Origin of the sequence: Streptomyces sp. NPDC005962 (assembly GCF_040629205.1) — a bacterium.
Classification (GTDB): Bacteria; Actinomycetota; Actinomycetes; order Streptomycetales; family Streptomycetaceae; genus Streptomyces.
In genome coordinates, this window is record NZ_JBEXVE010000026.1 from 54563 (window position 1) to 140749 (window position 86187).

The following is an 86187-nucleotide window of genomic DNA, read 5'->3' on the forward strand; positions in this document are numbered from 1 at the left end:
CGCCCGAGACCGCGCCGTCCGGGCGGTCCTCGGCCCAGGCCACGAAGCCCAGGTCGAACTCCCGCACCCGCACCTCGCGCTGCTGGTACGCGGGTACCTCGCCGTTGATCCAGAGCTCGGCGCGCTCCTGCGCCTGTGCGAAGGTCACCATCGCGCTCACCCCTCCACGGGTACGGCGTACGCGAACCCGCCGTCCACCATCAGGTTCGCCACGGTCTCCAGCTCCGGCGGATTACCGGCGAGCCGCAGCAGAAAGGCGTCGAAGTCCTCGCCGCACGGCATCATCAGCCGCTCCACCCGCTCCCGGACCGTCCAGCCGTCGCGGTCCCGCGCGTCGTCGTACGCGCAGAACCACACCGAGCCGATAGCGTCCCCCTTCACCTTCACCGCGATCACCCCGCCCTGGGCGAAGCCCACGCCCAGGTAGTCCTTGGTGAAGTGGTCGCGCAGACACTTGTTGACGTAGACGAGGTCGTTGACCGCCGCCTCGTCGCGCACCGTGAAGAACGGCTGGTCGACCAGGAGCCCCAGCTCCGGGTCGAGTGCCGCGCCCACCGGCGCGCAGCCCCCCGCCGCCTTCAGGAACGCGCGGTAGGACGCCGGCAGCCGGTAGCCGAGGTCCTCCTCCACGCCCAGCACCTGCTCCTCGGTGACCGAAAGCCCCCGCACCGGCAGCCCGAAGTGAACCGGCCGGGTGTCCTGCAGCGGACGGGTGCCCCGCTTGTCCTGGTCCACCGGGGCCGTCGCCAGCCCGCCGTGGTGCCTCAGCAGCGCCTTGACCTCGACCGGGACCAGCTCCATCCGGCGGCGGCCGGGCACGTGGTGCCAGGTCCAGCCGTGCGGAGTGGCCACCGCCGAGGCGTCGTTCCACAGCTCATGACCGGAGGCGTGCAGCGCGGCGTTCGCCGATACGAAATCGGTCAGCCGCAGCTCGTCGACCCCGAACCCCTCCGGGGGCTCGGCGATTTCGGCGGCCGCGCGGGCATACGGCGAAAAGTCCGGAAAGCCGTTCTCGTCCACCCGGACGCCGCTGGGGTGGCGGGCTGCCCGAACCGGGTCCGGGAAGTGCACGACCTGCCCGGCGTAGGCCGTGTTCGGTGGCGCGGCATGCTGCCCGAGCCGACCTGTCGTCATGGCGGTTGCCCCCTGCTGATGCTGGCGTATGGGGCACAGCCTATGCGGTGGTGCCACAAGCGGAACCGGTCGGCCACCACCCCCGCCCGTCCACCTGCGCCGACGCACCCGGACTACCGCATTTCCCGTCGCATTTGGCAGGCTGATCTTTCGCAACCGGGGGATTGCGGTGGATCGCACAGGGAGGGACCCACCACATGCACATCACGCAGAGCAACGGGGGCGGCGACGGAGCCGCCCCCGCGGCCGGCGACCCCAGGCTCAGATGGAGCAGCGTCGACCCCGACGCCGGTCCGCCCCCGCTGCAGCACCGCCGCGACACGCTCCTGCCCGCCGTGGCGGCCGCCCTCTCCGTCCGCGGCGAGACCCTCACCTGCACCGGAGGCAAGGCCGACCAGTCGCCCACCCTCCACCCCCTGGTGCAGGACTTCCTCGACGCCCTCACCAGCGGACAGCGCGAACGCTTCACCGGCCGCTGCCCCGAGGCGGTCCTGCTCTCCCGCCATCTGACCGCCGTCGAGGCGAGCCGCTCCAAACGCGCGGCCCGAAAACCCCTCACCCACGGTGAGGCCCGGCGCTCCCTGAAGCAGTCGAAGCTGACCGCTCGCCGGATTCGCGAAGCGGGCGACCCGCAGCACGGCTCCTACGCCCCGCCCTGCCTCTCCTGCACGGCGCTGCTGGCCCACTTCGGGGTACGGGTGGTGGGTGAGGAAGCGTGACCCACCCCTTCGACCGCACCGACACCACCCGCTTTCCCGTCGCCGTGGACGCCGCCCTGCGCGAGGCAGGCTGGCAGCCGGGCCGCTGGGACATGGAACGCGCCGAACACTGGGCGGACGCCCTGTCCGCCCACACCTCCCCCGCCGGGCACCGGCACACCGTCTTCCCCGCCGCCGTCGAGGCCTGGGCGGAATTCGGCGGGCTGCACATCCAGCCCCCCGGCACCGGGCGCCAGGTCGCCCCCACCCCGTTCCGCATCGACCCCCTCCACGGCCTCCACCTGGCCCGCACCCTCGGCGACTTGGGCCGCGCCCTGGAGACCGAGATCTGCCCGCTCGGTGAAGAGGCCGACGGGCAGGGGCTGCTGACCATCGACGCGGAAGGGCGGATCTACAGCCTCGACCACACCGGCGACTGGTACCTCGGCACCACGCTCGACGCCGCCCTGGCCACGCTGATCACGGGCACTCTTCCGCCGCGTCTGTCCCGCGCGTAGCCGCTCCGCCGCTTCGGGGGCCGTGATGCGCGCCGTTGGCCCTCACGCCGTCGGTCGACCGCGGCGCCGTCGTCGTGCCCCCTGCGGCAACCCGCCGTTGGCCCTCACGCCGTCTGCCGACCGCGGCGCCGTCGCGGCCGATCGCGCAGTTCCCCGCGCCCCTGTGGTGGTGACCCTGCTCCGTTGACAGCCCGACTACGCGGGCGAGGCCACGTTCGCGCGGGACGCCGCGCCCCTGCGGCAACCCACCGTTGGCCGTCACGCCGTCGGCCGACCGCCGCGCCGTCGTGGCCGATCGCGCAGTTCCTCGCGCCCCTATGGCAACCCGCCGTTGGCCGTCACGCCGTCTGCCGACCGCCGCGCCGTCGTGGCCGGTCGCGCAGTTCCTCGCGCCCCTGCGGGGCGCTAGGCCGTTCTGGCTCGGTCGGCTTCCGCCGGGTCTTCGGTTCGTGCGCGGTCGGCCTGGCGGGTGCGGTCCGGGATTACCGCCGAGACGCGGAAGCCACCGGCGTCCGTCGGGCCCGAGACGAAGCCGCCGCCCAGCGTCGACACGCGCTCCTTCATCCCCACCAGCCCGTTGCCCCCGCTCGGCAGCCCGGCGTCCGCCGCGCCCCGCTCCGACGGGCCGTTCTCCACCAGCACCGCGATCTCGGCGCCGCGGTGGGCGAGGCGGATGCGGGTGCGGGCGCCCGGGGCGTGCTTGTGCACGTTGGTCAGCGCCTCCTGCACCACCCGGTACGCGGTCTGCTCCACCCGCGCCGCGTACCGCCGCTCCTCGCCCTCCACCGACAGCTCGACGGCCATCCCGGCCGCCCGCGACTGCCCGACCAGCGCCTCCAGCTCCGCCAGCCGCGGCCCGCCCACATCGACGCCCGCCCGCACGTCCGGTCCCGTGCCCGCGGCGGCCGACGCCGTCGCCGCCTCGGCCGCCGCGGAGGCGGCGACCGCCACCGACGCCAGCGGCACCGGCTTCTCCTCAGCCGGGCCGCCGGACCGCAGGACACCCAGCATCTGCCGCAGCTCGGTCAGCGCCTGCCGCCCCATGTCGCCCACCAGCGCCGCGTTCTTCGACGCCTTCTCCGGGTCCTTGAGCGCCACCGCCTGCAGCGCCGCCGCGTGCACGACCATCAGGCTCACCCGGTGCGCCACCACGTCGTGCATCTCGCGCGCGATCCGGGTGCGCTCTTCGCCGCGCGCCCACTCGGCCCGCTCCTCGGCCCGCTCCGCGAGCAGTGACAGCTCGCGCTCCAGACCGTCCGCCCGTTCCCGCAGGCTCTCCACCAGCCGCCGCCGGGCCCGGACGTACAGCCCGAGCAGCACGGGGGGTGCGGTGACCGCCAGGGTGATCGTCAACGAGAAGAGCGCGGCCTCCCAGGCGGCCGAGCCCCAGTCGTCCTGCAGGTTGTTGTCCTGCCGGAAGCGGATCATCGTGACGAGGAAGGTCCCGGCGCCCGACATCCCGGCCAGCACCGCCGAGATCCGGCGCGGCACCTCGGACGCGGCGAGGGTGTACAGCCCGACGACGCCGAGCAGCAGACCCATCTCGGCGGGGGTGACGGCGATCGATATCAGCACCACGGCGATCGCCCAGCGCCGCCGCAGCACCAGCGTGGAGCCGACGATCAGCCCGATCACGACCCCGAGGGCGACCGGCATCCGGGCGTCGTGCGCGAACCCGACGCCCTCCACCGCGCATTCGGCCGCCGACGCGACGCCGAGCATGATGTCCAGCACCATGCCGCGCCGCCGCGACCACCACAAAGGCCCGGTGGGCGCACCGCGCGCACTCGTGTCCTCACATGCCCCCGTCGCACTCATAGCGACCAGACTAAGGCCGCACGCCAGCCCTTTTCCGGGGGACACGGCCGCACATGTCTCACTCGAACAGTCGGCATATCAACGGTTTTAACTCGAACAGTTGAATCGACCACGTTTTCGACGCCCGCATCGGCCCACGGCATGGCGCCGAGGCATATCGTCGCGTCGGAGCCCGGCGGTACGGCATAGTGGTGGGGGCCAAGTCGACAGCCCGACCGGGTGTCCGACTTGGACCTATTTGCTATCCCCTGTGGTGTAATCGGCAGCACAGTGGCTTTTGGTGCCATTAGTCCGGGTTCGAGTCCTGGCGGGGGAGCCCCCTTTCACGGGTCCTGATCCTTACGGTCGGGACCCGCGGTCGTTTCCGGGGGGAAACCTCTCGGTATCCTGCGGGTGTCCACCCCCGACCCGAAGCCGAAGGGCACACCCGTGAGCGCCAACCGCCCGGCAGCCGTCGTCGTCCTCGCAGCGGGTGAGGGCACCCGCATGAAGTCGGCGACCCCCAAGGTTCTGCACGCCCTCTGCGGCCGGTCCCTCGTCGGTCACGTCGTCGCCGCCTCCCGCGAACTCTCACCCGAGCATCTGGTGGTCGTGGTCGGCCACGCCCGGGAGCAGGTCTCCGCGCATCTGGCCGAGATCGACGCCGACGCCCGCACCGCCGTCCAGCACGAGCAGAACGGCACCGGGCACGCGGTGCGGATGGGCCTGGAGGAGCTGTCCGACAGCGGTGTGGCCCTCGACGGCACCGTGATCGTCGTCTGCGGCGACACCCCCCTGCTGACCGGCGAGACCCTGAAGCGGCTCGCCGGGACGCACTCCGCCGACGGGAACGCGGTGACGGTTCTCAGCGCCGAGGTCCCCGACGCCACCGGTTACGGCCGGATCGTGCGGAACGAGGCGTCCGGCGCCGTCACCGCCATCGTGGAGCACAAGGACGCCACCGACGCCCAGCGCGCCATCCGCGAGATCAACTCCGGCGTCTTCGCCTTCGATGCCCAGCTGCTCACCGACGCGCTCGGCAAGGTGCGCACCGACAACAGCCAGGGTGAGGAATACCTCACCGATGTGCTCGGCATCCTGCGCGAGGCCGGGCACCGGGTCGGCGCGTCCGTCGCCGCCGACCACCGCGAGATCGTCGGCATCAACAACCGGGTGCAGCTGTCCGAGGCCCGCCGGCTGCTCAACGACCGGCTGCTGGAGCAGGCCATGCTCAGCGGGGTCACCGTGATCGACCCGGCCACCACCTGGATCGATGTGACGGTCACCGTCGAGCAGGACAGCGTGGTCCACCCCGGCAGCCAGCTGCTGGGCACCACGCATCTGGCCACGGGCGCCGAGGTCGGCCCGAACTCACGGCTCACCGACACCACGGTCGGCGAGGGCGCGGTGGCGAGTTTCACCGTCGCGGAGGGCGCGGTGATCGGCGCGGGGGCGTCCGTCGGGCCGTACGCGTATCTGCGCCCGGGCACCCGGCTCGGCCCCAACGCCAAGGCCGGTACGTACGTGGAGATGAAGAACGCCGAGATCGGTGAGGGCACCAAGGTGCCGCATCTGTCCTATGTGGGCGATGCCACGATCGGCGACTTCACCAACATCGGCGCCGCCAGCGTCTTCGTGAACTACGACGGCGAGAAGAAGCACCGCTCGACCATCGGCAGCCACTGCAAGACCGGTTCGGACAACATGTTTGTGGCACCCGTCACAGTCGGGGACGGCGCTTACACCGCCGCCGGTTCGGTCATCACCAAGGATGTGCCCCCGGGATCGCTCGCCGTCGCACGCGGACAGCAGCGGAACATCGAGGGCTGGGTCGCCCGCAAGCGCCCCGGAAGCGCCGCGGCGCAGGCGGCCGAAGCCGCCGCTGCCGCGCGCCAGGAGGACGAGGGCGGGCAGTGACCTGCGAACCGGTGCGCCCAAGCGGGGGCGTACCGTAAAAGCGCGCACCAAAGTGACATCCAAGGAGACCTGACGTGACCGGGATCAAGACGACCGGCGAGAAGAAATTGATGCTCTTCTCCGGCCGCGCCCACCCCGTGCTGGCCGAGGAGGTCGCCCACGAGTTGGGCGTCAGCCTGGTCCCGACCAAGGCATTCGACTTCGCCAACGGCGAGATCTACGTCCGCTTCCAGGAGTCCGCGCGGGGCGCCGACTGCTTCCTGATCCAGAGCCACACCGCTCCGATCAACAAGTGGATCATGGAGCAGCTCATCATGCTCGATGCGCTGAAGCGGGCCTCCGCGCGCTCCATCACGGTGATCGTTCCGTTCTACGGCTACGCCCGTCAGGACAAGAAGCACCGTGGCCGGGAGCCGATTTCGGCGCGGATGATCGCCGACCTGCTCAAGACGGCGGGCGCCGACCGCATCCTCACGGTCGACCTGCACACCGACCAGATCCAGGGCTTCTTCGACGGCCCGGTGGACCACCTCTTCGCACTGCCGATCCTCGCGGACTACGTGGGCGCCAAGGTCGACCGCTCGAAGCTGACCGTCGTCTCGCCGGACGCGGGCCGGGTGCGGGTCGCCGACCGCTGGTGCGACCGGCTGGGCGCGCCGCTGGCGATCGTCCACAAGCGCCGTGACCCGGACGTGGCGAACCAGGTGACCGTCCACGAGGTCGTCGGTGACGTCCGGGGCCGGGTGTGCGTCCTGGTCGACGACATGATCGACACCGGTGGCACGATCTGCGCCGCCGCGGACGCGCTGTTCGCGAACGGCGCGGAGGACGTCATCGTGACCGCGACGCACGGCGTGCTGTCGGGTCCGGCCGCGGACCGGCTGAAGAACTCCAAGGTCAGCGAGTTCGTGTTCACCAACACCCTGCCGACGCCGGGCGAGGTCGAGCTGGACAAGGTCACCGTGCTGTCGATGGCCCCGACCGTCGCCCGCGCCGTGCAGGAAGTCTTCGAGGACGGCTCGGTGACCAGCCTGTTCGAGGAGCAGGCCTGATGGGCTTAACCGCGGGCACGCCTGCGGACCGACCCAGCTGAGGCCACCCGGGAGGGTGGCCTCAGCCATGGGGCGACCATTGGTAGACTCGTGGGGTTGCTCGGCGAGGGAGGCTGTGGTTCCCACAGCTCGTCCGTTATCGACGCGCTCTTCGTAGCAGGTCTGTCGTGGGCCGGGTGACGGCCACATGTACACGATCTACGAGGAGTGCCCCATGGCCGAGGTCAAGATTCCCGCCAAGCCCCGCACCGAGTTCGGCAAGGGCGCGGCCCGCCGCACCCGTATGGCCGAGCGCGTTCCCGGTGTCGTCTACGGCCACGGCGCCGAGCCGGTGCACGTGACGCTCCCGGCGTACGACCTGCTCATGGCGCTCAAGACGCCGAACGTCCTGCTGCGCCTGGAGATCGAGGGCGGCAAGAGCGAGCTCGTCATCCCCAAGGCCGTGCAGCGCCACCCGATCAAGATCGGCATCCTGGAGCACGTCGACCTGCTCCTGGTGAGGAAGGGCGAGAAGGTCACCGTCGAGCTGCCGATCAACGTCGAGGGCGAGCTGGCCCCGGGTGCCAACCTGCTCGAGTACGTGCTGAACACGCTGCCGGTCGAGACCGAGGCCACCCACATCCCCGAGGGTGTCACCATCTCGATCGCCGGTCTGGACGCGGGCGACACCGTCTACGCCAAGGACATCGCGCTGCCGAAGGGCACCGCCCTGGCCGTCGAGGACGACGCGCCGGTGCTGCACATCGTCACCCCGCAGGCCGAGGCTCCGGCCGAGGAGGCCGAGGGCGAGGGTGAGGGCGCCGAGGCCTGATCCGCCTCGGTTCCGCATCGCTTGGCGACCGCCGCCCCGCTGGCAGCAGCGGGGCGGCGGTTCGCGTGTGACAGCGGTCGCGTCGTGTTCGACAGCGGTCGCGGATGAGAAACCACCGCGCACAAGAGAGCCTCACTCAGGAGAACGAGACGATGAGCGAAGCGGACGCGAGCAGCCCGTGGCTCGTGGCGGGCCTGGGCAACCCCGGACCGGAGTACGCGGCCAACCGCCACAACGCCGGCTTCATGGTGGCCGAGCTGCTGGCCGGGCGGATGGGCGCGCGCTTCAAGGCGCACAAGTCCCGGGCGCAGGTGGTCGAGGGGCGGATCGGGCCGCCCGGTCCGGGCAGCCGCCGGGTGATCGTCGCCAAGCCGATGACGTTCATGAACCTGTCGGGCGGACCGACGACCGCGCTGCGCGACTTCTACAAGGTGCCGGTGGGCCATGTCATCGCGATTCACGACGAATTGGACATCGACTACGGCGCACTGAGGCTCAAACTCGGCGGCGGTGACAATGGCCACAACGGGCTGAAGTCGATCACCAAATCCGGGGGCCCGGATTACTTCCGGGTCCGTTTCGGCATCGGCCGTCCGCCGGGCCGGATGGATGTCGCGGCGTTCGTACTGAAGGACTTCTCCGCCGCTGAGCGCAGGGAGTTGGACTACTTCGTGGACCGTGCGGCCGACGCGGTCGAGACGCTCATCGTGGACGGCCTGGAGCGCGCGCAGGGCACGTACAACACCTGAACGGCTCTCGCGCGACTGTTCGGTTGGAGGTTGACCCGGGGCCCGGCGATGGCAAAGATCTACCGCCATGGCATCCACCGGCATCACCAAGCGCAGCCGTACGCGCCGGGCGGGCGAAAGCATGTACGGATTGCTGTTGCTCGCGAAGAACGTGGCGATGACACTCGTCGCCCTGCTGATCCTGGTGGCCGGGGTGTGGTCCTCCTGGAGCGACGCCAAGCCCACGATGCTGACCAAGGGGCTGGAGCGCGGCACCCTCACGGTCTCCCACTGCGACGACGACTGGTGCACCGGCCGGTTCACCCCCGGCTCCCGGGGCGGGGAGGCGCGGAAGCGCGTGCGGGTCGACGCGGCGGTCTCGGACGGGAAGGGCGAGCGGCTGCTCGTGGCCGTCAAGCCGGGCAAGGACGAGGTGGTGCGGACCGGCACGGCGGGCATCCTGCACGCCTGGGTGCCGTTCGGCGGCTCGCTGCTGCTGGCGTCGCTGGTCGTGGCGGGCGGGCTCCGGATGCGCCGTACGGCCTGGGGCCTGGGCCTCGCGGGCGCGGCGCTGCTGGGGGCGACCTTCGCCACGCTGACGTTCTGACGTCCTGACGCTCCGATGATGACGAGGCGGCGGCCCGCTCCCCGGGGGAGCGGGCCGCCGCCTCGTGCTGTCGCGGTGTTCAGCCGGTGTTGCGCAGGCCCGCCGCCACGCCGTTGACGGTGAGGAGCAGCGCCCGGGCGAGGACCGGGTCGGGCTCCTCGCCGCGCTCGCGTGCGGTGCGCTGCCGGTCGAGCAGGCTCACCTGGAGGTAGGAGATCGGGTCGAGGTAGGCGTCGCGGACGTGGAAGGTCTGCTTCAGGACCGGGTTGGAGTCGAGGAGTTCGGTCTCGCCGGTGATCCGCAGCACCTCCCGCACGGTCAGCTCGTGCTCCGCCCGGATGACGTCGAAGACGTGCTTCAGCTCGTCCGGGACCAGGGTGTCGACATAGTGCTGGGCGATCCGCAGGTCCGTCTTGGCGAGGGTCATCTCGACGTTGGACAGGAAGTTGCGGAAGAAGTGCCAGTGCTGGTGCATCTCGTCCAGCACTCCGTCGAGCCCGGCCTCGCGGGCGGCCTTGAGGCCGGAGCCGACGCCGAACCAGCCGGGGACGATCTGCCGGGACTGGGTCCAGCCGAAGACCCACGGAATGGCGCGCAGTCCGTCGAGGCCCGCGCCGGAGTCGGGGCGGCGGGACGGGCGCGAGCCGAGGTGGAGTTCGGCGAGCTGGTCGACGGGGGTGGAGGCGAAGAAGTACGCGGGCAGGTCGGGGTCGTCCACGAGGGTGCGGTAGGCGCCGTGGGCCGCGTCGGAGACCGTGTCCATCGCCGCGTCCCAGCGGGCGAGTGCCTCGTCCGACTGGCGCGGGGCGGTGTGCAGGGCCGACGCCTGGAGGGTCGCGGCGACCGTCAGCTCCAGGTTCTCGCGGGCGAGGGAGGGGACGAGGTACTTGTCGGAGATGACCTCGCCCTGCTCGGTGACCTTGATCTCGCCTTCGAGGGTGCCCCACGGCTGGGCGAGGATCGCGTCGTGGGTGGGGCCGCCGCCACGGCCGACGGTGCCGCCCCGGCCGTGGAAGAGGCGCAGCCGTACACCGTGCCGGTGGGCGACGTCGCGCAGCAGCCGCTGGGCGCGGTGGATCTCCCACTGGGAGGTGGTGATGCCGCCGAACTTCGAGGAGTCGGAGTAGCCGAGCATGACCTCCTGGACGTCGCCGCGCAGCGAGACGAGGCGCCGGTAGGAGGGGTCGGAGAGCATCTCGTCGAGAAGGTCGTCGGCGATCTTCAGCTCGTCGGTGGTCTCCAGCAGCGGCACGATGCCGATCTTGGCCCAGCCGCCGTGCAGGTCGATCAGGCCTGCCTCGCGGGCGAGGACGGCGGCGGCGAAGACGTCGTCCGAACCGGCGCACATGGAGATGATGTAGGACTCGACGATCTCGGGCCCGAAGCGCTCGAAGGACTCGCGGATGGTCTGGAAGACGCCCAGGGTCTTGGCTCCGGCGGCGTCCAGCGGCGCCGGGGAGGGCGCGAGCGGACGGCGCGAGCGCAGTTCCTTGGCGAGGAGCTTGCGCCGGTAGTCGCGGGGCATGTCCGCGTACCGCCAGGATTCCTCGCCGAGCCGGTCGAAGAGCTGGCCGAGGGCGTGGTGGTGGGCGTCGGCGTGCTCGCGTACGTCCATAGTGGCGAGCTGGAGGCCGAAGGCGGCGAGGGTGCGGATGGAGCGTTCGAGGCGGCCGTCGGCGATGAGGGCACCCCGGTGGGCACGCAGCGAGTCCTGGATGAGCTGCAGGTCCGCCAGCATCTCGGGGGTGCCGAGGTAGTCGCGGCCGGGGGTGTGCGGGGCGTCCTTGGCGAGGCGCTCGCGGGTGTTGACGAGCTTCTGCCGCATGCACGTGGCCTTGAGCCGGTAGGGCTCCTCGGCATTGAGCCGCTTGTAGCGCGGGCTGATCTCGGGCAGCAGCTCCAGGTCGCGCTGGAGGGAGGTGAGCAGCTCCTCGGAGGCGCCGGAGTTGCGGATGGAGCTGGAGAGGGCGGCCCGCAGGTCGTCGATGATCTCCAGGGCGTCGCTGATGCCGTGCTCGTGCTGGAGGATCAGCACCTCCCAGGTCACCTGGGGGGTGACGTTGGGGTTGCCGTCGCGGTCGCCGCCGATCCAGGTGCCGAAGGTGAGGGGGCGGGTGGTGGCGGGCAGCTCGATGCCGACCCGCTCCAGCTCGGCGGTGAGGTCCTCCAGGACGTCGCCGACGGCGTGGGCGTGCAGCTCGTCGAGGTAGTAGACGGCGTTGCGGGCCTCGTCGGCGGGCTCGGGGCGGACCACCCGCAGCTCGTCGGTCTGCCACAGCAGGTCGATGTTCTCGGCGAGGCGGAGGTCGGCGCGGCGGCTCTCGCCGCCGGCGGCGAGGGTGTCCAGCAGCTCGGCGATGCGGCGCAGCTTGTTCAGGACGGTGCGGCGGGCGGCCTCGGTGGGGTGGGCGGTGAAGACGGGGCGGACGCCCAGGTGCTCGACGGTCTGCCGCAGATGGCCGGGGTCGGCGTCCTTGAGCTGGTCGACGGTGCGGGCGAGGATGCCGCCCTCGGCGGCGCGCCGGGTGCTCAGCTCGCGGCTGCGGTGGACCTGCTCGGTGACGTTGGCCAGGTGGAAGTAGGTGGAGAAGGCGCGCACCAGCTTGGCGGCGGTGGGCAGGTCGGTGGTGCCGAGGAGTTCGGCGGCGGCTTCGCCGTCACTGCGGGTGAGGGCGCGGACACGCTCGACGAGGTCGAGGAGGTCGGGGCCCTCCTGTCGGACCAGGGTCTCGCCGAGGAGGTCACCCAGTCGGCGGATATCGGCACGAAGGGCGGCGTTGGTGTGGTCGGCACTGCTCACAGGTGCGGCTCCTTGCAGTGAACGGGGGTTCCTAGCGGGGGTGTGAGCCCCGCGCGGCTCGGCGCCGCAGGGCCCGCACCCGATGCTTTCGGCCATGTGCGGACCGCGCTGTCCGACGCCCCCAGGATAGGTGGCGTTCCCTCGGGGGAAACCAGAGCCCTCTTGCCCCGGTTCTCGGCCCTGCCATACTTACGTCGCCGTAGGTTACGCATCCGTAGCCCAGCCCCCGAGCCCCACGAGGGATTCCATGACTGCAAGCCCCGACGTGGCCCACGACGCGCCGAAGGCCCAGGAGACCCCGCTTCCCTCCGCCACGCTGGGCGGGGACAGCAAGCGTTCCATCGAACAGATCACCCTGCTGCTGTTCATCACCGTCCCGTTCGTCGCGCTGCTCGCGGCGATCCCTCTGGCCTGGGGCTGGGGGGTGAGTTGGCTGGATCTGGCCCTGATGGTGGCCATGTACTACATCGGCTGCCACGGCATCACGATCGGCTTCCACCGCTACTTCACCCATGGCTCGTTCAAGGCCAAGCGGCCACTGCGGATCGCGCTGGCGATCGCGGGCTCGCTGGCGGTCGAGGGGCCGCTGGTGCGCTGGGTGGCCGACCACCGCAAGCACCACAAGTTCTCCGACGCGGAGGGCGACCCGCATTCGCCGTGGCGGTACGGGGAGACCGTCCCGGCGCTGATGAAGGGGTTGTGGTGGGCACATATCGCATGGATGTTCGACGAGGAGCAGACGTCGCAGTCCAAGTACGCGCCGGATCTGATCAAGGACAGCACGGTCCGCAACATCTCCCGCCAGTTCGCGGCGTGGACGGTCGTGTCGCTGCTGCTGCCCGCCGCCATCGGCGGCCTGGTGACCTGGTCCTGGCAGGGCGCCGTGACCGCGTTCTTCTGGGGGTCGCTCGTCCGGGTGGCGCTGCTTCACCATGTGACCTGGTCGATCAACTCGATCTGCCACGCGGTGGGCAGGCGTCCGTTCAAGTCGCGTGACCGTTCGGGGAACGTGTGGTGGCTCGCGGTGCTCTCGTGCGGCGAGTCCTGGCACAACCTGCACCACGCCGATCCGACGTGCGCCCGGCACGGGGTGATGAAGGGCCAGCTGGACTCCAGCGCCCGGATCATCCGCTGGTTCGAGAAGCTGGGCTGGGCGTACGACGTCCGCTGGCCGAGCGCGGAGCGGATCGACTCCCGCCGTAAAGAGGCTCCCGCCGAAGCGGCATGATAGAGGGCGTGGAGACCGACAGTAATACCAGCGGCAGCAAGGACCGGACGGCCCGGGCCGTCCGGTCCTCCGGATCATCCGGCCCCCGGCGGCCCCGCCGGGTACGGATGACCGGCAAGGAGCGCCGGGAACAGCTGCTGGACATCGGTCGGGCGCTCTTCGCCGAACGGGGCTTCGAGGGCACCTCGGTCGAGGAGATCGCGGCGAAGGCCGGGGTGTCCAAGCCGGTGGTGTACGAGCACTTCGGCGGCAAGGAAGGGCTGTACGCGGTCGTCGTGGACCGTGAGATGCGGCGGATGCTGGACATGGTGACCACGTCGCTGACCGCGGGCCATCCACGGGAGCTGTGCGAGCAGGCCACGTTCGCCCTGCTGGACTACATCGAGGAGTACACGGACGGCTTCCGGATTCTCGTCCGTGACTCCCCCGTCGCCCAGTCGACCGGCACCTTCGCCTCACTGATCAGCGATATCGCCACCCAGGTGGAGGACATCCTGGGCCTGGAGTTCAAGGCCCGCGGCTTCGACGCCAAGCTCGCCCCGCTGTACGCCCAGGCCCTGGTGGGGATGGTCGCGCTGACCGGACAGTGGTGGCTGAACGTCCGCAAGCCGAAGAAGTCCGAGGTGGCGGCGCATCTGGTGAACCTGGCCTGGCACGGGCTGGACGGTCTGGAGCCGAAGCCGCGGCTGATAGGCCACCGCAAGGCCTAGCCGGGCTTGCGGGCCACGGCGAAGATGCGGCGGAACGGGAAGGCCGTGCCGTACGCGGCCGGCGGGTAGGCCTCGCGGAGCAGCGCGGCGTATTCGGCGAGGAAGCGCTCGCGGGCGTCCGGGTCGTCGGCGAGGGCGGTGAGGACGGGGCGCAGGGCGGTGCCCTTCGTCCAGTCGAGCACCGGGTCGTCTCCGGTGAGGACCTGGACGTACGTGGTCTCCCAGACGTCGGCGTCGCAGCCCAGCGCGGTGAGCCGGTCGAGGTAGTCGAGCGGGTCCAGCGCGGAGGCGGGGCTGCGCAGGGCGTCGGCGAGGCGGTCGCGCCAGTGCGGGGCGGCGCACAGGTCGCGCAGCAGGGTGTGGCTGGGGGCGCCGAAGTTGCCGGGGAGCTGGAACGCGAGGGTGCCGCCGGGGCGCAGCGCGGCGAGCCAGGCGGGGAAGGCGTCGGCGTGGCCGGGCATCCACTGGAGCGCGGCGTTGGAGACGATGAGGTCGTAACGCTCGTCCGGCCGCCAGCCCAGTGCGTCGGCGGTGCGGAAGTCGAGGCGGCCGCCGCCGGTGGTGGGTCCGGCGAGCGGCCGGGCCTCGGCCAGCATGTCGGCGGAGCTGTCGAGGCCGGTGATGTGGGCGTCGGGCCAGCGGTCGAAGAGCAGGACGGTGACGTTCCCGGGGCCGCAGCCGAGGTCGGCGATGCGGGGCGGGCGGCCGGGTTCCGCCGGGAGCGACGGGATCTGGGCGAGGAGATCGCGGAACGGGCGGGCGCGGTGGCCGGAGTGGCGGAGGTACTGGGCCGGGTCCCAGTGGGGTGACGTACGCATGGCGGAGTCCCTTGAGCGGGTACGGTCGGTACGGTCGACAGGAGCAGGCTTTACCGTCCTCCACAGTGTCTCTTGATGTCAAGAGACTTCATGTCGACAGACCTACTACACTGATCGTCATGGACGACGAGGTCGATCGACTGGTGGCGGCATGGCGTCGGGAACGCCCCGACCTCGACGTCGAACCGCTCGAAGTGCTCAGCCGGGTCAGCCGGCTCGCGCGCCATCTCGACCGGGCACGGCGCATCGCGTTCAGCGAGCACCAGCTGGAGTCCTGGGAGTTCGACGTGCTGACCTCGCTGCGGCGGGCCGGGACCCCCTACCAGCTCTCCCCCGGGCAGCTGTTGACCCAGACGCTGGTCACCTCGGGCACCATGACCAACCGCATCGACCGGCTGGCGAAGAAGGGCCTGGTCGAGCGGCTGCCCGACCCCAGCGACCGGCGCGGAGTGCTGGTCCGGCTCACCGCGGAGGGGCGCGACCGCGCCGACCAGGCGCTGGCCGGGCTGCTGGATCACGAGCGCGCCATCCTCGCCGAGCTGTCCCAGGCCCAGCGCGCCGAACTGGCGGCGCTGCTACGCCAGCTGACCGCCCCGTTCGACAATTTCCCCGGCTAGGTCGACCGGGCCGACGCCCGCCCGCCGGGCCAGCGCCACGGCGGCCAGCGTGGAGTGCACGCCCAGCTTGCCCAGCACGTTCTGCATATGGGTGCGGACCGTGTGCGGGGACAGGAACAGCCGCTCGGCCACCGCCTTGCGGCCGAGCCCGGCCACCATGCAGCGCAGCACTTCCCGCTCACGCGGCGTCAGCGATTCGACCAGCCGCTCGCTCTCGGTGCGGTGCTTACGGGCCGCCGTCAACTCCCGCAGTACGCCGGTGAGCAGCGCGGGCGGCAGATGCGTCTCGTCCCGCAGGACTCCCCGGATCACGGCGAGCAGCCGGACCAGCGAACAGTCCTTGGCCACCCAGCCGGACGCCCCGGCCTGCAGGGCCGCCGCGGCCCGGCGCGGATCGTCGCGCTCGGCCAGCACCACGGTGTGCACCCCCGGCTGGGCGGTGCGCACACCGCCGACCAGCGCTATGCCGTCGGGTAACCGCCCGTTGCCGCGCCCCGGCGGGCCCGATCCCAGGCCGCCGCCGTGGGCCGCCTCGGCCGGTACGGCCTGCGGTGCGTGAACCGGCTCCCCGGCCAGGGAGCCCAAGTCGGCGTCGATCAGCAGAACGTCGAAGCGGCGCCCCTCGGCCACTCCTCGCTCCAGACAGCGCAGCGCCGCCGGGCCGCTTCCGGCCGCCGCCACGTCCACGTCCTGTTCCGCCGCGAGGGCGGCGGCCAGTGACTCGGCGAAAATGCGATGATCATCGACAACCAGAACCCGAATACGTGCCACGGAACCCCCCACGTCGCCGGATACACCCGGATACCCCGAGAACCAGTACGGGTACGGCGCCCGGGAAAGGGATCGCCGCAACCGCACGGCCGCCGCCGTGCTGAGATCGCTACCCCACCCCGGGCGTCGTACCTGACTGTCTCGCCCCCTGATACACGTCGGCCCCCACCGACGCGGTACTCAGCGTAAGGCCGGGGTCCACCATCCGGAGCGGATGAGCGAAAGTGCCCGGCCTCGCCTGTTTACGGTGGTCTTTGTGTTCACTCTTGGGGAGTAAAGAGACCGATAACGGCGAAAATTGATCGCTCAACGGCTGAAGGCAGCGAGGCGGCCCGGAGCGCCCACAGGCCCTCTCCTCCGGTTACAGCCGCCGGGCGCCCGCGCTCGGGACCGCCGGGAAGATCCGCGGCGCCCGGTGTCCGGCGGCGGCGAAGGCCTCGGTGACGGCCTTGGCCACCGCATCCGCGTCCGCCACCTCGACCAGGACGATCGCCGAGCCGCCGAAGCCGCCGCCGGTCATCCGCGCGCCGAGCGCGCCCGCCGCGCATCCCGACTCGACCACGAGGTCCAGTTCGGGGCAGGAGATCTCGAAGTCGTCGCGGCACGAGGCGTGTCCGGCGGTCAGGACCGGGCCGATGGCCCGGGTGTCGTCCGCGTCCAGCCGCTCGATGACCTCCCGCACCCGCTGGTTCTCCGTCACCACATGGCGCACCCGGCGGCGCACGGTGTCGTCCACGCCGAGCGAGGCGAGATCCTTAAGGGCCGTCTCCAGGCGCTCGGCGGGCACATCGCGCAGCGCGGGCACGCCGAGCGCCCGCGCGGCCGACTCGCACGCGGCGCGCCGGTTGGCGTACGCGCCGTCGCCCAGCTCGTGCTTCACCCGGGTGTCCACGACGAGCAGCCGCAGCCCCTTGGCCGCGAGGTCGAACGGCACCTGCCGCTGGGTGAGGTCGCGGGCGTCGAGGAAGAGCGCATGGCCCTCGGTGCAGCAGGCGGAGGCCGTCTGGTCCATGATCCCGCAGGGCACGCCGACGAAGTCGTTCTCCGCGCGCTGGCACAGCTGGGCGATGTGCTGCGGGGCGAGCCCCAGCCCGTACAGATCGCTGAGCGCGGTGGCGGTCACCACCTCCAGCGCGGCGGACGAGGACAGCCCGGCGCCGGTGGGCACCGTCGACTCGTAGTGCAGGTCCGCCCCGCCGGCCGCGGCGCCGGAGAGCAGCCCCTCCTCGCGCAGCACCCACACCACGCCCGCCGGGTACGCGGCCCAGCCGCCGCGGTCGCCGCCCGCCGCGACCGGGGCCAGCTCGTCGACGCGCAGCTCGACGACCCCGCCCGGGGCGTCGCCGGAGTGGACGCGCAGCTTCCCGTCGGTGCGCGGCGAGGCGGCCGCGCGGCACGTATGCGGCAGGGCGAGCGGCATCACGAAGCCGTCGTTGTAGTCGGTGTGCTCACCGATCAGGTTGACCCTGCCCGGCGCCGCCCACACGCCCTCCGGGTCGGTCCCGTAGACCTCCCGGAACCCCGCCGATACGTCGCTCACTCGCTGTCCCCTCTCCCTTTGTTCCCATCGTCCGCGGCCGGGCGGCCGCGCACGGCGCCATTCAACCGCTCAGCCGATCAGTGCGCGCGCCGCGCGAACTCCCACGCGTCCGCGACGATGCCCTTCAGGTCGGCGCGGCTCGGCTGCCAGCCGAGGCGCTCCTTGGCGCGCTCGGCCGAGGCCACCAGCACGGCCGGGTCGCCGCCCCGGCGGCCGGCGACGACCTCGGGGATCGGGTGGCCGGTGACCTGGCGCACGGTCTCGACGACTTCGCGGACGGAGAAGCCGTTGCCGTTGCCGAGGTTGCAGATCAGGTGCTCGCCCTCGGCCGCCGCACCCAGGGCCAGCAGATGGGCGTCGGCCAGGTCGGCGACGTGGATGTAGTCGCGGACGCAGGTGCCGTCGGGGGTCGGGTAGTCGTCGCCGAAGACGGAGATCGCCTCGCGGCGGCCCTGCGCGACCTGGAGCACCAGCGGGATCAGGTGCGACTCGGGGTCGTGGCGCTCGCCGTACGCCCCGTAGGCGCCCGCGACGTTGAAGTACCGCAGGGAGACCGCGGCCAGGCCGTGCGCGGCGCACTCCCCGCTGATCATGTGGTCGACGGCAAGCTTGGTGGCGCCGTACGGGTTGGTCGGCGCGGTCGCGACGTCCTCGGTGATCGGGACCTCGTCCGGTTCGCCGTAGGTGGCGGCGGTGGAGGAGAAGACGAGGGTGCGCACCCCCGCTTCCCGCATCGCCGCGAGCAGTGCGGTGGTCCCGCCGACGTTGTTGACCCAGTACTTCTCCGGGTTGACGACGGACTCGCCGACCTGCGAGTACGCGGCGAAGTGCAGCACGCCGTCGTACGAGGCGTCGAGCCACTTGGCGGCGTCCTGGATGCGGCCCTCGATGAACTCCGCGCCCGCCGGAACGCCCTCGCGGTGCCCGGTGGACAGGTCGTCCAGGACGGTCACCCGGTGCCCGGCCTCCAGCAGATGCGCGGCGACCACGCTGCCGACATAACCGGCACCGCCTGTGACCAGGTACTTCTTCTGCTGCGCATTGCTCACTTGCTCGCTACCTCTCGCAGTCGCTCGGCCGCGGCCTCCGGCGGCACATCGTTGATGAACACATTCATGCCGGATTCGGAACCCGCGAGAAACTTCAGCTTGCCGGAAGTGCGGCGGATGGTGAAAAGCTCGAGGTGAAGTGCGAATTCCTCCCGGTCCGCACGGTTCACCGCCGCCCCCTTGCCGAACGGCGCCTGATGCCAGGCGGCGATATACGGCGTGGGCGGCTCCCCCTCCCCGAAAATCCGGTCGAAGCGCTTCAAGAGTTCCAGATAGAGCTGTGGAAACTCTGTGCGCGCGGCGTCGTCCAGCGCGGTCAGGTCCGGGACCCGGCGCTTGGGGTAGAGGTGCACCTCGTACGGCCAGTGCGCGGCGTACGGGACGAAGGCGGTCCAGTGCTCGCCGTCGAGGACGACGCGCCGCCCGTCGGAAAGTTCCTCGGCGACCACATCATCGAACAGATTCCGGCCGGTCCGCTCGCGGTGCTCGGCGAGGGAGCGGAGCATCAGCCGGGTGCGCGGGGTCGGAAAGGGATAGCCGTAGATCTGGCCGTGCGGATGGCCGAGGGTGACGCCGATCTCCCGGCCGCGGTTCTCGAAGCAGAACACCTGCTCGACGGAGGGGAGTTGGGCCAGCTCGGCGGTCCGGTCGGTCCAGGCGTCGAGCACCAGGGCGGCCTGTTCGGCGGTGAGATCGGCGAAGGAGGCGTCGTGGTCGGAGGTGAAGCAGACGACCTCGCACCGCCCCGCGTCACCGGCCAGCGAGGGGAAGCGGTTCTCGAAGACGGCGACGTCGTAGTCGGCGGCCGGGATCTCGCTGAGCCGCCCGTCGCGCGAGGGGCACAGCGGGCATTCGTCGGCCGGCGGGAGGTAGGTGCGCCCCTGGCGGTGGGAGGCGACGGCCACGTCGTCGCCGAGGAGACGGTCGTGGCGGATCTCGGAGCGGGTCGCTATGGGGTCGAGCGGCCGCTGGTCGACGGCGTCGCGCACCGCGTCATCGCGCGCGTCGTAGTAGATCAGCTCGCGTCCGTCCGCGAGCCGCGTCGCCGTCTTCTTCACGTCCGCCAGCTCCCTGTCAGCTTCACCCAACACAACTAAACATAATGAATCACAAGCCAACAGTGGCGTCAATGCACGAGGAAGGCGTCCCGATAAAGCAGGATAATTCGCATGCGCTCTCTGGCAGCGGGTCTCCGGCTCCCCACCAATGCCCTCGATTACACGATTCTGATCCTGTACTTCGCCGTCGTACTCGGCGTCGGATTCGCCGCCAGACGAAGTGTGAAGACCAGCCTGGACTTCTTTCTCTCCGGCCGGTCGCTGCCCGCGTGGGTCACCGGTCTCGCCTTCGTCGCCGCGAATCTGGGCGCCCTGGAGATCCTGGGAATGGCGGCCAACGGAGCCCAGTACGGCGTCTACACCGTGCACTGGTACTGGGTGGGCGCCATTCCGGCCATGGTCTTCCTCGGCCTGGTGATGATGCCGTTCTACTACGGCTCCAAGGTCAGATCGGTGCCCGAATTCCTGCTGCACCGCTACGGGCCGTCCTCCCATCTGCTCAGCTCGATCATCTTCTCCGTGGCGTCCGTGCTGATCGCGGGCGTCAACCTCTACGCGATGGCCATCGTCGTCGAGGCGCTGCTCGGCTGGCCGCAGTGGGTCGCCATCGTCGTCGCCGGGCTGTTCGTCCTCGCGTACATCACCCTGGGCGGGCTCTCCTCGGCGATCTACAACGAGGTGCTGCAGTTCTTCGTCATCCTCGCCGCGCTCATCCCGCTCACCATCGTCGGCCTCAAGCGCGTCGGCGGCTTCGGCGGGCTCAAGGACTCCCTGGAGGCGTCCCACGGCCCGAATTTCACCTCCGCGTGGGGCGGCACCGGCATCGGCTCGGACAATCCGCTGGGCGCCAACTGGCTGACCATCGTGCTCGGCCTCGGCTTCTGCCTGAGCTTCGGCTACTGGACGACCAACTTCGCCGAGGTGCAGCGCGCGCTGTCCGCCAAGAACCTCTCGGCCGCCCAGCGCACCCCGCTGATCGCCGCCTTCCCCAAGATGTTCATCCCGCTGATCGTGGTGGTCCCGGGGCTGATCGCCCTGGTCCTCGCGCCGGGCATCGGCTCCACGAAGAGCGGGCTGCAGTACAACGACGCGATCCCGCTGCTGATGAGCGAGCTGCTCCCCAACGGCGTGCTGGGCGTGGCGGTGACCGGGCTGCTCGCCGCCTTCATGGCGGGCATGGCGGCCAACGTCTCGTCCTTCAACACGGTCTTCACCAACGACATCTGGCGCGCGTACATCAGGAGGGGCCGCGCGGACGAGTACTACCTGCTGACGGGGCGGGTGGTGACCGCGATCGGGGTGGTGGCCGGGATGGGGACGGCGTTCATCGCGTCCTCGTTCAGCAACATCATGAACTACCTGCAGACCCTGTTCTCGTTCTTCAACGTGCCGCTGTTCTGCGTCTTCATCATCGGGATGTTCTGGCGGCGGGCCACCGCCCCGGCCGGGTTCTGGGGGCTGCTCTCCGGCACCGTCGCCGCGATGATCAATTACTTCTGGCTCTACAAGGCGGGCGTCATCTCCATCCCCAGCGACCAGGGCGCCAACTTCGTCTCCGCCATCGTGGCGTTCGTCGTCGGCGGGGTGGTGATGGTCGCGATCACACCGTTCACCCGGCCCAAGCCGGAGCGGTCGCTGGCCGGTCTGGTCTACGGAACCACCGCCCCGGGCGTGGCCGAACCCGCGGCGCCCGGCGACGAGGCCTGGTACCGCCGCCCGGCCCTGCTGGGCTGGGGCGCGATCGTCCTCGCGGCGCTGTGCTACATCCCGTTCTCCCTGTGACCCGTCCTGGTCACACGTCCTGTGACCCTCCTGCGGATAAGGAAACCGCGCCATGAGCGACGAGTACGAGTACCGGCACGAGGTCGAGGAGCTGGAGGGGAGGTCGGCGACCGCCGCCCGGCTCTTCGACGTACGGCGCATCATCGGCGGGCTGTTCGTGATCTACGGGATCATCGTCACGATCGCCGGTGTCACCGCCTCGGAGGCGGACCTGAGAAAGGCCGAGGACATCAACATCAACCTGTGGACGGGCGTGTGCATGCTCGTCCTCGGCCTGCTCTTCCTGCTCTGGATGAAGCTCAGGCCGCTGCCCGCGCCGCACCCCGCCCCCGAGCAGGGCCCCGCCCGGCCCGGGGACGACGCGTCAGAAGGGCCTTAGGGAGCGGCGCCGTGGCGCGTGGCCACCCGGTCCAGCAGACCGGTGCGCGCCGCCAGCGCCGCCGCTTCCAGCCGGGACCCCACCCCGAGCTTCATCAGCACCCGCTGCACATGGGTGCGCGCCGTGCTGGGCGCGATCCCCATGCCCGCGGCGATCAGCCGGGTGTCCTCGCCCTCCGCGACCCGCATGAGCACCTCCACCTCGCGCGGGGTCAGCATGCGCAGCAGCCGGGCCCCCTCGTCGTCCGGCTGGGCCGCGGGGTTGAGCAGCTCCGCGAACGCCCCCTGCAGCAGCTGCGGGGCCACCGCCGCCTCGCCCGCGCGCGCCTTCAGCATGGCGCGCTCGACGCCCTCGATCCGCTCGTCGTGCCGGACATAGCCGGAGGCGCCCGCGGCGAAGGCGGCGGCGATGCCGCGCGGATTCGGCACCGGCCCGAGCACCACGACCGCGACCTGTGGCCGCTCCTTCTTGATCCGCACGACCGGTTCGAACACGCCCGGATCGGCGGGTGCCGCCGTACCCAGCAGACACACCTCCGGTGCCCGGCTCACCACCAGCTCCGCCGCTCCCGCGCTCGGCGCGGCCGCGGCGAGCACCCGGTGCCCGCGCAGCTTCAACGCCGAGGCGAGGGCCTCCGCGAGCAGGCGGTGGTCATCGACCACCATGAGTCGCACGCCCATGAGTTTCCCCCCTTTGCCCCGGGAAGCTACACGCTTGTTCGACGTTGCGCGCCCCTTACCCGGAAGAAGCCCCCCGGAATGCCGAAATCCCGCCCATGTACGCCTACTTGACATCTCATTGGCGTCCGAAACAGACCGATGTGGCCTGCCCCGAGGGCGGTTCCGATCATGGAGAAAAACGGCGGCGGCCCCGCCCGTACGGTGCGTACGGGCGGGGCCGCCGAGGGCGTGCGCCGGGCGCTGTCAGCTGCCGTAGATGAGGGCCAGCGGGTCGTCCTTGTCGTACGAGCCCGAGGGCTTGTCGGCGTAGACGGTGCTCATGTACAGCCGCTGATCGGAGTAGATGATCTCCGAGTAGCTGGGGCTGAACTTCGACTCCATCTCCCCTTCGGCGCCCGGGTTCTGCAGCAGCTTCGCCTTCGCGTACGACTTGGGGTCGATGCGCCAGACGGCGCCGCCCTCGTCGTAGGTGCTCTCCTGGTAGGCGAGCACGAAGCCGTCCTTGTCGAGCCCGAGCGGGGTCATCGCGGCGCGCTTGACCCCGTCCGCCTTGCCGATGGGCTTGCCGGTGGACAGGCTGAACGCCACGATCTCGTTGGCGGTGGTGGTGCTGTCGTAGCTGTTGCGGTCCTCCGAGCCCAGGAAGAGGGCGTCGGACGACTTGCTGATGGCCAGCTGGCGGCAGCCCTCGACGCTGGTCGAGGGGCACTTGGACTGGTACTTGCCGTTCTCGGTGCTGATCTTGGCGCGCACCGTACCGGTCTTGGCGCTGTCGTCGATGGCCAGGAAGTCGGAGACCCCGGAGCCGGTCGAGTCGCCCGCGTCGAGCCCGATCACCAGCGGATCGGCGGACGCGATGTGCACGTACTCCATGCCCTGCGACACCTTGTACTCGGACTTCACCGCGCCCGTCTTCGGGTTCAGCGTCTGAATCCGGATCTGCGGGTTGTCGTAGTCGCCGCACTGGCGCACCGCGACCAGCTTGGTGTCGCCCCCGCCGTAGCCGCGGTCCTCGCAGTCACCGGTGGACTGCGGCTTCCACAGCTGCTTGCCCGACGTCGACCAGGCCGCGCCGCCGCTGGTGCCGCCCGCGGCGACCGTACCGCCGCCGAGGGTCACCTCGTCGAAGGAGACCTTCTCGTCGCCGTCGCCGACGTCCCGGTGCCAGCGCATCTTGCCGTTCTTCAGGTCCAGCAGCGCGACCTGGTTGCAGCTGGGGTACTTGTCCTCCTTGGAGGGCTTGGCCTCCTCGTAGAGGACCGCGGTCAGACCGTCCTTGTTGACGTGGTCCGAGGACCAGCAGACCGCACCGGCCAGCGGGATCGACCACTTCGCGGAGCCGCCGTCCAGCGGATAGCCGTCGATCTTGTAGACCCCGGCCTTCACGAAGGTGTCGTCAGTGGCCCACATGCCGTCGACCGTGACCTGGTCGTCGACCTTCGGCATGGGGAGCTTGTTGACCAGCCGGGCGTTGACCGTCTTCGGGGCGGGCTTGTTCTTGGTGCCGCCGGTGCTGCCGCTGGTGCTGCTCTGGGTCTGCTTGCCGTTGTCGTCGGCCTGGTTGTTCTTGTCGTCGCCGCTGGTGGCGAACCATATGCCGCCGCCGATGACCAGGGCGACCGCGACCACCGCGCTGACGATGACCACCATCCGCTGCCTGGACCGGCCGCCGCCGGGGCCGCCGCCCTGGCCCGGGCCGCCGGGGTACTGGGGCTGGGGCGGGTAGCCGTAGCCCTGCTGGCCGCCGTACTGCTGCTGCCCGTACGGTGACTGCCCGTACTGCTGCTGGCCGTACGGCTGCTGCCCGTACGGGGACGGGATGCCCGCCGCCTGGGTGGGTTCCGCGTGCACCGACTGCCCCGGGTAGCCGTAGCCGCCCGCGCCCTGCGGGGGCGTCTGCGGCGGCGGGCCGGGGGGCGGCGGAGGCACGACGGGTGGCTGATTCGGATAGCCGTAACCCGGGGGGTCCTGCGGAGCGCCGAAACCGCCCTGCGGCGGCTGGTTGGGCGGCGGAGGCGGTTGTGACATGGGTATTCCTTTGCGGGCGAGCCCATGCGCCGATTCGGCCTCCCCCGCGATCCCGGCGGCCAAACCCCGCCAGGAAGGAGCGAATCGGACATGCGACCCGCCAGTGAGCACCAGGTAAGGCGGGAGTTCTTTCTATCACCCGGTCATGACAAGCCACGGGCCGGTCACAGGCTCATGAAGCAGCTGAGACCGGCCCGTGACGCGACTGTTGCTCACGCGTCGTCGGCCAGTTCCAGCCAGCGCGTCTCCAGGTCGTCCCGCTCCCCCGTCAGCTCCCGCAGCTTGGAATCCAGCTCGGCGACCCGGGCGAAGTCCGTGGCGTCCTCGGCGATCCGGGCGTGCAGCGTGGACTCCTGCTCACTGATGCGGTCCAGCCGCCGCTCGATCTTCTGGAGTTCCTTCTTCGCGGCACGCTGCTCGGCCGCCGACCGCTGCGGCGGCTGTCCGTCGGACGGCACCTCCGCGGCCTTCTGCTTGCCGGAGCCGCCGGACGCGGCGGGGGACGGCGCCGTGGCCAGCGCCCGCTGGCGCCGCTCCAGGTACTCGTCCACCCCGCGCGGGAGCATGCGCAGCGTGGCGTCGCCCAGCAGGGCGAGCACCCGGTCCGTGGTGCGCTCCAGGAAGTACCGGTCGTGGCTGATGACCACGAGCGAGCCCGGCCAGCTGTCGAGCACGTCCTCCAGCTGGGTCAGGGTCTCGATGTCCAGGTCGTTGGTCGGCTCGTCCAGGAACAGCACATTGGGCTCGTCCATCAGCAGCCGCAGGATCTGCAGCCTGCGCCGCTCACCGCCGGACAGGTCGCCGACCGGCGTCCACTGCTTCTCCTTGGTGAAGCCGAACTTCTCGCACAGCTGGGAGGCGGTCATCTCCTTGCCCTTGCCCAGCTCGACGCGCTGCCGGATCTGCTCGACGGCCTCCAGGACGCGCAGGGTCCGTTCGAGTTCGGTGACCTCCTGCGAGAGGTAGGCGAGCTTCACGGTCTTGCCGACCGTGATCCGGCCCGCCGCGGGCTGCTCTTCGCCCTCGCTGCGCTCGGCCTCGGCCAGCGCGCGCAGCAGCGACGTCTTGCCCGCGCCGTTCACGCCGACCAGGCCGATGCGGTCGCCGGGGCCCAGCTGCCAGGTCAGATGCTTGAGCAGCATCTTCGGCCCGGCGGTGACGGTCACGTCCTCCAGCTCGAAGACGGTCTTGCCGAGGCGGGAGTTGGCGAACTTCATCAGCTCGGCGCTGTCGCGCGGCGGCGGGACGTCCTCGATCAGGGCGTTCGCCGCCTCGATGCGAAAGCGCGGCTTGCTGGTGCGGGCCGGGGCGCCGCGGCGCAGCCAGGCCAGCTCCTTGCGCATCAGGTTCTGCCGCTTGGCCTCCTCGGTGGCGGCGATGCGCTCGCGCTCGGCCCGGGCGAAGACGTAGTCGCTGTAGCCGCCCTCGTACTCGTGCACCGCGCCGCGCTGCACGTCCCACATGCGGGTGCAGACCTGGTCCAGGAACCAGCGGTCGTGGGTGACCACCACCAGCGCGGAGCGGCGGGCCCGCAGATGACGGGCGAGCCAGGAGATGCCCTCGACGTCGAGGTGGTTGGTCGGCTCGTCGAGGACGACCAGGTCCTGCTCGGCGATCAGCAGCTGGGCGAGCGCGATACGGCGCCGCTCGCCGCCGGACAGCGGACCGATGACGGTGTCCAGGCCCTGTGGGAAGGCGGGCAGGTCGAGCCCGCCGAACAGCCCGGTGAGGACGTCCCGGATCTTGGCGTTACCCGCCCACTCGTGGTCGGCGAGGTCGCCGATCACCTCGTGCCGGACGGTGGCGGCGGGGTCGAGCGAATCGTGCTGCGTCAGCACGCCGAGGCGCAGCCCCCCGTTGTGGGTGACGCGGCCGTCGTCGGCGGGCTCGAGCTTGGCGAGAATCCGGATGAGCGTGGTCTTCCCGTCCCCATTACGGCCGACGACGCCGATCCGGTCCCCCTCGTTGACCCCGAGGGACACCCCGTCCAGCAGTGCACGGGTGCCGTACACCTTGCCGACGGCTTCGACGTTGACCAAGTTGGTGACCATCACACTCCAGATACGCGGATCGACCGACGTCCCAGGGTAGTCGCGTCGGCCGACGCGTACGCCGGGCGGGCTGTCCGCCCGGCTTTTATGCCCGGCTCCTGTGCCCGGCTCTGATGTCCGGCTCTTATGACGTGATGACCGCTGCCCCGGCCGCCGGGCCGGACGCCGTCCGTACGGTGCGGCAGGTGCCGGAAGCCGCCAGCGCGGTGGCCACGGCCCGGGCGGCCTCCGCACCCTTCGCCAGGAACGCGCAGGTCGGGCCGGAGCCGGAGACCAGCGACGCGAGCGCGCCCGCGTCCGCGCCCGCGCGCAGCGTCTCGGCGAGCGCCGGGCGCAGGGACAGCGCGGCGGGCTGCAGATCGTTGGCCACGGCGGCGGCCAGCGCGGTCGGGTCCCCGGTGCGCAGCGCCGTGAGCAGCGCCTCCGACGGCTCGGGGTCGGGGATGGTCGCGACGGTAGCGCCCGCCCCGGTCTCCTCCCGGAGCCGGTCGCACTCCTGGTAGACGGCCGGGGTGGACAGCCCGCCGTCCGCGACCGCGAAGACCCAGTGGAACGTGCCGCCCGTCTCCAGCGGCGTCAGCAGCTCCCCCCGGCCCCGGCCGAGGGCCGCCCCGCCGACCAGGCTGAACGGGACGTCGCTGCCCAGGTCGGCGCAGAGCGCGAGGAGTTCGGCACGGCTCGTCTCCGTCCCCCACAGCGCGTCGCACACCAGCAGGGCCCCGGCGGCGTCCGCGCTGCCGCCCGCCATGCCGCCCGCGACGGGGATGTCCTTGGCGATGTGCAGGTGGACGTCCGGGGCGAGGCCGTGGTGTGCGGCGAGGGCGATCGCCGCGCGGGCGGCGAGGTTGCTGCGGTCGGCGGGGACCTGCGCGGCATCGGCCCCCTCGACGGTGATACGGAGGGTTTCGGCCGGGGTGGCCGTGACCTCGTCGTGGAGCCCTACGGCGAGGAAGACGTTGGCCAGGTCGTGAAAGCCGTCGGGGCGCAGGCCGCCGACCGCGAGCTGAACGTTGACCTTCGCGGGGACGCGGGCGGTCACGGAACGGGACACGGGGCTCCTCGGTGAGTTGCGGTGATCCGGCCCGCCCATTGTCCCGCCCCCACCGCCGACGCCTACGGCGGGCCAGCCGCTCGCCCCCGTGCAGGGCCTGGGGCGGAGATGCCCCAGCCCCTCCGGCGTTTGAAGAGCAGGGTCCAGGGGCGGAGATGCCCCACCCTCAGCCCCTCCGGCGTTTGAGGAGCGGGGGCCGGGGCTGAGCCCCGGTTTCGGGAAGGGGCGGGGTGGGGGCTAAGCCCGCCGCAGGCGCCCCGAGGGTCCCGGGGTGGGGTCAGGGGGTGGGGGTTTGTTCGGCGATCGCGATGAAGTCCTCCACCGTCAGGGACTCGCCGCGGGCCTGGGGGGAGATGCCTGCCGCCGTCAGGGCGGCTTCGGCGGCGGCCGCGGAGCCCGCCCAGCCGGACAGCGCGGCGCGCAGCGTCTTGCGGCGCTGGGCGAAGGCGGCGTCGACGACGGCGAAGACCTGGTCGCGGGAGGCGGTCGTCGCGAGGGGTTCGGCGCGGCGGGTCAGGGAGACGAGGCCGGAGTCGACGTTCGGGGCGGGCCAGAAGACGCTGCGGCCGATCGCGCCCGCGCGCTTGACGTGGGCGTACCAGGCGGCCTTGACCGAGGGCACACCGTAGACCTTGGAGCCGGGCGGGGCGGCCAGGCGGTCGGCGACCTCGGACTGCACCATCACCAGGGTGCGCTCGATGGTGGGGAAGCGGGCGAGCATGTGGAGCAGGACGGGGACGGCCACGTTGTACGGGAGGTTTGCGACGAGGGCGGTCGGCGCGGGCCCCGGCAGGTCGGTGAGGCGCAGCGCGTCGGCGTGGACGAGCGTGAAGCGGTCGGCGCGCCCGGGCAGCCGGGCGGCCACCGTGGCCGGGAGCGCGGCGGCCAGTACGTCGTCGATCTCGACCGCGGTGACCCGGTCGGCGGCCTCCAGCAGGGCCAGGGTCAGGGAGCCAAGACCGGGGCCGACCTCGACGACGACATCGTCGGGCCGCACCTCGGCGGTGCGCACGATCCGGCGCACCGTGTTGGCGTCGATGACGAAGTTCTGGCCGCGCTGCTTGGTGGGGCGTACGCCGAGGCGGGCCGCGAGGTCGCGGATGTCGGCGGGGCCCAGCAGGGCGTCGGTGGTGCCGGGGTCGGTGGAGCTCACCGGGGAAGTTTACGGGGCGGGGGCGGCGCCGTTCACTGGCGCAGCTTCTGGCCGCAGTGCGGCCAGGGCGCGGAGCCGCGCTGGACGTACAGCTTCTTGGCCCGGAAGGTCTGCTCGGCGGGGGGCGCCTCCTGGGGGCTGCCGTGGCCGCCGAGGGCCTGCCAGGTCTGGCGGTCGAGCTGGTAGAGCCCGCCGTAGCGGCCGGAGCTGTCGACGGCACCGGGGCGGCCGCCGGATTCGCAGTGCGCCATGGCCTGCCAGTTGAGCCGCTCGGCTCCGGCGACGGCGGTGGGCGGGGTCATGGTGCCGACCCGCACGATCCGGGCCACGGGCGCCCGGACGGTCTCGGTGCGCACCTTTCTGGGCCGCTGCCGTACGCCGTTGACGGTGCGCACCCGGTAGATGGTGCGCAGGGTGCCGGGGTGGCCCTCCCGGGCGACCAGCTGGGTGCCCTTGAAGAGGGTGGGGTCGGCCCGCTGGACGGTCGGGAAGGGGACCGGCGTCACGCGGATCTCGTGGCGGCCGGTGATGCGCATCACCTTCACCCGCTGGCCGTCGCGCGGGTAGCTGTCCCGCGGGACGGAGGTCGTGTCGTGGCCGCGCAGGGTGAGCCCGGCCGCGGTGAGCGCTTCACCGATGGTGGCGGCGTTGGTGCGGACGGGGTGGGAGCGGCCGTCGGCCATGAAGGTGACGGTGCGCTCGGTGCGGACGTGGAGGTCCAGCCCGTGCCGGGTGATGGCGGTGGAGCGGGAGGCCGACAGATAGGCGCCGTCGGCGCGTACGCCGAGCTGGCGCAGCGCGCCGTCGACGGTGTGGGCGGTGGTCCACACCCGGCGGCGTTCGCCGTCGACCGTGAGGGTGACGGGGCGGCCGTAGCGGACGGCGATCTCGTCGCCGCTGGTGAGGGACTGGCCGGGGGCGGGCGCGACGATGTCGTGCGGGCTGACCTCGACGTCCTCGTCGGCGAGGAGTCCGGCCACGTCGTCGGCGTAGGTGTGGAGGGTGCGCGCGTGGCCGTCGACGCTGAGCCGCACCGCCTTGTCCTGGGCGACGAAGGCGGAGGTGCCGCCCGCCAGGACGGCGACCACGAGCGCCTGGGGCAGCAGCCGCCGCATCGGATCGGATCGGGCCGGGGAGCGTCCGCGCCGGGCGGCTCGGCGGGCGGCGGCACGGCCGCCCGGGACGGGGTGGCTGCCCTGCGTACGGCTCACGACAACACTCCGGCAACACTCCACGGGTCCACGGGGCGGGGTGCCGCGGACTGTAGCGGAGTGTCCGGTGACTCTCCAAAGCCGATTAATTACCCTGCGTTGTCAGCGTCCTTGGGCGCCTGGAGTGCCGTCGGGCGCCGGATAGCCGAAGACGCGCGCGGTGTTGGCCGCCACGGCGGCCGCCAGGGTGTCTTCGGGGACGCCCTTGACGTCGGCCATGGCCCGCAGGGTGTGCGGAATCAGGTACGGAGCGTTAGGCCGTCCGCGGTAGGGCGCGGGGGTGAGGAACGGCGCGTCGGTCTCCACGAGGAGGAGGTCGAGGGGGGCGACGGCGAGGGCGTCCCGCAGCGGCTGGGCGTTCTTGAAGGTGACGTTTCCAGCAAAGGACATGTAGTAGCCGTGCTCCGCGCACACCTTGGCCATGGCGTCGTCACCGGAGTAGCAGTGGAAGACGACGGTGCCGGGGGCGCCCTCCTCGGCGAGCACCCGCAGGACGTCGTCGTGGGCTTCCCGGTCGTGGATGACCAGAGCCTTGCCGTGCCGCTTGGCGATCTCGATATGGCGGCGGAAGGAACGTTCCTGGGCGGCCATGCCTTCGGGTCCGGTGCGGAAGTAGTCGAGGCCGGTTTCGCCGACGCCGCGCACCTGGGGCAGAGCGGCGAGGGTGTCGATCTCGGCGAGGGCCGCGTCGAGGGCCCGGTCGCCGCCGGGTTCCCGGGCGCCCTGCCGGGACCAGCCGGCGCGGGGGGTCTGGGGGGCTTGCCCCCCGGAAGGAGGTGTGCCGAGGACGATGCGGGGCGCCTCGTTGGGGTGGAGGGCCACGGTGGCCCACACGCTCTCGTGGGCGGCGGCGGTCTCCGCCGCCCACCGGGACCCGGCGAGGTCGCACCCCACCTGGACGACGGTCGTCACGCCGACCGCGGCGGCCTTGGCGAGGGCGTCCTCGACGGTCCCCGTCTGCATGTCCAGGTGGGTGTGCGAGTCGGCGACCGGCACCCGCAGGGGGTCCGGGAGCGGGGGCGGAGCGTCCTTTTCCTTTTGCCTGCCGTTTTGTCCGCCGTTGTTCTTCCCGCTTCCGGTTCCGCCGCTGCCGCCGTGGGTCGATGTTGATTGCGCCATGAGCGTGATTCTATGAATGCCGGTGAATGTCGGGTGAATCACACCCACCGAATCGCTCCCGGCCGCTCAACTGACCCGAGCCGAGCTCATTTGCGATGGTGCGAAAAGGGGTGCAGCAGATTCGACAGGTGCCAGTGGTGTCCCCGGGGCCGCGTGGGCCCCCCGGTGTCCGCCGCGCCCTCCGGCCCCGCCTCCGGCGCCCCGCGCGGGGCGGTGCGGCGGGCGCTCTCCAGGACCGACGAGACCTGGCCCGCTCGCATGATGCGCACCAGATGCGCACCGCAGTTGACGCAGTCCGGGCTCGTCAGCGGAGACGGGACGCGCGCGCCGTCGGTGAAGTACACGACGAAGGCCCGGCCCTCGCCGTCCACGTGGTGCTCGATGTCGTAGGACCGTTCCCAGCCGTGCCCGCACTTCATGCAGGCGAAGGCGTAGGCCTCGTGGGCCACCTCACCGCCCTCCGGGCCCTCGGTGGGACGGGTTATCGGGTGAACGCCGTTCGAGGCTCCCGCTATATCGCTCATGCCAGCTCCTCTTGCCCGCAGGACAAGTCTTCCGGGATTGGTACGTCCCCTTCGCTTCTCCTACAGTGGACGCCTTTCCCGGCGGGAGCGCAGCAGGTCTTCCCTCTCTTTGGCGGAGATTTAGCTGTGCACTATCGAAACCGCCCGATCGGCAGGCCTGCCCTTTGCCTTTCAGTGGTGAGTTTTACCTCCGCGTGGCCCCCCGGAGGCCGCGTTCTTTGCCGCCACGACCGCATCGAACACCACCCTTTTGGGTACCCCGGCGGCCTGCGCGACCGCCGCGATGGCCTCCTTACGGCGCTCACCGGCCTCCTCGCGCACCGCGACCCGGCGGGCCAGCTCGTCGGGACCGGCCTCGTCGGGGCCCGGTTCGGCGGCGCCTTCGACGACGACGGTGATCTCACCCCGTACGCCCTCGGCGGCCCAGGCCGCCAGCTCCTCCAGCGGGCCGCGCCGGACCTCTTCGTAGGTCTTGGTCAACTCCCGGCACACCGCGGCCCGCCGGTCCGCGCCGAACACCTCGGCCATGGCGGCCAGGGTGTCGGCCAGCCGGTGCGGGGCCTCGAAGTAGACCAGCGTGCGGCGCTCCTCGGCGGCCTCGCGCAGCCGTCCCAGCCGCTCCCCCGCCTTGCGCGGCGGGAAGCCCTCGAAGCAGAAGCGGTCCACCGGCAGCCCGGAGAGGGCCAGCGCGGTGAGCACGGCGGACGGGCCGGGCACCGCGGTGACCGTGATGCCGTGCTCGACGGCGGCGGCGACCAGCCGGTAGCCGGGGTCGGAGACCGAGGGCATGCCCGCGTCGGTGACCAGCAGCACCCGGGCGCCGCCCGCCAGCGCCTCGACCAGCTCAGGGGTGCGCGCCGACTCGTTGCCCTCGAAGTAGGACACCACCCGGCCACCGGGCTGGACCTCCAGGGCCTGGGTGAGCCGGCGCAGCCGCCGGGTGTCCTCGGCGGCGATCACATCGGCCGCCGCCAGCTCGGCGGCCAGCCGCGGGGGCGCGTCCGCGGTGTCGCCGATGGGGGTCCCTGCGAGTACGAGCGTTCCAGTCACCGGGCCATCCTCGCAGCCCGCCGTTTCCGCCGCGTCGGCCGCCGCTTCGACGAGACACCACCTGATCCACGCCACACTCACAGACCGCTTCCCTACGATGGCCCGGTGAGCAGTGACACCGCGACCCACGCCCAGCCGGGCCGAGCAGCCGGCCAGCACCCGCCGGCCTGGCAGCGTCGGCTGCGCCGTTTCGGATACGCGGGCCAGCCCCGGCCCGGCGTACGGGAACGGCTGGTCCCGCCGTATCAGGAGCCGGGCACCCGGCTGTGGGAGACGCTCGGGGCGCCCCCCGCGATGGCGGCCAGAATCGCCCGCTGGAGCGGCTGGGGCGGGCCGCTGCTGGTCGCGCTCGTCGCCGGGCTGACCCGCTTCTGGCGCCTCGGCAGCCCGGCCAACGTCATATTCGACGAGACGTACTACGCCAAGGACGCCTGGTCGGTCTGGCAGTTCGGCTACGAGGGCACCTGGCCGAAAACCGCCAACGACAAGATCCTCGACGCGCCGCAGCACATCCCGCTGAGCGACGCCGCGTCCTATGTGGTCCATCCGCCGGTCGGCAAGTGGGTCATCGGGATCGGCGAGCAGTTCTTCGGGCTGCACGCCTTCGGCTGGCGGTTCATGGTCGCCCTGCTCGGCACCCTGTCGGTGCTGATGCTGTGCCGGATCGGGCGGCGGCTCTTCCGCTCCACGTTCCTCGGCTGCCTGGCGGGCGCGCTGATGACGGTCGACGGTCTGCACTATGTGATGAGCCGCACAGCCCTGCTCGACCTGGTGCTGATGTTCTTCGTCCTGGCCGCCTTCGGCGCCCTGCTCATCGACCGGGACAAGGCCCGGGCCCGGCTCGCGGCGGCGCTGCCGTCAGGACTTCCGTCAGGGCTTCCGGAGGGCGACGACGGCACGGCACGGCCCGACGCGGGGGTCGCCGGGAGCCTGAAGCTGGGCGCCCGGCCGTGGCGGCTCGCGGCCGGGGTGCTGCTGGGCCTGGCCGTCGGCACCAAGTGGAACGGGCTCTACGTACTGGCGGTCTTCGGCCTCATGACCGTCCTGTGGGACATCGGCGCGCGCCGCACCGCCGGCGCCGCGCGCCCCTACCGGACGGTGCTGCGCCGCGATCTGCCGTGGGCGTTCCTGTCGACGGTGCCTGTGGCGATCGTCACGTACATCGTCTCCTGGTCCGGCTGGTTCGCCGCGAGCGGCACCTTCAGCCGGGCGCGCGGCTGGCGGCACAGCGGCTACTTCCGCCACTGGGCCGAGTCGGCGAAGCCGGACGGCGGCGGCTACGGCACCGGCGGCACCTTCGACTGGCTGCTCAACCCGCTGCGCAGCCTGTGGCACTACGAGACCGAGGTCTACAAGTTCCATGTGGGCCTGGACTCTCCGCACGTCTACCAGTCCAACCCGTGGAGCTGGCTGGTCCAGTCGCGGCCGGTCTCGTACTTCTACGAGTCGCCGCGCGCCGGGCAGGAGGGCTGCCCCAAGGACGCGACCGAGAAGTGCGCGCGCGAGGTGCTGGCGCTGGGCACCCCGCTGCTGTGGTGGGCGGCCTGCTTCGCGGTGCTCTACCTGCTGTTCCGGTGGGCGCTGCGGCGCGACTGGCGGGCGGGCGCGGTGCTGGCGGGGATCGCGGCCGGGTATCTGCCGTGGTTCCTCTACCAGGAACGCACGATCTTCTCCTTCTACGCCGTCGTGTTCGTGCCGTTCCTGTGCCTGGCGGTGACGATGATGATCGGCGCCATGCTGGGTCCGCCGGGGGCCACCGAGACCCGGCGGGTGGTGGGCGCGGTCGGCGCGGGCGCCCTCGTCCTGCTCATCATCTGGAACTTCATCTACTTCTTCCCGCTGTACACGGGCCAGACGATGCCCATGGACGCCTGGCGGGCCCGCATGTGGCTGGACACCTGGATCTAGCTGCGGTTACACCTTGCGGGTGCGCTTGCCGCTCCGGTCGTCGTTGGTCGTCGTTGGTCGTTACTGGTCGACCCCGGACGGCCCACAGACGGCCCGGAGAGTGAAGCGCGCCCGCCCTGGTCACCGCTGCCGTAGCCTAGGCAAGGCTTTGGTACGCGCCAGTCAACGAAATGGGAGTGTGCTCAAGGGATGGGGCCTAAGTCCGCGCGGGCGTACAGCACGATCCGGGAATGGATCGCGTCCGGGAAGCTGTCGCCAGGCGACAAGCTTCCGTCGGAACGCACCCTCGTTGATGACCTCGAAATCGGACGCACTGCGCTGCGCGCGGTGCTTGCTCGACTCGTCACAGAGAAAGTCTTGGGAGTACGGGGACGCAGTTCCTACTTTGTGCGCTCTCACCATTCAAACGACGCGGTGAGTGTCAGCAACCCGGAAGGGCTTGAGCCCTGGCAAATCCACGGCGAACGCACCATCTATGACAACCGCTGGGTGAAACTCGATCTGTTGGACGTTGAGCCACCGGGAGTGAAACGCTTCGAACATCACGTCGTGCGACTTCAACACGTCGCGATTGCGGCAGTGCTGGATGACCAGGACCGCGTATTGATGCTCTGGCGATACCGCTTCGTACCGCAGGCATGGGGGTGGGAGCTCCCTGGCGGCATCGTGGATGCAGGGGAAGACGCCCAGCGCACGGCACTGCGGGAGGTCGAAGAAGAGACCGGATGGCGGCCGGACTCACTTGAGCACGTCGTCACCTATCAACCCATGGTTGGCATGGTGGATTCGCCGCACGAAATCTTTGTCGGGCGGGGTGCGCAACGCATCGGGGACCCTACCGACATTGAGGAAGCCGGACACGTCGAATGGGTCCCCATAGCCGATATCCCCACGCTCATGGCGCGCGGTGATCTCATGGGATCAGGCACCCTCGTCGCCCTCCTCCATATCCTCGCGACACGAGGGGATAGCGCCTCTACAGCTTCTGCGTGAGCAGTTCGATTCGACGGCGGCGCCGCACGGACCCCGTGCGGCCCGCCAACAGTCGCGCTTCACGAAGGTGCTCTTGCGCCTGGTCGAATTCCCCCCGAGCAAGGTGGGCTTGCGCCAGGTCGCACCGAACACCAGCCGAAGCCCGTACGAAAGTCGGATCTATCGCGTCGAGCCCTTGGTAGAGGCTGTCCACGGCCTCGTCGTCGCCGACGAGGGCGAGCAGGTTTCCGCGCCATCGGGCGAGATGCCCAGCGTTCAGGAAGATGCTCAACATGTCAGGGTCGCGATCTTCCGGCCCGTCAGGCAGAGCGGCTGCGGCCCTGTCGAGTGCCCGCAGGCACTCGACAGGCTGCTCTGTGTGCGCGTACACCTCTGCCTCGGCGGCATGCAGCCATGCTTTCAGTCGAGGCGACACCCGCCCCTTGGCCTCGCGCTGCGCGTTCTGCACGACGCTCACCGCGAGTTCGGGCCGCCCCGCGTCGAGCAACACGTTCGCTTGCTCCGCCATGGCGTGCACGAGGTACATCGGCTCTTCCGCCTCCTGGGCGGCCCGCTTGCCCAGCTCGTAGTGACGCCAAGCCCGTTCGACCGAACCCACGTCCAGTGCCTGCCAAGCGGCGAGCGTGGCCGCACCCGCGAGGGCCCGCGCCACTGGGCGGCGCGTTTCGGGGAGGACCGCGAATGTGAGCGCGTCTTCCAGCCTCGCAAGGTGCCCTGTCATCTGGTCGACCAGGCTCGCGGCGCCCATCTGCCGATCGAAAGTCCGCAGTAGCTCGGTCTGCTCCATGAACGACTGCATCATGTCGAGGCCGACGGTCCGCGCCGAGTCAATGCGGCTGACCAGCTCGTCATAGCCTCCCGCCGTGGGCAGCGACACGGCAGGTTCGCCCGTCCCGCGCAACTCCCCGTCAGTGACGCCGAGCAGCGCCCGGAGGATCGTGGCGTACCGAGCCGAGATGGTGCGCTTGCCGTTCTCCCACTCCGACACGTAGACGCGCAGGCTAGCCGTCGACGCCACGTCGAGCAGGTGCTGTTTCGCGTACCGCTCGATCTCGCGCACGAGTCGTTCTTGCGACCATTCGCGCCCCAATCGAGCCAGCTTCAAAGTCTGGTTCACACTCCCCGCCCTCGCCGAATCAGCTCAGTGCCTGCAACAGCAGCATGCCTCATATCGCCGCAGGTCCACAGGGGTTAACCCCGGCCTTAACAGCCCTCACGTGAATCGCTGTTGGCTACACGGATGTTGGTCCGGCCGCTTCTCTGGAGGTGCGCACAGATGGCGAGTTCCGAAGCTTCAACGCCTCAGGGCTTGCATCTGGTGCGCACCAGATGCCAATCTTCTGGTGCGCACCAGATGGAGCGCAGAGCGAGGCCCCGCAAGGGAATCCGCTCGTGTTCGACCTGCTCAACCGCGCCCGGAAGCCCTCCACCAGGGGTGAAAGGAAGCGCTCGTTCCTTAAGAACTCAACAGTGAATCGAGATGGGGTGAGAGCCCCCGTCCCCGAGGACGACCGGGTTACGTCGTCGGCGGCACGCTCCACGCACCGGCACTGGAAGAACGCCTGAGCTGTGACGAACCAGCTCGGACGCCACCCCGTGCGAGCCGCCCTGCTGGCGTCAGAGCAGCGACGATGACGCACCGGTTCTCAGGGCCCGGGCCTGGAACGCCGTTGGCAGCGGCCGCCCAGCGAAGCCCTTCTCGCTCCGTATGGAGGTTGTCGTGAACCGTCGATATACCTGGGCGCCGACCGTGCTGGACCGGCACGGCGGCAACGCCCACCGCGTCACCGCACCACCCGCCGACGGGCGGCCCCGGACCTGTCCGTGGTCGCCCGTCGGCGTTCGCTCCACTTCCGCAGCCGTTGCGCTGCGGCGGTTGCCTCCTCCGCCCGTCCGGGCCGCCATCGTGCGGTGCCGTACCGGCGGGGTCGCAGGGAGCCGGATCTACCGACTTCAACGGCGCGCGGCTCCGGTGCTGGAACACCGGAGCCGCTGTTCGGGCCGTTCACCTGTTGAGAGGACCAACGACCCATGAAGCACATCGGCGCACTTCAAGCGCTTGTTACCGCCGACCTGTCCGACCGTGAGCCGACGGCCGCCGAACTGGACGTCATCGACTTCGAGATGCCGGTCATCGCGGCCGAGGTCGAGCTGCTGGACGTGCAGATCCGGCTGCTCGACCGGCCGGTCACGGAGCTGGACGCTCGCCGTCTGCGGCGGGCGCGCCGCAAGGTGCTGGCCGCGCGGCGTGAGCTGACCAACCAGGTCTCCCCGGTGACGGGGGTGGGGGCGTGAGCGACACGTTGACGTTCGAGGCGCTGGCCGTGCCGCTGCGGGCGTTGCGTCTGCTGACGGAGGACTTCGGGCATCTGCCCGCGCCGTACGCGCAGGTGTCCCCCATCTACCCGAACCAGTTGGAGCTGTCGCTTCACGACGGCCTGAACAACTTCGAGGCCTGGCGCGAGGCACTGGGCATCACCCCGGACGCCGTGAACTACGGCGAGCAGAGCGGCGGACGCACGCGGGTCCTGAGCCTGGCCACCGACTATGCGGGCGCCGAGCTGCACCTGATCGCCTACGCCGATATCCCCGACCTGGCTCCGGCTGAACGGAGGGGCCCGTGAACGCCGTTCAGATCCGTTCAGCCGAGCGCGCTCTGTCGGTTGGCACGTGGCTGATCGTCGCCGGGGCCATGCTCTACTCGGTCCTCACCGTCACTCCGCTGGCTGCGGAGCACACCCCCGACAAGTGGGCTTGGACCGCGCCGATTCTGCCGCTGGTGGTGGACGCCGCAGTGGTGATCGTGGTCCGCCTGGACGCGGTGCTAGCCCGGTTGGGCGGGCATGGCGGCCGGTGGCCGGTCGTGCTGCGGTGGATGACCGGCTGCATGACCCTCGCGTTGAACGTCGCGGACTCCGCGCTGCAAAAGGACCTGGTCGGGGTGGCCGTGCACTCGGTCGCGCCGCTGCTGCTCATCGTCACGGCGGAAACCGGGCTGGCCTACCGGCGCGCCATCACCGCCGCCGTGACCGCGCTGGAAGCGGAGCAGCGCGCCGAGCGGGAAGCCCGCGAGAAGGCAGCGGCCGAACGCCGCGAGGCGGCCGAGCGCAGGGCTCGGGAGGAGCGCGAGCACGCCGCCATGCTGGCGCGTGAACAGCGTGAACACGAAGCCAGTCTCGCCCGTGAGCAGACCGAGCGGGAGGAGCGGGCCCGCCGTGAGGAACGGGAGCGGGCCGAAGCCCGCGAACGCGCCGAGCGCGAGGACCGTGAGCGCCGTGAGCACGAGCGTGAACAGCGTGAGCGGGACCGTGGACGCCTTGAACGCGAGGCTGCCCAGCGCCGCGAGGACGAGCGCCGCGAGCGGGAAGCCGCCGCGCTTCGTGAACAGCGTGAGCGCGAGGAGCGGGCCGAGCGTGAACGCGCCGCACTGCTGTCCGCCGGGCCCGCGACGGAGAAGTTCCCCGAGGACCGGGCCCGCGATGTCGTTCAGGCCGCGTTCGCGGCGGGGCTTGCGGTGCGGGCTGCTGCCGAGCTGTGCGGCTGGTCGGTCGGCTGGGTCTCCACCCGCTACCAGGAGCTGCGGGACGCCGGGCACCCAAGCGCCCCTGCTGCGGGTCGGGTTCTGGAAGGAGCCCGCGCGTGAAGCTCTCCCCGCACACCGCACCGCCTGCGCCTTTCCCGAGGGACAGCGCGCCGCCTGACCACTCCACCTGTTGAGGGAGATTCGCTGTGTCCAGCCGTTCCCGTGCCCGCGCCGCGAAGGCGGCGGCGGGTGTCACGACCGTCCGTATACCGAGCCAGCGTGGGCGCCGCTCGCATGACCCGTTCGTGGTCGTGGTGCCCGAACGCCCGACCCTGACCCGCATGGCTCTCGACGCCTCGGTGCTGTGGCTGTGGGACCACCGCCGTGCGCTGGTCCCGCTCGTCCTCGGGCTGCTGGCCTTCCCCGCCACTGCGCTCCTGCATGTGATGGCCCCGTGGTCCGCCCTGCTGCTCGCCCCCGCCGCAGTGGGCCCGGGGCTGTGGCTGGCCGTCATCCACCGCCGCCGTCCGGCCGCCGACAAGGCGGTGTGGGGATGGCGGATCACGCTGGCCACGCTAGGCGTCTCCGGGCTCGCCTGGGCCGCTTCGGCTGCGGGGTTCGGGCCGCTGGCCGGGCCGCTGGAGCTGTGGTGGCTGCTGAACCTGATTGCCGCCCAGACCGCCTGGCTCATCGTCCGCCGCACCTCCAACCGCCCTGAGGAGACTGCCTGATGGCTCAGCACGCCAACGGCCCGCGTCCCCGGCCCACCAACGGCCGCACCGACAACGGCAACGGCAAGTCGAACAAGTTCGCCAACGCCGGAGCCGCCGCAGGCGGTTTCGTCGGCGCGATGGGCGGCTCGTTCGTCCCGCCCATCAACGTCACCGTCAACCGCACCAACAACAAGAACCGGCAGCGCACGGCCCGCGCGAACCAGCCCCGGACGCACGCCGAATCCGTGCTCGCGCCCCCGGAATTCACCTCCCCCGCCCAGCTGCGGAACTACTGCAACACCCTCCGCGCGGCGGCCGTGACCATGTCCATCGAGGTGGCCATGGGCGCCGAAATCCTCAAGGGCGTCCTGGCCGCCGTGCCGGACCCGCAGGGCCGCCCGTTCGGCTCCCGCATCCGCGCGCAGAAGGTCGCCCGGAAGCTCCAGAAGTCCGCCGACAACCTGCGGGACGCCGCCAAGGAAGCCGCGGCCGCCTACTCCACCTTCCAGCAGCAGTACGAGGAAGAGATCAACCGCGTCCGTCACCGTGCCCGGCGCCCCCAGCAGCAGCGGCGCATGGACTGGGCCCAGCAGTAAGGAGGTACGACCATGGTGCGCAAATGGACTGACCAGGACGGCCGGAGGTACCCGCTCACCGTCCCCACCGACACGAACGCGGGTACAGGCGGCTCCGTCGGGGCGTACCTGCTGCACCGCGTCAAGCCCCACCTTCCCCCGTGGCTCGGCGTCGCCGGTACCGGTCTGGTCGGCGCGCTGGGGCACCTGCGGTGGGCCGAGAGCGCGGGTGCCGGGGTCGGTCTGACCCTGGCCTCTGTGGCCCTGACCGGCGGCACTTGGTGGGCGGGCCGGGGCACCAGCGCGCAGCGCCGTCTCCACTCAGCCATCACCGTGGCCGCCGGATCGGCCTGGCTCACCGGGGCGTGCCTGGCTGGGCCGACCGCTGGTCCTCTCGATGACCTGTACCTGATGGCCGGGCCTGGCCTGGCGCTGTCGTGGAACGTGCGCATGATCCTGCGCCGCAACCCCGACGCCGCCGAGGAAGGCGCGGGCGCGGACAAGGGCCTGTTGGAGAAGGTCGGTCTGGCCAAGGCCAGCATCGGACGGACCGAGGTCGGCCCCAACCGCGTCACGGCCTCGCTGGGGCTGGAGGCCGGGGAGCAGACCAACGACGACGTCACCAAGACCCTGCCCCGGATCGCCTCCGCCCTGGACCTCCCGCCCACCGCAGTGCGGTACATGCCCGACCCGGAGTCGGCACGGCGCGGCGAGCTGGTCATCGTCCCGCGCGACATGCTCGCCGACACAGTGCGCTGGGAGGAAAACGGCCCCTCGCACCCCGGCGGCTCGATCACCGAACCGCTGGTGATCGGCGTGTACGACGACGGCTCGCCGCTGGAGCTGTGGCTGCCCGGTGACAAGGAGGCCGGGCGCAACGCGACGCACCTGCTGATCGCGGGCATGACCGGTTCGGGCAAGGGCGATGGCGCGCTCAACCTCATGACCGAGATCCTGAGCCGCACGGATGTGGTCCTGTGGCTGTCGGACCCCAAGGGGTTCCAGGACTTCCGGCCGCTGCTGCCTGCCATCGACTGGGCGGTTGAGGGCGGCACGGCGACCGAGGTCATGGTGGAGGCCGTGAAGGCCGTCATCACGGCCCGTACGGAGTGGTTGGGGCGGCACGGCTACCGGCAGTGGGAGGCCGCTGCCGCGCAGCGGCAGACCGATCCGAAGCACTCGTGCCGCAAGGACGGCACGGCGTGTGGCTGCCCGGGCCTGCCGTTCCACATCGCGTGGTTCGAGGAGGCCGGGGTGTCCCTCGGACTCCTCGGGGACGACGCCTTCAACTCCATCGGCAACCTGGCCCGGTCGGCGGGCATGGCGTTGATCGTCTCCCTTCAGCGGCCCAGTCACGACCAGATCAGCACGACCACCCGTGACGCGCTGGGGGCCCGGCTGTGCTTCGGCGTCCCGAACGCCACGGCGGCCGGGTTCATGCTCCCCGACACTGTGGTCGACGCGGGCGCAGCTCCGGAGCGCTGGTCCAACAGGCGCCCCGGCTACTGCTACCTGGTCGCCCCCGGCATTCCGGAGGAGCGGTACTCCAGCCCGGGCCGCACCCGCTGGTTCACCGACACCGCCACCTCCCTGATGGAGACCGTGGCCACCTGGGCGGTCCGTAATGGCGCCCGGGTTGATCCGGTCACTGAGAAGGCCGCCGCGTCGGTGGCGGGCACTGCCTACACCCAGCGGCAGACCAGCGACGAGGACGAGAACGCCCACCTCCAGGCCGACGGAGACGAGGATGAGATGACGGGCTCGCTGGTCGACCCGGAGGACGAGGGCATCGACCCCGAGGAGGAGCTGCCCGACTCCGAACCGGGCGACGACGCCCCCATGTTCGGCCAGGAGGCCGGCCGCAAGCCCTCCCCCGAGGAGGCCCGCCGTCTCTTCGGCGACGCGCTGGCCGAGTTCGAGGACGAGGGGCGCATGGTCGTGGGCCCGAAGGACTTCACCGACTGGTGCGACCGGAACCACCTGTCCCGGTCCTGGGTGTCCCTGCGGCTCAAGGAAGCCGCCCTCGAAGGCCGTCTAGAGCCGACCAATCAGACCGGTCGGTGGCGCATCGTCCCGGCCCTGGCCGCCGCCTGACACCCGTAACGCGTTACGCCCGCCTAACACCCAAACCCCTAGGCAGGCGCGCCGTTACGCGGGCCTAACACCGCCCCGTCACACGCCCTAACACCTACGCGTAACACCCGACCCCTACGGGCCCGCGCCATCTCGGCGCGGGCCCGTAGGCATCCCGGAGGGACCCGCGATGACCGACCTCGACCGGCCCGCGACCGTCGAAGTCCACCACCCCCAACCCATCACCCCGCACCCGCCCGCCGCACCCCTGGTGCCGGTGCAGCCGGGCCCGGCCCCGGCCGTCCAGAGCGTCCAGCTCCCGGATGGCCGCATCGTCACCGGCTACGCCCTCACCCCCGCCCCGGTGCCCGCCGAGCCGGGTCCGGCCGTTTCCCGGGTGGCGGTGAACATCGCCCTCGGCGGCATCGGATTCGGCGCGGTCTGCGGCGGGCTGTTCCTGCTCACCGCCTTCGTGGCGGCGCTCGCCGCGTTCGTCCAGCAGCTCGTCATCCTCGCCGCCGTCATCTTCGGCGGCTTCATCGCCGTGCAGGTCCTCGGCACCAGCCGGGGCCGGAGCGGCGACACGACGGTGAACATCCGCAAGGCCGTCATCAAGCGCAACCACTTCCACAGCTAGAGACGAACCGCCCTTCTAGACCGGGAGGACCGAAGCCCGTGACCGACATCGCGACCGTGAAACTTCACGTTCAAGGAAAGCCCGAGATCACCTACCGGGCCAGGCGAATCATCACGCCCGAGATCATCACCTTCATCTACCTCCTCGACGCACCCGAACCCGTCAACGGCATCTACCCCGCCCGCGCCGAGGTCTACGGGCCCTGCCGCCTGGTCCGCCCGGGCAAGTTCAGCTTCAACAATCCGAGGGCGAACACCCAGTGGTTCTACCAAGGCTGGCCGGAGGACTGGCCCGCCTGGCTCATCGACCTCGGGGCCGAACACCGCCCGCACCGCCCCTGACATCCCAGCTCAAACCGAGGGCGGCCCGCGTCTCGCCAAAGCCCGGGCCGCCCTCGTCTCCAGTCCTCAACAGACCTGTTGGAGGTCTCCAGCATGACCCAACCCACCCCGATCCGACGAGACCATCCCACCCACTCCCCGCTGCGGACCGCGCTGGAACTGGCCGCGACCGGTGTGCCGGTGCTGCCGCTGCGGGTGGGCAAGGTGCCGTTCGGCAACTGCCGCACCTGCGCAGCCGTCGCCTGTGGCGGGCGGCCGAACATGAAGGACGCGGGCCCCTGCCAGTGCCCCGCCGTCTGCCATGCCTGGGCCGCTGCCACCACCGATCCGTCCGTCATCGCCTCGCCCGCGTGGGCGTCGGCGTGGCGGGAGGCTGTGACGGTCGCCTACCACCCCGGCGGCGCCGGGCTGACCGTGGTGGACCTCGACAACCCGGCGGCCGTCGCATGGGCCCGGGAGATCCTGCCCGCCACCCGGATCGTGCCGACGACGCGCGGTGAGCACTGGATCTACCGAGGCGCCATGCGCTCGGTGAACGCCGTCCGTGACGGTGTCGACCTCAAGTCCACGATGGCCTACGCCCGGTGGCTTGGTCCCGGCACCGGCACCATGACGGCGTTGCGGGACGTCGTGCGCGCGCTGGCCGTGAAGGAGCCCCCCACAGTCCGGTCGGCTCCGCAGGCCATCGCCATGCCCGCATGGGCCGGGGAAGGGGCGTGCCCTCACCGCACGCCCGCCTACCTGGACCGTGGCATCGCCATGGCCGAGCAGCGCATCACCGAGGCCCGCAGCGCGGTCCACGCCACCGTCTACCGGACGTTCCTCGCCGTGCTGTCCATCCATGGCCGGTGCGGCTGCCTCACCGAGGCCCACATCGCGCGGCTGTTCACCGCCGCGCAGACCAAGGGTGAATCCCCCCGGCACTGCACCGACGCCTGGACCAACGCTCGCGCCAAGTTGGGGCTGTGACCATGTCCGACGACGAGAAGAACCCCGCCCGCGAGGTCATCACCGACTACGCACAGGCGCACTTCCGGTACTTCCGCACCGCCGACGGGACCGTGTACGCGCAGAAGAACGGCCACCCCGTGGCCCGCCCCATCCGCTCACAGGGCACCACGGGAAGCCACCGCCAGGAACTCATGGTCGGCCTGTTCAAGGACGGGCGCGGCGTGTTCAACGGGACCGCGCTCAAGGAGGCGTTGGACTTGATCGAAGCACTCGCGCTGGACGAAGACGTTCAGCCCGTGAACATCCGCGTCGCCCCCGGATTCGACGGAGCGACCTGGCTGGACCTGGGCCGCACCGACGGGCAGTCCGTCCGCATCCACCCCACCGGCTGGGACATCCTGACCCCGGACCCGCGTGAGGTGTGCTGGCGGCGTACGCAGCTCACCGGGGAACTGCCCCTGCCCGCCAAGGACACCGACGGCAAGGGAATCGACCTCCTGCTCAGGCTGTGCAACTTCGCAGGCGCCGAGACCGAATGCCTGGCCATCGCCTGGCTCATCGGCTGCCTCGGCCCGTCCGTGCCTGTCCCCGCGCCGTTCCTCACCGGACCGCAAGGCGCGGGCAAGTCCACCGGGGGCCGCATGCTCGTGCGGATCATCGAGGGCATGAGCGGCGACCTGCGCCGCGCCCCGAAGGACGAAGAGAACCTGATCGCAGCCGTGGCGGCCGGATGGGTCACGGCCCTGGACAACCTCTCGCACATGACCCCGGACCTGTCCGACGCCATGTGCTGCATCGTCACCGGAGCCGAGAGCGTCAAGCGCGCCCTGTTCACCGACGGGGACGTCTTCCGCGCCCGCTACCGCCGCCCCCTGCTCCTGACCGGCATCGACGTGGGAGTCATCCGCCCCGACCTCGCCGAACGGCTCCTGCCCCTGCGTCTGGAGCGGCCCCGCGTCCGGCGCACCGAAGCCGAGCTGTGGGCGGAGTACGCGGAAGTCCTCCCCGTCGTCCTCGGGTCTCTCCTGGACCTCACGGTCAAGGTCCGTGCGGCTGAGGCGGAGACCCCCACCGACCTGCGGATGGCGGACTTCGCGCACCTGTGCGCGCAGCTCGACGCGGCAACCGGCCTCGGAGCGCTCAACGCCTACCGGGCCAGCCTGGATGACCTCAACGACGACGTCATCGAGGGTGACCTCCTGGCCCAGACCGTCCTGAGGCACGCCGCAGACATCGAACCGGGCGCAGAGCAGCGGATGACCTCCACGGAGTGGCTGCACTGCCTCACCCGCCTCTACACGGGCGAGGACTTCCGCCCCCTGCCCAAGGGCTGGCCCACCACGGGCAAGGTCCTCTCCGACCGTCTCAAGCGACTCCAGCCGACCCTGGCCGCCCGGGGCGTCCTCATCGACTCAGGCCGCACCAGCGAGGGCCGCTACCTCGAAATGACCCGCCCGGCCACCTTGCCCCCACACGAGCCGAAGCCGATGTTCTGACCCGCGCTCGCGCTCGCCTGGACAAGCAAGAAGAGCACCACGCTCCCGGGGGGGGCGGTGCTCTTCTTGCTGTTCGGCGGAACGCCGCCCAGAGGTCGCGCCGCGCAGCGGCTCCTTCTTCTCGCTGTGAGGCGCACCGAATCACTACAGACGCCCCCTCGTTTGTCCTAAGAGGGAAGACGCTGCGTCATCTGCGTCATGCGGGCACAAAAACGGCCGCTGACCTGTGGCTATGGCAATGACGCAGACGGCGGGTTCTGCGTCATCCTGCGTCATCTGCGTCATGCGATGACGCAGCCCATGACACGGCGATGACGCACCCCCGGACCACTGCGTCACACAAAGTTGCAGGTCAGAAGCCCGAATGACGCTGATGACGCAATGACGCAGAAATCCGCACCTCGGACAGACGCGAGCCCTGCAAAGCCCAAAGACCCCGCCCACCGCGCTGCGGAGGAGAGACCGCCACATGGCAGAGGCATCCGCCATAGCCACACTGCGGGCCGGACTCCCGGACCGCTACCTGACCCCCGACGACATCGCCGAGATGTTCGAGGTACCCAAAGAGACCGTCTACGCCTGGCGCAAGAAGCGCATGGGCCCGCCCGGCTTCCGCGTCGGCAAGCACATCCGCTACGACCCCGCCGCCGTCCATCGCTGGGCCGCTGAGCGCATGGCGGCCGACACCGCCGCCTGAACGACGACAACTGAGCGCGTCCACCCCGCAGGGGCGGAGCCACTGGGCTCCGCCCCTGCTCTGATCTGCCCGAGAAGGGACCACGCTTCAATGGCTGGCCACATCCAAGACCGCTGGTACCGGACCGAGATCGGCGCCGATGGGAAACCTCGCCGCGTCAAGACCGACCGATACGGCACCGGCATGCGCTACCGCGCCCGCTACGTCGGCCCGGACGGCACCGAGAAGAGCAAGTCATTCCCCGACAAACAGAAGCGCCTGGCGGAACAGTGGCTCGTGCAGATCGCCGCCGACATGTCGCGCGGGCAGTACATCGACCCGCAGGCCGCACGCATCACCTTCCGGCAGTACGGAGAAAAGTGGCTTGCAACACATACGACGGACATCAATAGCCGGGACTCTGCCGAGCGTCGTCTGCGGCTGCACGCCTTCCCATACATCGGTACGCGCCCCTTGGTGTCCTTCCAGCCCGGACACATCCGGACGTGGCTAAGTGCGCTGGAGAGCGCCGTTACGGCAGCGTCATACCGGCGGATCATCTTTCGGATCGTCTCAGCCGTTCTCAGCGCCGCTGTCGATGACGGCCTGATGCCGAAGAATCCCTGTCTCGCCAAGTCGGTCAAGGGGCCTCAAGCAAGTCCGTCCAAGGTGGTCCCCTGGACGCCCGAGCAGGTCTTCGCCGTCCGTTCCGCCCTGCCTGAGCGGTACCGCGCGATGGTCGACGTGGGCGCGGGATGCGGACTGCGCCAAGGCGAGATATTCGGTCTCCCTGTCGACAGTGTCGACTTCGACGGCGGATGGATCACTGTCCAGCAACAGCTCAAGCGAGTGCGGGGCAAGTTCGTCTTCGCCCCACCGAAGCGCGGAAAGGTCCGCGACGTACCGCTTCCCGGCGTCGTGAGCGCAGCCCTACAGGAGCACCTGGAGAACTTCGCCACGGTCAAGGTGACCCTTCCGTGGCTCAAGCCTGACGGGCCCATGGTCACGAAAGAGTTGCTATTCACTGGGCAGGCCGGACGGGCCGTGCGGTCTAGTCACTTCGATGACCACCTCTGGAAACCGGCTCTGGCCGCCGCTGGCTTCATCCCCAAGCCCGAGAAGGGCGAGCGGTACCAGGCCGCACGGGAGCACGGCATGCACGCGCTCAGGCACTTCTACGCCTCGGTTCTGCTGGACGCCGGAGAGAGCATCCGGGCGCTGAGCACGTACCTCGGGCACAGTGACCCAGGGTTCACGCTGCGTGTCTACACTCACTTGATGCCGAGCAGTGAGGGCCGTACCCGAAGGGCGGTCGACACCCTCTATCGGGCCTCCGGTAGGCCGCTGGACGGCCCAGAGACGGCCCAGGCCGCGTAGGAACGGCCTGGTCAGGGACTAAATCCCTGGTCAGGCCACCCAAACGTTAGAGAATCGGAACTTCATCTACTTCTTCCCGCTGTACACGGGCCAGACGATGCCCATGGACGCCTGGCGGGCCCGCATGTGGCTGGACACCTGGATCTGAATCCGGGCCAGGAACCCCGGAGGAAGCCGTTCCGGTGAGGGCGCGGCGGGTTCACACGATGCCGGTAGAGTGCCTCGAACCGCGGCCCCCATCGCACCGATGGGGGGACTCGAAGAACACAGTGGGGGTTCTGCATGCGGAGTGGCGCGAGAGCCGCGATCGTCAGTGCGGTGTTCGCCGCCATGGTCGTCAGTGTTGCCGGCTGCGGCAGCGGCCAGGATGACTCGTCGGGTTCCAAGGACGGCGCGAACGCGTCGGGCGACGACAAGAACGCCGTGAAGAAGGTGAAGACCGGCCCGCCCAGCGCGGCCGAGGTCAAGACCACCGCCCGCACGTTCCTGGCGGCATGGTCGGCGGGCGAGACGGCGAAGGCCGCCGCCCTGGCGGACGACAGCGACGCGGCCGCCGCGGCGCTGAGCGATTACCGCAAGAAGGCCCATATCGACAAGGTGGAGCTGAATCCGGGGCAGGCGAGCGGCGCGAAGGTGCCGTTCTCGGTCAACGCCCGGATCGCGTACAGCGGTGAGAGCAGCGTCCCCTGGACGTATGAATCCTCGCTGTCCGTGACCCGCGACACCAAGACGGGCAAGCCGGTCGTCGACTGGCAGCCCTCCGTCGTCCACCCCAAGCTGGGCAAGGGCGACACCCTGAAGACCGGCGAGTCCGAGGCCCCGCCGATCAAGGCCGTCGACCGGGACGGCACGGAGCTGTCCGCCACCGACCACCCGACCCTCAAGGGCGTGCTGTCCGGACTGCGCGAGCGGTACGGGAAGAAGGCCGGTGGCAAGGCGGGCGTGGAGACCTTCATCTCCCGCGGCAAGGGCTCCAAGTCCCCCGACGAGACGCTGAAGGTGCTCTCCAAGGGCACCCCGGGCACCCTGAAGACGACCATCGACGCCAAGCTGCAGAGCACCGCCGAGCAGCAGGTGAGCAAGAAGAGCAAGGCCTCGGTCGTGGCCGTCAAGCCGAGCACCGGTGAGATCCTCGCGGTCGCCAACTCCCCCGCGAGCGGCTTCAACCCCGCGCTCCAGGGCTCGTACGCGCCGGGCTCGACCATGAAGGTCATCACCTCGGCGACGCTGATCGACAAGGGTCTGGCCGCGTACGGCAAGGCGCATCCGTGCCCGAAGTACTTCAGCTACGGCGGCTGGAAGTTCCAGAACGACAAGAAGTTCGAGATCAAGAACGGCACGTTCGAGCAGAGCTTCGCCCGTTCCTGCAACACGGCCTTCATCAGCCAGGCGCCGAAGCTGAAGGACGACGATCTGACCAAGGAGGCCCGTGATGTCTTCGGCATCGGCCTCAACTGGCAGACCGGCGTGCCCACCTTCGACGGCGCGGTGCCGGTCCAGTCCGCGGCCTCCAAGGCCGCGTCGCTGATCGGTCAGGGCGGGGTGCGGATGAACCCGCTCAACATGGCGTCGGTCTCGGCCACGGCGTCCACCGGCACCTTCCGGCAGCCGTACCTGGTCGCGCCGTCCGTGGACAACCGGACGCTGGCCAAGGCGAGCAAGACGATGAAGCCGAGCACCAAGGACCAGCTGCGCAAGCTGATGCACCTGACGGCCACTTCGGGCACCGCCGCCGAGGCGATGTCCGGGATGAGCGGTGACTTCGGCGCGAAGACCGGTTCGGCGGAGGTCGACGGCCAGAAGAAGCCGAACGGCTGGTTCACCGCCTACCGCGGTGACCTCGCGGCGGCCGGTGTGGTCCCCGAGGGCGGCCACGGCGGCGACACGGCGGGCCCGGTCGTGGCGGCGCTGCTGCGCGCGGGCGGCTGACGCCCCGCCACGGAGAACAGCGATCAGGAGCCGGGCGGACGCGGTGAATTCCGCGCCCGCCCGGCTCCTTCGCGTGGGAGCAGCGGCGTTCGCGCTGTCGTACCGTGCTCTGGCCCCCGGGCCCGCGCCGGGCGCGGCACCGGCGAAATGTCCTCGCGTGGGCCCGGCGCCCGCCGATAGCGTCGGCGCCATGGCCTCCCACACCGCTGACACCGCCGCCCACCCCCGTTTCGCCGAGGCCCTGCGCGACCTCGGCCTGGACGTGGAGATCCGCCGCTTCCCCGATGCCACCCGCACCGCCGTCGAAGCGGCCGAGGCGGTCGGCTGCGAGCTGAGCCAGATCGTGAAGTCCCTCGTCTTCGAGGCGGACGGGGCGCCGGTGGTGGTCCTGGTGGACGGCGCGTCACGGGTCGACGTCGAGCTGGTGCGGCGCGCGCTGGACACGGGCGAGGTGCGGCGGGCGAGCGCCGCGCTCGTCCGGGAGACGACGGGCTACGCCATCGGCGGCGTACCGCCCTTCGGGCACCGCACCCGCACCCGGGTCCTGGCCGACCGGCGGCTGCTGGACCACGGAGTCGTCTGGGCGGCGGCGGGCACCCCGCACGCCGTCTTCGCACTCGACCCCACGTCGCTGATCGCGCACGCCGACGGCACCCTGGCCGACGTGCGCGAGACGGCCGTATGACGCCGCTCGTCGCGGCCGCGGTCCTCCTCGCCGCTGTCACCCACGCGAGCTGGAACGCCATCGCCCACAACATCCGCGATCAGCTGCTCTCCTTCACCCTGGTGAGCGGCGGCGGGGCGCTGTGCGGGGTGGTGCTGGCCGTCTTCAGCCCGCTGCCCTCGGCGGCCGCCTGGCCGTATCTGATCGGCTCCGCGGTGATCCACCTCGTGTACTACGTCCTGCTCATGCGCTCCTTCCACCTGGGCGACTTCGGCCAGATGTACCCGATCGCCCGGGGTACCGCGCCGCTGGTGGTGACCGTGCTGGCCGCGGTCTTCGCCGCCGAGACCCCGGACGGCCGCCAGGCGGCGGGCATCGCGGTGGCGTCGGCGGGGCTGCTGGGCGTGGCGCTGTGGGGCACGCGGGGCGCCCGTACGACGGGGGACGGTGCGCCCGCGGCGGGGAACGGTGCGCCTGCGGCGGGGGACGGTGCGCCCGCGGCGGGGAACGGCGGCACTCCCGGGCTCGCCGTCATCGCCGCCGTGGCCACCGGGCTGTCCATCGCCTCGTACACCGTGGTGGACGGCCTCGGCGTGCGCGCCTCCGGCACCCCGCTCGGCTACATCGCCTGGCTGATGATCCTCCAGGGGTTCGTCGTCCCCGCCTACGCCCTCGCCACCCGCCGCCGCGCCCTCGCCGCCCAGCTCCGCCCGGTGGCCCTGCGCGGGCTGCTCGGCGGGTTCCTCTCGGTCTGCGCCTACGGGCTCGTCCTGTGGGCCCAGACCCGCGCCGCCCTCGCCCCCGTCGCCGCGCTCCGCGAGTCCTCGATCATCGTCGGCGCGGCCATCGGCAGCGTCTTCTTCAAGGAGCGCTTCGGCGCCCCGCGCATCGCGGCGGCGGGCCTGATGGTGGCGGGCATCGGCCTGATGTGGCACCCCGGCTGACGGTTTGCCCAGGCGTTGCGGCCGACGGGTTGTTCAGGCGTCGCGGCCGACGGGTGGGTCACGCGTCCTGGATGGCCTTGCGCAGCGTCACGTCCGTCATCGTGATGCCGCCGTCCACCGGGAGGGTGACGCCGGTGATCCAGGCGGCGTCGGGAGAGGCCAGGAAGGTGATGGCGGCGGCGATGTCGGACGGCTCGCCGACCCGGCCGAGCGGATAGACGCCGGAGGCGCGGCGCAGCGCCTCCTCCCGGCCGTCCCAGCCGGGGGTGTGGATGGTGCCGGGGGCGACGAGGTTGACGCGGACGCCGCGGGCTGCGGCGTGCCCGGCGAGGGTGCGGGTGAGGCTTCCCAGGCCCGCCTTGGCGGCGCTGTAGGCATGGTTGCCGAAGTCCTGAAGGCCGTTGACGGAGCCGACGTTGACGATCGCGCCGCGGCCGTCGGCGGCGGCCAGATGGGGCAGCGCGGCGCGGGCGCAGCGGAAGGCGCCGCCGAGGGTGATGTCGAGGTCCTGGTGCCATTCGTCGTCCGGCTGGTCCTCGAACAGCGGGGTGTCGGGGCGGCAGGAGTGGGCGTTGTTGACGAGGACGTCGAGCCTGCCGAAGCGGTGGACGGCGTGGGCGACGGCCGCCTCCGCGTCGGCCCGCCCGGCGACGTCGCAGGCCAGCGCGTCGGCCTCGCCGCCGTCGGCCCGTATCGACTCGGCGGCGCGGGCGGCCCGTTCGCCGTCGAGGTCGGTGACGAGGACGCGGGCGCCCTCGGCGGCGAAGCGGCGCGCGGCCGCCTCGCCGATGCCCCGTCCCGCGCCGGTGACGACGACCGCGTATCGCTCGAATCTGCGCACCGTGTGCTCCCCTGCCTCTCGCCGTGTACCGGACCGGGCCCGCCGGGTGGCGGGCCTGCCGTAGTCGCTGCCCGGGCCGGGCGGCGCGCAGTCGCCGGGTTTCGGCCGCAGGCCCGGCGGTGCCCTTACGCGGGTCGGTCCGGCCGGGCGGCCGGGGCGGGGGCCTGAGCCGGAAGCGAGGGCGACGGGGCGGGGGCCGGGGCCGGGCGGCGGGGGCGGGTGGTCTTGATGCGGTGCGCGGCCGCCAGCAGGTCGGCCTGGGTCACCCGGGGCCGCCCGGTGCGCAGCACCTCCGCGGCCGCGTCGATCACCGCGCGGCAGATGTCGCGCCCGGTGACGTCGTCGACCGCGGCCAGTTGCTCCGGGGAGACGTCGGCGTCCAGCGGCAGGGCGTCGGGCAGGTGGCGGCGCCAGATCTCGGCGCGGGCCGCCCGGTCCGGGCTGGGGAAGCGCACATGCCAGACGCGGCTGTCGAACGCGGTGTCGTAGCTGGTCACCAGGTTGGTGGCGAGGACGACCAGCCCCTCGTGGCCGTCGAGCGCGGTCAGCATCTCGCTGCGCATGGCGTTCACCGCGTGCTCCGAGCCGTGGCTGGTGGTCTCGAAGCGGGCGGACATCAGCGCGTCCGCCTCGTCCAGGAAGAGCACCGCGCCCTGCTCGCGGGCGGCGTGGAAGAGCGCGCCGAGGTTCTTCGGGCCCTCCCCGTGGAACTTGCTCTCCAGCTGCGAGGCGCGGGCCGCGATCACGGGACGGCCCAGCCGGTCCGCGATCGCGTGGGCGGCCAGGGTCTTGCCGGTGCCGGGGGCGCCCTCCAGGTTGACCGCCGAGCTGGGGTGCGGCTGGATGGCCCGCAGCCCCCAGTCGTCGTACAGCACCCGCCGCTGCTCCACGGTGTGCACCGCGCGCAGCAGCTGGTCGAGGGTGCGGGCGGGGAGGACGAGGCGGTCGAAGCTGTGCAGCGGGGCGGTCGCGGTGAAGCGCGCGGCCCGCTCGGCCTCCGACGGTTCGTCCGCCTCGCGCCGCGGCCCCGCCTCGGCGGCGCGCGGGGGCGTGGCGGGGGCGCCGGGCGGCTGGTTGGTGATGGTGACGGTGAGCGGCTGCGGTCCGTGGTGGCCGCTGAACGCCTTGGCGGCGGCGATCAGGCGGGTGCGCAGCAGGCCCGCCTCCACGTCGTCGGCTCCGTGCGGTATGCCGGTGACGGCGAAGGCGGTGGCTCCGTGGTGTTTCACCGGTGTCCTCCCTGTCCTCGTCTCCCCCGCCCGGGGGCGGGTGGCGGGGGTCAGCCCCAGACGGCGACTTGATGGTGGGCGTGGGCGTTGCGGACGCGGTCGTCGGCCTGCTTGCCCTCGATGCGGCGGCTTTCGACGAACTGCTCGCGCGAGGTGTCGAACAACCCCTGCACATAGGCGACGTTGCCGTCGCGGATGGACTCGGAGACGGTGACGCAGCGCAGATCGGGGTCGGTCTGCAGCCGCTCGCTGCGGGCCCGGAACCAGTCGGCGAGATATTCGATGGTCACGACGACCACGTAGACCACCGCGACCGCCCCGAGCCCACCGAGCGCGACGAGGACCATGGCCAGCAGGCTCAGCACGAGGGCACCGCCTTCCCGAAGATGATGAGGTCCTTGTCGCCGAAGGCCTCGGACAGCTCCTCGTCCAGCTGCCGGGTGCGGCAGACCCAGACCGGGGCGGGCGTGCCGGTGCCGCGCACGGGGGTGTTGTCCCCGTCGAGGAAGAAGGTCTGGACGAGGTACTCGCGGCCCCGGCGCCGCCGCAGCACGGCCCCGGCCTCCGCCTCCGGCACCCGGGGGCGGTTGCGGACCAGGAAGGCGACCACGTCGGCGTAGCCGAGGAGCGGGCGCAGCGGTGCGCGCTTGGCGGCGAGGCCGTCCCGGGCCTCGCCGACCTGGTCGCCCCATGCGATGAGGGTGTCGATCTGCCGGAGCATCAGGTCGACGGTGTCGAGCAGCGGGTCGGCGGCGGGCTTGTCGTGAGACTTGTCGTCGGGCTTGTCTTCGGGGACGGCGGACTCTGCCATGGATTTCCTCCCGTGGGAGGGGCCCGGCGGAGGTGCCGGGCCCGGCACCTGTCGATGCTCCTCGCCCCGCCTGTCGCCGCGCGTCCCACGGCGCGGCGGGAATTTCGGTGCGCCGCTGTCGTCACCCGGTACGACAGAAACCGACAGGCCGGACACTCCTAGGGCGCGCCGCTGCCCCGGCGCGGCGGATGGGCGCCGAGCGCGGTGAGGCGGCGCAGCAGCTGGTCGGGTTTGGTGTGCCGGGAGCAGACGTACATCGCGAACATCATGCGGATGTCGGCGGGTTTGGAGCTGATGCCGCAGGCGGTCATGGCCCGGTCGATCTGGGTGCGGACGGTGGAGACCTTCACATCGAGCTGGGCGGCGGTCTCCTCGTACGAATAGCCGTCCGCGTACCACTCCAGCGCCCGCACCTGGCCCTCGCTCAGCCCCGCCGCCCAGTTGGAGAACACCACGGGCTGGTGGGCGGGCGCCTGTTCGGCCGAGGACGCCATGTAGAGCGTGTCCAGCAGGGTCAGCTGGTTGAGCCCGGTGCGGGCGCACTGCATCCGGAACAGCTCCAGGTCTTCCCGGTAGCGCGTGTCCGCGACGCCCAGCTCCTCCAGAATCCAGGCCACCCGGCCGCCGCGCGCGGTGCGGGCGAGCAGCTCGGCGAGGTACGCCGGGATGGTGAGCCCGCATTCGCGCACGGCGGTCTCCAGGGCGGACGCCAGATGCGGTTTCAGCCAGTGCGGATGGTGCCGGGCGTCCCATACGGCGTTCGCGAGGACGGCCGCGCCGACCGTTTTGCCGAAGACCGCCCGCGCCCCGCACACCCAGGGCGCGACGCGCTGGCGCCACTGCTCGGCGGCCGTGCACACCACCACGTCCGACCGGCGCACCAGGTCGGCGAACTGCTCGGCGGTGCCGACACCCATCAGGTCGGCCACGCACACGTCGTACTCGGCGCCGCTGATGTCGAGCCCCTCCACCGAGTCGACCTCGCTGACCACGGTCAGCCTCGGGTCCGCGTTCAGCGCGGCCACCAGGCCCCGTCTGGTCATCTCGTGGTCCTCGACCACCGCCACCTGTAACGGCTGCCTGCCGCCGCGCTCGCTCTCGTCCGTCATGCCGATGCGTCCTTCCGTGCGCGTCCGCCCTGTACGCGTCCGCTCTGTGGTCCGCCCTGTGCCCGATCGCCCCCGCCCCGTCCGCCGCGCCCTCGCGCCCCGCGTACGCGCCCCTCCCGCGCGCCGGGCGCGCGCTCGTCCGGCGCCGGTGCGGGGGCGATCGGCAGGGTCAGCGTCACCTGGGTGAGGCCGGGCACCGAGAGCACCCGCAGCGCCCCGCCGTGCTCCGCCAGCAGCCGCTGGTGGACGGCAAGGGAGCGCATCCCGGCGACACCGGCCGCCAGCGCCTCGGGCGGGAACCCGGCGCCCTCGTCGGTGACCACCAGTTCCACCTGCTCCCCGGGCTCCGCGGCCGGGTCGTCGACGATGTCCACATGCAGCAGCGCCTCACGCACCCCGGCGCTGCGCTCCACGTTGATCAGCAGCGCGCGCAGCGCGGCCTCCAGCAGCTCCACCTCGTACGGACGGACCCGGGCCGCAGCGCCGACCACGCGCTCGGTGACGATGGGCTCCACCGTGAGGGTGTCGTTGGCCGCCAGCGCGACCTGCCGGTGGACCATGCCGATCAGCGGCACCGACGCGCTGAACCGGCCGGTGCTGATGAAGGTGCGCAGCCGCTCCAGGGCGACCATCGCGGAGGTGCGCAGCGACGCGAGCTGATCGGTGTCGGTCACGTCGATCCGCTGGAACGCGCCCAGGGTGTGGCCGATGTGGTTGTGCAGTTCGATGGCGAGCAGCCGCCGCTGCTGGACCTCGTGCAGCTGAAGGCTCATATCGCCCAGATCGGCGGCGAGTTGCAGCAGGTACAGCGCGCCGCGCCGGATCAGATAGGCCAGCGCCCCATAGCCGGTGAGCCCGATCAGCACATCGGAGTGGGTCAGCGCCTCCGGGACGCCCAGGGCGATCACCGCGGCGTACGAGGCGGCGACCGCTCCGGTGCCCGCGAGGAGGACGCGCAGCGGCTGGCCGAGCGCCGAGCCGACGCTCGCGCCGGATATCTGCTCGGTGGTGAGCACCAGCAGCGGTGCCATGTCCTGTGCCCGGTCGGGGCCCATGACCACAACGCAGGCCCACAGGGAGGCGACGGCGGAGCACAGTTCGACACCGGCCGCGAGGGCGTCGTACACGACCGGCCGGGCATCGTCCCGGTCGTCGGCTTCGCGGTCCTCCTCGTCGCGCGCCGCCACCCGCCGGTGGTTGCGGACGATGTGCAGGGTGAACCACAGCGATTCGGCCACCACCGCCACCAGCAGCACCAGCCCGCCCGTGCGGTGGGCGAGATGGCCCGCGATACCGGGCACGGTCACCGCGAACTGGATGGCGTGCATCAGCCGGAAGATCAGCAGGATGCGCAGCATCTGCCATTCCATGTCCCGCCGCGCGAGCCGGTGCCGCTGAGCCGGTGGCTCCCCCGTACGCGCGCGTGCGCCCCGTAACCCCCGTGTCCGCGCCACGTGTTTCCCCCGTGTTCCCCCCGGGAGAGCCGCCCCCTACGGCTCTCACCCCCGGAAGAATCCCCAGTGTGGGCACGGCCGGAACCACACGACAGGGCCCCTTGGCCCCACGGACCCGGCGTGTACGTGTGCGAGAGGGCGCGGAGAGGCACGAAGGGGCGCGCGAACAGCGCGCACCACGCGCTCCTGCGGGCTGCGGGCTTGCGGGTGCGGGGCAGCTGCGGGCTGCGGGGCCGGGCTGCGCGGGCGTTCCCCCGCTACGCCTCCTGGGCCGCCACAGCCGTCCGTACGGCGCGTACCAGGGCCTGCGCCCGCGGGTCCGCGGTGACGCCGCGCTGCATGCCGTTGGTGACGTACGCGAAGCCGATCCGCGCCGCGGGGTCGGCGAAGGCGAGCGAGCCGCCCCGCCCCGGGTGGCCGAAAGACCCCGGTCCCAGCAGCGGGCAGGCCGGGCCGTGCAGCATGTAGCCGAGCCCGAACCGGGTCCCGACCACCAGCACCCGGTCCGGCCCCACGGACTCCTCCGTACGGGCCTGGGTCAGCGTCGCCGGGGCGAAGAGGCGGCCGCCCGCGCGGGCCGTGCGCGCCGACGGCAGCGGGCCGATCAGCGCCGCGTAGAAGCGGGCCAGCGCGTCGGCGGTGGCGACCCCGCCGGAGGCGGGCAGCCCGGCGGCGAGATAGGCGGGATCGTTCTCGTCGGGCGCCGGGCTGATCGCGCCGAACGCGCGCCGGGTCAGCGACTCCGGGTCGGCGTACGCGTCGGCCACCGACCGCTTGGGCCGCAGCCGCAGCCCCTGCGCGGCGGGCGCGGCCGGTGCCTCCACCCGCTCGATCCGGCCGGTCCGGTGCAGTTGCTCCTCGGGCAGCCCGAGCCACAGGTCCAGGGCGAGCGGCCGGGCGATCTCCTCAGCGATCCAGCGGCCGATGGTGCGCCCGGTGACCCGCTTCACCAGCTCGCTCAGCAGCCAGCTGTAGGTCTGCGCGTGATAGCCGTGGGCCGTGCCGGGCTCCCAGTCCGGGCGCTGGGCGGCGACGGCCCGCGGCCCGGATATGCCGTCGATGGCCTCGGCCGGGGTCAGCGGGGTGTCGAGGGCGGGCAGCCCGGCGCGGTGGGCGAGCAGATGCCGCACCAGCACCCGTTCCTTGTCGTTCTCCTTGAACTCGGGCCAGTAGGTGCCGACCCGGCCGTCGAGGTCGAGCTGGCCGCGCTGGTGGAGCAGCAGCGGCACGGCGGAGGCGACGCCCTTGGTGACGGAGCGGACGACCTGCGCGGTGTCCCGCTCCCACGGCGCCTCGTCTTGGTCCGAGCCGGGGTCCTTCGTACCGCCCCACAGGTCGACGGCCTTCTCGCCGTCCTGGTAGAGGACGAGGGCCGCGCCGCGTTCACCGCGCTTCGCGAAGTTCTCCGCGAAGGCGTCCCGGACCGGCTCGAATCCGTCGGCCACCGTGCCCTGGACGTCCACCACTGATGCGACTCCCACCCTGCCGATCCGACCGTGCTGCCGTCCTTATGGTGCAACGTGCCCGGTCGGGACCTCAGACCGGGGCCGTCACCGAGCGGGGATCGAAGCCGAAGGGCAGCTCCAGCCGGTGCTCCCGCATCAGCTCCTGGTCACACAGCAATTCTTGCGTACCCCCATCGGCCGCGATCACTCCCCCGCTGAGCACCACGGACCGCGGGCACAGCTCCAGCGCGTACGGCAGGTCATGGGTGACCATCAGCACAGTGACGTCCAGGGAGCGCAGGATGTCGGCGAGTTCACGGCGCGAGGCCGGGTCGAGGTTGGAGGACGGCTCGTCCAGGACGAGGATCTCCGGCTCCATCGCCAGCACGGTCGCCACCGCCACCCGCCGCCGCTGTCCGAAGGACAGATGGTGCGGCGGCCGGTCCGCGAACTCCGCCATCCCCACCCGGTCCAGCGCCCGGTGCACCCGCTCGGCCAGCTCCGCGCCGCGCATCCCGGCCGCGGCCGGGCCGAACGCCACGTCCTCGCGCACGGTCGGCATGAACAGCTGGTCGTCCGGGTCCTGGAAGACGATGCCCACCCGGCGGCGGATCTCGGCCAGGTTGGGCCCCGCCACCGGCAGCCCGGCGACCGTGACCGACCCGGCGCCCGCCTCCAGGATGCCGTTCAGATGCAGCACGAGGGTCGTCTTGCCCGCCCCGTTGGGGCCGAGCAGCGCCACCCGCTCCCCGCGGGCCACGGTCAGCTCGACCCCGAAGAGCGCCTGGTGGCCGTCGGGGTAGGCGTAGGCCAGGCCGGACACCTGGAGGGAGGGCGGGGTGGCGGCGGGGCCGGTCATACGAGCATCCATCCGGTCAGGCAGACCGCCAGCGCGGTCAGCGGTAGTGCGGCGGCGTAACTCCACTGTGCACGGGACGCGGTCACCTCGTCGATCACGGGCATCGTGCCCGTGTAGCCGCGGCTGAGCATCGCCAGATGGACGCGTTCGCCCCGTTCGTAGGACCGGATGAACAGCGCTCCGGCCGACTTCGCGAGCACACCCCACTGCCGCACACCGCGCGCCTCGAACCCGCGCGAGCGGCGGGCGATCCGCATCCGGCGCATCTCGTCGGTGACGACGTCCCCGTAGCGGATCATGAACGACGCGATCTGCACCAGCAGCGGCGGCATCCGCAGCCGCTGGAGCCCCAGCAGCAGGGCGCGCAGCTCGGTCGTCGACGCCAGGATGACGGACGCCGCGACCCCGAGCGTGCCCTTGGCCAGGATGTTCCAGGCGCCCCACAGCCCGGACTCGCTGAGCGACAGCCCGAGCACGTCCACCCGCGCGCCCTCCGCGACGAACGGCATCAGCACGGCGAACGCCACGAACGGGATCTCGATCAGCAGGCGCTTCAGCAGGAGCCCGGCCGGGATGCGGGCGGTCACCGCCACGGCGGCCAGCAGCACGGCGTACAGGCCGAACGCCCAGAGCGCCTCGCGGGGCGTCGCGACGACGACGAGGACGAAGCAGAAGACGGCGGCGATCTTGCACTGCGGGGGGAGGGTGTGGACCGGCGAGTGGCCCGCCCGGTAGAGCGTGTGGGCGTGTCCCGCGCCCATCTCAGCGCGCCTCGGCGTCGGCGTCGGCCCGGCGCCGCCGGACGACGACGAAGACCCCGGTGCCCACGGCGAGCGTCGCACCGACCCCGATCACCCCGGCGAGGCCGCCGGAGAGCCGGGCGTCGGAGATGTCCTTGACGCCGTAGTCGGCGAGCGGGGAGTCCTTGGCGGCGTGGTCCTCGGTCTTGGTGTCGATGCCCTTGTCGTGGGCGACCTTCTCCAGCCCGTCGGGGCTGGCGGAGGCGTAGAAGCTGACGACGCCCGCGCACAGCAGCGCGGCCCCGAGCCCCACCGCCCACACCCGGCGCGCGGAGCGCCGCGGTGCGCCGGGGGCGGGGGTGGCGGGCGCGTCTTTGGTGGCGGGCGCCGCCGTGACCGTACGAGCGGTGGCGGGCGAGACAGGCGAGGCGGCCGGAGCCGGGGTGCGCCCCGGGGTCACGGGCGTACCGGTGCGCAGCTCCAGACGGCGCGCGGTCGCGCCCCGCGCGCCGTGGACGAGGTCCGGCCGTACGGCCATCACGGCGCCGACCGTCAGAGCCGTGATCGCCGCCTCGCCGATGCCGATCAGTACGTGCACACCGACCATCGCGGTGAAGACTTTGCCGATCGCGACATCCGCCGTCCCGCCCAGCGCGTAGATCCCGGTGAAGGCGACGGCGGCGGCCGGGACGGATATCAGGGCGGCCAAGAAGGACGCGACGGTGACCGTGCGGCGCCGGTTCGGGGCGATCTTCAGCACGGCGCGGAAGATCCCGTAGGCCACGACCGTGGTGACGACCGCCATGTCCGTGATGTTGACGCCGAGCGCGGTGAGGCCGCCGTCCGCGAAGAGGACGGCCTGCATGAGCAGCACCACGGACACACACAGCACGCCCGTATAGGGGCCGACGAGGATCGCGGCCAGCGCCCCGCCGAGCAGATGCCCGCTGGTGCCTGCGGCTACGGGGAAGTTCAGCATCTGGACGGCGAAGATGAACGCCGCGACCAGCCCGGCCAGCGGCGCGGCCTGCTCGTCGAGTTCGCGCCGCGCACCGCGCAGACCGACCGCGACCGCGGCGGCGGCGACGGCACCGGTCGCCACCGACACCGGGGCGTCGATGAATCCATCGGGGACATGCATGCAGGGGCTCCGCTCCTGAGCTGCGGGTAACCGGTCGATGGTGACCTACCTGCACATCATTCGCAAGAGCGCCTGCCCCGCGAAAAGACCGACGGCGGCCCTCCCGTCAGGGAAGAGCCGCCGCCGGGGCGTGCGTTGGCCGGACTACACCCGGCTCAGCTCCGAGTCCTTGTCGGACTTCTTGGCGCCCTTGGCGTCCTTGCCCTGCTGCTCCTCCGGGGTGTCCGTCGCGAGCTGCTCGCGCAGCCCCTCACCCTCGACGTCCACGTTCGGCAGCGCCTTGTCGAGCCAGCGCGGCAGCCACCACGCCGACTTGCCGAGCAGCCCCAGCACCGCCGGGACGATGGCCATACGGACCACGAAGGCGTCGAAGAGGACCGCGGTGGCCAGACCGAAGCCGATCATCTTCACCATCGCCTCGGTCGAGCCGATGAACCCGGCGAAGACGCTGATCATGATGACGGCGGCCGCGGAGACCACCCGGGCGCCGTGCCGGAAGCCGGTGACGACGGCCTGGCCGGGGCTCTCGCCGTGGATGTACGCCTCCCGCATCCGGGTCACCAGGAAGACCTCATAGTCCATGGCGAGACCGAACACCACACCGATCATGAAGATCGGCATCATGCTCATGATCGGGCCGGTCTCCTCGACGCCGAACAGGTCCGCCGCCCAGCCCCACTGGAAGACCGCGACCACCGCGCCGAGCGCCGCCACGACGGACAGCAGGAAGCCGAGCGCCGCCTTGAGCGGGACCAGAATCGACCGGAAGACGATCATCAGCAGCAGGAAGGCCAGCCCGACGACCAGTGCCAGGTACGGCACCAGCGCGTCGTTCAGCTTCTGCGAGATGTCGATGTTCATGGCCGTCTGGCCGGTCACCAGCACCTCGGCGCCGGTGTCGGACTTGAACGAGCCCGCCTCGTCCCGGATGTCGGCGACGACCTTCTCGGTGTCGACGCTGCTCGGCTTGTACTTCGGCACGACGGTGAGCATCGCGGCGTCGCCGGACTTGTTGAACGTCGCCGGGGTGACGGCCGCGACGCCGTCGATACCGGCGATGGTCTTGCTGACCTTGTTCACCGCGGCCTTGGGGTCGTCGCTGCCCTTGGCGTCGGTGACCACCATCAGCGGACCGTTGAAGCCGGGGCCGAAGCCGTCGGAGATCATGTCGTACGCCTGGCGCTTCTGGCTGCTGACCGGCTGCGAACCGTCGTCCGGCAGCCCCAGCTCCAGGCTGAGCGCGGGCACCGCGGCGGCGCCGAGGCCGAGCACGCCGAGCAGCAGCACCGCGACCGGGCGGCGCAGCACGAACCGGGCCCAGCGGGTGCCCATGTTGGGCTTCTCCTCCGCCCGCGTGCCCTCCGTGGCGGCGGAGGCCGCCTCCGCCATCCGCTTGCGCGCCTTGCGTCCGTGCACCCGCTTGCCCGCGAAGCCCAGCAGCGCGGGGATGAGGCTGATCGCGATGAGGACGGCGATGACCACCGTGCCGGCCGCCGCGAAGCCCATCTTGGACAGCATCGGGATGTTGACGACCGCGAGACCGACCAGCGCGATGACGACGGTGAGACCGGCGAACACCACCGCCGAACCCGCGGTGCCCACGGCCCGCCCGGCGGCCTCCTCGCGCTCCCGGCCCTCGGCCAGTTCGGCGCGGTAGCGGGAGACGATGAAGAGCGCGTAGTCGATGCCGACCGCGAGGCCGATCATCATCGCCAGCGTGGAGGTCGTCGTGGACAGCCCGAGGGGGGTGGCGAGCGCGGTGATCCCGGAGATGCCGATGCCGACGCCGATGAGCGCGGTCAGCAGCGGCAGCCCGGCGGCCACCAGCGAGCCGAAGGTGATGGCGAGGACGATCGCGGAGATCACGATGCCGATGACCTCGGTGGAACCGGTCGCGGGCATCTCCTGGAGCGCGTCACCGCCGATCTCCACCGTGAGATCCGACTTCTGCGCCTTCTCCCCGGCCTCCTTCAGACCGTCCTTGGTGGTGTCCTCCAGCTCCAGCGCGCTGACCTTGTAGCTGGTCAGGATGTACGCGGTGGAACCGTTCTTGGAGACGGCACCGGCCTGGTACGGGTCGTTGACCGAGGCGATCTGCGGAGAGCTGGCCTTGAGGTCGGCGACAGTCTTCGTGACCACGGCCTTGTTGTCCGGGTCGGTCATCTTCTCGCCCTGGGGCGCGCGGAAGACCACCCGGGCGGTGGCGCCGTCGGCGTTACCACCGGGGAACCGCTTCTCCAGGACGTCGAAGGCCTTCTGGGCCTCGGTACCCGGGATGGAGAAGCTGTCGTTGGCGGGGGGCGAGGCGGTCGCGGCGCCGACTCCGGCGACAGCCAGGAGCGCCACCCATATCAGGGCGACGAACCGGCGTCGCCGGAAGGCGAATCGACCGAGTTTATAGAGGAACGTGGCCACGAGGAGAGGTGCTCCCGTCGAGTCGGTGTCACTGCTGGGATCGCTGCTGTGTCACTACTGGCAGGTGTGCGCGACCCGACCGGCGACGAGAGCGGCGCCCCGGCTGGGTCCGTAGGGGGTGATGCGGGGTGGGGAGAGTCAGAGGCCGAGGGCGGGGAGGACCACGGCATCGATGTATTCGCTGAGGTAGTCGACGTCCGGCTCTTCGCCGTCGATCAGCGACCGGGCGACGACGGCGCCGCACATCATGTGCACGACGTATCCCAGCGCGGGTCTGCCCGGAGCCACTTCCCCCCGGTCGACGGCACGCCGCAGCAGGACGTCGAACGCGGCGATCTCGGGATAGATCAGCAGCTCCCGAAGGGCCTGGTGGAGGTCCGGATGCGTGTGGATGGCCTGGGCCAGCCCCCTCATCAGGGCCGCGTCACGCTCCCGGGCGCTGTCGCCGCACCGCACGATCTCGTGCAGGTCGCCGCGGAGCGTTCCGGTGTCGACCTCCTGGAGCGAAACGGGCTTGGTATGCCGCAGCGCGGAGGCCACCAGCTGCGGCTTGCCCTTCCACTGACGGTAGAGCGTGGCCTTGCTGGAGTGGGTGCGGGCGGCGACGGCGTCCATGGTCAGCGCGTCGTAACCGACCTCCCCGAGCAGCTCGACCACGGCCTCGTACAGCTCTCCCTCCCGCTCGGGGGACAGCCTGCTGCGGCGCGCCCTTGCCGTGGGCCGGTCCTCGGCCGACGGGTCGACAGGCGGCGTCGTCGTCATGGCATACCCCCTTCCGAACGAAACGGTTTCGTACTCGTTCCAGCATACGACCGCACCGGCCGCCCTTTTAGCGAAACCGCGTCGTTTCGCTCGTGGTGTGCGTCACAGATTGGAGTTGCTTTGGCGGACCGGGCCCGAAACCATGGATGAGGTGAGGGAAACCAGCGATACCGACCGCGCCTATCTGCGATTTCCGCATCTGCACGGCGACTTGCTGTGCTTCGTCGCCGAGGACGACCTCTGGGTCGCCCCCCTGACCGCCGGCGGTGAACCCCCCGGACGGGCGTGGCGGCTGACCGTCGACCGCACGCGGGTGGGACACCCACGCTTCTCCCCCGACGGCTCCCGGATCGCCTACACGAACTGGCGCAGCCTCGACCCCGAGATCCACCTCGCCCCCGTGGACGGCGGCCCCGCCCGGCGGCTGACCTACTGGGGCAGCGAGGACGCCCGGGTCTGCGGCTGGTCGACGCCCGGCCCGGACGGCGACTCCCACATCCTCGCCGTGTCCTCGCACGGCCAGCCGTTCTCGCACTTCTCCTGGGCCTACAGCCTGCCCACCGACGGCAGCCCCGGCAGCCGCCTGCCCTGGGGCCCGGTGGCCGACATCGCCGTCGCCGACGTCCCCGACGTCGCCGATATCGGGGACGGTCACATCGCCGCCTCCGGCCAGCACGGCGAGCGGCGCACCCTGCTGCTCACCGGCAAGCCGCCGCACGAGCCCGCCACCTGGAAGCGCTACCGGGGCGGTGCCACCGGCCGGCTGTGGCTCGGCGGCACCCGGCTGCTGCCCGAACTCGGCGGCCACCTGGACTCGGTCATGGTGGTCGGCGGCCGCATCGCGTTCCTCTCCGACCACGAGGGCGTCGGCAACCTCTACTCCTGCCTCCCCGACGGCTCCGGGCTGCGCCGTCACACCGACCACGACGACTTCTACGCCCGCCACGCCTCGACCGACGGCAGCCGCGTCGTCTACCAGTGCGCGGGCGACCTGTGGCTGGTGGACGACCTCGGCCCGGAGACCGAACCCCGTCGGCTGCGGGTGCGGCTCGGCGGGGCGCGGACCGGGCGGCGGCCCTACCAGGTACCGGCCGCCTCCCACGTCGACTCGCTGTCCGTGGACACCACCGGCCGGGCCAGCGCGGTGTGCGTACGCGGCAGCCTGTACTGGCTCACCCACCGCGACGGCCCCGCCCGCACCCTCGCCGACGCCCCGGGCGTCCGGGTGCGGACGCCCGAGATCCTGGGCTCCAGCGGGCGGGTCGCCTATGTGACGGACGCGGAGGGCCAGGACGCGATCGAGATCGCCTACCTGCCGCGGGCGAGCGAGACGGGCGAACCGCGGCGGCTGGCCGCCGACCGGCTGGGGCGGGTGCACGAGATGGAGCCCTCGCCCGACGGCGACCGGCTCGCCGTCGCCGCCAACGACGGCCGGCTGCTCCTCGTGGACACCTCCGCGGACGGGGACGGCGAGGTCACCGAGCTGGTCCGGTCGCTCAACGGCCCCGTCGCCGACCTCGCCTTCTCACCCGACTCGGCCTGGCTGGCCTGGTCGCATCCGGGCATCGGGCGCACCCTGCGCTCCATCAAGATCGCGCGGCTGGCGGACCGGACCATAGTGGACGTGACCAGCGGGCGGTTCGAGGACGAGGAACCGGTCTTCACCAGCGACGGCCGCTACCTCGCCTTCCTGTCCTGGCGCGGCTTCGACCCCGTCTACGACGTCCACACCGGCGACCTCTCCTTCCCGCTCGGCTGCCGCCCCTACCTCGTACCGCTGTCCTCCGCCACGCCCTCCCCCTTCGCGCTCTCCACCGAGGGCCGCCCGGCGGCGGGCGGACTCGACCCGGACGACGGCGCCGGGGGCGGGGAGGGCGACGGCACGGTGACCGTCGAGGTGGAGGGGCTGCCCAGCCGGGTCACCGTCTTCCCGGTGGCCGCCTCCAAGTACTCCTCGCTGTGGCCGGTCAGCGGCGGCGGCCTGGTGTGGCTGCGCTGGCCGATCTCGGGTGCGCTCGGCGAGACGTTCGCCAACCCCGCCGACACCTCCGACCGCCCCACCCTCGAACACTTCGACCTGGCCAAGGCCAAGCGCACCGAACTCACCAGTGAGCTGGACTGGTTCCGGGTCAGCGGCGACGGCTCCCGGCTCGTCGTCGTCGACGACGACGAGCTGCGAGCGGTGCCCGCCACCGAGTCGGGCGACAGCGACTCCACGGCCCAGATCGACATGCGGCGCATCCAGCACACCGTCGACCCGGAGGCCGAGTGGCGGCAGGCGTACGAGGAGGCGGGGCGCATCACCCGCGCCTACTTCTGGGAGCCGGGCATGTGCGGCGTCGACTGGGACGGGGTGCTCGACCAGTACCGGCCGCTGGTCGAACGGGTCGCCTCCCCCGACGAGTTCGCCGATCTGCTGCGCGAGGTCCTGGGCGAACTGGGCACTTCGCACGCGTACGTGAGCGCCGCGCGCCGCAACGAGGGCCCGCCCCACTACCAGCGCCCCATCGGACTGCTCGGCGCCGACCTCACTCCCACCGAGGACGGGGGGTGGCAGGTCTCCCGCATCCTGCCCGGCGAGTCCTCCGACTCCCGGGCGCGCTCGCCGCTCGCGGGCTCCGGCATCCGCGAGGGCGCCCGGCTCACCCACGTCGACGGCCGCCCGGTGGACCCGGTGGCCGGTCCCAATCCGCTGCTGACCGCCGCGGGCGGCACCACGGTCGAGCTGACCTTCGCCTCCCCGGACGGCGAGGGCCCGCCGCGCCGGGTCGCGGTCGTCCCGCTGATCGACGAGCGGCCGCTGCGCTACCAGGACTGGGTGGCCCGGCGGCGGTCGGTGGTACGGCAGTTGAGCGACGGGCGGTGCGGCTATCTGCACATCCCGGACATGGGCGGCTCCGGCTGGGCGCAGTTCAACCGGGATCTGCGCCGGGAGGTGTCGTTCCCCGCGCTGATCGTGGACGTCCGGGGGAACGCGGGCGGCAACATCAGCGAGCTGGTGGTCGAGAAGCTGACCCGCACCGTGATGGGCTGGGACCTCACGCGCAACGCCCAGCCCGTGTCGTACACCAGCAACGCGCCGCGCGGGCCGATCGTCGCGGTCGCGGACGAGGCGACCTCCTCCGACGGCGACATGATCACCGCGGCCTTCAAGATCCAGGGCATCGGCCCGGTGGTGGGGCTGCGGACCTGGGGCGGTGTGGTCGGCATGACCGGCCGCCACCCGCTGGGCGACGGTTCGGCGATCACGGTGCCGATGAACGCCGCCTGGTTCGACGCCTATGGGTGGGGGGTTGAGAACCATGGCGTGGAGCCGGACATTCCGGCGCCCCGTTCCCCGCTGGACTGGGCGGAGGGCCGCTATCCGCAGCTGGGGGTCGCGGTGCGTACGGCGCTGGACCTGCTGGAGCGGCATCCGGCCGCAGCCCCGCCGGACTACGGCCAGGTCCCGGACCGACGCCGCCCGAAACTCCCCCCACGGGCCGATAGTTGAGCGGCTGAGCTGAGCCGCCGGACCCTGCCGGGCTCTTGGAATAGGCCCGCGTGCGTGGCCTCCATGCGTGCCGGGGGCGCATCCCCTGACGGATGCGCCCCCTCGCGCACACTCTTCGCGAGCCCTTGGCGGGCCCGCCAAGGAACCTGCCGACGAGACGACTTACATCTCCTCGAACGGCTCCTGGTCCCGCGTCTCGTCGCCCATGCCCTGCTGACGGCGCTCCCGGCTCATGCGCTCGGCCTGCTCACGGCTTTCGGGCCGGTCCTGGTCACGGCGCGGCTCCTGGCCCCGCTCGCTTCGCTGGCCCTGCTGGCCCTGCTGGCCCTGCTGACCGCGCTGGGACGGCTGACCCTGCTGACCCTGTTGACCACGCTGGGACGGCTGGCCCTGCTGACCCTGCGCCTTGCGCTTGGCCTGTTGGGCCTTCTCGCTGAACTCGTCCTTCCCCATCTGTGTCACTCCTCATCGGGTGAAAGGGATCGGGCCCGACCAGAGTTACACGCAGGGACATACTCCGCATTTCGATCGACTACATCTAACGAATTCCCAGGTCAGGGCGGTTGACACAGGGTTACCGGTGACTCTGCGTACGGGCGGTGCGCGCCCGCTCGTCCGCCGCGCCGCCCTCGCCCACGAGATGGCCGCGCTGCCCGCGGGTGGCCGCCAGCCGGGGCTCGGCCCAGCGCATCTCACGCTGCCCCACCGCCCCGATCAGCGCGGGCAGAAGACCGCGCACCGGCTGCATCCCGCGCAGCCACCACTGCGCGTACACATGGGCCGAGCGGCGCTCTATCCCGGCGACGAGCCGGTCCACGGCCGGCCCCAGTGGATACGTACGCCCCGCGGGCCACGGCATCCGCGACCGCAACTCCCGCATCACCTCGTCCCGGTCGGCGCCGCGCACCATGTCGGTATCGGTCCAGCTGAGATAGCCGACGCCGACCGTCACGCCCCGGTGACCCACCTCGGCGCGCAGACAGTGCGCGAACGCCTCGACCCCCGCCTTGGACGCGCAGTACGCGGTCATCATCGGCGCGGGCGCGAGCGCGGCGAGCGAGGCGATCTGCAGCAGATGGCCACGGCTGGCGATCAGCGCGGGCAGAAAGGCGCGGGCCGTGGTGACGCTGCCCAGCAGATTGACCTCGACCACCCGCCGCCAGGCCGTCTCGTCGGTGTCGAGGAACGGACCGCCGGTGGCCACCCCGGCGTTGGCGCAGACGATGTCCACCGCGCCGAAGCGTGCCACCACTTCCTCCGCGACCTTGGCCATCGCCTCCGAGTCGGTGACATCGGCGTGCCAGTACTCGGAGTCGGTGGGCAGCCGCCCCGACACCCGCTTCAGCTCCTCCGGTTCCAGGCCCACCAGCGCCACCCTGGCGCCGCGCGCGGACAGTCTGCGGGCCAGCAGCTCGCCGACTCCCCGTGCCGCGCCGGTCACCACCGCGACCCGGCCCTCCAGCCTCCCGCGCGCGCTCATGACGTCCGCTCCTCGACTGTGTGGGGGGCCTCGCCGGTCCCGGCGGCCCGCGGGGCATCCCCGTATTCCGTGTATTCCGTCTCTTCCGTGTATTCCGTGACGAGGTGATCCATGACGAGGCGGCGGATCACGCCGCTCACCGCCCCGGGGTCCTCCACGGGCGTCATGTGGCCGAGGCCGGGCAGCTCGGTGAGACCGGTGCAGTGCGGCAGCGCGGCCGCTATGGCCCGGGCGTGCTCGGGCGGGGTCAGCCGGTCGGCGGTGCCCACGATAACGGTGGCGGGCATGGTCAGCAGGCCGACCCGGGCGTCCAGATCGAGGCCGCCCATGACATGCGCCCAACCGGCGCGCACGGCGCCGGGGCAGGCATGCACGATCCGCGCGCACGCCTCCACCATGGCGGGCGCGGAGCCCGGGCCCATCGTCCCGTACCGCAGCAGGCGCTTGGCGACCGGCGTAACCGGCCCCATGGGGACGCGCGCTCCGAGTATCGCGCGATGTATCCGCGCCCGTGCCCGCTCGGAGCGCAGCGGCACCACACGCGCCCGCTCGACCAGGCGGGAGGCGCCGGTGCTGCACAGCACCACGGCGGCGGCGCGCTCGCGCAGCGCCGGGCGGCCCGCGGCGGCCATCACCGTCATCCCGCCCATGGAGTGGCCCACGACCACGGCCCGGCGGCCCGGCTCCAGGGCCTGCTCCAGCACCGCTTCCAGGTCGTCGGCGAGCGCGTCGGTGCTGTAGCCGCCGGGACCGGGGGCGGCGCTGCGGCCATGGCCTCGCTGGTCGTACACGATCACCCGGTGGTCGGCGGCCAGCTCCCGCAGGACCGGCGCCCAGAAGGCGGTCGAGCAGGTCCAGCCGTGCACCAGGACGACGGCGGGAGCGGCGGGGTCGGCGGGCCCGTGCAGCTCCGCGTGGAGCCGGGCGCCGTCCGCCGAGGTGACGGTCAGCTCATGCGCGCCGGTCGGCGGGGCGTACGGCCCGGAGGTGACGTAGGGGGCGCGCCTCACCGCGATCCCCTCCCCGCGGCGGACTCCGCGCCCTCACCGGCTCCGGCCGACTGCCTCAGCACCTCGTACTCCGCGAGCCGCACCTGCCGGGTGACCCTGGCGAACTCGCCGGTCGAGCCCGGCCACAGGGTCGTGTTGCGGCCGTTGTCGTCCAGATACCAGCTGTCGCAGCCGCCCGAGTTCCACACTGTGCGCTTCATCCTCTCCTGGACCCTGTCGTTGTAGGCGCGGACCGCCGACGGCCGGGCGTCCAGGGCGACCTTGCCGCCGAGGGCGTCCAACTGCCGCAGATAGTCGGTCAGATAGGTGAGCTGGGCCTCGATCATCAGGATCATCGAGCTGTTGCCGAGCCCGGTGTTGGGCCCGATGACCGTCAGGAAGTTGGGGAAGCCCGCCGCGCTGGTACCGCGCAGCGCCTCCATGCCGCCCTTCCACTCCTCCGCGAGCGTGGTGCCCTTCGCCCCGGTCACGCGCTGGGCGATGGGAAGGTCGGTGACATGGAAGCCCGTCCCGAAGATGATCGCGTCGGCCTCGGTCTCGGTGCCGTCGGAGCCGACGAGCGTGGTGCCGCGGATCTCCTTGAGCCCGCCGACCACCTCCACATGCGGCTGGGCGAGCGCCGGGTAGTAGTCGTTCGACAGCAGGATGCGCTTGCAGCCGATGCGGTAGCGGGGGGTCAGCCTGGCCCGCAGCACCGGGTCCTTGATGGCTCGCCGCATATGCGCCCCGGCCAGCCGCTCCACGATTCCCAGCTCCGCGGGCCGCTTGGTGAACGCCCCGACCTGCAACTCCCGGATGCCCCACAGCAGCCCGCGCCGCAGCGCCCCGGACACCGGCAGCCTGCTGTGCAGCCAGCGCTCGGCGCCGGTGATCCGGCGGTCCATGCGCGGCAGCACCCAGGGCGGGGTGCGCTGGAAGAGGGTGAGCCCGCGCACCTCCTTCTGGATCTCGGGCACGATCTGGATGGCCGAGGCGCCGGTACCGACCATCGCGACCCGCTTGCCGCGCAGGTCGTAGCCGTGGTCCCAGCGCGCGGAGTGGAAGACCTTGCCGGGGAAGCCGTCGAGCCCCGGGATGTCCGGGATCTTCGGATCGGAGAGCGGGCCGGTCGCGCTCACCACGACATCGGCGGTCAGCGGCCCCCGCGCCGTCTCGATCTCCCAGTGCAGCGCCGCGCCGTCCCAGCGCAGGGAAAGCACCTCGGTGTCGAGGCGCAGGTGCGGCCGCAGCCCGAAGGTGTCGGCTACCCGCTCCAGATAGGCGCGGATGTGCCGCCGGCCGGAGAAGGTGCGCGGCCAGTCGGGGTTGGGGGCGAAGGAGAAGGAGTAGAGATGGGACGGGACATCGCAGGCGCAGCCCGGATAGCTGTTGTCCCGCCAGGTCCCGCCGACCGCACCGGCCCGCTCCAGGACCACGAAGTCGGTGACACCGGCGCGGCGCAGCCTCACCGCCGCGCCCAGCCCGCCGAATCCGGACCCGATCACCGCCACCCGCACATGCTCACGCGTCGGCCCACCCGTCATGCCGCCACCTCCCGCCGCTCGAACTGCCCGAACTTCCTGAACCGCTCCGAACCGTGCCAGCGTTCACTGGCACGATGGGAGCGTAAGACAGGGACGCGGCAAGCGGTAGGGGCTGTGGATAACCTAGTTACCGGCGGTCACACACCACCGCCGTCGGCATAGGCTGCTGCTGTGGCGACGAGCGAAGCGGACCAGGTGCGCGAGTACCGGGTGACGGAACTGGCCGAGCGAGCCGGGATCACCGTGCGCACCCTGCGCTTCTACCGGGAGCGCAAGCTGATCCCGCCGCCCCGCCGGGAAGGCCGTATCGCCTGGTACAACGACCACCACCTGGCCCGGCTGCGGACCATCACCGCCCTGCTGGAGCGCGGCCACACCCTGGGCGGGATAGCCGAGTTGATCGCCGCGTTCGAGAGCGGGCGGCGGGACGTCGGCGAACTGCTGGGGCTGGACGGCGGCCTTCCGTCCTGGTCCGAGGAGACCCCGGTCCGGCTCACCCCTCAGGCGCTCGCCGACTACTTCGACGGCGAGGCCACCGCGGCGAACCTCACCGTCTCCCTCGACATCGGCTATCTCGCGGTCGACGGCGACGACATCGTGCACATCAGCCGCCGACTGCTGGACGCCTCGCGCGCCCTGGTCGCCCAGGGCATCCCGCTGTCGGCCGTCCTCGCGGCCGGGCGCGAGGTCCGGGGGCATGTGGACGCCATCGCCGAGACCTTCGCCACCCTGCTGATCAGCCACGTCCTGGCGGACGCCAAGAATCGCGGCGAGGAGATCGGCGAGACCGTGGAGCGGCTGCGGCCGCTCGCGAAGAGCGTCGTGGACGCCGAGCTGTCGATGGCCATGGACCGCCGTCTGCGGGCCGGTCTGGAGCAACGGGCGGGCGAGCCGGGCGCCTCGGCGGGCGAGCGCACCGAGGACACCGGGCGCCCGCCGCCGGATCAGTGAGCGGCGCCGTACGTGACCGTCACCGGGGCATGGTCGCTCCACCGCTGGTCGTACGCCGGGGCCCGCTCCACGACGGCCTTCAGCGCCCGCCCGGCGAGCCCGGGGGTGGCCACGTGATAGTCGATGCGCCACCCCGCGTCATTGTCGAACGCCCTCCCCCGGTACGACCACCAGGAGTACGGACCGTCGACGTCCGGGTGCAGCCCGCGCACCACGTCCGCGTAGCCCGCCTCCTCGAAGACGCTCGACAGCCACGCACGCTCTTCCGGCAGGAACCCGGACTTCTTCCGGTTGGCCTTCCAGTTCTTCAGGTCGGCCTCCTGATGGGCGATGTTCCAGTCGCCGCAGACCAGCGCCTCGCGCCCGTCGGCCGCCGCCCGCTCGCGCAACCCCTTGAGGTACGGAAGGAACTCCGCCATGAAGCGTTCCTTCTCGTCCTGCCGCTCGGTGCCGACCTCGCCGGAGGGCAGATACAGGCTGCCGACCGTCACGCCCGGCAGATCGACCTCCGCATAGCGGCCGCTGCCGTCGAACTCGGCGGAGCCGAAGCCGACCCGTACGCCCTCCAGCTCGCGCCGCGCGTACACCGACACCCCCGCCCGGCCCTTGGTCGCCGCCGGGGCGTGCACCACGTGCCAGCCGTCCGGCTCACGCACGGCCTCGGGCAGTTCGCGCGGCTCGGCGCGCACCTCCTGGAGGCACACCACATCGGCCGAGGTACCGTCCAGCCAGGACACGAAGCCCTTCTTGGCGGCGGCACGCAGCCCGTTCACATTTACGGTCGTCACGGAAAGCACTACGGCACGATACGACATGGAAAATCCAATGCCGCCCCACTCGCATAGAAGTACGATCCCCCGCATGAATATCCGAGCGGTTCGCTTTGACCACCCCGACGCGGTGCGGCTCAACGACGAGGTGCAGGCGGAGTATGCCGAGCGCTACGACGACGAAGGGGACATGACACCCCTGGACGCGTCCCACTTCGACCCGCCCCGCGGCCTCTACCTCATCGCCTACGACGAGACCGGCCGCCCGGTGGCCACCGGCGGCTGGCGCGGCCAGGAGCGTAACGAAGAGGGCTACGAGGACGGGGACGCCGAGCTGAAGCGGATGTTCGTCATAAGCGAGGCGCGTGGACGCGGCCTGGCCCGCCTGATCCTCGCGGCGCTGGAGGACAGCGCCCGGGCGGCGGGGCGCACCCGGATGGTTCTGGAGACGGGCATCAAGCAGCCCGAGGCGATCGCGCTGTACACCTCATCGGGCTATGAGCCGGTGAAGAAGTTCGGGCTGTACCGCTTCGACGAGCTGAGCCGCTGCCTCGGCAAGCCCCTAGCCGTCCCGGAGGACGCCGTTCACCAGAAGAACCATCCGGGCGTGGCATCGTAGATCCGCGTCGCCTCGTCACACCGCCCGACCCCGTCGAAACCGTCATGGGCGGCGATCGCGGCCGCTTCGCGCTCCCCGTAGGCGTCGACCCCGTCCGCCGTCACCACCAGAGCGGCGATCACGGCGACGAAGACCCACGGGACCGCCCGGTGGCGCGGCGCCTTCTCCTGCGTCACCCAGGCACCCACCACGGCCATCACCGCGGCCGCCAGCACCAGGCACAGGGCCGCGGTGGTGAGGCGGCCGAGGAGGGGCGACTCGTCGCACAAGGTGTAGACGCGCCCGCCGCGCAGCCGCTCGTAGAGGGCCGCGCCGCTCAGTGTGAAGCCGAACGCGGCGATGTGATGCGGCTGTACGGCCCGTACGGCGGAACCCGCCCCGTCGCCGGAGCGGGTTCCCTCATTCGTCAGCCGCTTCATCCCTTGGTGGCGAACTTCTTGCTCATCGCGCCGAACACGCCCTTCGCATCGGCCCCCAGATGCGGACCGGCCAGCCAGGTGTGCTCATTCGAGCTGATCGAGCTGTTCGACACCAGCACCGTCTTGCCGCCGCGGTTGACGAACCAGCCGCCGCCGGAGGTGCCGCCGGTCATCGAGCAGCCGATGCGGTACATGGTCGGCGTGGTGGGCGCGAACGACAACCGGCCCGGCCTGCTGGTGCAGTTGAACATCTTCGCCCCGTCGTAGGGCGGTGCGGCCGGATAGCCGTACGCCCCGATCGAGCTGACCCCGTTCGCCGACGGCGCCCCGAACCACACCGGCACGGCGGCCCCGACCGACTCCTCCAGCGACTTGCCGCCGCCGTGCTCCGGCTTCACGTGCAGCACCCCGAAGTCGTACGCGGAACCCACGTTTCCGGTCTTGCCGCCCGTGTCGATCCACTGCGACGAGGTCTGCGACCAGTCCGCCCACCACACGCCGTACGGGGTGACCTCACGCTGGGCCGCGGTCTCGGCCTTGGCGGCGGACAGCCCGCTGTCGTTGTACGACGGCACGAACACGATGTTGCGCATCCAGCCGCCCTTCTTGCCGGAGTGCACACAGTGGCCCGCGGTCCACACCATGTTCGACTTGCCGGGGTGCGCCGGGTCCTCGACGACCGTCCCCGAGCAGACCATCGGCCCCTCGGGGCTGTCGAAGAACACCCTCCCGACCGGCGCCATGTTCCGGTGGTACGGCCGCGAGACCTGCTTGGCCGGTACGGCGGGCGGCTCCGGATCGGTCCCGGCCTGGCCCTCGCCCGCGCTCTGCGTGGAGAGCGTATTGGGCGAGTCCTTCGCCTTGGACATCCGGGACGGCCGCCAGAAGTTCTTGATGACGGGATTGGCGAAATCGGACGCGTCACGTGCCCACTTGTCCCAGTTCTTCCACCCGCCCTCCTTCCACTTCTTCAGGTCGTCCAGACTCGTCGGAACACCCTCGGGCAGCTTGATCCCGTTGTCGCCCTGCTGGCCGGCCGCGGCCGTCGCACCCGACTCGGAACCGGCCTTGTCCTCACTCGGCCCGCAGGCCGAGGCGGTGACCACGAGCAGTGCGGCCATGGCGGCGGCCGCCGCCGTGGAACGGCGTATGAGTGGCATGGCGCCTTATCCCCCTGTGCTGCTGTGTTCTGCTGTGCATGGCTCAAGCGACGGCGCTTTCGCGCCAAGTCCATCTGAGATGCCCCCACTATGCCCGCGCCCCTCGCCAGTGCCATCACCTGTCTCACGGCCCGCACACAACAAGAACGGCGTCAGCACGATTCCATGACATCGGACGCTCCGTCAGCGCGGCGCCACGGACGGCCACATCAGGCCGTCCTGCGCCCGCCCTCCGCGAGGAGGTTCGCCGCGAAGCCGAAGAACGCCACCCCGCTCACCTGCTCCATCCGGCGCCGGAAGGCCGGCCGCCGGATTCGCCCGCTCAGCGCGGAGGCGGCACCGGAGACCACCCAGTACCAGAGCGCCAGCTCGACGATGTCGATCGCGGTGAACACCAGGGTCGCGGTGAACACCGAGGCACCGTCCGGGGTGAACTGGGGAATCAGGCTCATGTAGAAGACCCCGGCCTTGGGGTTGAGCAGATTGGTCCCCACCCCCGCCCGGAACGCCGCCCACCGCCCACGCGGCACCGCCCCCTCCACATCCACACCGCGCGGCTCAGCCCCCTCCGGCGCCGCCCCCTGCGGCTCCGCCACCGCCCGCCGCGACCGCCACAGCGCCGACGCCCCCAGCCACACCAGATACGCCGCCCCCGCCACCCGCAGCGTGTCGTACGCCACACGCGAGGCCGTGACCAGCGCCGTCAGCCCGACCGCCGTCGCGAACCCCCACACCAGACATCCGGCCAGAATCCCGAGCGACGCGGCCAGCCCGGCGGTCCGCCCGTGCGACACCGAGGTGCGCAGCACGAGCAGGGTGTCCAGTCCCGGGGTGACATTGATGAGCGCGGCGACACCCGCGAAGGCAAGAGCTGAAGTGAACATGCCCGCAGGCTAATCCCCCACAAGCAAAGCCCCCGCCGGATTTCCCCGGCGGGGGCTTCGAGCTGCGGTGGACCTGAGGGGATTTGAACCCCTGACCCCCTCGATGCGAACTACGGGCGGGGCGGTCGCTGACGTCTGCTGGGCTGGTCAGTCGGTCGGCCGGGGCCGATGTCGATCGACGGTGGTCGAGGTGGTTGCTGTACTTCTCTGCTGTACAGCACTCGCTGACCACTGCCTTAGGAGTTCGGTCAAGAGGTCACCTTGACGCTGTGGCCCGCTGGCGCGGCAACCGAACAAGAGTGTTGGCGTGTGCCCCGCCTGGCATCGTTGATGTCGGCAATGGATGTCAGGAGCCTTCTGGTCCATAACTCCATCGGAATCAGGCCCTTAGGGTCACCCCGATTGCTCGGGAAAATCTGGGGGCTGGTGGCAGTCGAGGGCGGTTGCTGGGGTTGCCGTGTCCGATTGCTGTGGGGATTGTGCAGCATCGTGCATGCGGGCGAGGTTGTTGCGGGCGGCGAGGGTGTCGGGGTGGTCGGAGCCGAGGAGGCGTTCACTGTCGGCCAGGACCCGCTCACACAGGTCGAGGGCTTCCTGACCCCGCCCCGCGTCACTGTAGGAAACGGCAAGGTTGTGGCGGGCGTCGAGAGTGCTGGGGTGGTCGAGGCCGAGGAGGCGTTCACGGTCGGCCAGGACCCGCTCACACAGGTCGAGGGCTTCCTGATCCCGTCCCGCGTCGCTGTAGGAAACGGCAAGGTTGTGGCGGGCGGCGACAGTGTTGGGGTGGTCGGAGCCGAGGAGGCGTTCACGGTCGGCCAGGACCCGCTCACGCAGGTCGAGGGCTTCCTGACCCCGCCCCGCGTCGCTGTAGGAAACGGCGAGGTTGTGGCGGGCGTCGAGGGTGGTGGGGTGGTCGGAGCCGAGGAGGCGTTCACGGTCGGCCAGGACCCGCTCACGCAGGTCGAGGGCTTCCTGACCCCGCCCCGCGTCACTGTAAGCATTCGCGAGGTTGTTGCGGGCGGCGAGAGTGTTGGGGTGGTCGAGGCCGAGGAGGCGTTCGCTGTCGGCCAGGACCCGCTCGCGCAGGTCGAGGGCTTCCTGGACCCGTCCCGCGTTGCTGTAGGAAACGGCGAGGCTGCTGCGAGCGGCGACAGTGTTGGGGTGGTCGGAGCCGAGGAGGCGTTCACGGTCGGCCAGGACCCGCTCACGCAGGTCAAGGGCTTCCTGACCCCGCCCCGCGTCGCTGTAGGAAATGGCGAGGTTGTGGCGGGCGGTGAGGGTGTCGGGGTGGTCGGAGCCGAGGAGGCGTTCACTGTCGGCCAGGCCCCGCTCACACAGGTCGAGGGCTTCCTGGACCCGCCCCGCGTCGCTGTAGGAAATGGCGAGGTTGTGGCGGGCGTCGAGAGTGCTGGGGTGGTCGGAGCCGAGGAGGCGTTCACGGTCGGCCAGGACCCGCTCACGCAGGTCAAGGGCTTCCTGGACCCGTCCCGCGTTGCTGTAGGAAACGGCGAGGCTGCTGCGAGCGGCGACAGTGTTGGGGTGGTCGGAGCCGAGGAGGCGTTCACGGTCGGCCAGGACCCGCTCACGCAGGTCGAGGGCTTCCTGACCCCGCCCCGCGTCGCTGTAGGAAATGGCGAGGTTGTGGCGGGCGTCGAGGGTGCTGGGGTGGTCGGAGCCGTGAATGTGGATGCTTCGCTGAACGGTTCTCTGGTCGTACTCAACCGCCTGGTTGTAGAGGCCCGCAGCGGTAAAACTGCTGCTGACCTGGCTTATGCACCCGTGGGTTACGGGCTTCCATAGGGCAGGGTGGGTGTGCTGGTCGAGCTGCACGGTATTGGCGCGCAGGACTGTGGACAGTTCCCGGTCCTGATGATCGAGGTCCGGCCAGAGACTAAGTATCGCGTCTGCCGCGCTACGCGCGATCCCTTGCAGAGCCTCGGGCTGGATGGTCTCGCGCATGGCGCGGGCCGTCAGCGCATGAACGCGGATGGGCGCCCCATTGGAATCCTGCGCGATGAGGGCGTAAGTGCGCAGACACTCCAACGCGTCACGGATCTCCTGCTCCGTCACCGCCGGATGGTGTCGGCGTAGCCAGCGGCGGTATCCCGGGCGCGCGGCGCGCAGGTACCGGAGGGCTGGGGATGTGGCCCACAGGTCGGCGGGGTGGCCGAGGGGGTCCATGAGGCAGATGAGTTCCAGCAGGAGCCGGGCGAGGTGGGTGGTGTCGGCAGCCTGCACTGCGGTGAGGGAGACCAGAAGTGCGGTGGTGACGGGGCGTCCGTAGCCTTCGGTATCGGCGTTCGGCGGGAGTAGGTCGCTCAACTGATTGCTGGTGTCGCGGAAGCGCGTGAGGTAGTCGCCGATGGTGCACCGTTTGTTGATCGCGTAAGCGGCGGCGTGGCCGAGGGCGAGCGGGAGATGGCCGAGTTCCTCGGCGAGATGGTCGGCGTCGTCGGGGGCGTAGAGGTGAGCGTGGCCGGCGTCGGTGAGGCGGCGACGGAGGTAGCCACGGACCTCTTCCGGGGTGTAGAGGGCAAGGGGGATCAGCTTGCGGCCTTGGCCGCTGAGCAGGGCGTGATCGCGCCGGGTAGTGGCCAGGACCCGGCCGTTGCGTGCGTTGCCGTCCGGCCACCACGTGTCGATGGTTTCCGGGTCGGTGATGTCGTCCAGCACGACCAACCACCGTCGCTCGGTGGCTGCCAACCAGGACAGAAACACCTCCGCAGCGGTCGCGCTGTCGTCCGAAGCGCCTCCTGGAAGGCTCAGCCGTTCGGCGGCCTCCGCATAGGCGGCGATGATCGTGTCGGGCTCAGTAGCTTTCACCCACACCAACACATCCAGACCGCCACCATCAGAGCGTTCTTGGTCCCGCAATTCGCGTGTGAGTGAGGCCGCGAGCTGGCTTTTGCCAACCCCGCCGTCGCCCACCAAAACCTGTGAGAGGGCCGCATTGCTGCCTTCGGCACGGGCGCGGGCAACCCGTTTACGAATGGCGCTGCGTGGTTGAAAAGCCGCTGCCAGCCGTGGCACTGATCCCACCCACACCGGCCATTCGACCTCCGCCCCCGACGCAGGGGAGCCCTGCGTATACAGATCCCCGTCGACCTGGATCAGGTCTCGCCCTGCCTTGGCACTCTGCCGCGTACGGCGCTGCCCCGAGCGCTCCACCACTACTAGCCCCCGTCTCAGGCGCGGTTGCCGCCGACCTGGTCGATATCACCGTCACCGCGCGCCTTCTGCCTCACGTCCTCCCGTACCGGACGACGCCGTGCCCGAGCTCCCGCACCGTGATCACCGCCCGTCTGCGTGATGGCACCTCGCCCACGCGCCGACTGCCGCACCCGGCGAGTCGCTGCCTCCCCTGCCCCGGACCCGCCAGCCTGGGACGCCCACCAGCCCAGCGCTGCGAGGACTCCCGCCGCGACCACACCCGCCACCGGACCGATCACGTCCCACGGATCATCGCCCCCGTCCACCAGCACGGCCCAGGGAACCGCTACGGCGAAGAACGCCACGACCGAACCGACCACCGCCGCCAGCCACCGCACCACAGCCTGAATCTGCACATCCGCCCCCGATGCACGCCGTCAACACATACGAACAGCCCATGCTTGCACGCCCCACCCTGCGCCACCCGGACAAGCCGAAACGCAGCGGATCATGGCGAATGACTGCCACCACACGGTCATCCGCGGTGGTGTCGGCCGGGGCGATCGCGATGGTTGCCGCACTTCGCTGCTGTACAGCAACGGCCAGACGCTGAGCTTGGGAATCACTCGCACCTCGCGGTTGGTCACCGCGCTGACCTGCACAAACAAACCTGAAGTGATCTCGGGTGAGAGGTCCGGAGACCCACTGTTGACCGTGGTCTACCGCTCGTTCTGGACACGGCTTCTCGCGCGGCGACCACCAACTTACAAGTTCGTCACGCTGATGTGGTGATCAGTCCGCCGACACCTCGCCCCAGCCCGCCCTGTACGCGGCTGAGCCTTGCGATACTGCGATGTGCACCCCCGCTGCCGTCAACGACTGCCGTCAGGCCACCCGCGGCTGGGAACGCCTGCTCCGGCAGTTCCCGGCCGCAGCCGACGGCCGGTGAGGCCCGAAGATTCAACGACTCAGTTCTCCATCAACCGAGCCAGGCCCTCCTTGGATCAGACCGCCCAGCTCCGCTGCACCGACCTCTGACCTGCTGCTGTGCAGTATCTCCGTGCCACGCTTACCCTGCGGACTTCTCAAGGCCTGCATTGAAGTGCAATGGGTGGTACTTGAGAACCGCAAGGACGCTCGATTACCCCCGCACCACCGTGATCGCATTTTGGTTCGATTGCGTGCTCGCTACGCCGCAGCATGCCAAGTATGGCCGGCGCCCCGTTGGGCGGCCAGAGCACCGCTCCGCCCGACAGCTAGAACCGAGCTAAGCCCAACGCACACTTCCCCGAAAGCATCGACGCAGCCCCTCCTTAGGCCGTAGCGTGTCCAGTAGAGCTTGGCTGGCAGGCAGGAGGGGGAACCGTGAACCCGCTGACCAAGGAAGAGTTGCTCTCTAAGTACGCCGACGATGACACGCGGGACAAGATTTTCCGCCTGAACATACTGAGCGATTTCCTTGGAACTTGTCTAATCGCAAGCAACTACAAGCCTCCGTCTCAACTGACAGAGACGATCAAGCTGACACCATACGGCAACGACAAGGTTCAAGCCTTCGCGAAAAGACGAATCCCAATCCCAGAAGCCCGCACTTTCTGTCTACTGGAACTATCCTGGATTGACTTGCTGATTGACCCTCAGGCTACAGACATGCTCCGCCTGCAGGAAGCAATTAGCCGTCAGATCATCGAACGCAAGATAAATTACCCGTTCATCTTCGGTCGAGAATTGTATGACCGGGCCTACGAGCACCCCAGTATCGGGGAAGACACACGCACTCTAGACTTGTCTGACACATTGGATGTACTGGAAGGGACCCCCCAAGGCGTCTTCCAGATGTATGACTACGTAACCGGGCCATACGGGCTACTCTCCAGCAAGTCCCACAGGTTCTACCCACCTCAGCAATACGCGAATCTCGTTCACTGTAGCGACGTGAATTGTCATCAAATTCACTCCGTCCACTTCACGACCAGCCGTGACGCTTCGATCAATAAACATCGAGAAGAGGGGGCCAAGACTCTAAAGAAGGATAGCGAGACGCCCAGCGCTTGGGCTTCATTCATCACTCAGATCTTCTCCGACAAGGTGAACTCTTCGCTGGACACTCTAGGAGATCCATTGATCTCCATCCTGGGCGACTGTCTTACACTGGAAGAGTTGAGCTCACTTACGGCATGGTTACTAGATAACACACGGGGTCAGTTGCGAGAGACCTGTCAGACTTTAAGGCTTACTGGAAATGCTGCCCAGATAGTCGCCGGCATGAGTCGGGCACATTTGATGCAGCTTAGTTTGACGACGGCAGATCGCGACATCAACCAGGGGATCGATGCCCTGGTGCACAGTGGGCAGATCATGGTTCCCGATACGGAGGTGCGGAGACCATTAGTAAATGACAATGCCTCCTTCGCCGACTTCCGACTGTTCGCGGAAGTCGGCTCACTGGGTGTTCGCGTTCGCTCGGCCGCAATGCACCTAGCCCCTTTGCGTCTTCGCCACCTCGTGGAGCGCATGTACAGACTCACAGACATGGACGACAGGGAGGAACTGGAATGGCAACTTCGGTCCGCTAAGGGCGCCAGCCTAGAAGCACGCCTTGAGGAGTACTTGCAGAGCAAATCCCCTCGGGAAGTTGTCGAAACTCTAGTGCTAGTGCGCAAGAGTAATGCCGTAGCCGCATGTGAATTGCTGGGACTACGCGAGGGCGCCACCGAAGACGAGAATTTTATCTCTCTTATTTTGTGGAAGCTCGGCTTCGCGTCCGCGTCAATCAGTGACCCCCATGCTAGGTTCTGGCGCCTACATGAAGACATGGAGCGAACGCTCCGCATGGGCCCGGGCGGCCCACTAGGACCGACCGTTGATGAATTCGCTGAGAAGGTGCGGAATAATGCTGGAAGTTATTTCGTAGAACTAGAGGAAACACTTTGCGACAGCCTGGCATTCACTATCTGGGGGCTGACGCACGACCACTTTATGGATCGACGCCCTTTCGTGTATCGCAAGGGAAGTCACGAGAATACTTCTTTCGCGTGGTTGCACAACGCTGTACGACGAAGCGATGATGAGCAACTGAGATACGACGGTGACAAGAAGCCTGCCCTCTATGCTCTTTGCCGCGGCTTTCAGTGCATCAGTGCAGAACTCAAGCGTCTAGCCGGTGAGCGAGAAGCCAATACACGCCCCCTGACGCTGATTCCCGATTGGGCTAGCCGACAGGAACTGCAGAAATTTCCATTCCGGCATTCCGTCCCGTTCCTTGACCTAACAGATGAATCACGGGAGATGATTCTCAAACGCCTCCTGGAAATTAGTCGCACCCTCGTTTCCGGGGATGTTCACAATGTCCGGAACGATTGGCTGCACGGAGGCAGGGACGTTCCCGACCCCGAAAGATTTAGGGCTAGTTTGTCAGCGATCAAATCTGCCGTGCAGTTGATCGAAGACTCTGGATTTTCTCGCATTTCCTTCGCCATCTCGGGGCACAGGTCAGACGGTTTCGGCAGATCCGTAACTACGCTGGCAAACCACCGAGGCGTGAAGCTTGATGTGCACAACCCATCTCCTTTTGACTGGCTGAAACTTCCATCCACTGGAGTGGCGCAACATGTGATGACGGCTGCTTGCTTTTCGGCTCCAGGTGATTTCCTGCGATTCTCCTCAGAGGAGACATCTCCATACGCGGAAATGTGGAGTGACTATCCGCGCAGAATGGCCAAGTCCCAGCGAGTAGGACATGCACTGGATGGGGTTTCGGCTAGCGGTAGTTGGGAAAGCGCAGCCGGTACCATGAGGCAGAGGTCGAGCGCGCCCTAAGCGGCCGCGCTGCAACAGCGCCACATTGTGCACTGGCCTCGCTGCCCCTGGACAGTCGTTCGAGATGAGCTGCAGCCCTCAGTAGAAAAGGTCGGAACCCATCCGATCTGAGTGTTTATGGCGGACTAATCGGTGGGCCGTTCGCCGTGCTCCAGATACACAGGGTGCCCATGGGCCCGTGCGGTTACCGCCCGCTTCACTCGGCGGGCGAGGCGCGGGATCAGGAGCTGATCGAGATCTTCCACGGCGTGGAACTCGGCGGCAAGCAGTTCGTCAGAGGCGAGCTTCATCGACGCTGCCGTGTCCGGGCTCAACTCTCCGCCGTCGAAGAGGTACAGGACCTTGTCCCCCTCGGCGTCGTTCGGGGCCCAATCGACCACCAAGAGCGGGCCGATGGGGGGCTTGATGCCTAGCTCTTCCTCGACCTCACGACGGCACGCGAACAGGGGCGACTCACCCGTCTCGATGTACCCGCCGGGGATCTCCCACTTCGGCTTGTACGAGGGCCGGACCAGCAGGACGCGGCCCTGAGCGTCGAAGAACACGGCGCCTGCTGCCATGCGCGGCCGTGCCATGCGCTGTACCTGCTCGTTCTCGGACATGCCGCGAGCCTACTGGCCGTGGTCCGGAAACCCTGGGGCCGGTGTGGCCACCTACCAGGGACGTAGCTCAGCGTGTGACACTCGGCTGACCAGAGTGAGGTGATCAAAACGGTGCGTGGCATGACTGACCGCCGTCCGTTCGGCAAGCGCGTGAAGTTCTACCGACAGCGTCGCGGCCTCCATCAATGGCAACTCGGCGAACTGCTCAACCGCTCGGAAGACTGGGTGTACCGGGTCGAGGCCGGAACCATCCCGGTGAACAACGTCAAGATGCTGGCGGACCTGGCGAACGCCCTCCGGGTCCACGTAGAAGATCTGCAAGGGGCCCCGACACTCCTGGACGATCACGAAGACCACGCGGGCAGCGTGCCAGCCATCCGCGCCGCCCTCATGCAGTCCAGACGTCTGGCTGGCGCCCTGTACGACGCCCGTGAACCGCTGCGCCTGGAGCGCCTTGCCGTCGAAGTCAACGACGCCTGGGACCTGTACCAGCATGCCCAGTACGCGAAGCTGGCAGCTCGCCTTCCGTCGCTGCTGGCGGACGCGCGGATGGCCACGCAGGAACATTCCGCAGGGAAGGACAAGGCCGAGGCTCTGAGGCTGTTCGCCCTGACATGCCATGTCACAGCGGCCTTCCTCCGTAAGCTCGGTGAGACCAACCTCGCCTGGACGGCCGCAGATCAGGGAGACGTTGCTGCAAGCGCCTCAGGAGACCTGACCGCCATCGTCGCGCTCCGTCGGTGCGTCGCACACGTCCAGCTCGGTGCCGGGCTGGCAGCGGAAGCAGTGAGCGTCACGCAGGACGCTGCCGGGGAGCTGCCCCAGGGCTGGTGGGAGACGTCACCCGTTTCGCTGTCCTTGTACGGGACGCTTCTGCTGAACGGGTCTGTTGCGGCCGCACGTCTGCGTGACCGGCATCTGGCCGATCAGATGATCGATAAGGCTCAGGAGGCAGCCGAACGGCTCGGTGGCGACGCCAACGAGATGTGGACGTCTTTCGGCCCCTCCAACGTCGAGATTCACCGGCTGGCGCTGGCGCTTGAGTTCGAAAATGTGCAATTGGCTGTCGACATAGCTCCGAAGGTGAAGCCTGCCGGGCTCCCCCTGGAGCGCCGGGCGCGGGCGCGCCTCGACGTCGCTCGGGCCTACGGGGAGGCCGGGCAGACAGACAAGGCAATCGATCACCTGAAGCGTGCATACAAGAACGCCCCTGAGCAGATGCGGGCACATGGGTTCGCCCGCGACCTGGCACGTCGGCTGTACAAGCGCAGTCCGCGACGCGACGTGCGCGAACTCGCGTTGGGGCTTGGCGCGCTCGATTAGTCGCTGACTTCGCGACGTCGCGGGGTGGACCCGGAATTTTTCTCCGGGTCCACCCCGTGTTTTGTTCCTACGGTTTCCTCATCCAAGCCCGCCTGAGCCTGGGGAAGTTGCCCACCCGTGGATGTTGACCAGGTAGACGCAGACAAGATCGGAGAGGCGATCGCCCGCGCCTTGGTCAAGCGGACGGTACTTCCCCCGTACGAGGAACTGTGTGACCTGCACAAGACGCTGCTGGAGCACGTCCAGACGTTGATGCCGCTGGCGGAGAAGCAGATCGACAGGCTGAACCGGGGCACCGTGGCTTGGTACACAAAGCGCAGCAGGTTAAACACCATCTCCCATGAGATGGCCCAGGGGCTTGGCTCCGGCTTGCAGTCCGCTGACTGGCACGTGCGCAGCCTGGGCTACACGTTGCAGTTCCTGCTCGACAACGCCGGACTCGCCCAGGAGCGCGACCGGTGACCTGAAGACCGGGCGGGAGCTGCTGCCCATGGCTA

The 86187-nt window shown here is 70.6% G+C and carries 78 protein-coding genes, 2 tRNA genes and 1 pseudogene (1 of these 81 running past the window's edge); 37 read left to right on the forward strand and 44 right to left on the reverse strand.

The annotated features are described in order from the left end of the window. Nucleotides 1–151, reverse strand: the 5' end (the start) of a protein-coding gene (locus ABZ370_RS32930) for an SUKH-4 family immunity protein (RefSeq protein WP_358628291.1). It extends 3002 nt beyond the left edge of the window; the window shows 151 of its 3153 coding nt (coding positions 1–151); the start codon lies at nt 149–151; the stop codon falls past the left edge of the window. A gap of 5 nt (nt 152–156) precedes the next feature. After that, nucleotides 157–1134 (reverse strand): SMI1/KNR4 family protein, encoded by a 978-nt coding sequence (locus tag ABZ370_RS32935; protein WP_358628294.1) that lies wholly within the window; start codon nt 1132–1134, stop codon nt 157–159. Nucleotides 1135–1331: 197 nt separating this feature from the next. Between ABZ370_RS32935 and ABZ370_RS32940 the strand changes: the two genes are divergently transcribed. Both ABZ370_RS32940 and ABZ370_RS32945 read left to right on the forward strand, forming a co-directional pair. Then, nucleotides 1332–1853 carry a YwqJ-related putative deaminase gene (locus ABZ370_RS32940; RefSeq protein WP_358628297.1) on the forward strand — a complete coding sequence of 174 codons (522 nt, stop codon included), beginning with the start codon at nt 1332–1334 and terminating at the stop codon, nt 1851–1853. Then, a complete protein-coding gene (locus tag ABZ370_RS32945) occupies nt 1850–2350 on the forward strand; it encodes an SUKH-3 domain-containing protein (protein ID WP_358628300.1) in 501 nt (166 codons plus the stop codon). Before ABZ370_RS32940 ends, ABZ370_RS32945 begins: the two co-directional genes overlap by 4 nt. Before the next feature lie 405 nt (nt 2351–2755). Here the strand turns inward: ABZ370_RS32945 and ABZ370_RS32950 are convergent, their stop codons facing one another. After that, on the reverse strand, nt 2756–4168 hold the full coding sequence (locus tag ABZ370_RS32950) for a histidine kinase (RefSeq protein ID WP_358628303.1): 1413 nt from the start codon (nt 4166–4168) through the stop codon (nt 2756–2758). 244 nt (nt 4169–4412) lie between these two features. On the opposite strand from ABZ370_RS32950, the gene ABZ370_RS32955 reads away from it, so the two are divergent. From ABZ370_RS32955 to ABZ370_RS32980, 6 genes are all read left to right on the forward strand, one after another. Then, nucleotides 4413–4484: transfer RNA gene (locus ABZ370_RS32955), tRNA-Gln, on the forward strand. Nucleotides 4485–4597: 113 nt separating this feature from the next. After that, complete coding sequence (gene glmU, locus ABZ370_RS32960; protein ID WP_358628306.1) at nt 4598–6064, forward strand: bifunctional UDP-N-acetylglucosamine diphosphorylase/glucosamine-1-phosphate N-acetyltransferase GlmU; 1467 nt, start codon at nt 4598–4600, stop codon at nt 6062–6064. 74 nt (nt 6065–6138) lie between these two features. Further along, nucleotides 6139–7116, forward strand: a complete 978-nt coding sequence (locus tag ABZ370_RS32965; RefSeq protein WP_358628309.1) for a ribose-phosphate diphosphokinase — start codon at nt 6139–6141, stop codon at nt 7114–7116. A 214-nt stretch (nt 7117–7330) separates the two neighbouring features. Next, on the forward strand, nt 7331–7927 hold the full coding sequence (locus ABZ370_RS32970) for a 50S ribosomal protein L25/general stress protein Ctc (protein WP_358628312.1): 597 nt from the start codon (nt 7331–7333) through the stop codon (nt 7925–7927). Between the two features lie 152 nt (nt 7928–8079). Further along, complete coding sequence (gene pth / locus ABZ370_RS32975) at nt 8080–8676, forward strand: aminoacyl-tRNA hydrolase (protein ID WP_358628315.1); 597 nt, start codon at nt 8080–8082, stop codon at nt 8674–8676. 67 nt (nt 8677–8743) lie between these two features. Further along, on the forward strand, nt 8744–9262 hold the full coding sequence (locus tag ABZ370_RS32980) for a hypothetical protein (RefSeq protein WP_358628318.1): 519 nt from the start codon (nt 8744–8746) through the stop codon (nt 9260–9262). 79 nt (nt 9263–9341) lie between these two features. Here the strand turns inward: ABZ370_RS32980 and ppc are convergent, their stop codons facing one another. Next, nucleotides 9342–12062 (reverse strand): phosphoenolpyruvate carboxylase, encoded by a 2721-nt coding sequence (ppc, locus tag ABZ370_RS32985; RefSeq protein WP_358628321.1) that lies wholly within the window; start codon nt 12060–12062, stop codon nt 9342–9344. A gap of 247 nt (nt 12063–12309) precedes the next feature. Between ppc and ABZ370_RS32990 the strand changes: the two genes are divergently transcribed. Together ABZ370_RS32990 and ABZ370_RS32995 are read left to right on the forward strand one after the other, a co-directional pair. After that, nucleotides 12310–13290, forward strand: coding sequence for a fatty acid desaturase (locus tag ABZ370_RS32990; protein WP_358628324.1), 981 nt, complete (start codon nt 12310–12312; stop codon nt 13288–13290). Further along, complete coding sequence (locus ABZ370_RS32995; protein ID WP_358628327.1) at nt 13287–14000, forward strand: TetR/AcrR family transcriptional regulator; 714 nt, start codon at nt 13287–13289, stop codon at nt 13998–14000. Before ABZ370_RS32990 ends, ABZ370_RS32995 begins: the two co-directional genes overlap by 4 nt. On the opposite strand, the gene ABZ370_RS33000 is transcribed toward ABZ370_RS32995, so the two are convergent. Continuing rightward, nucleotides 13997–14818, reverse strand: a complete 822-nt coding sequence (locus tag ABZ370_RS33000) for a trans-aconitate 2-methyltransferase (RefSeq protein WP_358628330.1) — start codon at nt 14816–14818, stop codon at nt 13997–13999. The two genes, ABZ370_RS32995 and ABZ370_RS33000, sit on opposite strands and share 4 nt — an antisense overlap. Nucleotides 14819–14937: 119 nt before the next feature. On the opposite strand from ABZ370_RS33000, the gene ABZ370_RS33005 reads away from it, so the two are divergent. Beyond that, nucleotides 14938–15435 carry a MarR family transcriptional regulator gene (locus ABZ370_RS33005; protein ID WP_009715516.1) on the forward strand — a complete coding sequence of 166 codons (498 nt, stop codon included), beginning with the start codon at nt 14938–14940 and terminating at the stop codon, nt 15433–15435. Here the strand turns inward: ABZ370_RS33005 and ABZ370_RS33010 are convergent. The 6 genes and pseudogenes from ABZ370_RS33010 to galT all read right to left on the reverse strand — a co-directional run bounded on the left by ABZ370_RS33010 (nt 15394) and on the right by galT (nt 19853). Continuing rightward, on the reverse strand, nt 15394–16206 hold the full coding sequence (locus tag ABZ370_RS33010) for a response regulator transcription factor (RefSeq protein WP_358628334.1): 813 nt from the start codon (nt 16204–16206) through the stop codon (nt 15394–15396). The genes ABZ370_RS33005 and ABZ370_RS33010 overlap by 42 nt on opposite strands. Nucleotides 16207–16567: 361 nt before the next feature. Next, nucleotides 16568–17746: a galactokinase gene (gene galK / locus ABZ370_RS33015; RefSeq protein WP_358628336.1), complete on the reverse strand. Its 1179-nt coding sequence runs from the start codon at nt 17744–17746 to the stop codon at nt 16568–16570. Nucleotides 17747–17823: 77 nt separating this feature from the next. Next, nucleotides 17824–18480, reverse strand: coding sequence for a UDP-glucose 4-epimerase GalE (gene galE / locus ABZ370_RS33020; protein WP_358628339.1), 657 nt, complete (start codon nt 18478–18480; stop codon nt 17824–17826). Next, nucleotides 18441–18532, reverse strand: a tRNA-OTHER gene (locus tag ABZ370_RS33025). Before ABZ370_RS33025 ends, galE begins: the two co-directional genes overlap by 40 nt. After that, nucleotides 18493–18795, reverse strand: a pseudogene (locus ABZ370_RS33030) (NAD-dependent epimerase/dehydratase family protein); the annotation flags it as partial. The gene ABZ370_RS33025 and the pseudogene ABZ370_RS33030, both read right to left, overlap by 40 nt. Next, nucleotides 18792–19853, reverse strand: a complete 1062-nt coding sequence (gene galT, locus ABZ370_RS33035) for a galactose-1-phosphate uridylyltransferase (protein WP_358628515.1) — start codon at nt 19851–19853, stop codon at nt 18792–18794. The gene galT and the pseudogene ABZ370_RS33030, both read right to left, overlap by 4 nt. 111 nt (nt 19854–19964) lie before the next feature. Between galT and ABZ370_RS33040 the strand changes: the two genes are divergently transcribed. Then, entirely contained in the window at nt 19965–21635 is a 1671-nt protein-coding gene (locus ABZ370_RS33040) for a sodium:solute symporter family protein (protein WP_358628342.1), read from the forward strand. 52 nt (nt 21636–21687) lie between these two features. After that, entirely contained in the window at nt 21688–22014 is a 327-nt protein-coding gene (locus ABZ370_RS33045) for a hypothetical protein (RefSeq protein WP_358628345.1), read from the forward strand. On the opposite strand, the gene ABZ370_RS33050 is transcribed toward ABZ370_RS33045, so the two are convergent. From ABZ370_RS33050 to rsmI, 9 genes are all read right to left on the reverse strand, one after another. Beyond that, nucleotides 22011–22694, reverse strand: a complete 684-nt coding sequence (locus ABZ370_RS33050; RefSeq protein ID WP_358628348.1) for a LuxR C-terminal-related transcriptional regulator — start codon at nt 22692–22694, stop codon at nt 22011–22013. The genes ABZ370_RS33045 and ABZ370_RS33050 overlap by 4 nt on opposite strands. 243 nt (nt 22695–22937) lie before the next feature. Beyond that, nucleotides 22938–24722 (reverse strand): hypothetical protein, encoded by a 1785-nt coding sequence (locus ABZ370_RS33055; protein WP_358628351.1) that lies wholly within the window; start codon nt 24720–24722, stop codon nt 22938–22940. A gap of 212 nt (nt 24723–24934) precedes the next feature. Further along, the gene (locus ABZ370_RS33060; protein ID WP_358628354.1) at nt 24935–26773 is read right to left on the reverse strand and encodes an ABC-F family ATP-binding cassette domain-containing protein; all 1839 of its coding nucleotides are present in this window, start codon (nt 26771–26773) and stop codon (nt 24935–24937) included. A gap of 124 nt (nt 26774–26897) precedes the next feature. Continuing rightward, complete coding sequence (locus tag ABZ370_RS33065; RefSeq protein ID WP_358628357.1) at nt 26898–27863, reverse strand: 4-(cytidine 5'-diphospho)-2-C-methyl-D-erythritol kinase; 966 nt, start codon at nt 27861–27863, stop codon at nt 26898–26900. Nucleotides 27864–28101: 238 nt separating this feature from the next. Continuing rightward, nucleotides 28102–28977 (reverse strand): 16S rRNA (adenine(1518)-N(6)/adenine(1519)-N(6))-dimethyltransferase RsmA, encoded by an 876-nt coding sequence (gene rsmA / locus ABZ370_RS33070; RefSeq protein WP_358628360.1) that lies wholly within the window; start codon nt 28975–28977, stop codon nt 28102–28104. Between the two features lie 32 nt (nt 28978–29009). Beyond that, nucleotides 29010–30188: a ubiquitin-like domain-containing protein gene (locus tag ABZ370_RS33075; protein WP_358628363.1), complete on the reverse strand. Its 1179-nt coding sequence runs from the start codon at nt 30186–30188 to the stop codon at nt 29010–29012. Between the two features lie 102 nt (nt 30189–30290). Then, nucleotides 30291–31307, reverse strand: coding sequence for a TatD family hydrolase (locus ABZ370_RS33080; RefSeq protein ID WP_358628366.1), 1017 nt, complete (start codon nt 31305–31307; stop codon nt 30291–30293). 86 nt (nt 31308–31393) lie between these two features. Further along, entirely contained in the window at nt 31394–31831 is a 438-nt protein-coding gene (locus ABZ370_RS33085) for a hypothetical protein (protein WP_358628369.1), read from the reverse strand. Between the two features lie 171 nt (nt 31832–32002). After that, the gene (rsmI, locus tag ABZ370_RS33090; RefSeq protein ID WP_358628372.1) at nt 32003–32881 is read right to left on the reverse strand and encodes a 16S rRNA (cytidine(1402)-2'-O)-methyltransferase; all 879 of its coding nucleotides are present in this window, start codon (nt 32879–32881) and stop codon (nt 32003–32005) included. Between the two features lie 105 nt (nt 32882–32986). On the opposite strand from rsmI, the gene ABZ370_RS33095 reads away from it, so the two are divergent. Together ABZ370_RS33095 and ABZ370_RS33100 are read left to right on the forward strand one after the other, a co-directional pair. Then, on the forward strand, nt 32987–34789 hold the full coding sequence (locus tag ABZ370_RS33095; protein WP_358628375.1) for a phospholipid carrier-dependent glycosyltransferase: 1803 nt from the start codon (nt 32987–32989) through the stop codon (nt 34787–34789). 189 nt (nt 34790–34978) lie between these two features. Next, nucleotides 34979–35782 (forward strand): NUDIX domain-containing protein, encoded by an 804-nt coding sequence (locus ABZ370_RS33100; RefSeq protein ID WP_358628378.1) that lies wholly within the window; start codon nt 34979–34981, stop codon nt 35780–35782. Here the strand turns inward: ABZ370_RS33100 and ABZ370_RS33105 are convergent. After that, nucleotides 35766–36833 carry an XRE family transcriptional regulator gene (locus tag ABZ370_RS33105; RefSeq protein WP_358628518.1) on the reverse strand — a complete coding sequence of 356 codons (1068 nt, stop codon included), beginning with the start codon at nt 36831–36833 and terminating at the stop codon, nt 35766–35768. The genes ABZ370_RS33100 and ABZ370_RS33105 overlap by 17 nt on opposite strands. 980 nt (nt 36834–37813) lie before the next feature. On the opposite strand from ABZ370_RS33105, the gene ABZ370_RS33110 reads away from it, so the two are divergent. The 15 genes from ABZ370_RS33110 (at nt 37814) to ABZ370_RS33180 (ending at nt 51681) form a co-directional block, all read left to right on the forward strand. Further along, on the forward strand, nt 37814–38077 hold the full coding sequence (locus ABZ370_RS33110) for a DUF6284 family protein (protein WP_358628381.1): 264 nt from the start codon (nt 37814–37816) through the stop codon (nt 38075–38077). Next, complete coding sequence (locus ABZ370_RS33115) at nt 38074–38406, forward strand: hypothetical protein (RefSeq protein WP_358628384.1); 333 nt, start codon at nt 38074–38076, stop codon at nt 38404–38406. The genes ABZ370_RS33110 and ABZ370_RS33115 overlap by 4 nt, the downstream gene beginning before the upstream one ends. Further along, nucleotides 38403–39425, forward strand: coding sequence for a DUF2637 domain-containing protein (locus tag ABZ370_RS33120; protein ID WP_358628387.1), 1023 nt, complete (start codon nt 38403–38405; stop codon nt 39423–39425). Before ABZ370_RS33115 ends, ABZ370_RS33120 begins: the two co-directional genes overlap by 4 nt. 86 nt (nt 39426–39511) lie before the next feature. Continuing rightward, nucleotides 39512–40036: a hypothetical protein gene (locus ABZ370_RS33125; RefSeq protein ID WP_358628390.1), complete on the forward strand. Its 525-nt coding sequence runs from the start codon at nt 39512–39514 to the stop codon at nt 40034–40036. After that, nucleotides 40036–40614, forward strand: a complete 579-nt coding sequence (gene traA, locus ABZ370_RS33130; RefSeq protein ID WP_358628393.1) for a plasmid transfer protein TraA — start codon at nt 40036–40038, stop codon at nt 40612–40614. Before ABZ370_RS33125 ends, traA begins: the two co-directional genes overlap by 1 nt. Nucleotides 40615–40626: 12 nt before the next feature. Beyond that, complete coding sequence (traB, locus tag ABZ370_RS33135; RefSeq protein ID WP_358628396.1) at nt 40627–42687, forward strand: plasmid transfer protein TraB; 2061 nt, start codon at nt 40627–40629, stop codon at nt 42685–42687. 169 nt (nt 42688–42856) lie between these two features. Further along, complete coding sequence (locus ABZ370_RS33140; RefSeq protein WP_358628399.1) at nt 42857–43303, forward strand: hypothetical protein; 447 nt, start codon at nt 42857–42859, stop codon at nt 43301–43303. A 38-nt stretch (nt 43304–43341) separates the two neighbouring features. Continuing rightward, nucleotides 43342–43644 carry a hypothetical protein gene (locus ABZ370_RS33145; protein WP_358628400.1) on the forward strand — a complete coding sequence of 101 codons (303 nt, stop codon included), beginning with the start codon at nt 43342–43344 and terminating at the stop codon, nt 43642–43644. A 93-nt stretch (nt 43645–43737) separates the two neighbouring features. Then, nucleotides 43738–44613: a bifunctional DNA primase/polymerase gene (locus ABZ370_RS33150; protein WP_358628403.1), complete on the forward strand. Its 876-nt coding sequence runs from the start codon at nt 43738–43740 to the stop codon at nt 44611–44613. Between the two features lie 2 nt (nt 44614–44615). Beyond that, a complete protein-coding gene (locus tag ABZ370_RS33155; protein ID WP_358628521.1) occupies nt 44616–46091 on the forward strand; it encodes an ATP-binding protein in 1476 nt (491 codons plus the stop codon). A gap of 469 nt (nt 46092–46560) precedes the next feature. Then, entirely contained in the window at nt 46561–46788 is a 228-nt protein-coding gene (locus tag ABZ370_RS33160; RefSeq protein ID WP_358628406.1) for a helix-turn-helix domain-containing protein, read from the forward strand. A gap of 90 nt (nt 46789–46878) precedes the next feature. Next, nucleotides 46879–48144 carry a site-specific integrase gene (locus tag ABZ370_RS33165; protein ID WP_358628409.1) on the forward strand — a complete coding sequence of 422 codons (1266 nt, stop codon included), beginning with the start codon at nt 46879–46881 and terminating at the stop codon, nt 48142–48144. Nucleotides 48145–48426: 282 nt separating this feature from the next. Beyond that, the gene (locus ABZ370_RS33170) at nt 48427–50073 is read left to right on the forward strand and encodes a penicillin-binding transpeptidase domain-containing protein (protein WP_358628412.1); all 1647 of its coding nucleotides are present in this window, start codon (nt 48427–48429) and stop codon (nt 50071–50073) included. A 190-nt stretch (nt 50074–50263) separates the two neighbouring features. After that, complete coding sequence (locus tag ABZ370_RS33175; protein WP_358628414.1) at nt 50264–50758, forward strand: YbaK/EbsC family protein; 495 nt, start codon at nt 50264–50266, stop codon at nt 50756–50758. Then, the gene (locus ABZ370_RS33180; RefSeq protein WP_358628416.1) at nt 50755–51681 is read left to right on the forward strand and encodes a DMT family transporter; all 927 of its coding nucleotides are present in this window, start codon (nt 50755–50757) and stop codon (nt 51679–51681) included. Before ABZ370_RS33175 ends, ABZ370_RS33180 begins: the two co-directional genes overlap by 4 nt. Nucleotides 51682–51739: 58 nt before the next feature. On the opposite strand, the gene ABZ370_RS33185 is transcribed toward ABZ370_RS33180, so the two are convergent. The 12 genes from ABZ370_RS33185 to ABZ370_RS33240 all read right to left on the reverse strand — a co-directional run bounded on the left by ABZ370_RS33185 (nt 51740) and on the right by ABZ370_RS33240 (nt 64487). Beyond that, entirely contained in the window at nt 51740–52522 is a 783-nt protein-coding gene (locus ABZ370_RS33185; RefSeq protein ID WP_358628419.1) for an SDR family NAD(P)-dependent oxidoreductase, read from the reverse strand. Between the two features lie 125 nt (nt 52523–52647). Continuing rightward, a complete protein-coding gene (locus ABZ370_RS33190; RefSeq protein WP_358628422.1) occupies nt 52648–53751 on the reverse strand; it encodes an ATP-binding protein in 1104 nt (367 codons plus the stop codon). A gap of 50 nt (nt 53752–53801) precedes the next feature. Continuing rightward, complete coding sequence (locus ABZ370_RS33195) at nt 53802–54116, reverse strand: hypothetical protein (RefSeq protein WP_358628425.1); 315 nt, start codon at nt 54114–54116, stop codon at nt 53802–53804. Then, on the reverse strand, nt 54110–54562 hold the full coding sequence (locus tag ABZ370_RS33200; protein ID WP_358628428.1) for a hypothetical protein: 453 nt from the start codon (nt 54560–54562) through the stop codon (nt 54110–54112). The genes ABZ370_RS33195 and ABZ370_RS33200 overlap by 7 nt, the downstream gene beginning before the upstream one ends. Nucleotides 54563–54720: 158 nt before the next feature. Continuing rightward, nucleotides 54721–55671 (reverse strand): sigma factor-like helix-turn-helix DNA-binding protein, encoded by a 951-nt coding sequence (locus tag ABZ370_RS33205; RefSeq protein ID WP_358628431.1) that lies wholly within the window; start codon nt 55669–55671, stop codon nt 54721–54723. Further along, the gene (locus ABZ370_RS33210; protein ID WP_358628434.1) at nt 55668–57029 is read right to left on the reverse strand and encodes an ATP-binding protein; all 1362 of its coding nucleotides are present in this window, start codon (nt 57027–57029) and stop codon (nt 55668–55670) included. Before ABZ370_RS33210 ends, ABZ370_RS33205 begins: the two co-directional genes overlap by 4 nt. Before the next feature lie 353 nt (nt 57030–57382). Then, on the reverse strand, nt 57383–58591 hold the full coding sequence (locus ABZ370_RS33215) for a serine hydrolase domain-containing protein (protein ID WP_358628524.1): 1209 nt from the start codon (nt 58589–58591) through the stop codon (nt 57383–57385). A gap of 70 nt (nt 58592–58661) precedes the next feature. Beyond that, entirely contained in the window at nt 58662–59429 is a 768-nt protein-coding gene (locus ABZ370_RS33220; protein ID WP_358628437.1) for an ABC transporter ATP-binding protein, read from the reverse strand. After that, nucleotides 59426–60190, reverse strand: coding sequence for a cobalt ECF transporter T component CbiQ (cbiQ, locus tag ABZ370_RS33225; protein WP_358628440.1), 765 nt, complete (start codon nt 60188–60190; stop codon nt 59426–59428). The genes ABZ370_RS33220 and cbiQ overlap by 4 nt, the downstream gene beginning before the upstream one ends. Nucleotide 60191: 1 nt before the next feature. Then, on the reverse strand, nt 60192–61310 hold the full coding sequence (locus ABZ370_RS33230) for an energy-coupling factor ABC transporter permease (RefSeq protein WP_358628443.1): 1119 nt from the start codon (nt 61308–61310) through the stop codon (nt 60192–60194). A gap of 144 nt (nt 61311–61454) precedes the next feature. Continuing rightward, entirely contained in the window at nt 61455–63725 is a 2271-nt protein-coding gene (locus tag ABZ370_RS33235) for an MMPL family transporter (protein ID WP_358628446.1), read from the reverse strand. Nucleotides 63726–63863: 138 nt separating this feature from the next. Beyond that, complete coding sequence (locus ABZ370_RS33240) at nt 63864–64487, reverse strand: TetR/AcrR family transcriptional regulator (RefSeq protein WP_358628449.1); 624 nt, start codon at nt 64485–64487, stop codon at nt 63864–63866. Between the two features lie 142 nt (nt 64488–64629). On the opposite strand from ABZ370_RS33240, the gene ABZ370_RS33245 reads away from it, so the two are divergent. After that, nucleotides 64630–67980 (forward strand): S41 family peptidase, encoded by a 3351-nt coding sequence (locus ABZ370_RS33245; protein ID WP_358628452.1) that lies wholly within the window; start codon nt 64630–64632, stop codon nt 67978–67980. 162 nt (nt 67981–68142) lie between these two features. Here ABZ370_RS33245 and ABZ370_RS33250 read toward each other — a convergent pair whose 3' ends face one another. The 4 genes from ABZ370_RS33250 to ABZ370_RS33265 form a co-directional block, all read right to left on the reverse strand. Then, complete coding sequence (locus ABZ370_RS33250) at nt 68143–68433, reverse strand: hypothetical protein (RefSeq protein ID WP_358628454.1); 291 nt, start codon at nt 68431–68433, stop codon at nt 68143–68145. A 121-nt stretch (nt 68434–68554) separates the two neighbouring features. Further along, nucleotides 68555–69460, reverse strand: a complete 906-nt coding sequence (locus ABZ370_RS33255; protein ID WP_358628457.1) for an SDR family oxidoreductase — start codon at nt 69458–69460, stop codon at nt 68555–68557. Further along, a complete protein-coding gene (locus ABZ370_RS33260; RefSeq protein ID WP_358628460.1) occupies nt 69457–70470 on the reverse strand; it encodes an alpha/beta fold hydrolase in 1014 nt (337 codons plus the stop codon). Before ABZ370_RS33260 ends, ABZ370_RS33255 begins: the two co-directional genes overlap by 4 nt. Beyond that, nucleotides 70467–71993: an NAD(P)/FAD-dependent oxidoreductase gene (locus tag ABZ370_RS33265; protein ID WP_358628463.1), complete on the reverse strand. Its 1527-nt coding sequence runs from the start codon at nt 71991–71993 to the stop codon at nt 70467–70469. Before ABZ370_RS33265 ends, ABZ370_RS33260 begins: the two co-directional genes overlap by 4 nt. Before the next feature lie 171 nt (nt 71994–72164). Between ABZ370_RS33265 and ABZ370_RS33270 the strand changes: the two genes are divergently transcribed. Next, complete coding sequence (locus ABZ370_RS33270; RefSeq protein ID WP_358628466.1) at nt 72165–72944, forward strand: MerR family transcriptional regulator; 780 nt, start codon at nt 72165–72167, stop codon at nt 72942–72944. Here the strand turns inward: ABZ370_RS33270 and ABZ370_RS33275 are convergent. Continuing rightward, a complete protein-coding gene (locus tag ABZ370_RS33275) occupies nt 72938–73759 on the reverse strand; it encodes an exodeoxyribonuclease III (RefSeq protein ID WP_358628469.1) in 822 nt (273 codons plus the stop codon). The two genes, ABZ370_RS33270 and ABZ370_RS33275, sit on opposite strands and share 7 nt — an antisense overlap. 46 nt (nt 73760–73805) lie before the next feature. Here ABZ370_RS33275 and ABZ370_RS33280 point away from each other — a divergent pair, with 46 nt between their 5' ends. Next, a complete protein-coding gene (locus ABZ370_RS33280; RefSeq protein ID WP_358628472.1) occupies nt 73806–74333 on the forward strand; it encodes a GNAT family N-acetyltransferase in 528 nt (175 codons plus the stop codon). Here ABZ370_RS33280 and ABZ370_RS33285 read toward each other — a convergent pair. From ABZ370_RS33285 to ABZ370_RS33305, 5 genes are all read right to left on the reverse strand, one after another. Next, complete coding sequence (locus ABZ370_RS33285; protein WP_358628475.1) at nt 74300–74752, reverse strand: hypothetical protein; 453 nt, start codon at nt 74750–74752, stop codon at nt 74300–74302. The genes ABZ370_RS33280 and ABZ370_RS33285 overlap by 34 nt on opposite strands. After that, entirely contained in the window at nt 74749–75912 is a 1164-nt protein-coding gene (locus ABZ370_RS33290; RefSeq protein WP_358628478.1) for a hypothetical protein, read from the reverse strand. The genes ABZ370_RS33285 and ABZ370_RS33290 overlap by 4 nt, the downstream gene beginning before the upstream one ends. Before the next feature lie 209 nt (nt 75913–76121). Continuing rightward, nucleotides 76122–76796, reverse strand: a complete 675-nt coding sequence (locus tag ABZ370_RS33295; RefSeq protein ID WP_358628481.1) for a LysE family translocator — start codon at nt 76794–76796, stop codon at nt 76122–76124. Between the two features lie 393 nt (nt 76797–77189). After that, on the reverse strand, nt 77190–79826 hold the full coding sequence (locus tag ABZ370_RS33300; RefSeq protein ID WP_358628484.1) for a tetratricopeptide repeat protein: 2637 nt from the start codon (nt 79824–79826) through the stop codon (nt 77190–77192). A gap of 155 nt (nt 79827–79981) precedes the next feature. Further along, complete coding sequence (locus ABZ370_RS33305) at nt 79982–80362, reverse strand: hypothetical protein (protein ID WP_358628487.1); 381 nt, start codon at nt 80360–80362, stop codon at nt 79982–79984. 94 nt (nt 80363–80456) lie between these two features. Between ABZ370_RS33305 and ABZ370_RS33310 the strand changes: the two genes are divergently transcribed. Together ABZ370_RS33310 and ABZ370_RS33315 are read left to right on the forward strand one after the other, a co-directional pair. After that, nucleotides 80457–80738, forward strand: coding sequence for a hypothetical protein (locus tag ABZ370_RS33310; RefSeq protein ID WP_358628490.1), 282 nt, complete (start codon nt 80457–80459; stop codon nt 80736–80738). 573 nt (nt 80739–81311) lie between these two features. Continuing rightward, nucleotides 81312–83765 (forward strand): hypothetical protein, encoded by a 2454-nt coding sequence (locus ABZ370_RS33315; RefSeq protein WP_358628493.1) that lies wholly within the window; start codon nt 81312–81314, stop codon nt 83763–83765. 125 nt (nt 83766–83890) lie between these two features. On the opposite strand, the gene ABZ370_RS33320 is transcribed toward ABZ370_RS33315, so the two are convergent. After that, nucleotides 83891–84367 (reverse strand): NUDIX hydrolase, encoded by a 477-nt coding sequence (locus ABZ370_RS33320; protein WP_358628496.1) that lies wholly within the window; start codon nt 84365–84367, stop codon nt 83891–83893. Nucleotides 84368–84487: 120 nt separating this feature from the next. Here ABZ370_RS33320 and ABZ370_RS33325 point away from each other — a divergent pair, with 120 nt between their 5' ends. Then, nucleotides 84488–85690, forward strand: coding sequence for a helix-turn-helix transcriptional regulator (locus ABZ370_RS33325; RefSeq protein WP_358628499.1), 1203 nt, complete (start codon nt 84488–84490; stop codon nt 85688–85690). 117 nt (nt 85691–85807) lie between these two features. Continuing rightward, nucleotides 85808–86152, forward strand: a complete 345-nt coding sequence (locus ABZ370_RS33330) for a DUF6415 family natural product biosynthesis protein (RefSeq protein WP_358628502.1) — start codon at nt 85808–85810, stop codon at nt 86150–86152. Nucleotides 86153–86187 lie beyond the last annotated feature (35 nt).

What these genes read in the sequence shown, in the direction of transcription:
- ABZ370_RS33230 (WP_358628443.1), bottom strand. Translation starts at nt 61,310, where the DNA reads ATGCATGTCCCCGATGGATTCATCGACGCCCCGGTGTCGGTGGCGACC.
- ABZ370_RS32940 (WP_358628297.1), top strand. Translation starts at nt 1,332, where the DNA reads ATGCACATCACGCAGAGCAACGGGGGCGGCGACGGAGCCGCCCCCGCG.
- ABZ370_RS33200 (WP_358628428.1), bottom strand. Translation starts at nt 54,562, where the DNA reads ATGGCAGAGTCCGCCGTCCCCGAAGACAAGCCCGACGACAAGTCTCAC.
- ABZ370_RS33275 (WP_358628469.1), bottom strand. Translation starts at nt 73,759, where the DNA reads ATGTCGTATCGTGCCGTAGTGCTTTCCGTGACGACCGTAAATGTGAAC.
- ABZ370_RS33210 (WP_358628434.1), bottom strand. Translation starts at nt 57,029, where the DNA reads ATGCTGCGCATCCTGCTGATCTTCCGGCTGATGCACGCCATCCAGTTC.
- galE (WP_358628339.1), bottom strand. Translation starts at nt 18,480, where the DNA reads ATGCGGGAAGCGGGGGTGCGCACCCTCGTCTTCTCCTCCACCGCCGCC.
- ABZ370_RS33065 (WP_358628357.1), bottom strand. Translation starts at nt 27,863, where the DNA reads ATGGGCGGGCCGGATCACCGCAACTCACCGAGGAGCCCCGTGTCCCGT.
- ABZ370_RS33005 (WP_009715516.1), top strand. Translation starts at nt 14,938, where the DNA reads ATGGACGACGAGGTCGATCGACTGGTGGCGGCATGGCGTCGGGAACGC.
- ABZ370_RS33320 (WP_358628496.1), bottom strand. Translation starts at nt 84,367, where the DNA reads ATGTCCGAGAACGAGCAGGTACAGCGCATGGCACGGCCGCGCATGGCA.
- ABZ370_RS32970 (WP_358628312.1), top strand. Translation starts at nt 7,331, where the DNA reads ATGGCCGAGGTCAAGATTCCCGCCAAGCCCCGCACCGAGTTCGGCAAG.
- ABZ370_RS32980 (WP_358628318.1), top strand. Translation starts at nt 8,744, where the DNA reads ATGGCATCCACCGGCATCACCAAGCGCAGCCGTACGCGCCGGGCGGGC.
- ABZ370_RS33080 (WP_358628366.1), bottom strand. Translation starts at nt 31,307, where the DNA reads ATGGCGCAATCAACATCGACCCACGGCGGCAGCGGCGGAACCGGAAGC.
- ABZ370_RS33220 (WP_358628437.1), bottom strand. Translation starts at nt 59,429, where the DNA reads ATGACCGGCCCCGCCGCCACCCCGCCCTCCCTCCAGGTGTCCGGCCTG.
- ABZ370_RS33175 (WP_358628414.1), top strand. Translation starts at nt 50,264, where the DNA reads ATGGCCTCCCACACCGCTGACACCGCCGCCCACCCCCGTTTCGCCGAG.
- ABZ370_RS33140 (WP_358628399.1), top strand. Translation starts at nt 42,857, where the DNA reads ATGACCGACCTCGACCGGCCCGCGACCGTCGAAGTCCACCACCCCCAA.
- ABZ370_RS33285 (WP_358628475.1), bottom strand. Translation starts at nt 74,752, where the DNA reads ATGAAGCGGCTGACGAATGAGGGAACCCGCTCCGGCGACGGGGCGGGT.
- pth (WP_358628315.1), top strand. Translation starts at nt 8,080, where the DNA reads ATGAGCGAAGCGGACGCGAGCAGCCCGTGGCTCGTGGCGGGCCTGGGC.
- ABZ370_RS33265 (WP_358628463.1), bottom strand. Translation starts at nt 71,993, where the DNA reads ATGACGGGTGGGCCGACGCGTGAGCATGTGCGGGTGGCGGTGATCGGG.
- ABZ370_RS33250 (WP_358628454.1), bottom strand. Translation starts at nt 68,433, where the DNA reads ATGGGGAAGGACGAGTTCAGCGAGAAGGCCCAACAGGCCAAGCGCAAG.
- ABZ370_RS33325 (WP_358628499.1), top strand. Translation starts at nt 84,488, where the DNA reads ATGACTGACCGCCGTCCGTTCGGCAAGCGCGTGAAGTTCTACCGACAG.
- ABZ370_RS33240 (WP_358628449.1), bottom strand. Translation starts at nt 64,487, where the DNA reads ATGACGACGACGCCGCCTGTCGACCCGTCGGCCGAGGACCGGCCCACG.
- ABZ370_RS33180 (WP_358628416.1), top strand. Translation starts at nt 50,755, where the DNA reads ATGACGCCGCTCGTCGCGGCCGCGGTCCTCCTCGCCGCTGTCACCCAC.
- ABZ370_RS33255 (WP_358628457.1), bottom strand. Translation starts at nt 69,460, where the DNA reads ATGAGCGCGCGCGGGAGGCTGGAGGGCCGGGTCGCGGTGGTGACCGGC.
- ABZ370_RS33085 (WP_358628369.1), bottom strand. Translation starts at nt 31,831, where the DNA reads ATGAGCGATATAGCGGGAGCCTCGAACGGCGTTCACCCGATAACCCGT.
- ABZ370_RS33110 (WP_358628381.1), top strand. Translation starts at nt 37,814, where the DNA reads ATGAAGCACATCGGCGCACTTCAAGCGCTTGTTACCGCCGACCTGTCC.
- ABZ370_RS33165 (WP_358628409.1), top strand. Translation starts at nt 46,879, where the DNA reads ATGGCTGGCCACATCCAAGACCGCTGGTACCGGACCGAGATCGGCGCC.
- ABZ370_RS33045 (WP_358628345.1), top strand. Translation starts at nt 21,688, where the DNA reads ATGAGCGACGAGTACGAGTACCGGCACGAGGTCGAGGAGCTGGAGGGG.
- ABZ370_RS33050 (WP_358628348.1), bottom strand. Translation starts at nt 22,694, where the DNA reads ATGGGCGTGCGACTCATGGTGGTCGATGACCACCGCCTGCTCGCGGAG.
- ABZ370_RS33245 (WP_358628452.1), top strand. Translation starts at nt 64,630, where the DNA reads ATGGATGAGGTGAGGGAAACCAGCGATACCGACCGCGCCTATCTGCGA.
- traB (WP_358628396.1), top strand. Translation starts at nt 40,627, where the DNA reads ATGGTGCGCAAATGGACTGACCAGGACGGCCGGAGGTACCCGCTCACC.
- ABZ370_RS33060 (WP_358628354.1), bottom strand. Translation starts at nt 26,773, where the DNA reads ATGGTCACCAACTTGGTCAACGTCGAAGCCGTCGGCAAGGTGTACGGC.
- ABZ370_RS32950 (WP_358628303.1), bottom strand. Translation starts at nt 4,168, where the DNA reads ATGAGTGCGACGGGGGCATGTGAGGACACGAGTGCGCGCGGTGCGCCC.
- ABZ370_RS33155 (WP_358628521.1), top strand. Translation starts at nt 44,616, where the DNA reads ATGTCCGACGACGAGAAGAACCCCGCCCGCGAGGTCATCACCGACTAC.
- ABZ370_RS33310 (WP_358628490.1), top strand. Translation starts at nt 80,457, where the DNA reads ATGGCGAATGACTGCCACCACACGGTCATCCGCGGTGGTGTCGGCCGG.
- ABZ370_RS33055 (WP_358628351.1), bottom strand. Translation starts at nt 24,722, where the DNA reads ATGTCACAACCGCCTCCGCCGCCCAACCAGCCGCCGCAGGGCGGTTTC.
- ABZ370_RS32935 (WP_358628294.1), bottom strand. Translation starts at nt 1,134, where the DNA reads ATGACGACAGGTCGGCTCGGGCAGCATGCCGCGCCACCGAACACGGCC.
- ABZ370_RS33170 (WP_358628412.1), top strand. Translation starts at nt 48,427, where the DNA reads ATGCGGAGTGGCGCGAGAGCCGCGATCGTCAGTGCGGTGTTCGCCGCC.
- ABZ370_RS33040 (WP_358628342.1), top strand. Translation starts at nt 19,965, where the DNA reads ATGCGCTCTCTGGCAGCGGGTCTCCGGCTCCCCACCAATGCCCTCGAT.
- ABZ370_RS33290 (WP_358628478.1), bottom strand. Translation starts at nt 75,912, where the DNA reads ATGCCACTCATACGCCGTTCCACGGCGGCGGCCGCCGCCATGGCCGCA.
- ABZ370_RS32995 (WP_358628327.1), top strand. Translation starts at nt 13,287, where the DNA reads ATGATAGAGGGCGTGGAGACCGACAGTAATACCAGCGGCAGCAAGGAC.
- cbiQ (WP_358628440.1), bottom strand. Translation starts at nt 60,190, where the DNA reads ATGGGCGCGGGACACGCCCACACGCTCTACCGGGCGGGCCACTCGCCG.
- ABZ370_RS32990 (WP_358628324.1), top strand. Translation starts at nt 12,310, where the DNA reads ATGACTGCAAGCCCCGACGTGGCCCACGACGCGCCGAAGGCCCAGGAG.
- ABZ370_RS33150 (WP_358628403.1), top strand. Translation starts at nt 43,738, where the DNA reads ATGACCCAACCCACCCCGATCCGACGAGACCATCCCACCCACTCCCCG.
- ABZ370_RS33000 (WP_358628330.1), bottom strand. Translation starts at nt 14,818, where the DNA reads ATGCGTACGTCACCCCACTGGGACCCGGCCCAGTACCTCCGCCACTCC.
- ABZ370_RS33160 (WP_358628406.1), top strand. Translation starts at nt 46,561, where the DNA reads ATGGCAGAGGCATCCGCCATAGCCACACTGCGGGCCGGACTCCCGGAC.
- traA (WP_358628393.1), top strand. Translation starts at nt 40,036, where the DNA reads ATGGCTCAGCACGCCAACGGCCCGCGTCCCCGGCCCACCAACGGCCGC.
- ABZ370_RS33205 (WP_358628431.1), bottom strand. Translation starts at nt 55,671, where the DNA reads ATGACGGACGAGAGCGAGCGCGGCGGCAGGCAGCCGTTACAGGTGGCG.
- ABZ370_RS33295 (WP_358628481.1), bottom strand. Translation starts at nt 76,796, where the DNA reads ATGTTCACTTCAGCTCTTGCCTTCGCGGGTGTCGCCGCGCTCATCAAT.
- ABZ370_RS33280 (WP_358628472.1), top strand. Translation starts at nt 73,806, where the DNA reads ATGAATATCCGAGCGGTTCGCTTTGACCACCCCGACGCGGTGCGGCTC.
- ABZ370_RS33100 (WP_358628378.1), top strand. Translation starts at nt 34,979, where the DNA reads ATGGGGCCTAAGTCCGCGCGGGCGTACAGCACGATCCGGGAATGGATC.